This window comes from Mesorhizobium sp. M1328 (assembly GCF_040318075.1).
Lineage (GTDB): Bacteria > Pseudomonadota > Alphaproteobacteria > Rhizobiales > Rhizobiaceae > Mesorhizobium.
The window spans coordinates 111,529-215,220 of the sequence record NZ_JAMYLO010000010.1; the positions used below are offsets into that span (position 1 = coordinate 111,529).

At 62.5% G+C, this 103,692-nt stretch carries 95 protein-coding genes and 4 pseudogenes (1 of these 99 only partly in view); 26 read left to right on the forward strand and 73 right to left on the reverse strand.

The annotated features are described in order from the left end of the window. Positions 1-209 carry the 5' end (the start) of a DMT family transporter gene (locus NKH23_RS18930; RefSeq protein ID WP_352716609.1) on the reverse strand. It extends 700 nt beyond the left edge of the window, so only the first 209 of its 909 coding nucleotides appear in the window; it begins with the start codon at positions 207-209; its stop codon lies off the left edge, out of view. Positions 210-521: 312 nt separating this feature from the next. Between NKH23_RS18930 and NKH23_RS18935 the strand changes: the two genes are divergently transcribed. Next, positions 522-914: a GFA family protein gene (locus tag NKH23_RS18935; RefSeq protein ID WP_352716608.1), complete on the forward strand. Its 393-nt coding sequence runs from the start codon at positions 522-524 to the stop codon at positions 912-914. A gap of 109 nt (positions 915-1,023) precedes the next feature. Here the strand turns inward: NKH23_RS18935 and NKH23_RS18940 are convergent, their stop codons facing one another. Both NKH23_RS18940 and NKH23_RS18945 read right to left on the reverse strand, forming a co-directional pair. Next, the gene (locus tag NKH23_RS18940) at positions 1,024-1,389 is read right to left on the reverse strand and encodes a DoxX family protein (RefSeq protein WP_352912404.1); all 366 of its coding nucleotides are present in this window, start codon (positions 1,387-1,389) and stop codon (positions 1,024-1,026) included. Next, positions 1,386-1,748, reverse strand: a complete 363-nt coding sequence (locus NKH23_RS18945) for a VOC family protein (protein WP_352716605.1) — start codon at positions 1,746-1,748, stop codon at positions 1,386-1,388. Before NKH23_RS18945 ends, NKH23_RS18940 begins: the two co-directional genes overlap by 4 nt. A gap of 272 nt (positions 1,749-2,020) precedes the next feature. Here NKH23_RS18945 and NKH23_RS18950 point away from each other — a divergent pair, with 272 nt between their 5' ends. Further along, positions 2,021-2,791, forward strand: coding sequence for a helix-turn-helix domain-containing protein (locus NKH23_RS18950; RefSeq protein WP_352977252.1), 771 nt, complete (start codon positions 2,021-2,023; stop codon positions 2,789-2,791). Positions 2,792-2,900: 109 nt separating this feature from the next. After that, positions 2,901-3,332, forward strand: a complete 432-nt coding sequence (locus NKH23_RS18955) for a VOC family protein (protein WP_352716601.1) — start codon at positions 2,901-2,903, stop codon at positions 3,330-3,332. A 145-nt stretch (positions 3,333-3,477) separates the two neighbouring features. On the opposite strand, the gene NKH23_RS18960 is transcribed toward NKH23_RS18955, so the two are convergent. Genes NKH23_RS18960 through ehuB form a run of 5 tightly spaced genes read right to left on the reverse strand, consistent with a single transcriptional unit; the run spans position 3,478 to position 7,288 of the window. Then, positions 3,478-4,206, reverse strand: a complete 729-nt coding sequence (locus NKH23_RS18960; protein WP_352716600.1) for a GntR family transcriptional regulator — start codon at positions 4,204-4,206, stop codon at positions 3,478-3,480. Then, positions 4,203-4,982 (reverse strand): ectoine/hydroxyectoine ABC transporter ATP-binding protein EhuA, encoded by a 780-nt coding sequence (ehuA, locus tag NKH23_RS18965; RefSeq protein ID WP_352716599.1) that lies wholly within the window; start codon positions 4,980-4,982, stop codon positions 4,203-4,205. The genes NKH23_RS18960 and ehuA overlap by 4 nt, the downstream gene beginning before the upstream one ends. Beyond that, positions 4,979-5,638, reverse strand: coding sequence for an ectoine/hydroxyectoine ABC transporter permease subunit EhuD (ehuD, locus tag NKH23_RS18970; RefSeq protein ID WP_095495147.1), 660 nt, complete (start codon positions 5,636-5,638; stop codon positions 4,979-4,981). The genes ehuA and ehuD overlap by 4 nt, the downstream gene beginning before the upstream one ends. Next, positions 5,635-6,363: an ectoine/hydroxyectoine ABC transporter permease subunit EhuC gene (gene ehuC, locus NKH23_RS18975; protein ID WP_352716598.1), complete on the reverse strand. Its 729-nt coding sequence runs from the start codon at positions 6,361-6,363 to the stop codon at positions 5,635-5,637. The genes ehuD and ehuC overlap by 4 nt, the downstream gene beginning before the upstream one ends. A 55-nt stretch (positions 6,364-6,418) precedes the next feature. Further along, the gene (gene ehuB / locus NKH23_RS18980) at positions 6,419-7,288 is read right to left on the reverse strand and encodes an ectoine/hydroxyectoine ABC transporter substrate-binding protein EhuB (RefSeq protein ID WP_352912408.1); all 870 of its coding nucleotides are present in this window, start codon (positions 7,286-7,288) and stop codon (positions 6,419-6,421) included. Between the two features lie 240 nt (positions 7,289-7,528). On the opposite strand from ehuB, the gene NKH23_RS18985 reads away from it, so the two are divergent. The 6 genes from NKH23_RS18985 to NKH23_RS19010 all read left to right on the forward strand — a co-directional run bounded on the left by NKH23_RS18985 (position 7,529) and on the right by NKH23_RS19010 (position 14,966). After that, on the forward strand, positions 7,529-8,719 hold the full coding sequence (locus NKH23_RS18985; protein ID WP_352977254.1) for a M24 family metallopeptidase: 1,191 nt from the start codon (positions 7,529-7,531) through the stop codon (positions 8,717-8,719). Between the two features lie 74 nt (positions 8,720-8,793). Further along, on the forward strand, positions 8,794-9,942 hold the full coding sequence (locus NKH23_RS18990) for a M24 family metallopeptidase (RefSeq protein WP_352716594.1): 1,149 nt from the start codon (positions 8,794-8,796) through the stop codon (positions 9,940-9,942). Positions 9,943-9,952: 10 nt separating this feature from the next. Next, positions 9,953-11,209 carry a sarcosine oxidase subunit beta family protein gene (locus NKH23_RS18995; RefSeq protein ID WP_352716592.1) on the forward strand — a complete coding sequence of 419 codons (1,257 nt, stop codon included), beginning with the start codon at positions 9,953-9,955 and terminating at the stop codon, positions 11,207-11,209. Between the two features lie 13 nt (positions 11,210-11,222). Beyond that, positions 11,223-11,519, forward strand: coding sequence for a sarcosine oxidase subunit delta (locus tag NKH23_RS19000; RefSeq protein WP_352716590.1), 297 nt, complete (start codon positions 11,223-11,225; stop codon positions 11,517-11,519). Beyond that, positions 11,516-14,470: a sarcosine oxidase subunit alpha family protein gene (locus tag NKH23_RS19005; RefSeq protein ID WP_352912410.1), complete on the forward strand. Its 2,955-nt coding sequence runs from the start codon at positions 11,516-11,518 to the stop codon at positions 14,468-14,470. The genes NKH23_RS19000 and NKH23_RS19005 overlap by 4 nt, the downstream gene beginning before the upstream one ends. Next, positions 14,463-14,966: a sarcosine oxidase subunit gamma gene (locus NKH23_RS19010; protein ID WP_352716587.1), complete on the forward strand. Its 504-nt coding sequence runs from the start codon at positions 14,463-14,465 to the stop codon at positions 14,964-14,966. The genes NKH23_RS19005 and NKH23_RS19010 overlap by 8 nt, the downstream gene beginning before the upstream one ends. 61 nt (positions 14,967-15,027) lie before the next feature. Here NKH23_RS19010 and NKH23_RS19015 read toward each other — a convergent pair whose 3' ends face one another. The 21 genes from NKH23_RS19015 to NKH23_RS19115 all read right to left on the reverse strand — a co-directional run bounded on the left by NKH23_RS19015 (position 15,028) and on the right by NKH23_RS19115 (position 37,788). Then, positions 15,028-15,492, reverse strand: coding sequence for a cupin domain-containing protein (locus tag NKH23_RS19015; protein WP_352716586.1), 465 nt, complete (start codon positions 15,490-15,492; stop codon positions 15,028-15,030). A gap of 209 nt (positions 15,493-15,701) precedes the next feature. After that, complete coding sequence (locus tag NKH23_RS19020) at positions 15,702-16,577, reverse strand: aldose 1-epimerase (RefSeq protein ID WP_352716585.1); 876 nt, start codon at positions 16,575-16,577, stop codon at positions 15,702-15,704. Between the two features lie 5 nt (positions 16,578-16,582). After that, on the reverse strand, positions 16,583-17,383 hold the full coding sequence (locus tag NKH23_RS19025; protein WP_352716583.1) for a FadR/GntR family transcriptional regulator: 801 nt from the start codon (positions 17,381-17,383) through the stop codon (positions 16,583-16,585). 2 nt (positions 17,384-17,385) lie between these two features. Further along, complete coding sequence (locus tag NKH23_RS19030; RefSeq protein WP_352716582.1) at positions 17,386-18,387, reverse strand: ABC transporter permease; 1,002 nt, start codon at positions 18,385-18,387, stop codon at positions 17,386-17,388. Next, positions 18,384-19,904: a sugar ABC transporter ATP-binding protein gene (locus NKH23_RS19035; protein WP_352912413.1), complete on the reverse strand. Its 1,521-nt coding sequence runs from the start codon at positions 19,902-19,904 to the stop codon at positions 18,384-18,386. Before NKH23_RS19035 ends, NKH23_RS19030 begins: the two co-directional genes overlap by 4 nt. 95 nt (positions 19,905-19,999) lie before the next feature. Next, positions 20,000-20,983, reverse strand: a complete 984-nt coding sequence (locus NKH23_RS19040; RefSeq protein ID WP_352912415.1) for a substrate-binding domain-containing protein — start codon at positions 20,981-20,983, stop codon at positions 20,000-20,002. A 30-nt stretch (positions 20,984-21,013) separates the two neighbouring features. Then, a complete protein-coding gene (locus NKH23_RS19045; RefSeq protein ID WP_352716577.1) occupies positions 21,014-21,790 on the reverse strand; it encodes an SDR family oxidoreductase in 777 nt (258 codons plus the stop codon). 5 nt (positions 21,791-21,795) lie between these two features. After that, positions 21,796-22,968 carry a galactonate dehydratase gene (gene dgoD, locus NKH23_RS19050; RefSeq protein WP_352716575.1) on the reverse strand — a complete coding sequence of 391 codons (1,173 nt, stop codon included), beginning with the start codon at positions 22,966-22,968 and terminating at the stop codon, positions 21,796-21,798. A gap of 207 nt (positions 22,969-23,175) precedes the next feature. Beyond that, positions 23,176-24,681, reverse strand: coding sequence for an aldehyde dehydrogenase family protein (locus NKH23_RS19055; protein WP_352716573.1), 1,506 nt, complete (start codon positions 24,679-24,681; stop codon positions 23,176-23,178). After that, on the reverse strand, positions 24,678-25,166 hold the full coding sequence (locus tag NKH23_RS19060; RefSeq protein WP_352716572.1) for a (2Fe-2S)-binding protein: 489 nt from the start codon (positions 25,164-25,166) through the stop codon (positions 24,678-24,680). The genes NKH23_RS19055 and NKH23_RS19060 overlap by 4 nt, the downstream gene beginning before the upstream one ends. Next, positions 25,163-28,312: a molybdopterin cofactor-binding domain-containing protein gene (locus NKH23_RS19065; RefSeq protein WP_353016037.1), complete on the reverse strand. Its 3,150-nt coding sequence runs from the start codon at positions 28,310-28,312 to the stop codon at positions 25,163-25,165. The genes NKH23_RS19060 and NKH23_RS19065 overlap by 4 nt, the downstream gene beginning before the upstream one ends. Beyond that, positions 28,309-29,175: an aromatic ring-hydroxylating dioxygenase subunit alpha gene (locus tag NKH23_RS19070; RefSeq protein ID WP_352716762.1), complete on the reverse strand. Its 867-nt coding sequence runs from the start codon at positions 29,173-29,175 to the stop codon at positions 28,309-28,311. The genes NKH23_RS19065 and NKH23_RS19070 overlap by 4 nt, the downstream gene beginning before the upstream one ends. A 14-nt stretch (positions 29,176-29,189) precedes the next feature. Then, positions 29,190-30,563 (reverse strand): amidohydrolase family protein, encoded by a 1,374-nt coding sequence (locus NKH23_RS19075; protein ID WP_353035151.1) that lies wholly within the window; start codon positions 30,561-30,563, stop codon positions 29,190-29,192. Positions 30,564-30,602: 39 nt separating this feature from the next. After that, positions 30,603-32,171: a GMC family oxidoreductase gene (locus NKH23_RS19080; RefSeq protein ID WP_352716566.1), complete on the reverse strand. Its 1,569-nt coding sequence runs from the start codon at positions 32,169-32,171 to the stop codon at positions 30,603-30,605. A 7-nt stretch (positions 32,172-32,178) separates the two neighbouring features. Then, positions 32,179-32,787 (reverse strand): thiamine pyrophosphate-dependent enzyme, encoded by a 609-nt coding sequence (locus NKH23_RS19085; RefSeq protein WP_352716564.1) that lies wholly within the window; start codon positions 32,785-32,787, stop codon positions 32,179-32,181. After that, positions 32,784-33,284: a thiamine pyrophosphate-binding protein gene (locus NKH23_RS19090; RefSeq protein ID WP_352716563.1), complete on the reverse strand. Its 501-nt coding sequence runs from the start codon at positions 33,282-33,284 to the stop codon at positions 32,784-32,786. Before NKH23_RS19090 ends, NKH23_RS19085 begins: the two co-directional genes overlap by 4 nt. A 90-nt stretch (positions 33,285-33,374) precedes the next feature. Next, entirely contained in the window at positions 33,375-34,295 is a 921-nt protein-coding gene (locus NKH23_RS19095) for a LysR family transcriptional regulator (RefSeq protein ID WP_352716561.1), read from the reverse strand. Then, on the reverse strand, positions 34,296-36,098 hold the full coding sequence (locus NKH23_RS19100; RefSeq protein ID WP_353035153.1) for an adenine deaminase: 1,803 nt from the start codon (positions 36,096-36,098) through the stop codon (positions 34,296-34,298). 36 nt (positions 36,099-36,134) lie between these two features. Then, on the reverse strand, positions 36,135-36,770 hold the full coding sequence (locus NKH23_RS19105) for a glutathione S-transferase family protein (RefSeq protein WP_352716557.1): 636 nt from the start codon (positions 36,768-36,770) through the stop codon (positions 36,135-36,137). Then, a complete protein-coding gene (locus tag NKH23_RS19110; RefSeq protein ID WP_352716555.1) occupies positions 36,767-37,489 on the reverse strand; it encodes a Rieske 2Fe-2S domain-containing protein in 723 nt (240 codons plus the stop codon). Before NKH23_RS19110 ends, NKH23_RS19105 begins: the two co-directional genes overlap by 4 nt. Next, positions 37,486-37,788 carry a hypothetical protein gene (locus NKH23_RS19115; RefSeq protein WP_353035155.1) on the reverse strand — a complete coding sequence of 101 codons (303 nt, stop codon included), beginning with the start codon at positions 37,786-37,788 and terminating at the stop codon, positions 37,486-37,488. The genes NKH23_RS19110 and NKH23_RS19115 overlap by 4 nt, the downstream gene beginning before the upstream one ends. A 223-nt stretch (positions 37,789-38,011) precedes the next feature. Here NKH23_RS19115 and add point away from each other — a divergent pair, with 223 nt between their 5' ends. The 8 genes from add (at position 38,012) to guaD (ending at position 47,691) form a co-directional block, all read left to right on the forward strand. Further along, entirely contained in the window at positions 38,012-39,052 is a 1,041-nt protein-coding gene (add, locus tag NKH23_RS19120; RefSeq protein ID WP_352912423.1) for an adenosine deaminase, read from the forward strand. Positions 39,053-39,079: 27 nt separating this feature from the next. Continuing rightward, positions 39,080-40,201, forward strand: coding sequence for a BMP family ABC transporter substrate-binding protein (locus NKH23_RS19125; RefSeq protein WP_352912425.1), 1,122 nt, complete (start codon positions 39,080-39,082; stop codon positions 40,199-40,201). Between the two features lie 115 nt (positions 40,202-40,316). Then, a complete protein-coding gene (locus NKH23_RS19130) occupies positions 40,317-41,921 on the forward strand; it encodes an ABC transporter ATP-binding protein (RefSeq protein ID WP_352912463.1) in 1,605 nt (534 codons plus the stop codon). A 2-nt stretch (positions 41,922-41,923) separates the two neighbouring features. Continuing rightward, positions 41,924-42,976: an ABC transporter permease gene (locus NKH23_RS19135; protein WP_502908383.1), complete on the forward strand. Its 1,053-nt coding sequence runs from the start codon at positions 41,924-41,926 to the stop codon at positions 42,974-42,976. 10 nt (positions 42,977-42,986) lie between these two features. Beyond that, positions 42,987-43,922: an ABC transporter permease gene (locus tag NKH23_RS19140; protein WP_352716548.1), complete on the forward strand. Its 936-nt coding sequence runs from the start codon at positions 42,987-42,989 to the stop codon at positions 43,920-43,922. A gap of 7 nt (positions 43,923-43,929) precedes the next feature. Next, on the forward strand, positions 43,930-45,330 hold the full coding sequence (locus NKH23_RS19145; RefSeq protein WP_352716546.1) for an 8-oxoguanine deaminase: 1,401 nt from the start codon (positions 43,930-43,932) through the stop codon (positions 45,328-45,330). 29 nt (positions 45,331-45,359) lie between these two features. Beyond that, positions 45,360-46,217, forward strand: a complete 858-nt coding sequence (locus tag NKH23_RS19150) for an aromatic ring-hydroxylating dioxygenase subunit alpha (RefSeq protein WP_352716757.1) — start codon at positions 45,360-45,362, stop codon at positions 46,215-46,217. A gap of 106 nt (positions 46,218-46,323) precedes the next feature. Further along, entirely contained in the window at positions 46,324-47,691 is a 1,368-nt protein-coding gene (guaD, locus tag NKH23_RS19155; RefSeq protein WP_352912429.1) for a guanine deaminase, read from the forward strand. A gap of 76 nt (positions 47,692-47,767) precedes the next feature. Here guaD and NKH23_RS19160 read toward each other — a convergent pair whose 3' ends face one another. Then, the gene (locus NKH23_RS19160; protein WP_352716542.1) at positions 47,768-48,823 is read right to left on the reverse strand and encodes an alpha/beta fold hydrolase; all 1,056 of its coding nucleotides are present in this window, start codon (positions 48,821-48,823) and stop codon (positions 47,768-47,770) included. Between the two features lie 338 nt (positions 48,824-49,161). After that, complete coding sequence (locus NKH23_RS19165) at positions 49,162-49,746, reverse strand: glutathione binding-like protein (RefSeq protein ID WP_352716541.1); 585 nt, start codon at positions 49,744-49,746, stop codon at positions 49,162-49,164. 457 nt (positions 49,747-50,203) lie between these two features. Here NKH23_RS19165 and petA point away from each other — a divergent pair, with 457 nt between their 5' ends. From petA to NKH23_RS19185, 4 genes are read left to right on the forward strand one after another with little or no spacing between them, the layout of a single operon-like run. Then, a complete protein-coding gene (gene petA, locus NKH23_RS19170; protein WP_352716539.1) occupies positions 50,204-50,680 on the forward strand; it encodes a ubiquinol-cytochrome c reductase iron-sulfur subunit in 477 nt (158 codons plus the stop codon). A gap of 16 nt (positions 50,681-50,696) precedes the next feature. Then, positions 50,697-51,992 carry a cytochrome b gene (locus NKH23_RS19175; protein WP_352716537.1) on the forward strand — a complete coding sequence of 432 codons (1,296 nt, stop codon included), beginning with the start codon at positions 50,697-50,699 and terminating at the stop codon, positions 51,990-51,992. 23 nt (positions 51,993-52,015) lie between these two features. Continuing rightward, positions 52,016-53,533 carry a mechanosensitive ion channel family protein gene (locus NKH23_RS19180; protein ID WP_352912431.1) on the forward strand — a complete coding sequence of 506 codons (1,518 nt, stop codon included), beginning with the start codon at positions 52,016-52,018 and terminating at the stop codon, positions 53,531-53,533. A gap of 26 nt (positions 53,534-53,559) precedes the next feature. Beyond that, positions 53,560-54,471 carry a pirin family protein gene (locus NKH23_RS19185; RefSeq protein ID WP_352716535.1) on the forward strand — a complete coding sequence of 304 codons (912 nt, stop codon included), beginning with the start codon at positions 53,560-53,562 and terminating at the stop codon, positions 54,469-54,471. Between the two features lie 66 nt (positions 54,472-54,537). Here NKH23_RS19185 and NKH23_RS19190 read toward each other — a convergent pair whose 3' ends face one another. The 9 genes from NKH23_RS19190 to NKH23_RS19230 form a co-directional block, all read right to left on the reverse strand. After that, positions 54,538-54,969, reverse strand: coding sequence for a DUF1810 domain-containing protein (locus NKH23_RS19190; protein ID WP_352912433.1), 432 nt, complete (start codon positions 54,967-54,969; stop codon positions 54,538-54,540). Positions 54,970-55,010: 41 nt separating this feature from the next. After that, complete coding sequence (locus NKH23_RS19195; protein ID WP_352716533.1) at positions 55,011-55,292, reverse strand: GNAT family N-acetyltransferase; 282 nt, start codon at positions 55,290-55,292, stop codon at positions 55,011-55,013. Positions 55,293-55,346: 54 nt separating this feature from the next. Further along, positions 55,347-56,081, reverse strand: a complete 735-nt coding sequence (locus tag NKH23_RS19200; protein WP_352912435.1) for a sensor histidine kinase — start codon at positions 56,079-56,081, stop codon at positions 55,347-55,349. Positions 56,082-56,209: 128 nt separating this feature from the next. Beyond that, on the reverse strand, positions 56,210-56,647 hold the full coding sequence (locus NKH23_RS19205) for a CBS domain-containing protein (protein WP_352483844.1): 438 nt from the start codon (positions 56,645-56,647) through the stop codon (positions 56,210-56,212). A gap of 137 nt (positions 56,648-56,784) precedes the next feature. Beyond that, positions 56,785-57,306, reverse strand: a complete 522-nt coding sequence (locus NKH23_RS19210; protein WP_023674208.1) for a carboxymuconolactone decarboxylase family protein — start codon at positions 57,304-57,306, stop codon at positions 56,785-56,787. Between the two features lie 273 nt (positions 57,307-57,579). Continuing rightward, positions 57,580-58,227, reverse strand: coding sequence for an HD domain-containing protein (locus tag NKH23_RS19215; RefSeq protein WP_352912437.1), 648 nt, complete (start codon positions 58,225-58,227; stop codon positions 57,580-57,582). Positions 58,228-58,277: 50 nt separating this feature from the next. After that, entirely contained in the window at positions 58,278-58,679 is a 402-nt protein-coding gene (locus tag NKH23_RS19220) for a cupin domain-containing protein (protein ID WP_352716527.1), read from the reverse strand. An 81-nt stretch (positions 58,680-58,760) separates the two neighbouring features. Beyond that, positions 58,761-59,519: an SDR family oxidoreductase gene (locus tag NKH23_RS19225; RefSeq protein WP_352912439.1), complete on the reverse strand. Its 759-nt coding sequence runs from the start codon at positions 59,517-59,519 to the stop codon at positions 58,761-58,763. Between the two features lie 65 nt (positions 59,520-59,584). Continuing rightward, positions 59,585-60,376, reverse strand: coding sequence for an alpha/beta fold hydrolase (locus NKH23_RS19230; protein WP_352912440.1), 792 nt, complete (start codon positions 60,374-60,376; stop codon positions 59,585-59,587). A 472-nt stretch (positions 60,377-60,848) separates the two neighbouring features. Here NKH23_RS19230 and NKH23_RS19235 point away from each other — a divergent pair, with 472 nt between their 5' ends. Next, a complete protein-coding gene (locus NKH23_RS19235) occupies positions 60,849-61,076 on the forward strand; it encodes a DUF680 domain-containing protein (RefSeq protein WP_352716522.1) in 228 nt (75 codons plus the stop codon). A gap of 265 nt (positions 61,077-61,341) precedes the next feature. Here NKH23_RS19235 and NKH23_RS19240 read toward each other — a convergent pair whose 3' ends face one another. From NKH23_RS19240 to NKH23_RS19250, 3 genes are all read right to left on the reverse strand, one after another. Continuing rightward, complete coding sequence (locus tag NKH23_RS19240) at positions 61,342-62,091, reverse strand: glucose 1-dehydrogenase (RefSeq protein WP_352716755.1); 750 nt, start codon at positions 62,089-62,091, stop codon at positions 61,342-61,344. Between the two features lie 112 nt (positions 62,092-62,203). Beyond that, complete coding sequence (locus tag NKH23_RS19245) at positions 62,204-62,566, reverse strand: hypothetical protein (RefSeq protein WP_352716520.1); 363 nt, start codon at positions 62,564-62,566, stop codon at positions 62,204-62,206. A 50-nt stretch (positions 62,567-62,616) separates the two neighbouring features. Next, a complete protein-coding gene (locus tag NKH23_RS19250; RefSeq protein WP_352716753.1) occupies positions 62,617-63,600 on the reverse strand; it encodes an alpha/beta fold hydrolase in 984 nt (327 codons plus the stop codon). A 564-nt stretch (positions 63,601-64,164) separates the two neighbouring features. On the opposite strand from NKH23_RS19250, the gene NKH23_RS19255 reads away from it, so the two are divergent. Beyond that, positions 64,165-65,130, forward strand: a complete 966-nt coding sequence (locus NKH23_RS19255; protein ID WP_352716518.1) for an alpha/beta fold hydrolase — start codon at positions 64,165-64,167, stop codon at positions 65,128-65,130. A gap of 267 nt (positions 65,131-65,397) precedes the next feature. On the opposite strand, the gene NKH23_RS19260 is transcribed toward NKH23_RS19255, so the two are convergent. From NKH23_RS19260 to bglB, 16 genes and pseudogenes are all read right to left on the reverse strand, one after another. Then, on the reverse strand, positions 65,398-66,102 hold the full coding sequence (locus NKH23_RS19260) for a response regulator transcription factor (protein WP_352716516.1): 705 nt from the start codon (positions 66,100-66,102) through the stop codon (positions 65,398-65,400). Next, positions 66,092-66,481, reverse strand: coding sequence for a response regulator (locus NKH23_RS19265; protein WP_352716514.1), 390 nt, complete (start codon positions 66,479-66,481; stop codon positions 66,092-66,094). The genes NKH23_RS19260 and NKH23_RS19265 overlap by 11 nt, the downstream gene beginning before the upstream one ends. 2 nt (positions 66,482-66,483) lie before the next feature. Further along, positions 66,484-67,125 carry a response regulator transcription factor gene (locus NKH23_RS19270; protein ID WP_352716513.1) on the reverse strand — a complete coding sequence of 214 codons (642 nt, stop codon included), beginning with the start codon at positions 67,123-67,125 and terminating at the stop codon, positions 66,484-66,486. Then, positions 67,122-67,517, reverse strand: a complete 396-nt coding sequence (locus NKH23_RS34635) for a sensor histidine kinase (protein ID WP_502912364.1) — start codon at positions 67,515-67,517, stop codon at positions 67,122-67,124. The genes NKH23_RS19270 and NKH23_RS34635 overlap by 4 nt, the downstream gene beginning before the upstream one ends. A gap of 87 nt (positions 67,518-67,604) precedes the next feature. Next, a pseudogene (locus tag NKH23_RS34640) lies at positions 67,605-67,781 on the reverse strand (histidine kinase dimerization/phospho-acceptor domain-containing protein); the annotation flags it as partial. Between the two features lie 30 nt (positions 67,782-67,811). Beyond that, positions 67,812-69,557 (reverse strand): annotated as a pseudogene (locus NKH23_RS19275) (MASE1 domain-containing protein); the annotation flags it as partial. 373 nt (positions 69,558-69,930) lie between these two features. Continuing rightward, positions 69,931-73,749 carry a PAS domain-containing protein gene (locus tag NKH23_RS19280; protein WP_353035158.1) on the reverse strand — a complete coding sequence of 1,273 codons (3,819 nt, stop codon included), beginning with the start codon at positions 73,747-73,749 and terminating at the stop codon, positions 69,931-69,933. Positions 73,750-74,191: 442 nt separating this feature from the next. Then, a complete protein-coding gene (locus NKH23_RS19285; RefSeq protein ID WP_352912442.1) occupies positions 74,192-75,772 on the reverse strand; it encodes an MFS transporter in 1,581 nt (526 codons plus the stop codon). After that, on the reverse strand, positions 75,769-76,863 hold the full coding sequence (locus NKH23_RS19290; RefSeq protein WP_502909144.1) for an HlyD family secretion protein: 1,095 nt from the start codon (positions 76,861-76,863) through the stop codon (positions 75,769-75,771). The genes NKH23_RS19285 and NKH23_RS19290 overlap by 4 nt, the downstream gene beginning before the upstream one ends. 461 nt (positions 76,864-77,324) lie before the next feature. Beyond that, positions 77,325-78,413 (reverse strand): ABC transporter ATP-binding protein, encoded by a 1,089-nt coding sequence (locus NKH23_RS19295; RefSeq protein WP_352716507.1) that lies wholly within the window; start codon positions 78,411-78,413, stop codon positions 77,325-77,327. Positions 78,414-78,420: 7 nt separating this feature from the next. Continuing rightward, the gene (locus tag NKH23_RS19300; protein WP_353035160.1) at positions 78,421-79,473 is read right to left on the reverse strand and encodes a carbohydrate ABC transporter permease; all 1,053 of its coding nucleotides are present in this window, start codon (positions 79,471-79,473) and stop codon (positions 78,421-78,423) included. Further along, entirely contained in the window at positions 79,470-80,492 is a 1,023-nt protein-coding gene (locus NKH23_RS19305) for a carbohydrate ABC transporter permease (RefSeq protein ID WP_352716504.1), read from the reverse strand. Before NKH23_RS19305 ends, NKH23_RS19300 begins: the two co-directional genes overlap by 4 nt. After that, on the reverse strand, positions 80,489-81,757 hold the full coding sequence (locus NKH23_RS19310) for an ABC transporter substrate-binding protein (protein WP_352716502.1): 1,269 nt from the start codon (positions 81,755-81,757) through the stop codon (positions 80,489-80,491). The genes NKH23_RS19305 and NKH23_RS19310 overlap by 4 nt, the downstream gene beginning before the upstream one ends. Positions 81,758-81,845: 88 nt before the next feature. Then, entirely contained in the window at positions 81,846-84,365 is a 2,520-nt protein-coding gene (locus tag NKH23_RS19315; protein WP_502908381.1) for a hypothetical protein, read from the reverse strand. Beyond that, positions 84,362-85,195, reverse strand: coding sequence for a 5-dehydro-4-deoxy-D-glucuronate isomerase (kduI, locus tag NKH23_RS19320; protein WP_352716500.1), 834 nt, complete (start codon positions 85,193-85,195; stop codon positions 84,362-84,364). Before kduI ends, NKH23_RS19315 begins: the two co-directional genes overlap by 4 nt. After that, a complete protein-coding gene (gene bglB, locus NKH23_RS19325) occupies positions 85,192-86,292 on the reverse strand; it encodes a beta-galactosidase BglB (RefSeq protein WP_352716498.1) in 1,101 nt (366 codons plus the stop codon). Before bglB ends, kduI begins: the two co-directional genes overlap by 4 nt. A gap of 111 nt (positions 86,293-86,403) precedes the next feature. On the opposite strand from bglB, the gene NKH23_RS19330 reads away from it, so the two are divergent. Beyond that, complete coding sequence (locus NKH23_RS19330) at positions 86,404-87,471, forward strand: LacI family DNA-binding transcriptional regulator (RefSeq protein WP_352516539.1); 1,068 nt, start codon at positions 86,404-86,406, stop codon at positions 87,469-87,471. On the opposite strand, the gene NKH23_RS19335 is transcribed toward NKH23_RS19330, so the two are convergent. Together NKH23_RS19335 and NKH23_RS19340 are read right to left on the reverse strand one after the other, a co-directional pair. After that, a complete protein-coding gene (locus NKH23_RS19335) occupies positions 87,456-87,926 on the reverse strand; it encodes a flavin reductase family protein (RefSeq protein ID WP_352716497.1) in 471 nt (156 codons plus the stop codon). The two genes, NKH23_RS19330 and NKH23_RS19335, sit on opposite strands and share 16 nt — an antisense overlap. An 11-nt stretch (positions 87,927-87,937) precedes the next feature. Beyond that, complete coding sequence (locus tag NKH23_RS19340; RefSeq protein WP_352716495.1) at positions 87,938-89,095, reverse strand: LLM class flavin-dependent oxidoreductase; 1,158 nt, start codon at positions 89,093-89,095, stop codon at positions 87,938-87,940. Between the two features lie 230 nt (positions 89,096-89,325). Here NKH23_RS19340 and NKH23_RS19345 point away from each other — a divergent pair, with 230 nt between their 5' ends. Further along, positions 89,326-89,982: a GntR family transcriptional regulator gene (locus NKH23_RS19345; RefSeq protein WP_352716494.1), complete on the forward strand. Its 657-nt coding sequence runs from the start codon at positions 89,326-89,328 to the stop codon at positions 89,980-89,982. Between the two features lie 60 nt (positions 89,983-90,042). Continuing rightward, a complete protein-coding gene (locus NKH23_RS19350) occupies positions 90,043-91,116 on the forward strand; it encodes a Gfo/Idh/MocA family protein (RefSeq protein WP_502912365.1) in 1,074 nt (357 codons plus the stop codon). 29 nt (positions 91,117-91,145) lie between these two features. On the opposite strand, the gene NKH23_RS19355 is transcribed toward NKH23_RS19350, so the two are convergent. The 12 genes and pseudogenes from NKH23_RS19355 to NKH23_RS19410 all read right to left on the reverse strand — a co-directional run bounded on the left by NKH23_RS19355 (position 91,146) and on the right by NKH23_RS19410 (position 103,664). Further along, a complete protein-coding gene (locus NKH23_RS19355) occupies positions 91,146-92,204 on the reverse strand; it encodes an ABC transporter ATP-binding protein (RefSeq protein WP_352716491.1) in 1,059 nt (352 codons plus the stop codon). Positions 92,205-92,244: 40 nt separating this feature from the next. Next, positions 92,245-93,066 (reverse strand): carbohydrate ABC transporter permease, encoded by an 822-nt coding sequence (locus tag NKH23_RS19360; RefSeq protein ID WP_023674179.1) that lies wholly within the window; start codon positions 93,064-93,066, stop codon positions 92,245-92,247. After that, positions 93,067-93,969: a carbohydrate ABC transporter permease gene (locus tag NKH23_RS19365; protein WP_245274609.1), complete on the reverse strand. Its 903-nt coding sequence runs from the start codon at positions 93,967-93,969 to the stop codon at positions 93,067-93,069. Positions 93,970-94,004: 35 nt separating this feature from the next. Further along, positions 94,005-95,342 carry an extracellular solute-binding protein gene (locus NKH23_RS19370; RefSeq protein ID WP_353016057.1) on the reverse strand — a complete coding sequence of 446 codons (1,338 nt, stop codon included), beginning with the start codon at positions 95,340-95,342 and terminating at the stop codon, positions 94,005-94,007. Positions 95,343-95,403: 61 nt separating this feature from the next. After that, positions 95,404-96,063 (reverse strand): GntR family transcriptional regulator, encoded by a 660-nt coding sequence (locus NKH23_RS19375; protein WP_023674176.1) that lies wholly within the window; start codon positions 96,061-96,063, stop codon positions 95,404-95,406. 39 nt (positions 96,064-96,102) lie between these two features. Further along, positions 96,103-96,987: pseudogene (locus NKH23_RS19380) on the reverse strand (dihydrodipicolinate synthase family protein). A 193-nt stretch (positions 96,988-97,180) separates the two neighbouring features. Further along, positions 97,181-98,971 carry an ABC transporter ATP-binding protein gene (locus NKH23_RS19385; RefSeq protein WP_502912366.1) on the reverse strand — a complete coding sequence of 597 codons (1,791 nt, stop codon included), beginning with the start codon at positions 98,969-98,971 and terminating at the stop codon, positions 97,181-97,183. A gap of 11 nt (positions 98,972-98,982) precedes the next feature. Beyond that, positions 98,983-99,927, reverse strand: a complete 945-nt coding sequence (locus NKH23_RS19390; RefSeq protein ID WP_352716483.1) for an acetamidase/formamidase family protein — start codon at positions 99,925-99,927, stop codon at positions 98,983-98,985. Further along, positions 99,917-101,559 (reverse strand): annotated as a pseudogene (locus NKH23_RS19395) (ABC transporter substrate-binding protein). Before NKH23_RS19395 ends, NKH23_RS19390 begins: the two are co-directional and overlap by 11 nt. A 32-nt stretch (positions 101,560-101,591) precedes the next feature. Beyond that, a complete protein-coding gene (locus NKH23_RS19400; RefSeq protein ID WP_352716479.1) occupies positions 101,592-102,512 on the reverse strand; it encodes an ABC transporter permease in 921 nt (306 codons plus the stop codon). Further along, on the reverse strand, positions 102,509-103,375 hold the full coding sequence (locus NKH23_RS19405) for an ABC transporter permease (protein WP_352716749.1): 867 nt from the start codon (positions 103,373-103,375) through the stop codon (positions 102,509-102,511). The genes NKH23_RS19400 and NKH23_RS19405 overlap by 4 nt, the downstream gene beginning before the upstream one ends. A gap of 19 nt (positions 103,376-103,394) precedes the next feature. After that, positions 103,395-103,664 carry an ANTAR domain-containing protein gene (locus NKH23_RS19410; RefSeq protein WP_353035171.1) on the reverse strand — a complete coding sequence of 90 codons (270 nt, stop codon included), beginning with the start codon at positions 103,662-103,664 and terminating at the stop codon, positions 103,395-103,397. Positions 103,665-103,692: the final 28 nt, after the last annotated feature.

A 103,692-nucleotide genomic window follows, 5' to 3' on the forward strand; every position in this document is an offset into this window, starting at 1 on the left:
AAGCGGAGCCGCCGGCCGGAAAAGCCCGCCCAGGAAAACATCAGCAGCGTGGCGATGGCGAAGCGCCAGACCAGATTGACCTCGTTCGATACGCCGCTGCCGACCTGAAGTTCGATCGCGAACCACGATGCGCTCCAGGCAATGACCGTCAGCGCGTAAAGCCCGTAGTCGACCGGTTCGAAGGGGCGGTCGCGCGTCGTCGTGCGCATTTCCGCGTTAGCCGGTTCCGCGGCGCCGTTTGGTTCTCTTGTTACTGACATGCTAGCAATGGTCCGTTTTTGCGTGGTCCTCATGTAAGTGAGGCAGGCCCGAGCGGTCACCAGGATAATTGCGCTGGGGTACGCCGCTGGCGCTCCGATGTTGCAGGAGTTTGATATTGATAGGCTCCGTTCGCCGCGAAGCGATGATCACTATCGCCAGCCACGGAAGAACGACGTGTCCCCGCCCGCGGCGCGGCGATTGCAACAACAATGCCGGTCGTTGTAACCATTCCGGCCGCTTGATTTTGGAGGAGACGCAGCATGGACCGATTCACCGGCGGTTGCCTGTGCGGCAACGTCCGAATTGTCGCGTCGGGGCGCCCATACCGGGTCGGCCTTTGTCACTGTCTCGACTGCCGCAAGCATCATGGCGCCCTTTTTCACGCTTCCGCGATTTTTCCTGAGGATGCGGTGACGATCGATGGCGAAACACGCGACTACGCCGGGAGGTTTTTCTGTCCCCGCTGCGGCTCCTCCATTTTCGGACGCACCGCAGACGAAATCGAAGTAAACCTGGGGTCCCTGGATGCGCCTGACCAACTGATGCCAACCTACGAAAGCTGGATCATCCGTCGCGAGTCCTGGTTGCCGCCGTTTCCGCTCACCAGACGATACGAGCGCGATCGTGACGCCACGGATCGCTTTGAAGAATAAGGTCGCACGAACGGTGCGCCGGCGCGTCAGTCCGGAAGATCGGCCTTGCGGAAGCCGTCAATGAACTGCTCAAGCAGCGCAGCGTCGTGGAATGGCTCCGAAGCGATGATCACAGGCTAGTGGTCGCAGCGACAATCAACCCGCCCAAGACGGCAACATTGATGGTGAAGCCGGTACGAAGCGCTTCGCGTTCATCGCCGCTGTAGCGCCAGAAGTTGAGCGCCATGAAAGACGCCGCAATGGTGAATACGGCCAAGGCCGCGGCGGGAAAGGGTCCACCAAGGCCCGTTGCCAGGCAAAAGCCGCCTGCAATCTCCAGCACCGATCCGGCCGCGAGAAGAGGCCCGGGAGCAGGAAAGCCCCGCTCGGCCAGGGACGCTGCGATCGCCCGGAACCTGAGGAAATGCTCGGCGCCCGCCCAGATAAAGACGCCGCCGAGCAAAACCAATCCGAGGTGGTGGAAGAACGCGATCATTCCTTGCTGCCGTCCTGGGTGTAAACCGCAAGCTCGTAACCATCCGGGTCAGCGAAATGGAAGCGCCGGCCGCCGGGGAAGCCATAGATCGGCCTGACGATCTTGCCTCCCGCTTGCTCGACACGCTTGACCGTTCCCGGCAAATCATCGGCATAGAGAATGACGAGCGGGCCTCCTCCCGACCTCGCTGGACCAGCGGCAAAGCCACCTGACAAGCGCCCGTCGTTGAACTCGCAATATTGCGGGCCGTAGTCAGTGAAGGTCCAGCCGAACGCCTTTCCGTAGAAGTCGCGTGACCGCGGAATGTCTTTCACGTTGAATTCGACGTAGTCGATCCGTTGGTCGTTGTTGTTGCTCATGACGCATACCTCTCATGTGATGTACGACGCCGAAAGATAAGCACGCATCTCGCTTGCCGGATTGAACAAAACGGCCATCGACGTATGAGCCGCACACGGCGCTGCCGATGGCGATGCACGTGGCATCACCCCTCGCCTACCCTCTTCGTTCCGGCCGGAAGAAAACGACCGATTCTTGCAACCGTTCTCGATTGGAAGACGTTGTCTCGAGCGACGGCCGGGCGCAGCCGCTGCGCCGTAGGTTCACCGCCGCTAATCCGAAGGGGAGCGAGATGAGCGATCCCGTCCCAGCGCAGGCAACGGGTTCATTTCAGCAACGTCCAGCGTCGGCGCGGCTTCGCGGGAGCTTCGCCTCGGTGTGGGTGCATCGAATGGACCCGGCGGGCTCACCGCCAATCGTCGTCATGCCCGACGCAACGATCGATCTGCAATGGATCGGAGGCAGCTTGCGAATTGCTGGCCCCGACAAGGAGCCGCAGACCGAGGTTCTGGCAGCGGACGAGGTCGTGATCGGCTTGCGCTTCCATCCTGCCGCGGCGGCGGCATGGCTGGGCGTGCCGCAAGTCGAGCTGGTCGGCAAGAGGCTGTCGCTCGACGATTTGTGGGGGGCGCGCGCTCGCCGCCTCGCCAGCCGCGTGCGCGCCAGCGACAATCTCGAGGATCTGGCCTGCTCGCTTCAACAGGTCGTCGCCGAGGAGGTGGCTTCCCGCGCGCCAGACGTTCCCATGCAGGCGGCATATCGCTTGATCGAGCGCGGGCCGCCAACCGACGCGCCGCTCGTCCCTTGGTTGATGCGCGCGCTCGAGATGAGCGAAAGGACGTTGCGCCGGCGCTTCGACGAGAGCTTCGGCTATGGTCCCAAGACGCTTGACCGTATCCTCCGCTACCAGCGCTTTCTGCGGCTTTCGAGCTACTCCAGCAGCTCCACCGCCATGCTGGCAGCCGAGGCGGGCTATTCCGATCAGGCGCATCTTGTCCGCGAGAGCCGCCGCCTGACGGGAAGCACCCCGCGACAGATTCATCACCTGCTGCACAACGAGTGAAACCTCGGCGCGTCCTTCGACTTGGCGGCACGCTGTTGGCCGTTTTGTTCAAGTCTTCACTGTCGCCCGACTTTATTCATGGTGTCTCCGATAACCAGAGGAGACTGCCATGAAACCGCGCATTTCGGTTTTGACTATCGCTGTCGCCGACCTCGAGAGTTCTCTCGCGTTCTACCGCGACGGTCTCGGCTTGCCGACGGAAGGGATCATCGGCCGCGAGTTCGAGCACGGCGCCGTCGCGTTCTTCACGCTGTCCGGCGGGTTGAAGCTCGCGATCTGGGCTCAGGACGACCTCGCCTACGACACCGGCCTGCCCAAGGCGCCGATTACCTCGACCTGGTTCACAATCGGCCACAACGTTGTGCGCCGCGAGGAAGTCGATCAAGTGATGGATGAGGCCGCCCGCGCCGGAGCCGAGATCATCAAGCCTGCCCGGGACACGTTCTTTGGCGGATATGCCGGATACTTCCGCGACCCGAACGGACATCTGTGGGAGGTCGTCTGGAACCCCGCCAACATACCGAGTGAGGATCCTCTTTAAGGGCGGCGCGGGCCTGCAGTCTCGAACCGCGTTAGTCATCCCCGGCGCTGGCAAATTCTGTCGGCATCGGGCGGCGAGCGGCCATGCTTTCCCAAGCAACGAGGACAGTGTGACGGCAGGCCACCAGCACAATCTTAAGGGCTGACTATGTTGCTCTATCCAGATTCGCCTCGCCTGCATGACGCATCATGCGGCGAAAGCTCATTGAGATATGCGCCCGCCTTATGTGCCCAATGGACTCCCAGTCGCCGATCTCGGCGGCGGCAAGGACCTCTTCCATTTCGCGGCGGAACGCGGTGAACTCCTCGACAAGGCCCAATTGCGGCATCATCTTCAGGACGACGCGCGCGACTTGAAAATACAGGCGCTCGCTGATCTCGCGTAGCGGCTGGTTGCCGGTCATCGCGGTGAGCTCGTAGAAAAAATCCATATTGAGGCGCAGGAAAGCGCGCTGGTCGGGATTGAGTATATCGGAATCGCAGCGCGCGATGAGCGCCCTTATCCGGTCGAGATCGTCCGCCGTGCGCGGGATCGGCGAGAGCTTGCCGACGAGCAGCGCCAGCTCCAGGCGCAGGTGATAGACCTGTTGCAATTCCTCGATATCGACATCGGTGACGATCGTGCCGACGCCATGGACGGACTGAACCAGACCTTCGGATTCAAGGCGTGCCAGGACGCGTCGTACCGGCGTGCGACTGATCTGGAACTCCTGGGCAAGTTCTTCCTCGGAGAGATGGCTTCCCGGTGCATAGTCGAGCAGGCAGATGCGGTCGCGCAGTATCCGGTAAATGCGCTCGAACCGTTCCCGCGCCGAGAGCGGGCGCGGCGGCGCGGCGGTCACGGCCATGGGGGTGGCATCTTTCTCAAGCGTCACCCAGCCTCCAGGACAGCGTGCAGGAACTGCCGTGTCCGCTCGTTCTTGGGGGCGCCGAACAACTCGCTTGGCGGTCCCTGCTCGCAAATCTTGCCCGCGTGGAAAAAGCAGACGCGATCGGAGAATTCCTTGGCAAATCCCATCTGGTGGGTGACCATCAGCATGGTGAGGTCATGCTCCCTACCAAGTTTTCGGATGACTTCAAGCACTTCGCCGACAAGTTCGGGGTCGAGGGCCGAGGTCACCTCGTCGAACAGCATGATCTTGGGCCGCATGGCGCAAGCGCGTGCGATGGCGACACGCTGCTGCTGACCGCCGGAGAGCTGCGAGGGATAGTGGTCCTTCTTCTCCGACAAGCCGACCATGTCGAGCAGCTCGGCGGCACGCGCCTCCGCATCGGCCCGCTTCATGCCGAGCACGGTTATCGGTGCCTCTATGCAGTTCTGCATCGCCGTCATGTGCGGAAACAGGTTGAACGACTGGAACACCATGCCGATCTTGGCGCGGATCTTGCGGATATGTGCGAGATCGGCGGGAACAAGCTTGCCGTTCCTCTCCATATGGGTGAGCGGCTCGCCTTCGACCCAGATGACGCCGTCATTGATCGTCTCCAGCGTCATCAGCATGCGCAGCACCGTCGTTTTGCCGGAACCGGACGGGCCGATGATGGAGACCTTTTCGCCGCGTGCTATTTCCAGATTAAGCCCGTCGAGAACGGTTAACGTGCCGTAGCGTTTCGATACATTGTCGAAGCGGACCATCGGTTGTTCCGTCATCGCATGGTCCTCCGGTTGAGCAGGCCTTCGAGGGAGCGAATGAGCGCGGCAGAAACCAGGCTCATGGCAAGGAAGAAGAGGCCGACCAGCGTCATCGGCTCGGTGTAGCGGAAGGTTTCGGAGCCGATGATCTTGGCCGTCTGCATCAGCTCCAGCACGGCGATTGCGGAAAGCAACGGCGTCTCCTTGAACAAGGCAACCAGATAGTTGCCGAGCGCCGGAACGATCGGCGGGATCGCCTGCGGAATGATGATGTCGCGGAACGTCGTCCAGGCCGACAGATTGAGTGCGACCGAGGCTTCCCACTGGCCGCGATGGATGTTGTCGAAACCGGCGCGATAGACCTCGGAGCAATAGGCAGCGTAGTGGATGCCGATGGCAAGCACCCCGGCGGTGAAGGCGTCGAGCACGACACCGAATTTCGGAAAGACGAAATAGAGAAAGAATATCTGGATCAGCAGCGGGGTCGAACGGATCAGTTCGACCAACACCGAAATTGTCCAGCCGGTCCATGGCACGGCGATGCGGACGACGGCCAGAACCAAGCCAAGCGAGGCGGCAAGTGCAAAGCCGATCAGCGTCGCCTCGATGGAGACGATGGCAGCGCGGGCGAGCACCGGCAGGATTTCAAAAGCAAATGCCCAGTCCCAGATCATGCTGCCTTCCCCCGCGCCAGTCCGAGCGACGCCCGCCTTTCGAGAAGCCGCATGCCGATGGTGAGAACCAGCGACATTGCCAGGTACATCAAGAGGACGAGCGTAAAGATCGGAATGGTCTTGAACGTGTTCTGGTTCATTTGTTGCGCCTTGAAGGCGAGGTCCGAGAGCGTGATTAGCGAAACAAGCGCTGTCGATTTCAGAAGCTCGATGAACAGATTGCCCCAGGGTGGGATCATGGCGACAAAGGCCTGCGGCAGGATGATCCGGCGCAACATCTGTGGGCGGCTCATGTTCAATGCCGTACACGCCTCCCACTGGCCGCGAGCTACCGACAGGATCGCACCGCGCACGACCTCCGACCCGTAGGCGCCGACATTCAGGCCGAGCGCCAGCACTGCCACCACGAAAGCGTTGATCGTGACGCCGAATTGCGGCAGCACGAAAAACAGCCAGAACAATTGCACCAGCGCCGACGTTCCGCGGAAGATCTCGACATAAACCGTGGCCAGCCATCTGAGCGGCGTCGGGCCGTACATCCTTGCAAGTGCTGCAAGCACGCCCATGACTATTGCAAGCAGGCTGCCGAGGACGGCGATCTCGATTGTCAGGACCGCGCCTTGCAGCAGCCCCGGCATGAACACTCTATAGCTTTCCTGTGTTGCCAAGGCGCCGATCACGACAAGCGCGATGACCAGCATGGCAACGAGCGTACGGATTCCCATGCGATTCCCCCGGGGAAAAAAGGGCGGCGCTTTCGCGCCGCCAGCAGTTGGGAACCTATTTGCCTGCGCAGAGCTCTGCGGTGGTCTTGTTGGGGAGATAATCCTTGCCGAAGCCGAGCGGCTCGACCAGCGCGATGTGCTCCGGCGAACCGAGGAACTTCTTCAGCTCGGCGTTGAACGCCTCCAGCAGATCGGTATCTTCCTTGCGGAAGCCGAAGCCGCCATGGCCTTTTACCGACTTGCCGGCAACCTCGCCGAACGGCTTTGTCGATTCGACGCCGTCGGCCTTCTTGGCCATGTCGGCGATCGAAAGAGCGGTCAGCGCGGCAGCATCGGCGCGGCCCGACTGAACGGCGGCGACCAGGCTGGACTGGTCAGGCAAGGAGACGATCTGCCCATCGGCAACGCCCGCGTCCTTGGCGAAGCCGCCTTCGACGGCGCCGGCCATCACGGCAAGCTTGAGATCCGGGTTGTCCTTGATGCTGGAAAAGTCCTTCAAGCCCTTCGGGTTGCCTTTTGCCACCAACAAAGCCTCGCCGATGCCGTAGGAAGGCTCGGAGTAGTTGATCTCGGCGCAGCGCTTCGGAGTGATGAACATGCCGGCGGCGATGATGTCGAAGCGGCCGGCCTTGAGACCCGGAATGAGCGAGCCGAATTCGGTCAGCACGCCGTCGACCTGCGAGATGCCCAGCTTGGCGAGCACCGCCTTGGCGACTTCAGGGGCCTCGCCGGTCAGCTTGCCGTCTGGCGTGGCGTAACCGAACGGCGCCTCGTTGGCGAAACCGACGCGGATGTAGCCGTCCTTCTTGGCCCGTTCGAGGGTGGTTTCCGCGTGAGCGGACAGCGACGTCAATGACGTCGCGGCGAGCGCGATGCAGGCAGCCGCTTTCACGACCATACGGCGCGATACCGATGAATTGAACATGCTTTTCTCCCATTGGACAACTGATGGATGGTTCCCAGGGCGCGGCCTTCTTCGAGGTCGACGCCTGCTTGATAAGACGTATACAACTGCCCTAGACATTTCGCAAGCAGAGATATAGAAACCAAGAAAATTCGACGATAATTCGTAGTTAGCCAATAAATCGATGTCGAGTTGTGCACAATTTGGCCTGTTTGCTTTTTTACGAAAGGGCAAACAGCGTACCTGGAAGGCAGGATTTCGGTGGCGACCGCGGACGGGCTCGGGACATTCACGCAAGCGGAGTATGGGCAGCGCCTCGCCGGCGTGAAGACACGCATGCAAAAAGCCGGCTTCGATCTCATCGTCTGTCAGGATCCAGCCAACATGTGCTGGTTGACCGGCTATAACGGATGGTCGTTCTACGTTCCGCAGTGCGTGCTCGTCCATCTGGAGGAGGACCGGCCGATCTGGTTCGGCAGGGCGCAGGATGCCAAGAGCGCACGCCTGACCACCGGCCTGCCCGAGACAAACATCGTGCCGTTCTCGGAACGGCTGGTGCAGCAGCCGGTCGAACACCCCTATGACGAACTCGCCCAACTGATCCGGTCGCGCGGTTGGGGAAAGGCCCGTATCGGCGTCGAGATGGACGCGCATTATTACACTGCGCGCTGCCACGCCCACCTTGTCGAGGGGCTGTCCGACGCGCACTTCGCCAACAACCACGATCTCGTCAACTGGGCGCGGCTGGTGAAATCCGAAGCCGAGCTAGTGCTGATCCGCGAGGCGGGTGCGATCTGCACGCATGCCATGAACCGCGCCATCGAGAAAATGCGGCCTGGCGTGCCTCAGAACCATGTCATTGCGGAAATCTATCACGCACAGATTATGGGCGTGCCCGGAGCGGGCGGCGACTATGCCGCGATCTGTCCGCTGATGCCCGTTGGCGAGGGCACCAGCACGCCGCACCTGACGTGGTCCGACGCGCCGCTGCCGGACAGCGGCCTCGCCATTCTGGAGATCGCCGGCGTGCGGCGCCGCTATCATGCAGCGCTGACCCGAACGGTACATTTCGGCAAGCCGCCGCAAGCCATCCTCGACATGGCCAAGGCGATCGTCGAGGGCGTCGATGCTGGCCTCGAGAAGGCGCGCCCCGGCAACACCGCCGAACAGGTGGAAGCCGCCTGGCAGGCAGTCTTGAGGAAGAACGGGCTGAAGAAAGACAGCCGCGTCGGCTATCCGGTCGGACTCGCCTACCCGCCCGATTGGGGCGAGCGTACCGCGAGTCTTCGTCCCGGCGACACCACCGAGATGCAGCCTGGGATGTGCTTCCATTTCATGGCCGGCGTCTGGCTCGACGATTTCGGCATCGCCATCTCGGAATCGTTCGTCGTCACGGAACGTGGCGGCGAACGCCTCTGCGATGTGGCGCGCGAACTCATCGTCATCGACTGACATGGCGGCCGGGAAACCGGCTGCCGAAAAGACCATGCCCGCCAGCAAGCCGGCAACAAGCACGAGGACGCCCGATGGACCGCAATCCGTTTTCCGAAGCCGAAATCGCCAGCCGCCTGGCAAAGGTCCGTACTGCACTGGTCGAACGCGAGCTCGACGCGGCGGTGTTTGCCTCGCCGGAGAACGTCTTCTATCTCACCGGGCTCGATCACTGGGGGTATTTTGCCCCTCACCTGCTGATCGTCCCGCTCCGGGGAAACCCCGTCCTGGTCACCCGCTCGATGGAAAAGGTGACGATCGAGAATCAGGTGAAGGCAGCGGAATTCCGTGGCCATTCGGACAGCGAAACGGCGGCCGACCTTGCCGCGCGGGTGCTTACAGAGCTTGGCCTGTCCGGCAAGCGGATCGGCCTCGAATACTGGACGGCCGGCCTTAGCCATGGACTTGCCGTGGCGCTCCAGATGCAAGCAGATGCAAAGTGGAGCGATGTCTCCGGTCTGATCGACAAGATGCGGCGGGTGAAGAGCGCCGAAGAACAGGCGCTGATGCGGCGGGCCGCCAAGGTGACGGACGCCGCCGCCGGTGCCGCGATCGCCGCGATCTCCGATGGCGCTTCCGAACAGGAGGTCGCCGCCCAATGTGTTGCGGCAATGATCCGCGCCGGCGGTCATGCGCCGGGCTTCGGACCGTTCATCCGCCCGGCCGCGCGCCTGGGTGAAGAGCACACGACCTGGGGCGACGGGATCTACCGCAAGGGCGAGCCGGTCTTTGTCGAACTGTCCGGGTGCATCTCGCGCTACCACGCCCCGCTCGGCCGGCTTGTTCGGATCGGCCACATCAGCGACGAAGACGCCGCAATGGCGGAGGTGACCGCCAAGGCGTTCAACGCGGTCATCGAGGCGCTGCGGCCGGGCGCCAAGGCGCGCGATGTCTACGCCGCCTGGCAGGCCGTCGCCGACGAGGCCGGTCTTTCCCACTATCGCCGCCATCACTGCGGTTACCTTGTCGGCGCCGGCCAGCCGCCGTCATGGACCGGCGGCAATTCGGTGACCGGCTTGAGGCACGATTCCGACCTCGAGATCGAGACCGGGATGGGCTTCCACATCCTGTCGTGGCTGATGGGAACGGGTCGCGGCAATGACTTCGTCTCCAACACGGTGCTTTTGACCGATGCGGGTGCCGAAGTGCTCACCCGCACGCCGGCCGGCCCGATCGTTCGATAGGCCTGCACACATGGCGCGCTACTCGGCATTTTCGATTTTACGCAACGCGCTGTCCGGCCAGAAGAATTGGCAGCGCGCCTGGCGGGCAGCGGAGCCAAAATCTTCCTATGACGTGATCGTTATTGGCGGCGGCGGACACGGCCTCGCCACCGCCTTCTACCTCGCCGAGAACCACGGCATCCGTAACGTCGCGGTGCTCGAAAAGGGTTATGTCGGCGGCGGCAATGTCGGCCGCAACACCACCGTCATCCGCTCCAACTACCTGCTCGACGGCAACACCCAGTTCTACGAATTCTCGATGAAGCTCTGGGAGGGCATGTCGCGGGCGCTGAATTTCAACGTCATGTTCTCGCAGCGCGGCCAGCTCGTCACAGCGCATTCCGCCGATCAGCTCGACAGCTTCAGCCACCGGGCCAATGTCATGCGGCTGAACGGCATCGATGCCGATATCCTCGACCGGGAAGAAGTGCGCAGGCTGGTGCCCTATCTCGATTTTTCCGACACCGCCCGCTTTCCGATCCATGGCGCTATCTTCCAGGGCCGGGCGGGCACGGCGCGCCACGACGCCGTCGCCTGGGGCTATGCGCGCGCCGCCGACGGCCATGGCGTCGACATCATCCAGAACTGCGAAGTGACAGGCTTCGTCCGCGACGGCGACAGCATCGTCGGCGTCGAAACGACGAAAGGCCGGATCGGCGCCGGCAAGATCGGTCTCGCTGTTGCCGGTCATACATCCGTGCTCGGTGCCAAGGCCGGCCTTGAACTGCCGATCGAAAGCCATGTCCTGCAAGCCTTTGTCACCGAACCGCTGAAGCCGTTGGTAGACCAAGTCGTCGCCTATGGCGCCGACCATTTCTACGTCAGCCAGTCCGACAAGGGCGGGCTGGTCTTCGGCGGCAATCTCGACGGCTACAATTCCTACGCCCAGCGCGGCAATCTCGGCGTCGTGCGCGAAGTGGCGGAGGCGGCGATTGCGCTGATGCCGTGCATTTCGCGCGTCCGCCTGCTGCGCCACTGGGGCGGCGTCATGGACATGACTCCCGATGCCAGCCCGATCATCTGCCCGACGCCGATCGACGGCCTCTATCTCAACGGCGGCTGGTGCTACGGCGGCTTCAAGGCGACGCCGGCTTCCGGCTGGTGCTTCGCCCACACGATCGCCACCGGCAAGCCGCATCCCTTGATCGCGGCCTACGGGCTCGATCGTTTCCGCACCGGCCACACGCTCGACGAAGCCGGCGTCGGTCCTTCCGCCTGGCTGCAATAGGAGGCGGAACAAAATGCTGCTCATCGAATGCCCCTGCTGCGGCCCGCGCGACCATGACGAGTTCCGCTATGGCGGCGATGCCTCGGTCACGCGTCCGGCCCATGACGATCCCGATCCGGAGGCCTGGTACCGTTATGTCTATGTCAGGACAAACCCGGCCGGCCTGCACCGTGAATTCTGGCAACACGTGACCGGTTGCCGGCAATGGCTGGTGGTCGAACGCGACACACGCAACCACGCCATCACAGCCGTCGACTTCGCCAGAAAATTGCGGGCCACGAAATCAACTCTCAGGAAATCACCGGCATGAGTTCGAACCGCAAACGACTGTCGGTGGGTGGCCGCATCGTCCGCGAGCGGCCGGTCGAGTTTACTTTCGACGGCCGCAAGCTGGCTGGATATCGCGGCGACACGCTTGCCTCCGCGCTGCTCGCCAATGGCGTCACCCTGGTCGGTCGCAGCTTCAAATATCATCGACCGCGCGGCATTTTTTCCGCCGGGCCCGAAGAGCCGAATGCGCTGGTTACGCTCGGGAGCGCCGGCAGGCGCGAGCCGAACCTGCCGGCGACGACACTGGAACTCGCCGACGGCATGGTCGTGGAGAGTCAGAACCGCTGGCCATCGCTTGCCTTCGACGTGCAAAGCGTCAACGGGCTGTTGGCACCATTTCTGTCCGCCGGCTTCTACTACAAGACCTTCATGGGCCCGACGCGCCGCGCCTGGATGTTCTACGAACATTTCATCCGCAAGGCGGCCGGCCTGGGTAGGGCCGGCACCGACGCTGATCCCGACCGCTACGAGGTTCGTCATGCCTTCGCCGATGTCGCCATCGTCGGCGGCGGCCCGGCGGGATTGTCGGCAGCGCGGGCGGCCGCCGCGGCCGGCGCGCGGGTCGCGCTGATCGAGCAGGATTTCCTGCTTGGCGGCCAGCTTCTGGCGGAACCGTCCGACAGCGCAGCGGCCTCATGGCTGAGGCAGGCCGAGGCCGAGTTGGAGGGCTTCGAAACCGTCGCGCTGATGAAGCGGACGACCGCTTTCGGCAGCTATGACGGCAATGTCCTTGGACTGGTCGAACAGCGCGATCCAACCGATCCGCTGCCGAATGGCGAGGCCCGGCAAACGGTCACCATGCTGCGCGCCCGTTCGATCGTTTTCGCCACCGGCGCCATCGAGCGGCCGATGGTGTTCTCGAACAATGACCGGCCCGGTGTCATGCTTGCCTCGGCCGCCCGGACCTATCTCAATCGATTCGCCGTCCTGCCGGGCAAAAAAATCGTCGTCGCCACCAACAATGACGGTGCCTGGCGCACCGCCTTCGACTATGCCGTAGCCGGCGCGAAGGTGACGATTGCGGATCTTCGCGCAGTCCCGCCAGCAGCACTTGCCGCAGAAGCCGCACGGCTCGGCGTAATGATACGGGCCGGGACGCGGATCGTCGACCTGCGTGGCGGCCATGCCGTCAGGGACACAACGCTCAACGGGCCGGACGGCCCGTCCTCGGCCGCCTGCGACCTGGTCTGCGTGTCCGGCGGCTGGTCGCCAACCGTGCATCTCACCTCGCACCTTGGTGTCAAACCTGTCTATCGCGACGACATCGGCGGCTTCGTGCTGGGCGCGTTTCCGGCCGGCCGGTTCGGCGCCGGCGCGATGATGGGGGCCCATGCAACTGCCGAAGCCATCGAGGAAGGTCATCGCGCCGGCATCGACGCGGCAGCCTCCTGTGGCAAGTCGGCGCCGGTGTCCGCTCCGTCCAAACTCGATCTGGACCAGACCGCCACGATTTCGCTTCGCGAAGCCCCTTCCGTCGATCGTGGAAAAGCCTTCGTCGATTTCCAGATGGACGTGACGACAAAGGACATCGAACTCGCCCATCGCGAAGGCTATGAATCGGTCGAGCACCTGAAGCGCTACACCACGCTCGGCATGGGCACCGATCAGGGCAAGACCAGCAATTTTCCCGCACTTGCCGCCATGGCAGCGCTGCGCAACGCAACGATTCCTGAGACCGGCACCACGACCTTCCGCCCGCCCTATACGCCGGTTGCCATCGGGGCGCTTGCCGGGCGCGCCATCGGCCATCATTTCAAGCCGATCCGCCGCACGCCGATGCACGACTGGCACATGGCGAACGGCGCCGAGATGCTCGAGGTCGGGCTCTGGATGCGGCCCTATTTCTACCGGCAGTCGGGGCGCGACGTGAGCGAGGCCTATGTCGCCGAAATGCGTACCGTACGTCAGGCGGCGGGCCTTATGGACATTTCCACCCTTGGCAAGATCGATGTCCAGGGCCCGGATGCGGCGATATTCCTGGATCGCGTCTACGCCAACGGCTTTGCCAAACTGGCGGTAGGCCGCGCCCGCTACGGCGTCATGCTGCGCGACGACGGCATTGTCTTCGACGACGGCACCACGACGCGGCTGGCGGAAAACCGGTTCTTCATGACGACCTCGACCGCCAAGGCCGCCGATGTGCTGTCGCGTCTCGAATTCCTGCTCGACACGGCCTGGCCGGATTTGCGCGTGGCCGTGACCTCGGTCAGCGATGAATGGGCGGCGATGTCGGTTGCCGGGCCTAACAGCCGCGCAATCCTCAGCGCTGCTTTTCCTGGTCTCGACGTCTCCGACGCGGCGCTTCCGCATATGGGGCTACTCGAAAGCGAGTGGGAGGGCCGTTGGCTCCGCATCCTGCGTCTTAGTTATTCCGGCGAGCGTGCTTACGAAGTCTATGTCGGCGCCACTGCAGGTGAACAGCTCTGGAGTCGCTTGCTCGAAGCCGGCAGACTGTTCGACCTGAAGCCTTACGGCGTCGAGGCGCTTGGCGCGCTGCGCGTCGAAAAGGGCCATGTCGCCGGACCAGAGATCGATGGGCGCACGACACTCGACGATCTCGGCCTCGGCCGCATGGTCGGCAAGCGCAGCAGCTTCGTCGGCGACGTCCTGCGATGGCGCCCTGCCCTCCAGGCGCCCAACCGGCAGCGTCTGGTCGGACTGGAATGCATCGAGGACGGAAAACGCCTGCGCGGCGGCGCCATCCTGTTCCTGCCGGATGAGAAACCCTATGGCCATGGGCGCGGTCGCGTCACCTCCGTCACTTTCAGCCCCGAACGCGGCCATTATGTCGGGCTGGCCCTGCTTGCCGGTGATGTCGCGGCAGAAGGAAGCGAGGTCGTGGCGGTCTATCCGATGAAGGCCGAAACGGTTCGCGCCCGCGTTGTCTCGCCGGTATTCATCGATCCGCAGGGAGAACGGCTGCATGGCTAGCTTGACCTCTTCGCGGGATTTCAGCCTGTCCGTGGCCGATTGTCCGCTTATCCAGATCGAGGGCTGGGACGCGACACTGAGACAATTCGAAAAGAGCGTCTTGGCGTCGCTCGGCAAGAAACTTCCCGCTTCGGTCGGAGAGACGGTTCGCCACAAGGGCCTTTTAACCATCCGCGTTGCACCTCGCCGCCTTTGGCTGGCTCTCGACGAAGGCACGCAAGCGCCAGCCCTTGTCGTAGACCCCGATCTCGGCTGTTCCGTTCCCCTCGGGGAAGGTCGTGTTCGTTTGAAAATGGCCGGCCCTGGTATCGCAAGGCTTCTGTCCGGCTGCATTGCCGTCGACTGGCACGCGCCGGCCGCCGCTCCGGTCCGCGCCGTGCTGACATCCTTCCATCATGTCTCCGTGCTCTTCCTGCGCACCGGCGAGACCGCGTGCGAACTCATCGTGCCGCGAAGTTTTGCCCGCAGCCTCACGGATTGGATTGCCGGCGGCTAATACCGGTTCCTCGGGCAAGGACCGGCTTTAGGGGCGATCCAAGCCGCCATCATGAAGCCATCTACTCTCTTGCTGGCCATTCTTGCAGAAGCGTAATCCCATACTTCGGCGCGGCTGCTTTGAGCCGCTCGATATCGGCAGGCGTTGGCGGCCCGACCACTTCTCCCTTGCCGAGTTCATGGCCACCTTCGGCGAGAAACTGCTCGAACACACTTGGCGTGTCTATCAGGATATAGCGAACGAGCTGATTGCCGGGATTCATAAGCTGGTGCGGGATGCCACGCTTCAAAAACATGCTCTCGCCGGGCGAGAGCGTTCGGATCACACCGTCCACGAGTGCGGTCAACTTCCCTTCGATGACGTAGACCGTCTCGTCGTCATTCGCATGAACATGGATTGGCGTTTTCGTGTGCCCGTCGCTTCTGTTTTCGAAGAGACTCAACGAGCCTCCCGTCTGTTCGCCGGAGACCAGTCGCTTCATGACGATGCCTGCGAGCACGAATTCTTTTGGTTCAACATCCGTCATTGATCCAATCCTGCTAGGCACATTTGGAGGGCCGTCAAGCGGACGAACCGCGCCGCGACATCCGGCAAACGTCGAACGGGCTCATGCGTTCCCGGTCGCTGGAGTTCAATCTTCCCAAGCTCCGTTTGGACGAAAAGCCGGCTTCGTTCTTCCCGGACTTGCTGGTCGACACCGACATCCGCCAATTCGAGGGCGCCGCTGAGGTCCGCCTAACTGACGGCGAAGCTGCAACGGGCTGCCAGGCTCTCGCCAGGCCCAAGCACCGACAGTCCATTCCATTTGTCGATCGAACCACGATTGTGAGCATCGACAGCATGACTGAGCGGCTCAAAACAGAAGAAGTCGCTCTCCTTCGATGGCGAATAGACCAGGTAAAAATTCAAGGGCGATGAAGCTTCAATCCGCAGGCTGCAACTGTGCTCCGGCCACGATATCGTGGCGACGCCGTCCCAACCGGCAAACAGATTGTTTATCCATCCACTCGGCAACACGACTGGGGCGCCGAAATCCCAATCGGGACGGGTTTTGATATCCACAAACCGTTCGGGGAGATGGTTGAGCAGTTCGAGACAAACCTGCGAGGCCGGCGCATGAAGCGCGGTTCGTGCCGTTCTCGGGAACCATGGATGGATGCCAAGCCCGAACGGCAATCTGATCGAGGCCCGATTGACGATGCGAAGTTTCAGCTCGAGCCCCTGTCCGGTCAGAGCGTAGCGCACCTCGGCGCGATATCGATATGGGCCGGGTCCGTTGCTGATGAGCGACAGCTTTGCGTTGTCTTGCGCTACGCTGTCGACGTCCCACTCGCGCGAAAATCCATTGCCGTGAATGGGAAATGGCTCGCCTGCAACATTGGCAGGCAGTTCGTGGAATTTGGAGTCGAATGTGAATCCGCCGCCTGAGATGCGATTTGACCACGGCAAAAGCAGGTTGCAGGCAAGATCGACCGGGTTGCTGCTCCCGCCGTTTGGCCAAGGCCGGAAGATCGGCACGCGCCCATAGTCCAGTCTCGCAAGACCTGCCCCAAGCGACGGGACGATTTCAGCGGACAGGTCTCCGCTTCTGATCTTGATGGTCCCGACCATCAGCTTCAGACGGTGTCGACCTTGGCAGCGGCGATCGGCTGTTGATGGCGGCCTTTGCGAGCCACTGCAAGAAGGTCGTTCGACGCGATCCCGATGAGCGCCTTCATCTGATCGTGAGCGTCGTCGGCCCTGCGCATCCTAATTGCCTCCAGCACGTCGCCATGCGCGCTCAGTGTCTGCTGGTAATTAGCGGTGGCCGATGTGGTCAATCGGAAGGAGAAGCTGAGGGCGGCCGCAAGCATATTGCCGAGATTGGCGAATACCGGGTTGCGGCTGGCACGAAGGATGGCCGTATGAAACCTGACGTCGGCATCGAGACACGCAGCAAGATCGTCCTGCGGAGCAATGCGCATGGCTTCATACGCCGCTTCGATGACTGCGAGATCGCCTGACGTCGCCATCTTGGCCGCAAGTTGGGCGGCAGCGGGTTCAATGACCAGCCGCGCCTCGATCAATCCCCGAACGAAATCGAGATCGGGCTCGATATCGCGCATCCATTCCAAAACCTGTGCATCCAGCCTGTTCCATTCGCTCGACACGCGCACACGCGTCCCGGCCCGCTTGCGTGCCTCGATCAATCCTTTCGCCGAAAGCGTCAGAAGAGCATCGCGAAGCGCGGTGCGGCTCGCCCCGTAGATGACGCAAAGTTCGGCTTCCGTCGGCAGGACGGAGTGCTGCGCGTAGGAGCCGGCGAGGATTCGCTGTCCGAGATCGCGTGCGATGCGATCCTTGAGCGATGACGTGGCGCCCTCTGCGGCAGGAATGTCCTGCGTGCCTTGGCCAGTCGAAGCGATCGCCGCGTCCATCGTCATGTCCTGTTCAAGTGGTACTCGGCAATTACCACAGCAAGTATCAGCAGCGAGCCCTTGGCAAGCAACTGATAGAAGGTTGGCACGGACGTCAGTATCATTCCGTTGTTGAGGACGCCAATGATGGCGACGCCCAGCAGCGCGCCGATGATCGTACCCTTCCCGCCCTGCAAGGCGCAGCCACCCAGCACGGCCGCTGTGATGGCCTCGAGTTCCAGACCTTGGGATCCGGATACGGGCTGCCCCGAGCCGGTACGGGCAGCCAACAGAATCCCGGCCAATCCGGCTGCCACTCCACTCATGATGTAGATGCCGACGCGGTAGCGATTGATATTGATGCCGGAGAAGCGTGCGACAACGGGATTGCCGCCCAGGGCATAGATGTTGCGGCCAACGATCGAGCGGGCAAGGAAGAGATGGAAGACGATCGCGGTCAGCAAAAGAATCCAGATCAGCAGAGGCAGGCCGAGGATTCGTCCGATCCCGATGAAGCGGAAAGTGTCGCTGAAAATCGCGATCGATTGCCCATCGGATATGATGAACGCGATGCCGCGGAAGATCGCCATCGTACCGAGAGTTGCGATGACAGCGTTGACCCGCCCATAGGTGATGATGATGCCGTTCACGAGGCCGGCAAGACCGCCCAGGACCAGGCCGGCAAGAATGCCCGCGGCGGGTGATCCGGTGGCCTGGATGGCCATTGCCGTCGATACTGTGGTCAGACCGACAATTGCGCCGACGGCAATATCGAGCCCTCCGGCGACGATGACCACGGTCTGGCTCATCGCCAGAACGCCCAGGATGGTAATGCCTAGACCGATGTTCAGCAGGTTTCGGCCCGAGAAGAACACGTCGCCTCTCAGGGTGCCGAAAATGAGCACGAGAATGGCGAGAGCAACAAGAAGGCTTATGTTGTGAATGCCGATGCGCTCTGCGATGCGCAAGGAAGCGCGCCTTTTGCCGGTTTGTGTTGTTGCTGTGCTGAGCTCAAGGCTGTTCACTGAATTTGTCCTCCGAGCGATGCTACAGATTGCGGCATGGCGTGTTTCAGGATCGTGGTCTCGTCGATGTCAGGGCGGGAAAGTTCGGCCGTGATCCGACCTCCAGCCATGACAAGCACCCTGTCCGCGAGCCCGATCAGTTCCGGCATTTCTGAGGAAATCAGGATGATGCCGATGCCGCTGGCGGCGAGTTCGTCGATCAGGCGATAGATTTCCGCCTTGGCGCCGATGTCGATGCCGCGGGTTGGCTCGTCGAGGATGAGAAGCATCGGCTGCCGCGCAAGCCAGCGCGCGAGAACGACCTTCTGTTGATTGCCACCCGACAGTTTGGAAACCTCTTCGTCGAGGTTGGGTGCTTTGATCGACATCTTTGCTGCAAGCGGTGAGACGATCTCCAGAGCCTTGCGCCGGTTGAAGAAACCGAAGGTCGACGTCTTGTCGGGCACGCACAGCGAGGCATTGTCAAGAATGCTTCGGAACAACAGCAGGGCTTCGTGCTTGCGGTCTTCCGGGGCAAAGCCGATGCCCGCCACGATCGCTGCATGCGGACTGTTAGGGCCAACGGACACGCCGTTCATCGTTATGCTTCCGTCGACGCGCCTATCATAGCCGACAATCGCCTTTGCCAGTTCGGATCGACCCGCACCCATAAGGCCGGCAATGCCGAGCACCTCGCCACGGCGGACCTTGAGGCTCACATCGGTGACCTGGTCGGTGGTCAGGCCCGTCACCTCAAGCAACGGTTTTCCCGATTGCCACGTCTCGCGTGTAAACAGATCGGCAATGTCGCGGCCGACCATGAGCTTGGCTATGGTCTGCTCGCTGGCACCGGCCGCGGGGGAATCATCGACCAGCCGGCCGTCCCGCAAAACGACAATGCGATCCGCAAGGTCGATGACCTCGTTCAGCCTGTGAGAGATGTAGACGATCGAAGTGCCCTCTTCGCGCAGCCGGCGAATTACTGAAAACAGACGGCGCGCTTCGTCGTCGGTCAGCGACGAGGTCGGCTCATCGAATGCGATCAGCCGGCCGCCGGCACGTATGGCGCGCATGATTTCGATCATCTGGCGCTGTGCCGGACCGAGTGTGCTGCAGAGTTGACGCGGCCGCATATCCTGCTGCATGCCGAAGGTCGCAAGCACCTTATCGGTCTGGTCCTCGAGCCTGTGCCAGTCGAGCAGGACGCCTGCCAGCCGCGGCAGTTCGCCGACGAAAATGTTCTCGGCCACGGTCAGGTTCGGAACGATCTCCGGCTCCTGATGGATGACGCGTATTCCGGCTCTGTGGCTGTCGCGCGGTTCGCTGAAAACGATCGGCGTGGAGCCATGCAGCACGATGCCGGTGTCCGGTGCGAACACGCCCTCGAGAATTCGCATCATTGTCGACTTGCCGGCGCCATTCTCGCCAACCAGGGCAAGCACCTCTCCTGGCCGAAAGGCAATCGAGACATTGTCGAGCGCCTGCACGACGCCGAAGCGCTTCGATATCCTATCGAGCGAGAAGAAATCCGATTGCATCAAAGCTCACTCCCGAGGATCGATCCCGTGTGCCTGCCGACGAACTGCCGGCCCAAAAAGCGTCATGCGCCTGCGGCGCATGACGCATATCTGGTTCAGTGGCAGAGCTTGGCTTTGTAGTCCGATGCAAAATTGTCGGCAGTGATGTATTCCGGATCGGTGAAGGATTGCACGGGTAGCTTGGTTCCATCCTTGATGGAGGCCAACAAGATCTTCACCGCCAGTGCGCCGTGATTTGCCGAATTGAGCCACATCGTACCACGGAATGCCGAAGGCTTTCCGGATCCGAAGGCGTCGCAGGCGCGGCTCCCGTCGATGCCAATGCCCATGCCCTGGTCTGCGGAATAGCCGGCATTCTCCAATGCTCGCGCACCACCCAGCACACCATCATCGTTGCATGAATAGAATATCCAGTTCGTGACGCTAGGATTGGCCGTCAGTGTGGTGGTCATCACGTCGATGGCGTTGACCATCGTGTTATCGTAGGGGACGCGAACAATGTTGCCCGGCTTGAAATCGGGCACCGCCTTCAAGAACGCCTCTTCCGCGCCCTTGTTGCGCTGCATGCAGGTATCAGCCTTGCGGTCCTCGATCGAGGCGATGCGCACCTCTTTGCCCGCCCAGCCATCAGCCTTGTAGAGCTTGGCAAGCTCTTCGCCCACCCGCGCACCGATGTTGTAGGCATTCATGCCGACATAGGGGACCTGGGTGCCATCCTGGTAGTAGATATCGTCGTCCACCGCCACCAAGGGAATTTTTGCGGCCTTTGCTTTCTCCGCGATGACCGGTCCCAGCGCCTTGTCGGGGACGACGATGGCGATTCCCTTCACACCGTCGCCGACCATCGTGTCGAAGGTGGTGATCGTCAAATTGGCGTCGAACTGGACGTCCTGCGACACCAAAGCGGCCCCCGCCGCCTCCGCCGCTTTCTTGGCGCCGCCGACTTCGGCGACGAACCATGGATGGTCTCCCATCTTGTTGATGTAGCCGATCTTGATATCGTCCGCGCTTGCTGCGCCACTCATCAATCCGGCAGCCAGTACCGCAAATGTCGCCAAAGCCTTTGTTGTGGTTTTCATGAAGATCCTCCCTGAGCTCAATGGTGGTTGCTAGTCGTGGTAGAGAACCGAGCGGCCACCATCGATGGTGATCGTCTCGGCATTTATGAACGGCGCTTCGTCCGAAGCGAGGAAAACCGCCGTCATTGCAACCTCGTCCGGCCGGCCAATTCGCTTGGGCGGATGGAGGTCGTGGGCTCGCCGCTTTTCCTCGGCGGGGTTCGGGAATGTGTTCCAGTAGGCTTCCGCGATCGGCGTCTCGATATAGCCGGGGGCGATCGCGTTCACCCGGATACCGCGCGCGGCATATTCGATGGCCAGCGAACGGGTCAGGCCCAAAAGTGCATGCTTGGCGACCGGATACGGGAATGTATGGGGAATGATCTGGAACGCGTGACAGCTCGCTATGTTGACGATAGACCCCGAGCCCTTCGCCAGCATCGTCGGCAAGACCGCCTTGGCGCAGAACCATGCGGCCTGGAGGTCGAGCTTGAGACAGCGGTCCCATTCCTCGTCCGGCATCGCCAGCGGTTCGTAGAAGACGTTGGCACCGGCATTGTTGACCAGAATGTCGACGCCACCATAGGTCGTGATCGTCCGGGAGACCATGTCCGCGACCGCGGATGCGCCGGTGACGTCCGTCTCGATGAACAGGGCGTCCGCGCCCTGGGCACGCAATTCGTCGGCGATCGCTTTTCCGCTTACCGCATTCAGTTCGGCAATGACGGTCTTTGCCTCCTGCATCGCAAAGGCGCGTGCAATGGCGGCACCGATGCCTTGGCCGGCGCCCGTGATGATTGCGATCTTTCCTTGCAGCCGTCCTGCCATTGCATTCACCAGTCCACCACGGTGCCGTCCGGCATGACGGCGTTGCGGGCATGCAGCACTTCCTGCTTGAAGGGGTGGCGCGCGATCACGTCCTCATTGACGGTGACGCCAAGGCCCGGCAGTTCGGGCAGATCCCAGCGGCCTGGTCTACGCTGAATTGGCCAGGTGACCACGTCGTCGTACCAGGCGACGGCACCGGACATCTCCTCCTGAATGACAACGTTTGGCGTCGATATGCCGAAATGAAGAGCAGCCACACCGGCGATCGGACCGAGCGGGTTGTGCGGCGCAAGGCCGATGCCTGCGGTTTCCGCCATGGCCGCGATCTTCTTTGTCTCGAGCAGACCGCCAGTGTGGCAAATATCAGGCTGGGCAATGTTGAAGGCGCGGGCTGCGATCGAGTGCGTGAATTCGCGGCGCCCGATCAGCCGCTCGCCGGACGCGATCGGCACGGCCGATCGCGCCGTAATATGCGCCAGTCCGGCAACATCTTCGGGTGGAACGGGCTCTTCCGCGAACATGATGCGGGCCGGCTCGATTGCTTTGAGGTAATCCATCGCCGCGTTAACAGATGCAGGGCGTCCGTGGAAATCGACCATGATGTCGATATCCGGGCCTACCGCCTCGCGAAGTGAGCCAACCATATTGGCAACGGAGTCGACTGCCTTGGCGGGCGATACGTAGTGGGTGTAGGGAATGCAGACGACCTTGACCGCATCGTAGCCTGCTTGCGTCACGGTGCGTCCGCGTTCCACGATCGCATCCGCGGATCCGGTCTCATAGACCGCCTTCATGTCCCCGAGGCCGAGATGCGTGTAGGTACGCAGATAGTTGCGAACCTGGCCGCCCAAAAGGCGCCAGACGGGGACGCTCAATGACTTGCCCAGGATGTCCCAGAGCGCGATCTCGATGCCGCTGACAGCGGACATTCCCTCAACGCCGAGACGCCAAAAGCCGTGCCGCGTAAGTATCTGGTAGCACTGCTCCACATTGCGCGGATCTTGCCCGATGAGCAGGGCTTCAAGATCCTGAAGCGCCCCAACGACGGCTCGGGTCTTCCATTCCAGCGTTGCCTCACCCCAGCCAAACAGGCCGGGCTCGTCGGTTTCGACGCGAACGAAGACCCAGTTGCGCATTTCCGCATTGCAGACGCGCGCCTTGATGGCCGTGATTTTCATTGGTCCTCCCAGACCTGCCGTCTTTTTTCGAGGCAATATGTATGACTTATTACCGATAATATGGACAAGTCAAGCGCAACATCGATGTGGACCAGCGCCGTCAAGGAACTGGTCCTCAGGAGGATCCGAGCAATTTTCGATCAATCCTTGTCCGCCGATGGAAGGGCTGTCAGCCGCCGATCCACGAATATCGCGGGAAAGGCGTGGCTAAATCACCGCGCAGACCGTTTTCGTCTCGAGATAGTTCTCCAGGCCCGGTGCGCCGTTCTCATAGCCCCAACCGGATTGCTTGTGGCCGCCCTTCGGCAATTCCGGCGAGAAGTAGGAATGGCAATTGATCCAGACGGTGCCCGACCGGACACGTGCGGCAAGGCGATGCGCAGTGGAAAGGTCGCGGGTCCAGACGCTTGCGGCGAGGCCGTAGGGCGAGTCGTTCGCATGGCTTACCGCCTCCGCGACATCGTCGAACGGTGTCACGGCAACGACCGGGCCGAAGATTTCCTCGCGCATCATGCGCATGTCCGGGCGTACGCCGGTAACCACGGTCGGCTCGAAGAAGTTCTCGAAGCGCCGGCCGCCGGCGATGATCTCGGCGCCGCTGGAAGCACCATCGCCGACATAGAAGGCGACGCGCGCAGCCTGGGTTCCGTTAACCAGCGGACCAAGGTCGGTATCCGGGTCAAGCCCGTGTCCGAGACGCAGCTTTCGCGCCTCTTCCGCCAGACCCTCCACCAGACGGTCGTAGATCGAGCGATGCGCATAGACACGCGAGCCGGCGACGCACACCTGGCCGGCATTGGCGAAGATCCCCCGGGCCACTCCGGGGATTGCGAGCCCCATGTCCGCATCGGGCATGATGATGGCCGGCGACTTGCCGCCCAGCTCGAGCGTCAGCTTCTTCAGATTGCCGCACGCTGCGGAGACGATCATCTTTCCGACTTCCGTCGAGCCGGTGAAGGCGACCTTATCGACATCGGAATCTGCAGCCAATGCTGCGCCCACAGTTTCACCGAGACCGGTCACGATATTGACGACGCCGTCCGGCAAGCCGGCTTCGATCATCAGTTCGCCGAGCCTGAGCGCGGTGAGCGACGTTTCCTCAGCCGGCTTGAGCACGATCGTACAGCCGGCGGCAAGCGCCGGGGCGAGCTTCATCGAGGCCATGAGCAGCGGCGAATTCCATGGCGTTATGGCTGCCACGACACCAATAGGCTCGCGCACCGTATAGGCGAAAATCTTGCTGCCCGCCGGTTGGTAGCTGATGGAGGTGGGGATGGTCGTGCCGAGGATTTTCGTGGCAAAACCGGCAAAATAGCGGAACTGCTCGGCCGAGGCGGGAATCTCGGCGAAGCGCGAGGTCTTCAGCGACTTTCCCTGGTCAAGCGTCTCGAGTTCTGCAAGCTCATCGGCATGGCGCTCAATCAGGTCAGCGATGCGCCATAGCAGGTTGCCGCGTGCCGACGGTGTCATGTCGCGCCAGCTCTCGCCTTCGAAAGCAGCACGCGCCGCAGCAACGGCGCGCCCGGCGTCATCGGCTGTGCCTCGCGCCAGCAGCGCGAGCGTGTCGCCATTCGCAGGATCGGTCGCGGGCAAGGTTGCGCCATCGCTGGCGTCGCGCCAGCCGCCGCCGATCAGGTGCCGCATTCTGGGTTTGGCCAGGAACGCCTTGACGCCTGCATGCCTGGCTTTACAGTTTCGAATGATGACCGTCATGTCCGTATCCCGCAAGCGAGCGCCTCGACCGCGGCGAGAGCACCGCGGATGATGGAATGATAGCCGGTACAGCGGCAGATATTGCCTTCGAGCGCAGCGCGGATCTGAGACTCGTCGGGAGCCGGATTCTCCAGCAGCAGGGCGGTCAGCGCAACAGTGATGCCGGGTGCGCAGTAGCCGCACTGGAAGGCGTTTTCGGCCGCCAGAGCCTCGCGCAGGACAATGGCTTCGGGAACGTCGTCGAAACCTTCCGGGGTGATGATGGTGGCCCCGTCGAGCTGCCACGACATGAGCAGACAACTATTGATCGCGCGACCGTCCATCAGCACGAAGCAAGCGCCGCAGCGGCCGATGCCGCAAGCCACCTTGGCGGCAGTCATGCCGAAATGGTCGCGCAGCAGGTCGATCAGGCGTAACTCGGCAGGCACGGCCAGCGCCCGGCGGCAGCCGTTGAGGTTAAAGGTAATCTCGATCTCGGCGCTCACGCTGCACTCCTCTGCAGGGCGTCGAGTACCCATTCAGGATCGACCGGGATGCGCTCGGGCCAAGCCCCTGTGGCGTCCGCAATCGCGTTGACGATGGCTGGCGTCACGGCGCCAATGCCAAGCTCACCAACTCCGCGCGGACCGAACGGGTCGTCCTCGTCCAGATCCTCCAACGCGAAGGTCGCGAGGCTTTCCGGCGTGTCGGCAATGCCTGGCAGCATGTAGAAATCGAGGTTGCCGGCAAGATACCGGCCATCCCGCATCGCCGCGTCCTCAGTGAGGGTGAAGCCCAGCCCCTGGACGCCGCCGCCTTCGATCTGGCCAAGATAGGCGGCAGCATCGAGCATCGGTCCGGCCGCGGTGTGCTGATGGAGCTCGAGCACGCGTACCTGCCCGGTGATGCGGCTCACGGCAACGCGCGCCAGTGTCGCGCCGAAGGCGAAGATCAGGCGTGCATTGCCTTCCAGATAGTCCGATTTCGGAAACTCGAAGCTGACGGCAGCAACTGGCAGCCGGTCCGGAGGCAACGCCTCGGCAAGCTCGGCGAAACTCATGAGCAGTGAACCACTGTTGGAATGTCGCTCGACGATGCCGCCGGGCGCCAGCGCCAGCTTCCCGGCTTCGCGGCAAAGCACCTGGCCCGCTGCGGCCAGCAGGTCGCGCGTAAAAGATGGTGCGGCGACTGCCGCGACGCGCCAGACTACGTGAGTGCCGCGCGAGGCGGTAGAGGAACCGGATTCGGGCGTCGCCGCCGTATCGCCGGTGACCGGCCGGACATCGTCACGGCCGCAGCCGAGCGCTCCGGCGACCGCGGCTTTTACCGAGGTGAGCAGGCCCTGTCCCATCTCGTCCAGGCCGTAGAGTGCTTCGATCACGCCATCCGGAGCCAGGCGCAACGCGCCTCCGGCCGGGTCCGGCGGCAGCGTGCCGAGTCCGTTGCCTTGATAGTTCATCGCCATGCCGACGCCGATCGTCTCATAGCCGTCGAACGACGGGCCGCGCGGCTTGGCCCAGATCGGGTCAGCAGCGGCGGCTTGCAGCATCTCGGCCAGACGTTCGGACGGCGCGACCTGCTGGCCGAGATGGCCTCGCGTGCTAGGCTCGCGCAAATTGCGGCGCCGTATCTCGATAATGTCGATGCCGGCGGCTTCGGCCAGACGGTCCAGCTGGCACTCTACCGCGAAGGCCATCTGGTTGGCACCGAAGCCACGAAACGCGCCGCAGACGCCGTTATTGGTGTAGGCGAGCCTGCCCGAGCTGAGGACGTTGGGAACGACATATGGCCCGCAGGCGTGTTCGAGCGCCGTCTCAAGCACGCCCGGGCCGAGCGACGCATAGGCGCCGGCATCCGCGATCACATCCACCTGCTGGGCGAGCAGACGACCCTCGGCGTCGCAGGCGGTGCGCATATGGATACACATCGCATTGCGCTTGGTACCCGCGATGACAGATTCCGCCCGGTCGAGATGCAGCCGCACGGCGCGTCCGGTCTTCAGCGCCAGCAGGGCCAGGGCCGGCTGCACGGTCAGCTCGTCCTTGCCGCCGAAAGCGCCGCCAGTCGGGCTGGTGACCACCCGTATCTGCTCTTGCGGCATGCCGAGGATGCGCGAGAGCTGCATGCTGTCGCGGCGGCCATGCTGCCCACCGGCAAAGACGTTCAGGGTACCATCCGTACCGACGAAAGCGTAGCCGCCCTCCGTCTCCATAAAGCCGTGCATCTGGCTCGGCGTTTCGTAGACAGCCTCGACGATATGAGCCGCCTTGGCAAAAGCCGTGGCGGCATCGCCACGCGTGAACTCGAAGCTGCACTGCAGATTGCCTGAGACATGGACCGGCTCCGCTCCAGCGGCGAGTGCCTGTTGGGGATCGCTCACAATTGGCAGCGGCTCGTATTCGACCCTGATGAGAGCAAGCGCGCGTTCGGCCGTCTTCGTGTCAACAGCGGCGACGGCAGCAACAGCGTCGCCGATATAGCGCACCTTGTCGAAGCACAGTGCAGGCTGATCCTGCACGACAATGCCGAAGGCATTGCTGCCGGCGATGTCGCGGTGCGTTACAACCGCCGCGACGCCGGGCAGCGCCTCGGCCGCGCTCGTATCGATGGAAACGATCTTTGCATGGGGGACGCCGGCACGCCGAATGCGCCCGACCAGCATGCCGGGCTCGCGATGGTCGGTCAGGTATTCGAGCCTGCCTGCGATTTTCGGCGCACCGTCCGGCCGCTGGTGCCAGCTTGCACCGATCTCCGATCGGGACACGAGAATTTCGGCAGGTGGGTTTCCGGACGGTACGGTCCGCCGGCGCGGCGAATGTGCTCCTTGGGACAACTTTCCGCCGAGCCCGAAGACCAGCGCATTCGCCACGACACTGCGCCGATAGCGGTCGGACCGCCATGCATCATCGATCGCCGGCGTCTCTTCCAGAATTGCGGCGTGCAGCTCGGCCCAATCGATCTCCCGCAGGTGCCGGCCGACAAGCAGCGCTTCAGCGCGGTCGAGACGGGCCGCTTGCCCGCCGCCGCTGGCCGCGAGCCGCGCGACGATGATGCGATCATGCGCTGTCTCGACCAGCCCGGCGACACCGGCCACGCTTGGGGTGAATGCGGCGCGCAGGCCGACTTTGCGATGGGTCCAGCGAGCGGCAGTTGGTTGCGGTCGAACAATCACCGCCTTGATGAGGCCCGCGGACGGCGCGGCGGCCAGCCATTGCGCGAGCGACACGACGGCGTGCCCGGCCGGTGAGACGATCTCCAGCTTCGCGTCGGTCGCGAGCAGGGCCGGCAGAAGGCAACCCATGCGCCCGGCGACGTTGCCGCCCAGCGTTCCGAGATTGCGGACGGCAGGTCCCGCCGTGGCGCGGACGGCGGCTGCGAGCAGAGGCAAATTCTCGCCTATTGCCCGGTCACGCTCCAAGGCACCCAGGGTCGTCAGTGCGCCGATGCGAAACCCATCGGCGGCCGGTTGGATGCCCTTCAGGCCGGCGATACGGCCGATGTCGATGAGGCACCCCGGCTTTGGCAGGCCTTTCGCCCAGCCGAGCTGCAGCGCCGTGCCTCCGGCGACCAGTTGCGATGCGCCCTCGCCTGCCAACGACAGCGCCTCGGCAACGGAGGCCGGGCGAAGTACCTGGAGATCCGGTCCGGTCATGTGGCTACCGCGGTCGTGCCGAAACGAATGCCTTTTTCCTTCAGCCAGCGGCGGTAGGCGATGGAGGAACCGTCGGCGCGTGTCGGGATTTCCATCCGCGGCTCGAGCGGAAGGCGCAGCGGCCGCTGGTTCTCCACGATGATCCGGTCTTGCAGGAAGATGACCTGTTCGAAGTTGAGCAACGCCGTCTGCGTCGAAGCGGAATCGACAAGGTACATGACCGGCTGGGCGCGGCAGAGATCTTCCTCGATGGGCTGGATGAACAGCGCGATCGCATCGAGCCGACCGGGCGCTCCGGGGCATACACGGTATAGCATCACAACGAATGGGCTCGGCACACGATAGGTCAGATGCACAAACGCGCCGGAGCTTTCCGTTGCGGCAATGCGCGGCTGGAAGAACGTGCAGTTGGTCGCCCAGACCTCGTCCACCTCGCGACGTATCTCGCTCAGATAGGCAGGCACTTCCGTGTGCGGCTCCGAACCGAGAATGTCGGTATGCACGAAGGGGAAATGCGCCATGTCGAGGAAATTCTCTACGACACGCAAACCCGAAGCCCGCATCGTCACCCAGCCGCAGGGCACGTAGCGGCGGTCGGGTTCCGATGCCTCGGCGATCTCGAAGATTTCCTTTCCGGGCTGGCCCAGCGTCGTCCAGACGCAGCCGTAGCGCTGCCGGACGGGCAGCGCGGGGCCGCGGTTGCCGTCGTCCAGGATCTCCCGAACCGTGATTGCACCCGTGATGTCACGGACCAGTTCGATGTCCTGGCCGAGCAGCCGCGTGCGGCTCGGCGCGCCATCTAGATCGGCGACCGTCTCCACCGCGTACCAATCGTCCAGTGCCGCCCTGTCCGTCGTCTTCATCACCGAGGCCCGCCCTATTGGGTCCATTGCAGGCTGCCGCCGGAATTCTCGGCAAGGAAAGCGGCGCGCCGGGCGAACAGGCCAGGCGCGACGCGATGGATTTCGGCGATGATCTCGCGCAGGTCGCCGGTGCGCAACGCGCCGTCCTCGGCCAGGATTTCGCCATCGACCATAGTCAAAGACACGTCGCTGCCGCGCACGGCGTGGACAAGATTGTGATGGAAGTTGAAATAAGGTCCGTCGCGGAAGACCGGCGTCATGCGCGGCGTATCGGTGCGGACCGCGATGATGTCGGCGCGCTTGCCGACTTCGATCGAGCCGATCTCGTGGTCGAGCCCGATCGCCCTGGCGCCGAGGATGGTGGCCATCCGCAGCACCTGCCAGCTATCCATGGCGGCGGCGTCGAGGTCCTTCAGCTTGCCCAGCAGCGAAGTCACCTTCATCTCTTCGAACATGTCGAAATTGTTGTTCTCCTTCTCGCCGTCGGTGCCGATCCCGACAGGCACGCCGGCCTTCAGCATCTCGGCCACCAGCGCGATGCCGCTTGCCAGCTTCATGTTGGAAACAGGATTGTGGGCCACCGAAACGCGGCGCTTGGAAATAAGCTCGATCTCTTCTCGATCGAGCCAGACGGCGTGGGCGATCATGGCGCGCGGCGTTTCGAAGAAGCCAAGGTCGTCCAGCGCGAACATCGGGCGTTTGCCGTAGCGCCGCTTAAATTCCGCGATCTCGATCTCGGCCTCGCTGCAATGGGTGTGGAAGCCGGTGTCGTGTTTCCTTGCGAGTTCTATCGCCCGACGCTGGCCGGCTTCGTCGGCATAAAACAGATGCTCCAGCCCGACCCACACATTGATGCGGCCGCCCGCCTTGCGATGCCAGCCCTCGATCATCGCCTCGTTCATGTCGAGCGTGTCGAAGTAGTTGTAGTCGGGATGCTCGCCGACGTAAGGCACGGCGACCAAGCGGTTGCCGATCGTCTCGGCCGCCCGGGCGCTGCCTTTCATGAACCGCCACATGTCGACGACGGTGGTCGTGCCGCCGAGCACGGATTCCGCGTAGCAGAGCCACGATGCCGCCTCGGCCTCGTGCGGCTGCAGCACGCGATGCATCGGATTGATATGGAGCGTCAGCCAGTCCCAGACCGGCAGGTGCTCCGCCGTGCCGCGCAGAAAACCGGAATGCGCATGCGCATTGACCAGCCCGGGCAAAAGCACCGCATTGTCGAGCTTCTTCACGGCCACGGCCGGATACGCAGCGCGCAATGCTGCGAGTGCGCTGACCGCGGCGATACGACCATCTTCGACCAGCACGGCGCCGGCAGGCAACACGTGGTTATCTTCATCCATGGTGAGCAGCGTGTCGGCAGCAAGGATGAGGCTTCGCGTCATCGCGGGTACTCCGTGTGCGTTCCGTCGGTCATGACATCCTCAAGCTGCCGCCGCGAGCAGGAAATCGGCGGCGCGCTCGCCGATCATCGTGGCGGGCGCGTGGGTGTTGCAGGTCGGGATCGTCGGGATCACCGAGGCATCGGCGACATGCAGGCCGTCCAGCCCGTGCACGGCGAGACGGCTGTCTACGACGGCCATCGCGTCCTCGCCCATCTTGGCGGTTCCGCAGACGTGGAAGAAAGTCGAGCACGCATCGCGGATGAAGTCGATGGTCTCGGTGCGGGTCAGTCGGCGGTCGGGTGCGGCAAAGCTGGCGAAGAGACCGGCGTTCGCTTTTGCAGCCGCCATCTCCATCACCATCTCGACTGCGGTGACCATGGCGTCGAGGTCTTCCGGTTCCGCCAGAAAGTTCGGCTGGATTTCGAGCGGCCCGCCGGGCTTGCCGTCGAGCAGCTTCAGCTGCCCGACGCTCTTCGAGCGCATCAGACCCGCACCGAAGGAAAAGACATCGCCGGATACATCGTAGCGCGCGCGGATCGCAGGTTCGGCGCTGTTGCCCTGGACCGGAAAGGCGTGCAGGTCGGGCTGCGGCAGGTCCGGACGCGACTTCCAGTTGACCATCGAGCCACCGCCATTGCCCACCACGGGTCCGATCGGCCGTTTCGCGCGGAAGACGCACGCCTGCGCCAGCGGATGGTCCTGAAGGTTCCGGCCGACACCCGGCAGGGCGCAAACGACCGCAATGCCAAGGCGCTTCAGTTCGACCGGATCGCCGATGCCCGACAGCATCAGCAGGCGTGGCGTGTCGATGGCCCCGGCCGCGAGCACGATGCTCTCTTGCGCGCGTGTTTCGCCGATTTCGCCGCCGACGAGGTGCTTGACCGCGACGCATCGGCTGCCTTCGACCGTCAGGCCGATGGCCGCGGATCTGGTCAGCACCGTCAGCATCGGGTGATCCAGGATCGGCACGAGATAGCCCGTCGCCGAACTCCAGCGCTTGCCGTCGAAGATGTTGAAATTCGCGGCCGCCGTCCCCTCGTTGCTGGAGCCGTTGGGATCGTCGATTACGGGGATGCCGATCTCGGCCGCGCCATCGATCAGCGCCTGCGCGACCGGGCACAGTGCCGCCGGCCGCTCGATACGGAGCGGACCGCCCGCTCCGCGAAACTCGCTTGCACCGTCGCGCCAGTCCTCGCAACGCCGGAAATAGGGCAGCACGTCGGCGAAGCTCCAGCCCTTGGCGCCGCCAGCCTCCCAGGCATCGTAATCATGCGGATGGCCGCGATACCACATCATCGCGTTGATAGCGCTTGAGCCGCCCAGCAGGCGACCACGCGGGATGCCGATGGTACGGCCGTTCACGCGCGGTGTCGGAGCATAGTCATAGCCCCAGTCATAGGTGCCGCGGCCAAGCGGCACCCATTTGCCGGGGTCCTCGATCTCTTCGATCCCAAGACCCGTCGGGCCGGCTTCGATCAGGAGCACGTCGGCGCCGGCATCGACCAGCCGCCGCGTCACCGCACAGCCACCGGAACCCGAGCCAACCACCACGTAGTCGTAGCTGGGTTTCAGCGCGCGTCGGGGGACGACAGGTCCGAGGATGCCCATGATCTCGTCAGTTGTGCTCGCTCGGGCCCATGATGACGATGCCTTCGCTCGCCTCGACGTGGCGGACGAAGATATACTTGTCCTCGCGGCCGTCGCTGTGTTTGCGCTTGATGTCCGGCTGGACCGTTCCCGAGACCTTGGCGACCACTATATAGGGTGCCTCCATCGCGAGCCCCCATGCGCAATGCGCGTCGAACTCGTCCACCGTGCGCACTGTATGGGCGTTCTCGACGCCGGCGCCGCGCGCGATCGCGGCAAGGTCGACGCGGCCCAGCGCCGTATGCGTCGGCGGGCCGCCGATCGACTGGTAGCACTCATTGTCCCAGACCACGATGAAGAGGTTCTTCGGTTGTTCGTTTCCGAGCGTGGCCAGGATGCCCAGATTGAAGAGCAGGCCGCCATCCGTATCGAGCGAAACGACGCGGCGGTGCGGCAACCCGGCGGCGAGCCCGAAGGCCTGCGGCGTGACGCAGCCGAGTTGCTGCTGGAACAGGCTCGCCTCGCGCATATGCGGCGCGGCGTTGTACCACTCATCGACGCTGCCGCCGAGCGAAAGGATCACCAGCTCATCCTTCAGCCGCGCGGCAAGCGCCTTCATGCAGTCAAAGCGTTTCATCGCACCACCTCGCCGCCAAGCGCCACGGCCGAATGGTAGTAGGACGCATAGGACCAGGAATAGGCGTCGACGATGGCGCGCTCGATCCTCGCCTCCTCGGTGACGATCCGGTACGGCACGCGCAGCGCGTTCAGCACCGGCTCCATGGTGATGCCATGCGGGATTGCCCACCAGTTGTTCTCGCCAAGCTCGCCGCGGTAGCTCATCAGCATCACGACCGGGATACCGGCTCCGAGGCCCATGCGGGCCAGCGGCTCGACCGAGGCGCGCAAGCCGGAGTTTTCCATGACCAGCGCCGCGCGCTTGCCCGACAGGAAGACCCCACCGCAGATCGCTGCGCCCTCGCCCTCGTTGGTGACGTGGATCGTGCGGATATCCGGATCGGCATCAAGGGCCGGGTAGAGTTCCTTGAACAGCGAATCGGGCAGATAGCAGACGATGCTCACCCCTGCCCGTTTCAGCCCTCGAATGACCGCGTCGACCGCACTCTGCTTCATGACATCCCCTTCGGCCGGGAAGTCTCGCAAAGCTCAGTTGTTCGAGATAGAGACAAATTTCTCTCTTTATCGATGCGCAAAATGCAACAACTAATCATGCAGCGCCTTGACCATGCGGGCCAGCAGCGCCGCGAATGCGGAGGCCGCATCCGACATTTCGCGTTCCAGTCGGGCGAGCAGCATCAGCCGGTGCGGGTTCATGCGCGAATCGCGCAACGGCACGAAAACGAGCGATCCGTCAGCCACTTCCGGTTCGATGCCGAGCTTGGTGCGAAGCACCACGCCGAGGTTGAGGCGCACCATTTCGGTCATCAGTCCGATCGAGTTGGTCCGTGACCGTCGCGTGAGGTCGATCATGGAGCGCCCGATCGCATCGTCGATCGAAATGCCCAAAGCAAGGCTGTTGTCCGAGACGATGACCTGTTCGCCGGCAAGATCGAACAGCTTCACTTCCTTGCGGCCGGCAAGGCGGCTGTCCGGATGAGCGACGACGCCCAGCGGCAGAGGCGTGCTCGCGATCTTGCGCACGTTGCGCGGCACGCGCACGTCGAAAGCAAGCGCCAGATCGCATTCGCCGTCGGCAACCGCATCGCAGGCGCGCTGCGACCCGGCGACATGCACATCGACCGATATCTGCGGGTGGCGCTTCCAGAATTCCTTCAGCGCGTTCGGCACCAGCCCGCGCGCCGCGCTCTCCACGATCGCCACGGACAACGAGCCGCGGTTGAGGCCACTGAGATCGTTGATCTCGGACGAGGCGCGCGCCAACTCGGTGATGCTCTGACGCGCGTGGTAGAGGAGAAGCTCGCCTGCGCTGGTCAGTTTCAGTCGCTGGCGCACACGCTCGAAGAGCGGCGTGCCCAGTTCGTCCTCCAGGCCCTTGATGACGCGGCTGATGGAGGATGGCGCCACGTTGAGCGCCTGCGCGGTCTGGCGAACCGAGCCCAGCCGCGCGACCATTTGGAAATAATGGATGCGCGGTGAGACCAGCCCAAGTCGGAAGGGATCCACTCAGGCGGCCTCGAAGGCGGGGACGATCTCCATTTCCGGCACCAGCACGAGACCTTTGTCGGTGATGCGGATTTCGGGGATGACCGAGAGCGGGATGAGGTTGAAGCCCATATAGGGAATGCAGCAGCCGGCCGCCTCCCATTCCCGTTTGAGGATCTTCACCTCCTCCGCGACCTCGGTGACGCGCTTGTCGGACAAAAGGCCGGCGATCGGCAGTTCAACGATGGCAGTCACTTTACCGTCGACGACGACACAGACGCCGCCTTGCGTTTCCTCGATCGCCCGCAGCGCCACCTGCATGTCGGCCTCGTTGACGCCTGCGATGATGATGTTGTGGCTGTCGTGGCCGACGGACGATGCGACGGCGCCGCGTTTCAGCGTGAAATTGCTGAGCAGCCCGTAGGCGACGTTGCCGTCCGACTTGCCATGGCGCTCGACCACAGTGACGAAGCACAGGCCGTGGCGGTCGAAATGGTTCTGCCAGTCGTTGGCCGGATCGAGCGTGATCTTCTGGTGGCCGAGCGTGATCCCCGGCAGTTCGGTGCGGATGGTATGCGCCACCACCTTGCCGGTTGGCAGGTCCGGCGTCAGCTTGATCTGCTTCGGCAGCTTCACTGTGTAGTAGGCCGCGTCCGGATAGCGGTAGCGAGTCGAGAGGGCCTGGTCGAGCAGCGGCGTGATCTTGCCATCATCGACGACGAGTTCGCCGCCATACCACGTGCTGACGGGATCGAAGCCGTCGTCGAGCAGCACCAGGTCGGCACGGCGGCCACCACCGAGGCCTCCGATTTCGCCTTCCATGCCAAAGCGCGTCGCGCCATGCAGCGAGCCCATCGACCAGGCCTGCTCCGGCGTCATGCCGGCCTTCATCGCCTCGCGCGTCACCCAGTCCAGGCCGAAGAGCATCAGGTCGTCAGCATCGCGGTCGTCGGTGCAGACCGCGATGCGCTTGTGCGAGGCTCCGAGTTCCGTGATCGTCTTGATCGCTGCGGGCAGGCTGTGCCACGGCGTCGTCGGCGGACCGCCGCGTAGGAACAGCCAGATGCCGGCTTCGAGCATGTCGTCGGCGATCTCGCGGTCGATCGCCTCATGGGTATCGGTGACGCCGGACGCCGCATAGGCCGACACGAATTCGCGTCCATAGACGTGGCCCGACACCGGGCGGCCGCGTTTCAGCGCCGCAGCGAGGATGGCATGGCTGCGTTCATCGCCCATAGCCACTGGCACGAAATCCATCTTCTCGCCGAGCGCCACGGCTTCCGGCCATTTGTCGAATAATGCGCCGATCTTCTCGGCTGTCAGGTCGCCACCGGCCGTTTCCAGCAACGGCGAAGTTGCCGGGACGGTGCTCGGAACCGTCAGGAAGATGGACAACGGCGCCAGGCGCGCGTCCTCCAGCATCGCCTCGATGCCAGCAACGTCCATGACGTTGCCGATCTCGTGGCTGTCGCAGAAGAGGGTCGTGGTGCCGTTGAGCAGCGCCGCCTCGGCATAGGCGCAGGCCGTCACCATCGAGGATTCGATGTGGATGTGCGGATCGACCAGGCCAGGCGCGACGATGCCGCCCCTGGCGTCATATATCCTCGCGCTGCCGCCCTTATAGGTGCCGGCCGGCTTCACAGCGGCGATCCGCCCTCCCGACAACCAGATCTCGCGGCCTGGAAGCACGCGCTCCGAATAGGTCGACAACACGCGTGCGCCGGCAATGACCAGATCGGGATCGGCTCGCCCGGAAGCGACGCCAGCCAGTCGCCGGGTCATGGACGAGAGCGGCTGGACGGAAAAGCGCGTGAGAAAGGTCATTTTGCTGCCAGCCTCGTTCTCCTTGAATGTTGGGCGTCAATGGTAGTCGGGGATGCCCGGCATGGTCATGAAGCCGGGAAGCGCGCGGAAGCGACGCGCCCAGCGGCGCAGCGCCGGATACTCGTCATGGTCGACGCCGAAATCGCGGCTCAGCGCAAAAGCCGGAAAAAGTGCGATGTCGGCGATAGTCGGGCGGCCCGCAGCGAACCATTCTTTCTTCTCGAAACCCCGCGCGGTCATATGGTCGTCCATGGCGCGGAGCGCGTGCGCGGCACCGGCACGCAGCGCAGCCTCGTCGCCGGCGGCACCGAACATGGCATGGCGGCGCGCGGCGCCGGCAACGCCGAGACCGCCGGCCGCAAAGAAAAGCCACTGCATCACCTTGGCGAAATCCGCACCATCCGCCGGCAGCCATGCACCCGTTGAATCGTGGCTGCGCGCCAGATGGGCGATGATGGACTCGGCGCCGAACATCGTTACCTCGTCGTCGCGGAGAATGGGCAGGCTGCCCGTCGGGTTCATGGCCAGGAATGGCGGCGTCTTCTGCTCCGCCCCCGGAAATGCATCGACTGCAACGGTCTGCCATTCCAGGCCGAGCATGGAAAGCGCCAGCCGCACCTTGTAGCAGTTTTCGTCCAGCTCGTAGTTGTAGAGCGTGATCCTCGCCATCATGCGGCCCGCGTCGTCGAGGTCGCGCCGGTACGCCCGGTCTCGAGATGATGACGCAGCTCGCTCGTCCAAGCGAAGAAATGCTCCTGCCCCTTGCCGGCATACTTGGCTGCCGGTCCGTCAATCACGACGTGCAGGGCCGATCGTTTGCCGGTTAGTTCCTGCAGGCCAAGAAGCAGCGTGTCTTCGCCGACCGTCAGGCTGAACAGCATCCCGCTCAGCGCCTTCAGATCAGCCACCCCGGATCCGCCGGAGAAGGGCGTAGGCGGCATGGCCTTCACGACATCGATCACCATCCCGGCGGGACTGTCGAGATACAGGCTGCGGACCGGCACCACCTCCTCTGGCAAGGCAGGCAGTTCGGGCAATGCTGCTGCCGGGTCCAGCGCCGTCCAGATCATGCCAGCCGCCTCGGCCGAGCTATAGGCAGACACGGTAATGGACGCCGGCACCCTGAGATCGGGGTGGGCCGGAATGAATCGGCACTGGCCGGCCGCATCGTACTGCCAGCCGTGATAAAGACAGGCGATATGATCGCCGCGGACAAAACCGAAGCTCAGCTTCATACCGCGATGCGGGCAGCGATCCTCCCACACATGCGCTTCGCCGCTGTTGTCGCGCCACACCACCAGTTCGTTTCCACAAAGGCGGGTCCCGGCCGAACTGCCCGGTTCGATCGACCCCGACAGCGCCACTGGGTGCCATCCAGCCTGTATCGTCATTCTGCGTCTTCCTCTCTGGAATATCCCCGAATTTCGGCCCGTTCGCAGTCCATCACCAGACAGTCGATTGGTCCCAGGCTACATGCCATCTCGAAGGCATCGATGAGATCGGGCTGGCCCGAAACCTGGACGACAAAAAAATCGTCCGCGGCTTCGTGCACCAGCAGATCGAGATTGAGCCGAGCGGCACGCCTGTCGGCGAACTCGCTAAAGCTCGACGACACCAGTTGGCCGACGAAGCGCAGGCGCGTTGTTTGAGACGGAGGCGCAAGGTTCTGCGCTTCCAGTAGGTGCTTCATGCCTATATTTCTCCCGGCCTGCACATTTTTTAAGCAGTTTTCGATTGTGTCTAGTTAGGCATCATTTTTTGGCTTGTGCAAGCCCCGTTTCCCTGACATCTGTTGCGTATCAGGTGATCGGACAGTTGGAAAAAGCCGCGATTATCGAACAACTTGGCAGCCGTCCGTCGCCCAAGAAAACCAGGTACGGCTTGGGATTGCCGGTCCGGGCGGGTGAGCGTCGATGTCGTTGTCAAGTTTTATTCAGCTTATACCCAAGGTCGAGTTGCACTTGCACCTCGAGGGTGCCGTCTCCACAGAGACATTCGCCGAGCTGGCGGCGCTGAACGCGGTGTCGCTGCCGGACGGCAGACCGACATCGGAGCTCTACAACTACGGCAACCTGCTGGATTTCCTGAAGATTTACGATCTGGTTTGCGCCTCGATCAGGACTGCGGACGATTTCTCTCGCATCACCTTCGAGGCACTGGAGCGCTGCGCGAAGGCGGGTGCGCGCTACGTCGAACTGTTCTTCAGCCCGCATGCGCATCTGGCTCATGGCGTGGCCTATTCGACAATGCTCGAAGGCATCCTCGACGGCTTTCACCGTGCGAAGGAGCGCTATGGCCTCGTAGCGAAGCTGATACCGGCGCATGCGAAGCCGCTCGGCGCGGCAGGTGGCGAGCGCTTCCTGGACATGGTTCTGGCCGAGCGCCCGGCTGAGGTGATCGGCATCGGCTTCGATTACGACGAACGCCCGAACCCACCGCCGATGTTCGCGCGCATAGTCGAGCGGGCGCGGGCGGCCGGGCTCAATGTCACCAACCATGCGGGCGAGGACGGCCCGGCGGGCTACGTGCGCGATACCATCGACATCCTCGGCCTGAGACGGGTCGACCACGGCTACCACGTGGTCGACGACCCGACACTGATGGAGCAGTGCAGGGAGATGGGCATCGTCTTCACCTGCTGTCCGAGCACGACGCTGGCCACCACTGTCTGGCGCGACCTCTCCGCGCCCGACCATGCGATCCGCCGCATGATCGAGGCCGGGCTTACCGTGACGATCCACTCCGACGATCCGCCCATGTTCGGCACGACGCTCGACCGCGAATACGCGCTGATCGTCGAAAATTTTGCGCTCGGGCCGCCGGCACTGAAGCAGATCGCGCTGGCTGGCCTGTCCGCCGCATGGCTCGACGACGACATCAAGCAGGCATGGCTGGCTGACTGGTCGGCAGAAATCGACCGCTTCATGGAAACCGAACTGTCTCTCCCGAACTGAACACAACACGGAACAAAGGACCGAAGCATGATCGACCTGCGCAATCTCTCCCGCCGAGGCTTCCTGAACATGGGCGCCGCAGCCGGCGCCTCGCTGCTCCTGCCGAAATCCGGCCTTATCACGCCTGCGCATGCACAAACGCCGCTCGCCGCCGTAGCCGAGGAAAACGCGGTCATCGCCTTCGGCCACACCGGTCCGGTGACCGATGAAGGCTGGACCTGGAGCCACGACCAGGGCATGAAGGCCGTGCAGGAAGCGTTCCCGAAGCTGAAGACGCTGTTCGTCGAAAGTATCCCCTATTCGGCCGACGCGACCCGCACCTTCCGCCAGTTCGTCTCGGAAGGTGCCAATATGGTGTTTGCCACCTCCAACTATGGCGACTTCCTCTACGACGTGGCCAAGCGTTCGCCGGACGTCGCCTTCTATGAATGCGATGGCCGCAACCCGCTCGAAAATCTCTCGACCTATTACCTCGCCCACTGGTACCCGACCTACGTCACCGGTGTCGCCGCGGGCCTGATGAGCAAGAGCGGCAAGCTCGGCTACGTCGCCTCCTTCCCGGTTCCGTCGGTCTTTTCCGGCACCAACGCCTTCCTGATGGGCGCCCGTTCGGTCAATCCCAACGCTACGATGCAGACCATCGTCATCAACTCGTGGTTCGATCCGCAGGCTGCCACCCAGGCCGGCACCGCGCTAATCGACAACGGCGCCGACCTTCTGTTCGGCATCATGGACGAAGCCGGCTATCTGCAGGTGGCCGAGCAGCGCGGCGCGAAGGCTGTCATGTGGAATACCGACATCCGCCGCTACGGGGCGAAGGCCTACGTCTCCTCGATCGCCATCGACTTCAAGAAATTCTATGTCGACCAGGTGCGCTTGCGCCTCGAAGGCAAGTGGACGCCCTCGCAAACCATCCTGCCGATGGGCGGCGGTATCGACCGCGATGCCTGGGGTGAGACGGTGCCCCCGGAGGTCGCAAAGCAGGCCGATGCCGTGCGCGACAAGATTCTCGGCGGCTGGAGCCCGTTCGAGGGCGAGATCAAGGACACCAAGGGCGACGTCAAGGTGGCTGCCGGCCATCGCATGACCGAAGAGGAACTCTACAACTGGGATTGGTCGATCGAAGGCGTCAGCGGCCTCCAAGCGTGATCCCGAAAGATTGCAGAGTTTTCGGATAGACTATGCGGCAGAAGGCAAAGAGCTAAGCAGGATGAATGATTTTGTTCCAGTTCATCATGCTTCGAGCGAGCACCGTTACGGCGGCATGGAGGTGTCGTCCACCTCCCCTGGGCGTTACGAGCCGGGCTCCGGCGCGCCGCCGCTCGTGCTGCTCAAGGGCATCAGCAAATATTTCCCCGGCGTCGTTGCCAACCAGGATGTCGACCTGGACGTGATGCCGGGGGAGATCCACGCCTTGCTCGGCGAGAATGGCGCCGGCAAGTCGACCTTGATGAACATCCTCACCGGCATCTATCAGCCGGATGCCGGTGAGATCGTCGTCGACGGCTATGCCAAACGTTTCGCGTCTCCAGTCGATGCGATCTCCGCCGGTATTGGCATGGTCCACCAGCATTTCAAGCTGGTGACCGCCTTCACGGTCGCCGAGAATATTCATCTCGGCTGGTCCGAAACACCCAAGCGTATTGGCTCGTCCGTGCTCGAGGCGCGGACTGCCGCACTGGCCGAGAAGCTGAACCTCGCGGTGCGGCCATCCGCGCGCGTCGCCGATCTTTCGACCGGGGAGCAGCAGCGCGTGGAAATCCTACGCGTGCTCGCGCGCAACGCCCGCGTTCTGATCCTCGACGAGCCGACTGCAGTGCTTACTCCGGCGGAGGCGCGCGAGCTCTTCAAGGCGCTCAAGCAGTTCGTGTCCCGGGGCAATGCGGTGGTCTTCATCAGCCACAAGCTCGACGAGGTCCTGGAGATATCCGACCGCATCACCGTGCTGCGCGGCGGCCGCAAGGTGGCCACCGAAAAGACCGCGGACTGCAGCGAGAAGATGCTGGCGCGCCTGATGGTTGGCCGTGAGATCGTGCTCAGCAATCTGCGTGCCAGGCAGCCGGGCGCGGCCGGCATCTCCGCCGAGCCGGTGCTCAGCCTCAAATCCGTCGTCGCGCGTGATGACGTGGGCGGCATCCTTCTCGACGAGGTTTCGCTCGACATCCATGCCGGCGAGATTCTCGGCATCGCCGGTGTGGCCGGCAACGGCCAGAAGGAGCTGACCCAGGTCGTCACCGGCTTACGGCCGATCCACTCCGGCCAGATACTGCTCGGCGGAAAGGACGTCACGACCGCCGGCGCGGTCGATTACGCGAAGTTCGGCGTCGGCCACATTCCTGAAGACCGGCTGCACAGCGGCCTGGCGCCGGCGCTTTCGATCACCGACAACGCCATAATCCGCGAATATGCGTCGGCGCCTGTTTCAAAGGGCTTCGCGTTCCGACCGCGCCTTGCGGCTGCTCTCGCGCGCACGATCGCCGAAGCGGCATCCGTTGCGGTGCCCGATTTCGGCATGCCCATGCGCAACCTTTCCGGCGGTAATCAGCAGCGCCTCGTCGCACGCCGCGAGATGCGCATCGCAAGCAAGGTTCTGATCGCCGCCTATCCGAGCCGCGGCCTCGATGTCGGAGCGATCAACACGATGATGAACTACCTCGTCGAATTGCGCGATGCCGGCGTCGGTGTGCTCTTCATTTCCGAGGAGCTGGAAGAGCTGTTCAACCTGTCGGATCGCATCGCCGTGATGTTCCATGGCAGGATTATGGGCGCGGTGGAGACTGCCTCCACCGACATCGAGGAAATCGGCCTGATGATGGGCGGGCAGATGCGGTCCAGCGCTGGCGCCCAGGCCGCTGCCGGGAAGCACTGACCTTGGCGATCAAGCTCCAGCGCGTTCCATCCGCGCAGCCCTCCGTTGCCTTTGCGGCACGTGCCCTGGCGATCGTGCTGGCGCTGGTGGTCGCCGGCCTGGTTCTGGCTGATCGCGGCAATGCTCCCATCGAACTCGCCTGGGAGGTGCTCAGCTCGACTTTTGGCTCGAGCTTCGGGCTGGAAGATGTCGGGCTTCTGGTCACTCCCCTGATCCTCACCGGCCTGTCGGTCTGGGTGGCGCTGAGAATCGGCGCCTGGAACATCGGCGCGGAGGGCCAATTCTATGCCGGCGCCTTCAGCGCCACGGCGGTCGCGCTGTTCATTCCCGGCCCGACCTGGCTGATCCTGCCTGTTATGTTCATCGCTGGCGCGCTCGGCGGGCTGCTCTGGATACTGGTGCCGACGCTGGCGCGCGCCTACGCCGATGTCAGCGAACTTATCACCACCCTGCTTCTGAATTTCGTGGCGACGCTGATGGTCTATTATGTCGCCACCGGCCCATGGCTCGACCCGAGCGGCCACGCGCTCGCGACCACTGCGCGTCTGCCGCATGACGTGCCCGAATTCTGGGGTATCGTGCACTACGGTTTCCCGCTGGCGATCCTGCTCATCTTTGTCATCGCAGGACTGCTCAACTACACGCGCTGGGGTTACGAGGTGCGGGTCGCCGGGTCGAATCCAAGCGCGGCGCTTTATGCGGGCATGCCGTTCCGACGCCGCCTGATCGTCGTCCTGCTGATGTCGGGAGCGATCTCCGGCATCGCCGGTATGCTGGAAGTAGCTGGCACGGTGCATCGCCTGCAGGGCGGCATCTCCAACAATTTCGGCTATCTCGGCATCATGGTCGCGGTGCTGGCGCGCGGTTCCTCACTTGGCGTGCTCGCGGGCGCGGCTTTGATGGGCGTCATCCTGAATTCGGGCATCATCCTGCAGACGCAAGGCATCACCGTTTCAGCCGTGCTCGCCATCACCGGACTGATCCTGTTCTTCACGGCGATCGGCAACGAACTCGCTCACTACCGCATCACGCGGACCGAACCGGCCGCGAGCTGAGGAAACACCCATGGACATGATCGCCGGACTGATCCAGACCTCCATTCTCGCCGGCGGCGTGCTGGCGCTGGCGGCGCTGGGCGAGACGCTCTCCGAGCGCGCCGGCGTCGTCAATCTCGGCGTCGAAGGGCTTATGGCGCTCGGTGCAATCACTGGCATCGCGGTCGTCGTCGCCACGCCGCACCCTATGCTCGGCTTCGTCCTTGCGCTTGCCGTCGGTTTCCTCGTCGGCTGCGTCTTCGCTGTTGGAACCGTCGTCGTCAAGGCGAACCAGGTGTTGTGCGGCCTGGCGCTGACGCTGATGGGCACGGGCATGGCCGCAACGATCGGTCGCGCCTATTCCGGCATGCCGGCGCCGGCGACTTTCGCGCCGATCGCTATTCCCTATCTTAGCGACATCCCGCTGCTCGGTCGCGCGATCTTCACGCAGAACATCCTTGTCTACCTGATCTACATCGTCCTGCCGGTTGTGCTGCATTACATCATGTTCCGCACGCGCCACGGGCTGAACATGCGCGCGGTGGGCGAAAACCCCGCGGCAGCCGACGCCGCCGGCATTTCGGTGCAAAGCATCCGCTTCTGGTATGTCGCCGCGGGTTCGGCGCTGGCGGCCGGCGCCGGCGCTTACCTCACGCTTGCCTTCGTTCCCTCCTGGTCGGAAGGCGTCGTGGCCGGCCGCGGCTGGATTGCCGTCTCTCTCGTCATCTTCGCAGGCTACCGGCCCCTCAACGCCGTGCTGGCCGCTCTGCTGTTCGGTCTCATCACCTCGCTCGGCTTCGTCGGCCAAGCACGCAACTGGCCGATAGCGGCGCCGATCCTGTCGATGCTGCCCTATCTCGGCACGATCGCCCTGATCATCGTGCCGGTGCTTGCCTGGCAGCGCATGCGCCGGGTAATGGCCGCGCCGGCTGCTCTCGGCGAACCCTATTTCCGCGACATGCGTTGAGACGATCATGCCCCGCCTGCTTGTCAAGAACATCGATCTGCTCGCCACCTTCGACGATACGCGCCGCGAGATTTCCGACGGCGCCTTGTTGATCGACGGCAACGTCGTCGAGGCGGTCGGCACCACCGCGGAACTCAGTGCCTCCAGCGCCGACGAGGTGCTCGACCTGTCGGGTCATGTCGTCATGCCGGGCATGGTGAACACGCATCACCATATGTACCAGAACCTCACCCGTGTGATGGCTCAGAACGACGAGCTGCTTGTCTGGCTGAAGACGCTCTATCCGATCTGGGCCGAGCTCGACGACGATGCGATAGGCGTCTCTGCGCGCGTAGCGATGGCCGAGCTCATCCATTCGGGCTGCACGACCAGCTCCGATCACCTCTACATCTTGCCCAACAACTGCACGCTCGACGCGACGATCGGTGCGGCCCGCGATATCGGTCTGCGTTTCCACGCTGCGCGTGGAGCCATGTCGCGCGGCGAAAGCCAGGGCGGCCTGCCGCCGGACCGCTGCGTCGAAAAGGAAGAGGATATCCTGAAGGATGCCGAACGGCTGATCGGCAGCTATCACGACGCGTCGCGGCATTCGATGAGCCGCATCATCCTGGCTCCCTGCTCGCCCTTCTCGGTGACTCCGGAGTTGATGCGCGATGCGGCATCGCTGGCGCGCAGCCACAAGGGCGTGAACCTGCATTCGCACCTTGCCGAAGAGCTTTTCGAGGAGAAGTACTGCCTCGAAATCTATGGCAAGCGGCCGGTCGAGTTCGCCGAATCCGTCGGCTGGCTCGGTGACGACGTCTGGTTCGCCCACTCGATCTTCATGACCAGCGACGAGATCGACCGCTTCGCCGAAACCGGCACCGGGGTCGCCCATTGCCCGTCGGCCAACATGCGCTGCGGCCAGGGCATCGCGAAGATCCGCGAGATGCTCGACAAGGGCGTGAAGGTCGGCCTTGGCGTCGACGGCTCGGCCTCGAACGACACGTCGAACCTGTTCATGGAAGCGCGGCTGGCGCTGATGCTTCAGCGTGTCGCGCCGCACCACTATCTCTCCGAAAAGCCCGGCGGCCGCGGCGGTTTCGGCGGCACGCCGACGGCGCTGTCCGCGCGCGAGGCCCTCGAAATGGCGACGCGCGGCGGCGCTGCCCTGCTCGGCCGCAATGACATCGGCCATCTCGCGCCCGGCATGTGCGCCGACTTCATCGCAGTCAAACGCAGTCAGCTCGGCCTTTCCGGCACCGAGCGCGACCCGCTCGCCGCGCTGGTGCTTTGCGGACCCTTCAAGGTCGACTATTCCTACATCAACGGCCGGCAGATTATCGCGAGAGGCGACTTCGCCTCCTTCGATGTCGAGGCGGCGATGGCCGACCACCGGGCCGTGATGGACCGCATCTATCGGCAGTGAGACAGCACAGGAAGGACGCAACAATGACCATGAAGCGAGCTGCGGAGCAGGCGGCCCTCGATCAATGGTATTGCATTGACGCGCTGAACGAGATTCCGGTTGGCACGATGCCGAACCGGCTTTTGGGCATCGATCTGTTGGTAGCCCGCGATACGGCAGGCGCGGTCAATGTGTCGCGCGCCGGCGACGGCAGCCAAGTCCCGGCCAAGGAACGCTACGGCTATCTATGGATCACGCTCGGCATGCCGGCCGGCGATGTGCTGTCGATCCCGGAGGCCTATGAGGACGACCGCCGGCCTGTCGTTTGCGGCGCGATCGCGGTAAAGGCGTCCGGCCTCCGCATCGTCGAGAATTTCCTCGACATGGCGCATTTCCCCTTTGTCCATACCGACATATTGGGCGCCGAGCCGCACACGGAAGTGCGGCATTACACAACCGAAATCCGCCGCGACGTGGACGAGGTGTGGGCGACCAACTGCGAATTCTTCCAGCCACAGGCAGCACTCTCGGCGACCGGCGGCATCATGACCCAATACATGTATCGGGTCGCCAATCCTTTCGCGGTGATGCTTTACAAGACCTGCCCCAACTCGGCTACCCGCTGGGACGTGATCTGCCTGTTCGTGCAGCCCCTTGATCCGGACCGCTGCCGCGCTCACCCCGTCATGTTCCTGATCGACGACGTGTCGACCACGACCGAACTGGTGCAATTCCAGCAGCTCATCTTCCTGCAGGACCGCATCATCCTGGAGAATCAGCGCCCGCTTCTTTTGCCGCTCGAGCCGCGCACGGAAATCCCGACGCGGGCCGACGGCTCGTCCATCGCCTATCGCCGCTGGCTGAAGGAGAAGGGCATCAGCTACGGCACGACGGCGCAAGCCGCATGAGTGGCAGCCCCTCCGATATTGCTATCGGCATCGACGGGCGGGCATTCGCGAACGCGCTCTGGCGCTGCCCGGCCGCAGTGCTTAGCTGTTCTTCGGCGGAGGACAGGTGAGCAACCTGAACGGCAAGACGCTTCTGGCCAGCGGCTTTCACGCGCCGGAGCGCGGGCTCGTGGAAGAGTTGCGCCATGCCCTGATCGCAGTCGATCAATCAGGCATCATCGCCTCGGTGCTGCATCCGCATGATGCCGGCTATGACGAGGGGGTGGAGGCCGCACGCCGGACCGGCGCGCTGGCGACCTTGCCGGCGCAGAGTTATCTGCTGCCCGGCTTCGTCGATCTTCACGTGCACGCGCCGCAATATCCGCAGCTCGGCCGGGCGCTGGACGTGCCGCTCGAGACCTGGCTTCACAAATACACGTTTGCCCTGGAGGCGCGCTACGCCGATCTCGCCTTCGCGCGGCGCAGCTACGGCCTTCTGGTCGACGACCTGATCGCTGACGGCACGACCACAGCGCTCTACTTCGCAACCATCCATCAGGACGCGACAAGGCTGCTCGTCGACATTTGCCTCGAACGCGGACAACGTGCGCTGGTCGGCAAAGTGGCGATGGACAATCCCGACGAGTGCCCGGCCTATTATCGCGATACCTCGGCGGACGCGGCCATCGATGGCACGCGCGCTGTGATCGACTACGTGCATGGGCATCCGGACAATGCCGCGGGACGGGTAAAGCCGGTCATTACTCCGCGCTTCATCCCCTCCTGTACCGACGCCGCCCTCGAAGGCCTTGGAGCGCTCGCACAGGAATGCGGCTGCCATGTGCAGACGCATTGCTCGGAAAGCGACTGGGCGCATGGCTACGTGCTGCAGCGCCACGGGATCAGCGACACGTCGAGCCTTGATCGCTTCGGCCTGCTGCGCGCCGGCAGCGTGCTCGCGCACGCCAACTTCATTACGCCTGCCGACATGGAGACAATCCGTGTGCGCAAGGCGGCCGTGGCGCACTGCGCCGTTTCCAACGCCTACTTCGCAGGCGCCGTGTTCCCGTTGAGGGCGGCCCTCGAGAAGGGTGTCAAGGTCGGGCTCGGCACCGATATTTCCGGGGGACCGAGCGCCTCGATGTTCGATGCGATGCGCGCGACGGTCATGTCGTCGCGCATGCTGGAAACCGGCACCGACCCGGCGCTAGCGGCCGAGGCGCGCGGCACGGCCGGAACAGCACGCGTCGACTTTCGCGAGGCCTTCCACTTGGCGACGGCAGGCGGCGGCGCGGCACTCGGCTTGCCTGTGGGACGATTCTCGCCTGGCTACCATTTCGATGCGATCCTGGTCGACACCGCCGCGCCCAGAGGCACAATTCACCTGTGGGACGAACTCGACGACGGCGACGGCATCCTTCAGAAGATCGTCTACTCCGCTTCCAGGGCCAACATCGCGTCGGTCTGGGTCAGCGGGAGAGCTGTTCTCGCCTAAGCGGACGGAAGGCTGTGCCGAGAACCCGAAATCTTCCCGTGTTATTCCTTACGGTCGGGGCACGTCATGGACTTGATCAGTATTCGCCGACGTCAATGACAGCCTGGGCAAAGGCTTGCGGGGCTTCTTGAGGCAAGTTGTGGCCGATACCGCCGGTGATGATCCGGTGCGTGTATCTGCCCGAGAATTTCTTGGCGTAGGAACTGCTGTCGGGATGGGGTGCGCCATTGGCATCACCCTCAAGGGTAATGGTCGGCACTGTGATCACGGGAGCTTCGGCCAGCCGGTTTTCCAGAACGTCATATTCCGGCTCGCCATGTGCCAGGCCGAGCCTCCAGCGGTAATTGTGAATGACGATGCTGACGTGATCCGGGTTGTCCAAGGCTGCGGCGCTGCGCTGGAAGATGTCATCGTCGAAATTCCACTGCGGCGAAGCGAGTTGCCAGATGAGTTTGGCGAAATCGCGCGTGTATTTCTCGTAGCCGGCGCGGCCGCGATCCGTGGCGAAGTAATACTGATACCACCATTGAAGCTCAGCCTCCGGTGGCAGCGGCACCATGCCGACCTGCTGATTTCCGATGAGATAGCCGCTCACCGAGACGATCGCCTTGCAACGCTCCGGCCAGAGCGCGGCAACGACATTGGCCGTTCGAGCGCCCCAGTCGCAGCCGGCGATCGTGGCCTTCGCGATCCCCAGCGCATCCATCAGGGCAATCGTATCCGCGGCGAGCGCCGACTGCTGGCCGTTGCGCATCGTGTCGTCCGACAGGAAGCGCGTAGTGCCGTAGCCGCGCAGGTAGGGCACAATCACGCGGTACCCCTTTGCGGCAAGCAGGGGAGCGACGTCGGTGTAGGTGTGAATGTCATAAGGCCAGCCATGAAGCAGGATCACAGGGGCACCTTCGGCGGGCCCCAGTTCCGCATGTCCGACGCTCAGCTTTCCGGCATTGACCTGCCTGAGCGAGCCGAACGCGTTCTGCGTGGCTTGCGTCGCAGATGCCCTCGCCTCGACCATCCAAGTGGCTGCCGGCGCGCTCAAGCCGAGTTCGGTGGCGGCGAACGTCATTGCTGTTGCACCAACAATGCGCCGGCGGCGATGATCGACCGTCTCGGGAGCCTTACTCGCACTCATGATGAAGCCTCTATGATGACCAACAAGCGGGAACGACTAGACCGCCGGCCGCATCGGCCGACAGGAAATATTGCGTTTATTTCGACGGTGACTGCGGCGAATCCAGGATTGTAACCACTCTGCCAGGAGGCCGTGCGGCGAGCTCTGACTGAATGTCGGTAAGGTCCAGCGTTTCCTCGATTTCGCTCCGGAGAAATTCGAGACGTAGGCCATCCCGGCGCTTGGAAGCGGCTGGATGTAGCATCCGCAGAAACGGCAGCATGACAATGACTCCTGACCTTCTGTTGGGGCGAGAGAATATGTTGCGTCTGATCTTGTGCTCGGAGCCACCCCCGGCTTTAGACGAGGCCCTCACGATCCATTGCGATGCGCACAGCCGGTCGGGCAGCCATTCGGGCGCGAAGCGCTTGCAAAGGCGCGGGAACAGGGACGTGGAAGCGCGCCGCCCAAAGCAGCATCACGAAAAGATAAAAATCCGCGACGGTGGGTTTGTCGCCGAACAGATAGTCGGTCTCGAGCCCGTCAGCGAAGAACTCGAGTTGGCTCGTAATCGTCACGCTCGCCTTGGCCTTTTCGGTATCGCTGCTTTGGTGCCACATCGGCTTGAAGCTTCGGTGTATTTCAGTTGAGACGTAGGCCAGCGCTTCGAGAAGGCGGGTACGGCCCAACGGCCCCGCCACTCCCAGTGGCGGGTATTGCGACGCAATCCAGTCGAGGACGGCGATATTTTCCGTCAGCGTTTCGCCGCTATCCAGCATGAGGGCTGGAACGTAGCCCTTGCGCGTGACGGTAGTGAAATCATCCCCGGAGCCTGTTCGTTTGGTCTTGAGGTTCACACTTTCGCGCTCGAAGGAAACACCAGCCTCTTCCAGTGCGATGTGGTCCGCCAGGCTGCAGGCGAGAGGGCTGTAGTAGAGTTTCACCGCTTTTCCCTTTTCTGAACCCGATTGAATCGGCGCAATTGGTCGTCGCCGGGCGGAAAACCTGCCACGCAAGACACCGCTCCAAGAATTCGCACTTGGCGGGGACGACGACTACGACACCGACAGCTAGACGTGCCTATGCCGAGGTATGGTCGGGCTGAAGTTCGGGATCGCCGTGCGCAATGCCGGGGCATATCCCAGCTCAGTGGCCAACGGTTATCTGGAGGAATCCAGAGCCTTCCATGATGACATCATCGACAGCCCGACCAGTCCTTCGCTCAGGAAATCCTAAACGAAAGTATTGGACGCACGTGCCGTTGGCACGATGGCTCACACCCGGCCACGGCCGGCATATTCCGCGCGACATAAGCAGACTGGAAAGGCGAAAGCCGTGGCCTGCTTTTGCTCGATTGCCACCAACGCGATGAAGCAGCTTCCAACAATAGGAGTCGCCATCATGGCCGACCTTTCCGAAACCTCCAAAGCCGAGCACACATTGAGCGTCGAAGCGCCCGCCGCGATCGAGGTCGACGTCTCCTCGCTGACGCCGGGAACGTCGCTGATCGTCGACTGGCACGGCAAGCCGGTGGTCGTGCGCAACCGCACCGAAAAAGAGAGGAAGGACGGCCAGGCAGTCAGTCTCGCCGAGCTCAAGGATCCAATTGCCCGCAACGCCAACCTGCCGGCCGATGCGCCGGCAACCGACGCCAACCGAACTATGCCGGGCAAGGAAGCCTGGGTGGTGATGGTCCAGGTCTGCACCCATCTCGGCTGCATCCCGCATGGCCAGGAAGGCGATTTCGGTGGCTGGCTCTGCCCTTGTCACGGTTCTCAATACGACCCCGCCGGCCGCATCCGAAAGGGGCTGGCGCCCGAGAACATGGCGGTACCGGTGTTCCAGTTCGTTTCCGACACCAAGATCCGCATCGGTTAAGGCAGGGGGCATTTCGATGAGCGGCGACAAACACTCGACCTATACGCCCAAAACCAGAATCGAACGTTGGTTCGACGCCCGCCTGCCGCTGCCGCGGCTGGTGCACGACAGCTTCATCGTCTATCCCGTCCCGCGCAACCTGAACTACGCCTATACGTTCGGCGGCATTCTCACGATCATGCTGGTTTCACAGATCCTGACCGGCATCGTGCTGGCGATGCATTACGCTCCGGATACGGGGCTGGCCTTCAATTCGGTCGAGAAGATCATGCGCGACGTGAATTCGGGCTGGCTGCTGCGCTATCTCCATTCCAACGGCGCGTCGTTCTTCTTCATTGCCGTCTACCTCCACATCTGCCGCGGGCTCTACTATGGTTCGTACAAGGCGCCGCGTGAGCTGCTGTGGGTGCTCGGTTGCACCAATCTCCTGCTGATGATGGCGACGGCCTTCATGGGCTACGTGCTGCCTTGGGGACAGATGTCGTTCTGGGGCGCTACTGTCATCACCAACTTCTTCACGGCCGTCCCACTGATCGGCGACTGGCTCCAGCAGCTTTTGCTCGGCGGCTTCGCGGTCGATAATCCGACGCTGAACCGCTTCTTTGCGCTGCATTACCTGCTGCCATTTGTGCTTGCGGGCGTGGTGACCTTGCATATCTGGGCGCTTCACGTCGTCGGCCAGAACAATCCGACCGGCATAGAGGTCAAATCGAAAACCGATGTCGTGGACTTCACGCCCTATGCCACCGTCAAAGATGCCTTCGGCATCCTCGTGTTCCTGTTCTTCTTCGCCTATTTCGTCTTCTACCTGCCGAACTATCTCGGCCATCCCGACAACAACAGCATCGCCAATCCGCTGAAGACGCCGGCCCACATCGTGCCGGAATGGTACTTCCTGCCGTTTTACGCGATCCTGCGGGCCATCACGTTCAATATCGGGCCGATCGATTCCAAGCTCGGCGGCGTGCTCGCGATGTTCGGCTCGATCGCGGTGCTGTTCCTGGTGCCGTGGCTCGACACCTCGACGGTGCGCTCGGCGGTCTATCGCCCCTGGTACAGGGTGCTCTTCTGGCTGTTCGTTGCCAATGCCCTCTTTCTCGGCTGGCTCGGCTCGCGACCGGCGGAAGGCGCATACGTCGTCATGTCCCAACTGGCGACGCTTTACTATTTTGCGTTCTTCATCATCGCCATGCCTGCGCTCGGGCTGATCGAAAAGCCGCGACGGCTGCCTAATTCGATCACCGAAGCAGTTCTCGAAAAAGACAAGGCCAGCGGCAGAGGCCCGATCGCCGGGCCGGAGACCAAACGTTGAACTGGGCATGGCGGTGATCGTTCATGAACTGGTGGAACTCTCCTCTGGTCTACATCGTGTTGCTCGGCCTCGCCGGGATCGTCGTTTGGACCCTCATCCCCAGACGCTTCGCCAATGCGAAGCTGGTCGTCCAACTCGGCTTTTTCCTCGCGATGTCGGCCATGGTTGTCGACCTGCGCGTCATTCCGTACGAGGCAGCAGGGGACAACGAGACAACCGGAGGAGCGGTCCTCACCGGCTCGGTCAAGCTGCTCTGGTGGGTTCACCTTGCCTGGGCGCTAATCGGATTTGTCCGTATCTATCTCGTCTTTGAGCGAAAGCCGCGCGAGGCACGTCTCCTGCAGGACGTCGTGGTCGGTGTCGTCTACGCTGGAATGTTCCTGTCGATCCTGGCGTTTGTCTTTGCAGTGCCGGTCGGAACGCTCATTGCCACGTCGGGCGTCTTTGCCGTCATCCTGGGACTGGCGCTCCAGAATACGCTTGGTGACGTATTTTCGGGGATCGCGCTTAACCTCGGCCGCCCTTACGTGCTTGGAAACTGGATCATTCTGGGCGACGGAACCGAAGGCCGCGTTGTCGAGACCAATTGGCGGTCGACTCAACTCCTGACCCCGACCCACAATGTCGTCGCACTGCCAAACAGCCTTCTCGCCAAGATCGGGGTAACAAATTTAAGCGGTCCGGACGAGAGCCATGGACTTGCCGTGACCGTCAAGGTGGCGCCAACGAAGACGCCGGCGATCATCATAGATCTCATGCGCACTGTCTTGCTGAGCTGTAATTCAATCCTCCAGGACCCTCCGCCTTCGGTTACCATCAGAAGCCTGGATGCCGCAGCTATCGAGATAGAGTTGTCGTTTCGCGTCGCAAGTATTGACCAGCGAAGTGCCGCTCGGAACGACATCTTCGATCTCATTTATCGCCATTCAAAGTCGACCGGCATACTGCTGGCGCAGCCACTTTCGGCTTCGATTGCCATGACCAACCGGCCGAGCGACGAGACGGCAGCGTCGCAAGGCTTCACCCCAATCGAACTCATTAATTCCATACCGGTATTCTCGGCACTGACGGGTACCGAGCAGGAGTCGCTCGCCAAAGCGGCCTCGGTTCGCAGCTACCACAAGGGCGAGATCGTCGCACGACAGGGAGAGATGCTGCCGTCGCTCATGATCGTACGGACGGGAGTCATCGTCCGGCAAATTGGCGAGGACGATGATCAACTGCAGGAGATCGGCCGGCTTGCACCTGGCGATTTCTTCGGCGAGACCGGCTTGCTCGCCGGCATTGGCGAGATGTCAAGTTTGCGGGCAATGACCCCTGTCACGGTTTACGAGATAGACCAGGAAAGCTTTGCGCCGCTGCTGCACGACCGGCCCGAAATGGCCGAAGATCTTGCCGCGATCCTGTCGATGAGGGTTTCGGCTTTTAACGAAAGCGGCATCGCCGGACAGCACCACGCGAGCTCCAAATTCGCGCTCCTCAATGCCATTCAGACGGTCTTTCGCGCCGCTCCGTTCAAGCGCGTTCGAGCACCTGGCTGACAAGGCATGCAGAAGGACAGAGATCCATGACCACCCGCCAAAGCGATATCACAGGCATCGATACACTCATCCAGCCGGCTGTCCGTGATTTTGCCGACGGACTGAAGATAAGGCGTGTATTGCCCTCCTCGAATCGCCTCATGATCGGGCCCTTCATCCTGTTCGACCATTTCGGCCCCGCCATATTCGACGCAGGTCACGGTTTCGATATGGGACCGCATCCGCATATCGGCGTTGCGGCCGTGACCTACCTGATCGATGGCGAGATCGTCCATCGGGACAATTTCGGTAAAGTGCAGACCATCCGTCCTGGCGAGGTCAACTGGATGACGGCCGGGTCGGGCATCGTCCATTCCGAGCGCACGCCACCGGAAGTCCGGGCCTCGGGAAGCAATCTCTTCGGCGCTCAGGCTTGGATCGCCCTCCCCTCCCGCTATGAAGAAATTGCTGCCGATGTCGCACATTTTGGCGCCCCCGAAATACCGAGGATCTGTGCCGACGGCATCGAGTTTGCGTTGATCGCCGGCGAGTCCGACGGGTTGGTCTCGCCGGTAAGGACGTTCTCCGACATGGTCTATGCCGAAATTGTGCTCACGAGCGGTGCCCGATACCAGGTGAAACCCGAACACCGTGAGCGTGCGATCTACATCGTCGCCGGTGAGGTTGGAATTGTCGGCCAGCTCGGTACGTTTCATGAGGCTGAATTGATAGCTCTGGCGCCCGGCGCTGAGATTGTGCTCCAGGCGCCTGCCTTCCATGCGGCGAGACTAATGCTGATAGGAGGTGAGCCCCTGGCCGAGCCACGTCATATCTATTGGAACTTCGTCTCCACTTCAGCCGAACGGATCGAGCAGGCAAAGGCGGATTGGCGCGAGGGCCGCTTCCCAGGCGTGCCGGGAGAGCACGAGCTCATGCCTCTGCCAGATGGCAGCGTGTGAGGGATAAGGCAGCGGATGGTGACCTCTGCGCCGCGACGGCTTTACGCCGGTGGCGCAGGCAGACCACTAGGACATCAAGTAGAGATCGTTCATCGTTTCCTCATCGAGCAAACCGTCGAACCAGACGTCGAAGATTGTCTCGAGCAGGAACTCGTCGTTGCTTGCTTCGGAAAACAGCGTGAGAGACGCGTGCAACTTCTTCGCATCAACCTCACCGAAGGCTGCGCGAGCGCTTAGGCCGGAGAGCCGCTGCAGGGTGCCAACGCATTCCCGATAACGGCCTCCGAGAATCGGAAATGAGAGATAGGCGCTGGCCTCGTCGAGCGATGCGATTGCATATGGCTCAGGCGCAGTACCGCTTCGCCTGGTGGCCAACCTTGGAAAGATGAACTCCATGTAGGGAGTGCACATCATTCCTTGACGGAGAATAGCCAGCGCGTCGTCGTAGACCGGATCCTGTGCGCTGACGAACCTCTGCAAATCATACTCGTCGTGCATTTGGATGGATCCCTGGGAAACCCTCAACATTCGTGCCCTGACTAGCCGTCGACGACATCCGCGTAGTCCGGGTGCTTGGCGAAAAAACGGCTCATGAAGGGACATTTCAAGATCGCTTTACGGCCGGTTTTGCGGAGCAGTTCGAAGGTCCCTTGGGCCAATCGCGACGCGATCCCTTGTCCGGAAAATTCCGACGGGACTTCGGTGTGTATCAGCGCGACCTTCCCGCCTTCGAGCCGATAATAGGCCGCCGCAAACATATCGCCGGCGATCGGCAGCTCGAAACGGTGCTGTTGGACGTTTTCAACGACTTGTGCATCCATCTTTATCTCTCGATTGTATGTCACGTCTGTCACCGGAGGGAGATTGGCCGGCCGCTATCGCACCGCAGGCAACCGCAGAGTGACGGTCGTGCCTGCCCCAAGCGTGCTCTGAATATCGATGCTTCCGCCTGACTGCTCGGCAAAGCGCTTCACCATCGGCAAACCGACGCCGCCGAGGCCTTCGCTTTTGGTGGTGAAGAACGGATCGAAGGCGCAGACCATTGTCTCGCTGGTCATCCCGATACCGTTGTCCGCGACACGGATATCTACCTGACCGGCGGTAGAGCTTTCAGAGGCCAAGCCGGCATCGATCGAGATGAAACCGCCGTCAGGCATTGCATCGCGGGCGTTGAACAGAAGATTCAGAACCGCATTTTGCAATCCAAAGCGATCGCATCTCACCAAAGGCAGGTCGGACCCAACCCGAAGCTCAAGACCGAAATTGGCATCCAAGGCGCTCCGCACGAGGGTTTCGATCTCAGCCAGGCAAGCACCTACGTTTGTGCATTCGATTTCCGCGCGGCTCTCTCGGGCCAGGCTGATGGTTTGCCGGACAAGGCCCCCAGCCCGTTCCAAAGCCGTTTTGGCGCCGGCAATTACAGGCCCAAGCGCCGGAGCCGCTTGGATGCTCGGATCGCGGGCCAGGTGGTTCAACGCCGACGAGGCGACCTGAATGAGATTGCCCAGGTCATGGACAATGCCGGCGGTCGACATTTGCACGGACATACCACTTCCAGGACCATCGGGCGGGCTGTCGAAGACATCCTCTTTTATGTCCGGACGAAACATTTCATTCCCCCGTTGGCTTAGTCGACACCTATTTGCTTCAATACGCTATAATTTACGGCATTTATTGTCTATTATATCTAAGACGACTCCAACACATCCTTATGTATATTCAATCGCGAGACCATGATCTATTGATAGCCGATCCCGCTGATATAGTTGGCAAGCAGCCGTTCCTGCAGTTCCTCTTGTTTGAAGAGCGCCTTCATCGCATCACGGATATCGAGGACGCCTAGTGGTTTCGAGTCAGCCCCGAGCACCGGCACATTCTGCAGGCCTTGCGCGGCCATGGTCTGCCAGACTGAATGAAGATCATCGTCGGGACCACAGGACACGATGGACCGGCTCATCAATGCCGCAATCGGCGCTTCTGTTGGCCCTGAATTCGCCAGATGGCGGACAAGGTCGGACTTGCTCAGCACGCCTGCCGCCTCCCCACTGCCGTGGCACACCACGACCAGGCCTATTGCGGGCCTGGAAAGTGAGAGTGCTGCACTGCGGAGTGGAGCGTCGACATCGATCACCATGAGACGGGCCGATATTACTGGATGCAGACTGTCAATGCGCATGACGCCCTCCTGAGAGCGCCTCGCGGCCGCGGCCGGGAGGCTGGGATCGGTTCCAGGGTTTGGTCGCCGAGGTCGGCGCCCCTGCCTGGCCGTCAGAATGGCGCCCAAACAAGCGCCATTCTGACCCATTCCAAAGATTAGCTTAGTGCTGCTTTGCTCAGGCCAAACTTCGCATCCCCCGAGCCCGGGACGGGTTTGAAGCCGATGTTCAGACGATTCCAAGAATTGACCGCCATGACAACGAAGGTCAGATCGGAAATCTCCTTCTCGGAAAGCTGCGACCTGACCCGATCGTAGATCTCGTCCGGGACACCCTGCTCGGGCAGCTTGGTCAAGACTTCCGTCCATGCCAAGGCTGCACGCTCGCGAGGAACGAACAAGGTCGAATCCCGCCAGGCTGCCAGGTGGTAAAGGCGCAGTTCGCGCTCGCCATGGATCTTCGCCTGTTTGACGTGCATATCGAGGCAGAAGGTGCACCCGTTCAGCTGCGCGGCTCGGACTGCAACAAGGTCGCGGATCGGCTCTTCGATCGACCCCTCTCGCGTCGCACCAAGAAATTCAATAAATTTCTTCAGAAGTTCTGGCGACTGCTCCGCATAACTCGCGCGTTGGGCGACAGCTTTTCCTTTCGGAGCGACCGGTGACGCTGCAATATTCATTACTTATCTCCTTGAGGTGTTTGCAATCCATTGCAGCATAAGGATGACCGGTGAGCCAAACTGTTGCTATCCTGCCGATGATATGTATTGCCACTCGATTGGTTTGGGGCGCCTAAACCGAAGTATAGTAAGCGGTGGAAATTGGCACCCTGAACGCTGCCCTCGGCAATTCGCTTTGCCGCAGGCATGCGACAGGCGCACAGCGTTTGGGTCATATGAAGGGCTCGGCTGAGCTGGCCGGCCTCGATCGAGAGACCTGGATCGAAACTGCCCTCACTCTTCGAAGGGAGTGTTCATCACAAGATCAACTGCTGAAGGCGCCTTGTAGCCGGAGACAAAGCGCTCGCCGAAGTCCCGGGCAAAGTTGTCGTAGGTGGTTTCGGGCCTGATCTCGGCGATATGGCAAAAGCATCGCGTCATCCGCCGCTTCATCCCGAGGCGCGGAAATTCGCCAACGATCTTTGCAATCTCAGCTGACGAAACGAGGCTGTATTGCAAGCCGACGACATCGAGGCAGATGCCGGCTGTGCACAGCGCCACCTCAGCCTCCTTGTAAAGGCCGATCGATGGCGTCGAGTTGAGGGCGACGCTGTCCCAGATCAATTGGGCGCGCCGCTCGTCGAAGCCGCCTTCCCGAACGAAGGTGCGGGCAAGATCGGCGCCTTCCACTTCGAAGCGGCGCGGCCCGGCGAAGTCCTCATTGAGCGTGACGTCATGCAACAGGGTTGCAACGGCAACAACCTCCGCGTCGTGCTGGATACTCTGAATCTGTCCGATCCGGGCCGCGAAAAGCCAGGATCGGACCACGTGGTTGAACAAGTAGGGTTCACATCGCTGGCGGGCATGTTCGATCGCTCGGCCAACAAGCGGTGTATCGGGGACCGAAATCCCCGCAAGTGTGCGGCTGGCGATCGAATTCATGTCACTGACGTCCCTTCGCATACGCCCCGATGGTCCCGGCGGCTACGATTTCATTTCGCGTTCGTCGTCAGTTCCGTCTCGCTGGTGTCAACGACGAAAATAGCAAGCAGGCGGGCACGTTCGGTCTTGCTGGCGTTTTCGCTGACGGCATGACGATCGCCCGGAAATTCCGAGAAACTTTCGCCGGCGCGATAGGTCGTCACCGGGCCATCGTTGACCTGGCTTCGCATAGCTCCCTCTAGGACCGTCGCGTAAATGAACGCGGAGTTGGGATGGGTGTGGGCCGGCGATGTTCCGCCCGGCTCGTATTCGACCAGCACGGCTTTCATACTCTTGCCGGGCACGTTTGGAAGAGCCTGGTCGTAGACAAGCTTCACGCTTGCGTCATCGGCCATCGCTGCAGTGACAGAAGCGGCGGTGAGCGCCGCCGCGCAGAGAAGTGTTTTGATCATGTCTGGTCTCCTTGTTGAAATACGAATGGTAAGAGAGTGCTGATCTGATGGATCAGAGGATCGGCGTTCGCTTTTGTTTGCTTATTTCGGCGGCGTGTATCGGCTGAGCCAATCATCGAAACGCACGGCGCCGATGCGCGCGTTGTCGCCGGGCATAAGCGTTCGATCGTCGATTGCCACTTGGCCGTAGTAGAGAGCACCAGGATCCGCGACGACTTTACGGGGATCGTTGGTGGCCTTCAGGAAGCGCTCGACAAGTTCGCTCATGCGAACACGCTCCGGACCGGCAATTTCGATCATGCCGTTCAACGGCGCGGCAAGCGCGACGTCCGCCATCGCGTCGGCAACATTATCAGCCGCCATGGGTTGGAAGTAGGCCGGCGACATATGAATGGTATCCCCGACGGCGCCCGTGTTTGCGATGGCGGCGGTGAATTCGAAGAACTGAGTGGCGTGAACGATGGTGTAGGGAATTCCGGACTCCCTGATCAGCTTTTCCTGAAGCAACTTGCCGCGGAAATAGCCCATGCCCTGCAGTCGGTCGGTACCGACGACCGACAGCGCCACGTGATGACGGACGCCGGCGGCCGTTTCGGCCGCAAAAAGATTACGCCCGGATGCCTCGAAGAACTCCAGGGCAGCCTTTTCCTCGAACGACGGCGAGTTCGCGAGGTCGACGACGACCTGCGCACCGGCAAGCGCGGCGGCCAGACCCTGTCCCGTAACGGTGTTGACGCCCGAATTCGGCGACGCCGCAAGCACGTCGTGTCCTTTGTTTCGCAGTCTCTCCACGGTCTTTGAACCGATCAGTCCGGTTCCGCCGATGACGACGATCTTCATGTCTAGTCTCCTGGTGTTGCGTGTCTATTTTCGTTGCTCGATCGGATGCAGGCGCTTCCAGCCTGCTACTGACTGACCGACGCAGAAGCATCCTCGATGAGTGACGTGACCTCGTCGGGATGCGAAACCATGAGCGCGTGGGACGCACCCTCGATGACGACGGTCTTTACCGCGTGCGCACGCTTGGCCATGAAGCTCATGACGGCTGCCGGGATGTTCCGGTCATCCGAGCCGTAGATCATGTAGGACGGCAGCGTCTTCCATGAGGCGACGCCCGAGGCTTCTGCCAGAGCTGCCTGCGCAACAGGGCGTTGAGTGGCAGCCATCAGCAAAGTCTGCTCTTGCGGAACGTCGGCGGCGAACTGGGCGCGGAACTTGGCCGGCTCGATGAAGAGGTCTTGTCCGCCGTCCGGCAACGCGACTGGAGCAAGCGCGCTCCCCAAGGTGCTGCCGGGAAACATGCTGGACAACGTAAGGCTCGATTCGCCGGTATCCGGCGCGAAACCCGCCACGTAGACCAAGGCCTTTACATTGGGATTGCCATTGGCGGCCTCGGTGATGACAGGCCCGCCGTAGGAATGCCCCACCAGCACAACTGGCCCGGAAACCGACCGGACGATGGCTGAGACTGCTTTCGCATCGCTGGCAACGCCGCGGAGCGGATTAGCTGCGGCTATCGCTACATAACCGTCTTTGCTGAGCTTGGTGATGACTGCGTCCCAGCTCGACGATTCCGCGAAGGCGCCGTGCACCAGTACGATCGTCGGCTTGGGCTGAGAATTCGCGGCCTGCGCCATCCCGCCGCCCGACGCGGCAAGCGCCGCGGTGAGCGCCAGGACTCGAGTTATGTTTCGCATTTGCTTTCTCCCGTGTGGCCTGTGGTGACCAATGCTCAGGAGAATGCGCCGACGCGGCCCGCCAACCTATTGTGCGGAAGGGTCTGTCATACAATGCCAAGGTGCAGGGTAGGTCACCAGGGAGATCAGGTGCCCTGCAGCATGATTGAGGGTATCTATGCCGGGTGTGCATTGTCGGCAGTCGCCGGAACAGACACTGAGGGCGCGCGGCCAGAGAGTTGTGTTTGCAAGACGCCGCTGCCGCCGTGGCGAGAACCTGGCGCGGTCGATCCGTTGAGCGCTGGTGAGCCGGCCGGATCGAACATGGCGGCAAAGCCTCCTCTCGCAGACGACATAGTCCCTGGCCTTCGGCCCGCATCGCCCAATGCGTTCGTATGGGTCAAACAGCCGGACCGTCTGATCGTGTCGCTGCGTCACGGCATCTATATTTGTATGGGTGAATACCATCCAAGCTACCAATAGAGTTACTGAAATGAAAATGACAGTCCTTGCTGTCGCCGCGCTTGTTATTACAGCAGGTAGCGCCATTGCCGGAAGCGACCACTATGGATCAAATGGAGCCCAGCAGCCTGCGACTGCGTCTGACAACATGTATACATCCTCGATCCAAAAAATGAACAACGATATCGGGGTGCCGAAAACCGTACGCAAGCCGACTGCTCCCAACGATGAATATGGCCAGGGCATCTGGGGTCACTGATCCCGACCTACAGAAAATTGAAGGACCGGGGCGAGACCTCGGTCCTTCCGCCGTATCGGCGAGCCGACTTCTCTCTTGCGCGTCGATCCCTGCAATGCGACTTGCCGCTTACGTGGCTCAATTTGCACCACGTCGACGGAACGTCTCGCCTCCGACCTATTTGGCGCGACTCGTGCGGCAGCTTCCCGGAAAATTTTCGTGAGGAAGACCGATTGCTTAGGCATTATTCGGCCGTCTATTGGCGCGACGACATCGCAGTCGTGGCTCAGAGCACTGCCATCCCGCCGTCGACCCGCAGATTGATGCCCGTGACGAAACTGCTCGCGTCCGAGGCAAGGAACAGGGCGGCTTTTGCCAGCTCTTCCGGCTGCCCCATCCGGCCCAGGGGTATTGCCTCGGCCATCGCCTTTTCAAACGGCCCGCGCTGCTCAAACGGTATGCCTAGCTTATCGAGAATAGCCGTATCCACCGGACCTGGGCTGAGCACGTTGACCCGGATGCCGCGAGACTTCAGTTCTATCGCCCAACTGCGCGCAAAGGCATTTATGGCCGCCTTCGAGCCCGCGTAAACAGCATGACCGTCCAGAACCTTCTCGCTGGCCAGCGAGCCTGTGAGGATGATTGCGCCGCCGTTCCGCATGATCGGAATCAGCTTCTGGACGCCGAAGAAGACGCCTCGCGTGTTGACGGCAAATTGCGCATCATATTCTGCCTCGGAGACGTCGGCCGAGTGCGTGATGGTGTTTATGCCGGCGTTCGCCATATAGATGTCGAGCGCCCCGAACCTCTGGCGGATCTGCTGCGCTACCTCGTCATGGTGCGACACGTCGGCCACATTTCCCTGAATGCCCAGCGCGCCTGCCCCGATCTGTGCGACCGCTTCCTCGACCGCCTGCCGCCGACGGCCGGTAATGACGACTTGCGCGCCCTCGGCCGCAAAGATTTTTGCAGCCGATAGTCCGATCCCGCTGTTTCCGCCGGTGACCACCGCGATCTTGCCTGATAGTGCGCCCATGTCGTTCCTGCCTTCGAAAATTGTGCCGGTGCTGCTGCGATAGTCGCAACTGCTGGCCAAGAAAATTTCACGCCGAATTGAGACCGCCAAAATGAGCGGCAATCGCAAACGGCTACCGATTGATAAACTCCCGGCGCTTAGCCAGTTTGACGTCTTGGAGAGCGCTTTGGCCTTCAAGGCAGAACAAGCGCGCGGCGGCGACCCCCGACAGCGCGACGTAGTGTCGAACGCCGGTGATCGCCTCCGTGCTGCACAGGCGCAATTGCCCGAATGGCAGCCGTGGCGCAGCATATGTTTCGCGCCTTTGCCAGCGCTCCAACTCGATGGCGCAGTGGTTCGGTTCCACAATCCGGGACATGAGCCGGCAGAACCAGCATTCAGGCCACCGCTCGGCTATGCGAGCGCACAAGGTTTGACCTGGCGCGCCACCCGAAATGCGGTTCAGGGCGCGCGAAACATTGCCAAAGGTGGTCATCGGCGGCTCCAAGGAATTGCGGACAACATGCGGTCGTGACTGAGGGCGTGCTATCCTTTGATGAAGGCGAGCAGGTCAGCATTGACCTGATCCTGGTGCGTGGCCGTGATCCCGTGGGGCGCGCCGGGGTAATAGATATCCTTTGCGCCTTTGATCAATCGGGCCGACTTGACTGCCGAGTCCTTGACGGGGACGATCTGATCGTCCTCGCCATGCAGGACCAGGGTTGGTACGTCGAACTTCTTGAGATCCTCGGTGAAATCGGTCTCGGAGAACGCCTTGACGCTTTCGTACGCATTGACGAGACCCGCCTGCATGCTCCAGAGCCAGAACTGATCCAGAATCCCCTGGGAAACCTTGGCGCCCGGCCTGTTCGCGCCATAAAACAACGGTGCGAGGTCCCGGTAATACTGCGAACGATCCTTGACGAGGCCAGCCCTTATGCCGTCGAATACCTCGATCGGCAGACCTTCCGGATTGGCCGGCGTTTTCACCATGATCGGCGGAACAGCGGCGATAAGAACAGCCTTGGCCACCCGCTTCGTCCCGTGCCGTCCGATATAGCGAGCAACCTCGCCTCCTCCGGTGGAATGGCCGACCAACGTAGCGTCCCGGAGATCCAGCGCCTCGATCACGGCTGCAAGGTCGTCGGCATAGCCGTTCATGTCGTTGCCGGACGTGGCCTGGCTCGATCGGCCATGGCCGCGCCGGTCATGCGCAACCACGCGGAAGCCGTTATGGGCAAGAAAGAGCATCTGGCTGTCCCAGGCGTCGGAATTCAGCGGCCAGCCATGCGAGAACGTGACGACAGGACCCTTGCCCCAATCCTTGTAGTAGATTTCGGTGCCGTCCTTGGTCGTGATGGTGCTCATCGTCTTGGTTCCTTTGATTGAGGGGGAAGAGGAAAGGTTTTGTTTTCGGCTCGCGGCCGAAGCAGCGCGGGGCAGTCCGGCGGCGACAGTGGCGATCAGGCCGGCCAACAAGACATCGCGGCGAGATCCGCCGGCGGAGAAAAGTCCGTCTTTGTTCATCATGTCCATCCATGTGCTGTGAACTCCTGCTCACCATCACGACCGTCGAGTCGGCCTGTGCGGTCGCGTTCGGGGAGGAGCGAGCGAGGAGCGGTGGAAACGCGACGGTCGTGATGGCTTGCGAGGAACAGGATGCACCGATCCGGGCCGCGAACCTATTCTACGGAAGCATCTGTCATACGATGCCAAGGTGCAGGGCAGGCACGCCGAGGTCCTGGAGCTGTCGCCGAGGTGGGGCTAAAATTGCCATGACGTTAGTGTCGTGCGCGACCCGCCGCTCGTGCGGCGGCCGCTACAAACAGAACCTATCAATCCGTATGAGGATCCGCTTCTCAAAACGAGAAGCGGCTGATCACGAGCAAGTCACCGCCCGAACGGACCGCGACAAGATTCGCCAATGTGGTCCTTATATTGAGGAATCAACTCACCGCCGGTTAGAGGCGTATATACTTATGTATACTGCGTGTTAGTATCGGGCCAAAGATCTGCTAGCTTTCGTTTTATAGACATTAAGCGGCATTTGCCGCTCTTGGATCCCTTTGGACCTCACAATCCCGGAGTGCTTTAATGCGCCTTAGCTTTCTTTCTGGTTTCCTCATTGCGGTCCTTGCTGCTGGACCATCGACTTCTGCCAACGCTTCGCGCTCAGACGTGCCGCTCGGACAATCGACTGACCTGTCGGCACGTATCGTCGACGGCAAGGCCGACGTTAACGGTGTGGTCTACCACTATTTGCTGGCGGTAGGCGGCCCGAAAACTGTTGTGTTGTTGCATGGTTGGGGCACGACCTCATACATGTGGCGCTTTGTAATGCCACAACTGGTGGCGCGCGGTTACACTGTACTTGCGCCCGATTTGCGCGGTTTGGGGGACACTGCCAAGCCTGCGGCCGGCTACGAAAAGGCGTCGATTGCCGAGGATATTCACGCACTCGTCAATCAGTTGAACCTTGGTCCGGTCGTCAATCTTGTCGGCCACGATATGGGTGGCATGGTGGTTTATTCCTATGCGGCGCAGCACCCAGAGGAAGTCGCCACATTGGCCATCCTTGACGTCCCACTGCCAGGCATCGAACCATGGAACGAATTGATCCAAGGCCCTCGCACTTGGCATTTTCGCTTCCATTCCGTACGCGACGTACCGGAAATGCTCATTGCCGGTCGCGAGCTTGAGTATTTAAAGTGGTTTCACAATGCAGAGGGGGTAAATGCTTGCGCGTTCGACAACGAAGCCGACGAAGTCTACGGGCGTTCCTATGCCCAGCCTGGCGCATTGCGCGCAGGCTTCGAGTACTACCGGGCTTTTCCCCGTGACGAAGAGCAGAACAAGGCCTTTGCAAAACACAAGCTAACGATGCCGGTACTCGGAATAAGCGGCTCAGGTGGCTTGGGATCGATGTACGAAGACCATCTCCGCCACGTCGCCGAAAACGTACGCGCCGTAGTAGTCGAGGGCTCAGGTCACTGGGTTCCGGAGGAGCAGCCAGCCGCCGTCACCAAGGCCCTGATCGAGTTCCTGCCGCCAGCATACTAAGCTTCGCTGATGCCTGAAGGCACAGCATTAGCGATAGTCGTCGTGATGGAGATACGGCCGCTCCAAAGCTTTCCCAATGCGTCGCTGCTAGCGGGGGATGCGCGGCAGAAGCTTGGCTGTGCAGCGTCAACATCAGATTACACGCGGCGGTTATCGCTCTAAGCTCTATAAAGGTTTTCCTGAGTCCGGATCGTCCTGGGCAAGCTTTTCTTAGCGAAGAAGCGCCCGCCGCCGGGCGATCCTATCGGACGGAGGCATGGTTCGGCCCTATTCGAAAGTCTTGGCCGCGCCGGCCTCGCGCATCGGCGGGGGCAGCGTTTCCCACGCCCGGATTAGCTCACCGATGGAAGCAGCTTCCATCTTGCGCATGACATTGCCGCGGTGAAGCTTGACGGTCACTTCACTGATGCCGAGGTCGAAGGCGATCTGCTTGTTGAGGCGTCCGCGCGCCACTTCTCGCAGAACCTCGCGCTCGCGCGGCGTCAGCGTCTCGACGCGCTCGATGTTGCGCTTGACGATCACCGCATCCGCCCGCCGCTTGGCGTCCACCGCAATGCCCGCGATCACGGCGTCAAGCAGCGTCTGATCCCGCACCGGTTTGGTCAGAAAGTCCACGGCGCCGGCCTTCATCGCCTGGACAGTCATCGGGATGTCGCCATGCCCGGTCAGGAAGATGATGGGTTTGGGGTTGCCGTTTTTCGCAAGATGGTGCTGCAGATCGAGACCGCTCGTCCCTGGCATGCGCACGTCGAGGATCAAGCAGCCGGGGCTCTCCAACACGTCGGCGTCAAGCAATTCACGGGTCGAGGTAAAGCACACCGGCAGAAAACCCGCCGACAGGATCAATTCAGACAGCGCCTCCCGAACAGAGGCATCATCATCGACAATAATGACCAGCGGCTGCTCGGCTTCAGCCCGCCGCTGCTGTGATGACGGCGTCGATCTCCGTAAGGGCAATTGGTCAACTCTCATGTTTAGCCTCCGTTTCTGGGTTGCGTAAAGCGTCGCCGATCGCCGCAAGCAGTGCCTGGCCATCGAACGGCTTGCGGAAAAGCCTGCCAATGCCCTTGGCGCGGTGCTGATCCACTATCTCGTGGCGGCCGGTGATCAGGAACACAGGCAGATCCGGACGCGCCTTCTTGACCAAGTCGCGAAGTTCAAAGCCGTCCATGCCGGGCATCCCGATGTCGGTGATAAGCATGTCCAATCCAGACAGGCCGCTGACCAGCAACGACCTCGCCGATGAGAAGCTGCGGGCCACATAGCCGGCGGACTCCAGAAGGTCCTCCAGCGACTCGAGCAGTCTTGGGTCATCGTCGACAATCGCCACGACAGGCCTCCGCTTGCCCACGCTCAGCTCCCCCCTGCCCGGCGCGAGTGCGTGATCGGTATTCCCAATCGCTCGGCGATGCGCACGAGGTCGGCGAGCGACGCCGCGACCATCTTCTGCATGACGTTCCTTCTATGAATTTCCAGCGTAACTTCGCTGATCCCCAGTTCAGCGGCCGCCTGCTTGTTGAGCAGGCCGCTGACCACCAGCGGCAGCACCTCACGTTCGCGCGGCGTCAGTTCGAGATAACGTTGCTTCAACACGCCCAGCTCGGCGCGCTCCGATCGCTGTGCCCGATCCAGGGCGATCGCTGCATGGATTGCGGCCATGAGGTCCGCATCACTGAAGGGCTTAGTCAGGAAATCTACGGCGCCGTGCTTGATCGCACGCACGGAGGACGGGATATCGCCATGTCCCGTCAGGAAAACGATCGGCGGATGATCGCCCTCGGCAATCTGCCGCTGCAGATCGAGGCCGTTAATATCCGGCAGCTCGATATCGAGGATGAGGCAGGCGGGGACGTCCGGCTTGTCAGCGCGGATATAATCGCCCGCCGATCCGAACGCTACGGCACGCATGCCGTGCGCAGCCAGCAGCTCACTGAGCGCCTCCCGGATGCGTTCATCGTCATCTACGATGAAGACAATTTGGCCGTCCGTCATCATGACGCTGCTTTCGCTTCAATCGGCAACGTGAAGATAAACGTCGCTCCACGTGGTTCGTTCTTCTCGACCCATAAACGCCCGCTATGCGACTCGATGATCGAACGGCAGATCGCCAGTCCCATGCCCATCCCTTGCTCTTTCGTGGTAAAGAACGGTTCGAATATCCGGTCGGGAAACTCGACGCCCCGGCCGCGATCGCTGACTTCGGTCTGGACAACATCCCCGATATGGCGCACGCGGATGCTGATAGCTCCGTCGTCCGCACCAGAGTCCATCGCCTCCATGCCGTTGCGGATGAGATTGACCAGAACCTGCTGGATTTGGACGCGATCGAACGCGACTAGCGGAATGTCGCTTCCGACATCAACACTGATGCGAACGCCCCGCCGCATCGCTTCCTCGGCCACGAGGTCGCGTGCCTCTGCGATGACACTGCTGAGCGTCGCATTGGTCCTCGTCTCTGTGGATTGCTTGAACAGCGCGCGGATGCGGCCGACGACGTCCGCCGCCGAATTGGCGTCCCGGATTATGCGCTCGGCCGTGATCTTCGCGCGTTCGACGTTCGGCGGGGCGGCGGACAGCCAACGGTGGCATGCATGGGAATTGGCGACGATCGCGGCCAGCGGCTGATTCACCTCGTGCGCGATCGAAGCGGAAAGCTCGGCGAGACTTGCAGCCTGAGTGGCTTGCGCGAGTTTGTCGGAGGCTTGTCGCAGCGCTTCCTGGGCGCGCACCTCTTCGTCGATGTCGAGGGAAACCCCGTACCATTGCACGACCGCCCCGTCCTCATCACGCCGCGGCTCGACCCTGCACTCCGCCCAGCGATAGCCATCTGTTTCGCGCCAGCGAAACCGCATCGCGGAACCGCCGCCTGTTTCGAAACAGGTCAGCAACGTGCGCAGCACCTCGGGAGCATCTTCGGGATGAACCAGTTCTTGCAGCAATTCCTCGATGCGCGGCTCTCCGAGCGTTTCGAAATTGGCGATCACGGAGCGGAAATGGTCCTGGTATCGCTTGTTGAAGTAGACCGGCCCGCCGGTCGGCACCGCGCTCCAGATGCGGACCGGCACAGCGTCGATCATCTGCTGAAGCTGCAATTCGCTCCGCCGCAGCGCCTCTTCGGCTTGCATCTGATCGTCTATGTCGTGACAGAGGCCGTACCACTGGACGATCAGGCCAGCGTGATCGCGCATCGGCTCTGCCCGGCTCGACATCCAGTGATAGACGCCATCGGCGCGGCGCAGGCGATACCTCATGGAGAAGCGCTCACCGGTGGCAAGGCAGTGACTGAGCGTATCGCCGAATGCTGCTGCGTCGTCCGGATGGACGGTGGACGCTATCATCGCCGCCAGCCGGCTGATGCCCTGTTTGTCCAAATCCGTTACGTCGAGGCGGAGAAAGTCGACCATTCGCTTGTTGAAAAAGGTCGGCTCGCCGTCCGGCGTCAGGCGCCAAACGTGGCTCGGAACCATGTCGACAAGCTGCGAGAGCTCCCGCTCCCGGTCGCCCAATGCCTCAAGGCTTTCACGCAAGGTGAGCACCGCCGCCTGATGCTGCCGGGATATGGCGGCCACGACGAGCGCCGAAAATGCCGAGATGGCCAGAAAAAGCTGCAGCATGATCTGGTTGTGCTTCTGGGACTCGGGATCGCCGGCAAATTGGCTGGCGCCGGATATCGTGAATACCGCCGTGATCAGAGCGAGGACGGCCAATGCTACGGCGGCGCCTCTGAACTCAAAGCGCACTGCGGCCCAAAGAAGAGGCGGCATGATGATGTAGGCGAAGGGCAGATAGCCGCTCAAGGAAAGGGCGGCGATACCAAGAAAAATCAGCCCCAGGACGCAAGCTTCCATCCACCGCGCTGCCGAGAGCTGCGCCTTGCCGCGCCAGTTCTGGAACACGACCAGCGCCAGTGGCGCTACGATCAGGACTCCCGTCGCGTCTCCGATCCACCACAGCGGCCAAGCCGTCGCAAAGGTTTGCGATTGTATGCCAAACCACGCAAGCGCCGCACTTCCCACCGTCGCGCTTGCAACTGGCGCAATTCCAGCGGCCAGTACGACGAATGCGAGAACGTCCCGCAACGTTTCCAGCCGAACTGGGCGCTTGCAGGTCTGGTTCACAAGCCATGCGCCGGCCACCGCTTCAAGAGCGTTGCCGGCAAAGATCAGGAAGGCCGCGGGCAGCGGAGTGTGGAACCACAAGAAGTTGCTGAACAGTTCGGCCAGACAGGCCCCCAGCACCCACCACGGCCAGCTATACCTGGAGGCGAAGACAAGTGTAGCGATGAACAGCCCGCTCGGAGGCCAAATGGAAATCCCTGTTCCGGGTATGATTGCGAGCGACTGGGCGAATCCGCAGCCCAGGACATAGGCCGTAATAAAAAGCCCCAGATGCAAGAGTTGGGGACGGTGCGACCAGACGCGCGACAACCTGCCTCTTTCAAGATCGCTGCTCATGTTGCCGCGAATCAGGCCCGGTTCATTCGTCGCGAAAGGTCGGCCACTTCCCGGTCCGGATCGGTCCAAGTCATGCGTTAACGCGCGCGTTGCGTTGGAATCGGTCTCGCCAAGTGAGTTGGGCGCTGTCGTCATCGGGTGCCCCTCACGGACAAACAAACTCTGGAGATTGTCGGCGCTTCGTGTAGCACTTGCTCTTGATAGCTGGACTGGGCTGACGGACTCACGTCGCCACCCTAATCCCGCCACGCCCCAACCGCACCTCATGGAAATCCATGCATTGCACGGGGCGGCGGCGCCCCTTCACCGAGAGCCGAAAAACCAAGCGCTTACTGAGCGCCGCCAGTTATTGCGCAGCTTTCGCTTCAGCCGGGAGGGTGAAGATGAATGTCGCCCCACGCGGCACGCTATTCTCCGCCCAAAGGCGTCCGCCGTGAGACTCGATGATCGAACGGGAGATCGCGAGCCCCATGCCCATTCCGTTCCCTTTCGTCGTAAAGAACGGCTCGAATATCTTGTCAGGATGTTCGACTCCTGGGCCGCGGTCGCTGACATCGATCTGGATTTTGTCCTCTATCCGGCGCACGCGTATCCCAAGAACCTTGTCGCCAGCAATGGCGTCCATCGCGTCCACGCCGTTGCGGATGAGATTGACCAAAACCTGCTGGATCTGGACGCGATCGAACACGACGAGCGGAAGGTTGCTTTCGATGTCGACATCCATGCGAACGCGACGCCGCATGGCTTCCTCAGCCATGAGGTCACGCGCTTCGGCAATGACACTTGGGATCGGCATACTGGTTCTCATTTCAAGGGATGGCCTGAACAAGGCGCGGATGCGGCTGACGACATCCGCCGCCGAGTTAGCATCGCGGATGATGCGCTCGGCCGTGATCTTCGCGCGCTCGAGGTTCGGGGGATCGGCGGCCAGCCAACGATAGCAGGCGTGTGAGTTGGCCACGATCGCTGCCAGTGGCTGGTTCACCTCATGCGCGATAGACGCCGAAAGCTCGGCGAGGCTTGCCGCCTGGCTCGCCCGTGCAAGTCGCTCTTGCGCCAGACGCAGCTCCTCCTGCGCCCGAACCTCACCGTCGATGTCCAGGCAGATAACATTCCACTGCACAATGGCGCCTTCGGCATTGCGCATCGGCGCCGCGCGCGTGTCGACCCAGAGATATTCGCCATCGAAGCGCCGTAGACGGTGCTTCCGCGAGTATGGCTCGCCGGTCGACAACGAATGTGCGTACTGCTCCTTGACTCCCGCGACGTCGTCGGGATGAACGCCGGCGTCGAGTGTGCCGGCCAACCGGGATTTTCCCGCATCATCCAATTCTTCAAGTTCGTAGCCGAGGAATTCGCGGAGCTGCTGGCTGCGATACATCGGCTCGCCGTCCGGCGCAGCGCAATCGATCATTACGGGCAGGGTTTCGACGAGTTGCCAGAGCGAGCGCTCCCTTTCTCGCAGCGCTTCCTGAGAAATTACAAAATCGTGGATGTCGACGTTGGCGCCGTACCACCGGATTGTGCGACCGCTCTCATCGCGGAGCGGATCCGCGCGTCCCTCAGTCCAGCGGTATGCACCGTCCCATCGCCGGTTACGAAACTTCAGCTCGAACGGTTCACCCGTGCTGAAGGAATGGGTTAGAGCTCCCAGCAATACGGCCCTGTCCTCCGGATGGACGATGGTTTCAATGGCGCTCGGCAATCCTGGAGCATCAAAATCTTCCAGCTTCAGGCCGATATAGTCCACCATAGTTTTGTTAATGTATGCTGGCTCGCCGCCTGGCGTTACGCACCAGATCTGCATTGGCACTGTATCTATGAGCTGCTGAAGCTGCCGCTCGCTGCGTCGCAGCGCCTCTTCGACGCGCAGCTGATCATCGACGTCGTGTGAGAGGCCGTACCACTGGACGATGCGTGCGCTCTCATCCCGCAGTGGCTCCGCGCTGCCTTCCACCCAGCGGTAGACGCCATCCGCACGCCGCAGGCGATACTTCTTGGAGAAGCGCTCGCCGGTGACGAGGGAATGGTTGAGCGCTTCCCTAAGGCTGTCCGCATCATCGGGATGGACGGCGGCTTTTATGACGGCTGTCAGCCGGCTCATGCCCTGCTTGTCTGTGTCTGCTATGTCCATGCCGAGAAAATTTATCAGGCGCTTATTGAAGAAGGTCGGCTCGCCCTCTGGGCTCAACCGCCAGAGCAGGCTGGGAACCATATCCACGAGTTGCGAGAGCTCCCGCTCCCGATCGCGCAGCGCTTCCTGTGCGCGCATCTCATCGTCGATGTCGATGGAAACTACGTACCATTGCACAATCGCTTCGCTTTGATCTCGCAGCGGTTCCCCGCGACCATCAACCCAGCGATACGCACCGTCCGCACGACGCATACGATACTTCAAGGAGAAGGGGTCGCCGGTGGCGAAGGAGTGGCGGGCCGTCTCCAGCAAGTTAGCCGCATCATCGGGATGGACGAGGGTCCCTATGACTGCAGCCAGCCGGCTCATGCCCGGCTTGTCCAAAGCCGCTACGTCGTCCAGACCGAAAAAGTCCAGCAAGCGCTTGTTGAAGAAGGTCGGCTCGCCGTCCGGCGTCAGACGCCTGATCTGGACCGGGACCATGTTCACGAGTTGCGAGAGCTCGCGCTCCCGATCGCGCAACGCCTCTTGCGCGCGCACCTCATCATCGATGTCGAGACAGAGGCCATACCATTGGACGATGCGTCCGTCCTGATCCCGTATCGGGTCCGCCCGGCTCGACATCCAGTGATAGACGCCGTCGGCGCGGCGCAGGCGATGTCTCATAGAGAAGGGCTCGCCGGTGGCGAGGCAATGGTGGAGCGCGTTTCGGAACGCTGCTGCGTCGTCTGGATGGATTGTCTCTATGACCACCTCCAGCCGACTCATCCCCGGCTTGTCCGCATCCGCTACGTTCAGGCCGAGGAAATCGACCATGCGCTTGTTGAAGAAAATCGGCTCGCCGTCCGGAGCCAGCCGCCAGATGTGGCTCGGAACCATGTCCACGAGCTGTGAGAGCTCACGCTCCCGATAGCGCAACGCCGCGACGGTTTTCTTGTAAACGTCGATGTCAAGCGCGATGCCAAACCATCCCGTGATACGATTTTGACTGTCGCGCACTGGTCGTGCCGCGGTTCGAGCCCAGACATAGATGCCGGTCGCGCGCCGAAAGCGAAACTCGACATTAAAATGATCGCCGGTCTCCAGGCAGTGACGCCATGCGGCGGCGATCTGGTCATAGTCATCCGGATGAAGCAACCGCTTCCAGCCGGTATGACCCTCCTTCAACGAAGCATTCAGATCCTCCAGCGTCACCCCGAGGGAATTCTGGGCAAACGGGTGCAGGTAGATCCACCTACCGGCCGCATCGAATGCCCATCCGTTGCCGAATATGGTCTCGACGACCCTCGCCGACCGGATTGCTTCGGCTTCGTTTTCGCCCGACGGGTCTGACGCTGTCGTAGTTGGCCGAGGCTCCCTGTCTGTCACCAGATCGTCGATATCGACACTTACACTGTACCCCGGCTCTGAGCGGGTTTCGGTCCAACGATAGTTACCGTCGGCCTTGAGTTGCCGATGTCTTGTGACTTGTGGGACGCCCGTCCAGAAGGCGCGCGCGGCCGCATGAGCCGCCGCAGCCCGGTCGTCCGGATGAATAACCTTCAGCGAATGCGGTACGTCGGGCGCGGCTTTTTCCTCAAGCGCAGCATTGGCGACATCCGCGAATCGCTTACTGACGACGGACGGAACATCGCCGTCGATCACTGCACCGTACCATGCATGGATACGACCTTGGCTGTCGCGCAATGGCTGTCCCGAACTTCGCCCCCAACCGTAAGCACCACTCGGGCGCAAAATGCGGTGCTCGACATTGTAATGCTCACCTGATTGCAGACAGCGACGCCATGTGGCGACGGCGCCGTCATAATCGTCTGGATGGATTATCCGCTTCCAACCAGAACGGCCCTCTTCCGAAGGCGAATTGAGTTCCTCCAACGTCATGCCAAGAAGCGAAAGCGCCGCCGGAGTCACGTAGGTGAATTTGCCGGCGGCGTCGGTCGCCCATGCGTTACCGACCACGTTTTCGATGATCCGCGCCGCTCGCAATGCTTCGGAGTCGGTTTCGTCAAGTGAGTTGGACGCTGCTGTCATGGGCTACTCCTGCCGGACAAAGGAACTGTCAGCGCTTCGTATAGCACTTGTTCCCTATCTGGACAGGCGAACTCACGGCCCCAAGTCTAATACCGCCATGCCCCCGCGTCTCATGGACATCCGTGCATTAAACGGAATGTGGGTGCTGCGGCCGCCTTTACGGAAGCTGGAAAAGGCCGGATGCTCCTGCGCGCGTAACGATCGCCTCGTGCAAGGAGCGACTGGAATGACGCATCAAAGAGTGGCAGCGCCACTCACCGCTGGAAAGCGCGCGCCGGACAGGTAAGACCCTCGCCTGCCTCTCCGTTGGCTGCAGAGCGAAACCGGAAAAACCCCTGCATTCGTCATCCCTATCTCGTCCAGTTGACACGGCTCATGAGATAATCTGGAAGCCTCTCCCGACCAATACATCTGTTCCAAAGTATAGGGCGTGGACGCGGTTTTAGTTCTGCGGAGCGGCTTGGCGGCCGAGCAATTGTTTGGCGACAATGAGACAGGGCGCAGCGACCGCGAACAGCAGGACGAGCGCGAAGAAAGCTTCGTCGAACGAGATCGTGGCGGCCTGCTTCTCAAGCGCGCGCTGCAGCAGCGGCAGGGCGGCCTTGGTCGCCGCAGTGCTGTCGACACTGTTCGCCAGAGCGTTCGCAGCGGCTCTCAAGCGCTGGTCTACGGCTGGATCGCCATTGACGAGGTGGGACGCCAGTATCGTCCGATTGTGGGCATTCTGGTGATCAATATACGTTTGCAAGAGGGCTGTGCCCGTCAGACCGCCCACCTGCTTGCCGAAGTTGAACAGCCCGATGCCGAACGGCAGCGCATTGGCGGCAAGGCGCTGCAGCGTAACCAGCGTCAGTGCCACGAACAGAAGGCCGAGGCCGAATCCTCGCAGCAGCAGAGCAAGGGTCAGGTCCGGTGATCCGCTACCGCTCGTCGAAGCGGACAGCAGCCACATGGCGCCTGCGAAGAGGAGAATACCAAATGGCGCAAGCGTGATCGGGCGGATCCCGGTCCTTTGGATGACGAAGCCGGACAACAGAAGTCCAAGTGCGAGCATGGCTCCGCTGGGCAGCAGAAGCACTCCTGCGCCCGTGGCGGTAAAATCGAGCACGTTGAGGGCAAAAGCCGGAATGAGATAGGCGCTGCCTGAAAGAGCAGAGCCGGCGACGAAGCTGACGAGAAGGCCGAAGCGAAAGTCCGGATTGCCAAGGGGCGAGATGGCCAGCAGTGAGCCTTCTGAACGAAAGCGGGTCTCCCAGACGGCCAGAAGGCCGGCGGCCGTCACACCGGTTGCGGCAAGGAAGGTGATGTCGGTGTCGTCGAACCAGTTGAACCTGCTGCCTTGCAGCAGGACGTATGTCAAAAGCGCGGCGCCGATGCCGAGCAACAATATTTCGACGGCAGGAAACCTGGTTTTCCGCCAAAAGGTCCGATCGCCGTCCGCCGCCAGAAGGAGAAGGGAGACGATGCCGAGCGGAATGATGCTCAGGAATATCCACTCCCAGGTCAGATGGTCGACAAGCCAGCCCTGCAGGGCCGGCGTGACAGTCGTCGGAGCCATGACGGCGCCTACGGCAAAAACCGCCTGAACGACGGGCTGATGCCGGTGCGGGAAGCGAAAGAACAGTAGTGTCTGGCCAGCGACGAGAACTGTGCCGCCGGCCAGCCCTTGCACAATGCGGCAGATGCAAATCCAGGTGAGGTCCACCGACAACGTCAAGGTCGCGGATGCCAGCAGAAGGGCGACAACCCCCGCGCGCAGGCAGGCGGTCGGCCTGGCTGCCGTCACAAGAAGCGGAGCGACAAGGAACGCCGTCAGCTTGGCCGCTATGAAAACAACGTCGATCATCGCCAGTTCGTCCAACGTTGCGTAGGTGTCGCCGAGCATGTCGATCCGGCCGATGGACAGTGCGGTGGATGCGACCGCGTCCATGAAGGCGGCCAGCACGACGCCGGTTGCTATCAAGGAAGCGCGCAGGGTGCCGGGATGGCGCTGCACAGCCGCCGTTTCGGCGAGGTGCATCATTGTGCTGAGCGCCCGTCCGCGGTCCCGCCTGTCTGCATTTCCTGCGCTACTGCCGGAGCATCCCTGGTGCCGACGGTGATGGCAACACGAGCCGAGAGTCCCGGAACCAGGCGGCCGGGCAACGGATTGCGCGTCATCCTGATCTTGACCGGCACGCGTTGGACGACGCGGATGAAGTTGCCGGTAGCATTGTCCGGCGGAAGCAGGCTGAATGCCACGCCGCTGCCGGGAGCGAAGCTGTCGACAAGGCCGTCGATTTGCAGATCGGGATATTCATCAACCATGACGCGGACGCGTTGGCCGATCTCAACCTGCCTCAGCTGTGTTTCCTTGAAGTTGGCGACGATCCAGACATCGTTAACCGGAACGATGTCCAGGGCTGCCGTCCCTGGGGTGACATAGCGGCCGACACGGATCTGGCGATTGCCGACGATGCCGTCGACCGGGGCCCTCACGACGGTGTTGGCCAGGTCGAGCATTGCCAGGTCGAGCGCTGCCTGTGCCTGCGACAGGGCTGCCTGCGCACCGGACAATTGTGCATCCAGGACACCGAGCTTCAACTTTTGAGCCAGCAGATTGGCCTCTGCACCGTCCAGCGATGCCTTTGCCTTGTCATGGCCGGCCTGCGCATCCTGCAGCTTCTGATCGCTTGCGGTCCCGTTCTTCTGCAGCGTGACGTAGCGGTTCAGGTTGGCGCGGGCGAATTGCAGGTCGGCTGCGGCAGATTGCTTCTGCGCCTCAGCCTGCGCGATCAATGCGTCCTGCAGTTCACGAGTTGCCTTGATGTTGGCGATTTCCGCCTGCCGGGCGGCGACGTTGGCTTTCGCCTGCTCCGCCTTGGCCTTGTAGTCGCTGTCGTCGATGCGAAACAGGACAGCACCCTTAGACACACTGGCATTGTCGTCTATGTCGACTTCGACGACGTAACCGGCAAGCTTCGGAGCGATGCTGGTAATGTCTCCGCGGAGATAGGCATTATCGGTCGTTTCCTCGAACCGTCCCCTCGTGAACCATTGCCAGCTCCAAATAGCTGCCATTGGAATCACCATAAGGGCAACGATGGCAATTGCGATCTTGCGGGCTCGGCTCATGATTGCCTCGACACCCGGTCGATGCGCTCGCTATCGAAGGAGGTATCCGTCTTCCGAAGAGCGAGATGTTCGGCAAGGCTGGAAGCCCACGGTGCGCAGTACAGTTTCACGAGAACGTCTCCGTCGAGCTGCGGTTCTGCAACAAAGCAGAACTGCAGAACGATCGCGGATTTCACGGCCTCGCCGCTATCACGCGGACGAACATCCCATCTGCCCTGATCGGTGGTTCGTACTGAACCTCAGCACAGGTCGCATTATCAGTCAGCCGGATTCCTCAGGCGCGCGAACGTGCCGGCGCGAACCTCCGTATTGCCGAAGACCGTGGCAGCAATGATCGCAGAGAGCGCCCTCTTGAAGAGTTCGGTTGTCTTAACGTTCACCTATTTGACAAGCGCGCAACACGCGTTCGCTGTGCGGCAGTTGCGACGGTTCATGAAAGCAACCCGCTATCTTGCCGCCGGCTAACGCGGTGCGACACGCAGCCCGGCGGCATCGAAGAGATGCATGCGCTCCGGCGGCAGAGCGAGGTTGATCGGCGGCCCTTGCGATTCAACGCCCTGCTGCTTGAGAACGGCGATGAGTTTGCTGTCGCCGGCAATGGTGGCGTGGACAACGGTTTCCGGTCCCAACGCCTCGGCCAGCGTTACCCGCGCTTCCACCGATCCCTTGCTGCCATCCGAAAGTTGGATGTCGTGTGGCCGGATGCCAAGCGTCGCGTCGTCTCCCGGTTTCAGCGCGACCCCGTCGGCCGCGACCGAGGCCGACAGCCCGCCCGGACCTTCGACACGCACCTCACCAGCGCTTGCCGAACGCACCTTTACCGGCAGCAGGTTCATCCGCGGCGCGCCGATGAAGCCGGCGACGAACAGGTTGGCCGGCGCGTTGTAGAGATCGAGCGGCCGGCCGACCTGTTCGATCCGCCCCGAGCGCATGACCACGATGCGGTCCGCCAGCGTCATCGCCTCGATCTGGTCATGGGTGACGTAGATCATCGTGGTTGCCAGCCGCCGGTGCAGGCCCGCCAGTTCAGCGCGCATGGTGATGCGCAGTTCGGCATCGAGGTTGGACAGCGGTTCATCGAGTAGAAAGGCGGTCGGATTGCGCACCACCGCACGGCCGATCGCCACGCGCTGCTTCTGGCCGCCCGACAATTGACCGGGCCGGCGGTCGAGATAGGGAGCAATTTCCAGCATGCGCGTCGCTTCCGTGATCCGCGCGTCGATCTCGGCTTTCGGCATACGGATGTTTTCGAGCCCGAAGGCGAGGTTCTGGCGCACGCTCATGTGCGGGTAGAGCGCGTAAGACTGGAACACCATCGCCAGACCGCGCTGTGCGGCCGAAACGTTGGTGACGTCGACCCCGTCGATCTCGATCTTGCCGTCGGTCGGCCGATCGAGTCCGGCAATCAGCCGCAGCAGCGTGGACTTGCCGCAACCCGACGGGCCGACGAGGACCAGCATCTCGCCGTCACCGACGTCGAGATTGATGCCGTGCAAGATCTTCATCTTGCCGTAAGCGCGATCGATGTTGGTCAGCGTTATCCGTCCCATGACATCCTCACTTCAGCCCGGTGCCGGCAATGCCGGAAGTGATGTAACGCTGCAGGAAGACGAAGACGAGGACGACGGGGATCATCGTCACCACGGTCATCGCCAGGATGTAGTGCCACTGCACGTTTAGCTGGCCGGCATAGGTGTTGAGGCCGACCTGGAGTGTGTAGAGTTCCTTGCGCGACAGCACCACCAGCGGCCACAGAAAGTCGTTCCAGCGCCAGACGACCGAGAAGATCGCCAGCACGGCGAGCGCCGGTGCTGCAAGCGGCAATACGATGCGCCAGTAGATCTGCCATTCGGAAGCGTTGTCCATGCGCGCCGCATCGAGCAGCTCGTCGGGGATGGTCAGCATATATTGGCGCAGCAGGAAGACGCCGGTCGGCGTCGCTACCGTCGGCAAGATCACGCCCCACAGCGAATCGAGCAGCCCGACGGCGCCCACCACCGAATAGAGCGGCACCAGGATGACCGACAGCGGCACCATCAGCGTACCGACGATCACAAGCATCGTCAGATCGCGGCCGCGGAACTTGTATTTCGACAGGGCGAAGGCGGCCATCGAATTGGTGAGCAGCGTGATCAGCGTCGCCATTGCCGTCACAAAAACCGAATTGCGCAGATAGCGCAGGAAGTCGAAATGGACGAAGGGCTCGGTGTAGTTCTCCGTCGCGAAGCCGATTTCGCGCACCGGCTGCCGGTCGGCGATGTTGACCTTGACGATATCGTTCGGCGCCTGCGGGTCGACCATCTGCGCCATGATGCCGATGCGCCGCACCTCGGCCAGCACCTTGGTCGAACCATCCGGCAGCTTCACCCTGTAGAGGGCCAGCGGCTTGTCGTAGCCTTCAACCCTCGCCTGTTGGCTGACATAAGGCATTATGGTCGGCGGGAACTCGGCAAGCTGGGCCGGCGTCTTGAATGACGAACCCACCAGCCAGACGGCCGGACCGAACATGATGACAACACCGCCGAGCAGCCACAGCCAGCTCACGATATCCGTCCAATGCCAGCCGCGACCGCCGCGCCGGCGGGTCAGGAATGTCATGACGCCGCTCATTCGCGGGCTCCTTTCCGCTCACCCCGGCGTCCGACCTGCAGCTGAACCAAGGTGAGCACGACCAGCACCAACCCCATCAGAATCGAAGCCGCCGAAGCCAGCCCCGGATTGCGCAGCAGGGAGGCGAAGCCGATCTCATAGATGTACTGCGTGATATAGAGGGTCGAGGTTCCCGGCCCTCCACCCGTCAGCACATAGACTTCGTCGAAGATCTGCACGGCGCGGATCAGCGTCAGTACGATGACGACAAGCAGATTCGGCATCAGCAGCGGCAGCGTGATGCGCCAGAACACCCGCGCCGGCTTCGTGCCGTCCATCTCGGCCGCTTCGTAAAGGTCGCGCGGGATCGCCTGCAATCCGGCAAGCAGGATCAGCGTATAGAAGCCCATATGTGCCCAGACCGAAACGCTGACGGCGGCGGTGAAAGCCCAGAAACGGTCGGTCAGCCAGTTGTGCGGCTCGCCGCCCATATCATGGACGATCAGGTTGAGCAGGCCCTGGCGCTGCAGGATCCAACGCCAGATCAGGCCGGTGACGACGGGCGACAGCAGCACCGGAAAGAAGAACACCGCGCGCCAGAAGCTGCGCCCGACGATCTCGCGGTTGAGGATCAGCGCTGTCGCCATCGACACGACCGTCATCAGCGCCACCTGCACGACGACGAACAGACCGGTATTGTGCACGGCCTTCCAGAAGAGATCCTCGTGGCAAGTGGCAGTGTCCAGATAGTTGCCGCAATCGAGCAGGCGCTGGTATTGCTCGAGCCCCACATAGGTTCGGTCCTGCAGGAAGTAGGCCGTTCCCGACGTGGCCGAATAGAAGAAGTTGATGATCATCGGCACCAGGACGAAAATGCCGAAGATCGCCATGTTTGGGGCGAGGAAGAACGCGGCCATGCCGCCGGTGCCCGTCGCGCGCTGCCAGAACTTCAGCGGCACGTTGACGATCGATGCCAGCCACACGACCGGCGCCGCGAGGGCGGCGCCAATCCATGTCTTCAGTGTCGCGGCGGCGGTCACTTCGCCTCGGCAACCTTGTCGGCGATATCCTGGTCGATCCTGCCCCAGGCATCGTCGAGGCTGAGCTCGCCGGCCATCACCTGGCTGACGCGCGTCACCAGCGCGGCAAAGTAAGCGTTGGCCCACTTCCACGGCGGCATTGCATCGGCCGCCGGCAGGGTTTCGCCCGCCGCCTTGACGAACTTGTCGAGCGCGGGACCGACGTTCTTGTCGGCCGAGACCCATTTCAGCCCGCCCTTGTCTACGACGCCCTTGTGCGCGGGCAGAAACAGCGTGCGCTCGCTGAACTCTTTCACCACGTCTTCACGGGCCAGATAATCCATGACCTTGGCGACGTCCTTGGGATTCTTCGTATATTTGATGGCGACCAGCGCCGCGCCGCCCTTCACGCCCGAACAGCCTGCGGTACCGCAGGGCGAGCCGGTCGCCACCCAGTCGAAACTGTCGCCGATCTTGGTCGACAGATTGGCGACCTGCCAGCTGCCCGAATAGTAGAACGGGATCTGGGCGTTGATGAAGTCGTCGGCGGCCGCGCGATAGGTCGAGCCTGCCGCCGACACCCAGGTATCCTTCAGCATCAGGCCCTTGGCGGTCCAGTCGACGAGCTTGCCGACGAACGCCTTGGTGCCGTCGTCCACTTTCGCCGGCATACCATCGGGGCCGATATAGTTCGCTCCAAAGGAGACATTCGGACCCGAAATGCGGTGACCGGAACGGTCGATGGCGAAGGCAGCCGGAAGCTGCTGGCTCTTCGCCACTTCGGCGGCGGCGTTGATCCAGTCGTCCCAGGTCGCCTTGTCGCCGGGCAGCGGCACGCCGGCCTGTTCGAACAGCGTCTTGTTGGCGAAGCCGCCGGTGAGCGTGAGCTGGGTCATGAAACCCGGGATGGCGTTGGAGCCGTCGGGGCGCATCCAGTCCAGCGTGTCAGCGAAATTGTCCTCCCAATATTTCGGGTCAGCCACCAGTGGCCTGAGATCGAGCCAGTGCTGGGCAAGCTCCTTGATGTTGGTGACGCGGGCGATGTCCGGGCCCTGGCCGGCTTCGAGCTGGATGGGCAGCTGCTCCTGGATCACCTTGTAGGCGACGTTGTCGAGCGTGACGTGGATGTCGGGATTGTCCTTCATGAAGCGGTTCAGAATGTCCTGGATGACATCGCCTTCGACACCGTCCGAATACCACATGATGCGCACGTCGCCGGCAAACGCGCTGGTCGATGCGAGCAGACTGACCGATAGCGCGGCCAGCAAAGTGCGGGACTTATTCATGCTTTCGTCTCCTCCTTTAGCGGGGCGGCGCCCCGATAGTTCAAGCCGCTACGCCCTCTCCTCTTGAGCGTCGCAGCCGATTTCCTCCCTACTCTGTGTGCTTCATGCGCATCGCCTCACCGCGCACGGTCCAGTTGGTCGGATCGAGTGTACGTCCCTCAGCCACGATCCTTGCGTCGGCGAGGAAATGCACCGTGCCGTACTCCGGATCCTCGACGATCAACTCGCCGTCGGGACCCGACCGCACCGACAGGCCGGCAAAGGCGTCCGCCCAGGCGTCGAGCGCCGGCAGATTGGCATTCCGGTCACCGAGGCGAATGATCCACGTCGTCCTGCGTCCCGCCGCCCGCAGCTCGTTGCCGGCGGTCGGGCCGGCCACGACCTGCGTGAGAGGCACATCCGTCTTCAGCATGACGAAGGCGTCGCCGGATTGCGCGAACGCCCGATCGCCACCCACTTGCACGGCATCGAAGGCACGTGCGGGGAACCAGGCGTGCGTGAAGTCGGGCTGTTCATCCGAGCAGGAGAAGCTGACGATGGCGAGGTCGCGATATTGGTGAAGCCGGGGCAAAGTGCCTGAGCCGCCCCAATATGATGGTCTGCCATATCCCGACTGCAGCACTTCGCCGGGGTGGTTGATCCAGATCTGCGCATCCGGATTCTTGCCCAGCCGGGCGTGAATGACGGTCTCCTGATAACCCCATTGATTCCAGCGATAGCCAGCGGCGCTGCCCATCGCATGGTTGCGCGTCTTGTAGTGGTAGAGCCGCGCGAAGCGGTCTTGTCCCTGCGCGAAAGTCCATTCCCACGCCGTATCGTCGGTGAGGGAAGCAATTGGTGCCAACCCGTCCGGAACGCTCAAATCGTGATCCCGCAGGCACAGTGCCAGCTGTGGCAGCGCATGAAAGCGCATGCCGTAATTGCCCTTGCCCCAAAGCATGCGGCAGATGCCGGATAATTCCAGCGAACGCGCGGCGCGCAGCGTGTGCTCGTAGGAGCGGCCCTGCGCCCCGGTGAGGATGCCGCGATGCGCCGAGCGGGCGACGATTTCAAGCAGGCGTATGATTGCCTTGCCGGCACGTTCGGCGATGTCCTTGTCCGGGGCCAGCGCGTAGAGCGCGCACAGGCCCTTGAGGTCGATGGGAAAATAAGGCGCCGAGTTGAACTCGGCCATCTCCCATGCCTCGAAATGGTCGAGCCAGGCCCGCACCCGCGCGGCTCCCACCGCGGACTGTTCGCGGCCAAGGCGGCCCGACCGCACGAACCGCACATCAGGCAACAGGCCCCCAGCAATATAAGCGGCGGTGTGGAAGAGCAACGCGTGGTTCTCGGAGAAGTACCACTGCACATCATTGCCGGGCTCGTCCATCCAGTAGCGATAGCCGAGGATGGCGTTGTCGACGCGCGCGCGCAGGCTCACTTCCAGCCGATCGCCATAGGCCTTGCGGCACCACAGCAGCGGCACCAGGATGAAGTCGGCGCAATCGTGACAATCCTCGATCGCCGGCAGCGTACCGGAGATCATGGCGTCGGTCTCGGCGCCCTGCTGGCCGATCGCCAGGCGCGCCAGTGCGCGCACGGTGTCGGCCTCGGCGTGACCGGCGACCTCACGCAAGGCCTCATTAATACGCGCGGTAAGCGTTTCCGGCGCATCGCCCTGACGGCGCGCGTGGCATATCTCGACGCCGAAGACACGCGATACGGCATGGTCTGCGACCGTCAGCGCCACCTTGAAATGGCGAAAGTCGGCCGGCAGCTGCTCGGTATCGGCGATCGGCAGCCGCGTCTGGCCCGCCGGCAGATCGAAGGCGAAGCGCACCGGCGTCTCGATCGACATGAAATCGCCCTCGATCTCGACCTCGACTTGCGCGTCGCGCGGCAGGGCCACGCCGGTGACAAGCGCCACCTCGCCGCCGTCATAGGCGGGACGCTCGAAATGCATGTCGTCGAGGGCTGCTTCCATCGCATCGGCAACGCCGCTCTCGACTTCGATCGGCAGTGCGACCGAAGCAGCCGGACCGGATAGATAGTCGAGCTGGAAATAGTAGCGGGCGTCGCGCTCTGCGAGATCGTCGAACCATATGCGAATGTCGTTGCGGCCGGCCCTCAGCGCGATCTTGAAGTGCTCGGCACTTTCCAGATTGCGGCCGTAGGGCGCCATCCAGCCGGCTTCCTCACCATTGGCAAAGAGTATGGCGCCGCCGCATGTGCGCAGCCGCACCATCACCTCGCCAGTCGAGGCCGCCTCGATGGTGGTCTCGGCCCAGGTTCCAAGCACCGTCGGCCGGAACCAGAAGCCCGATAGGTCGATGCGCGGCGAGGCGAAGGGCAGCCAAATGCGCTCGGCGCCGAATTCGGCGCTGACCTGTGGTCGCTTGCCGCGTCGTTCCGCTGCGAACTGCGTGCGGCACGGATATTCATGGGGAATGAAATTCTTGTGCTTGGTCAGGAAGAAGAAGGGATCCATCTCGCCTTGCATGGGCTGGTCGGCCACATCGTAGCGTTGCTCGGCGATAGACCCGAGCCGCCAATAGACGATTGGCTGCCCCGCCATGAGCGGCCGGCGCAGCGTAAAGTCCGTCCGAACGCTTTGCGCGGCCTCGCTCATCGCAAATCCTTCACGGCAACTGGATCGACATCGGTGTAGGCCTGGTTCTCGCCGGTCATGCCCCAGACGAAAGCATAGGGGCCGGTGCCGGCACCCATATGGATAGACCAGGCGGGCGACAGGACAACGTCACCGTCGGCGACCATCAGGTGGCGCGTCTTGTCTGGCCGGCCCATCAGATGGATTACACGGTCGGCCTCGGCGAGGTCGAAGTAGCAATAAGCTTCCATGCGCCGCTCGTGCAGATGCGGCGGCATGGTGTTCCACACACTGCCCGGCGCGAGGTCGGTGATCCCCATCAGCAAGAGGCAGGACGGGGCCACTTCGGGATGGATGTACATGCGCAGCGTGCGCCTGTTCGCGCGGGCCTCCTCGCCGAGCACAAGCGGCTTGGCTTCGCTGTTGACGATGAGACGGTGCGCAATATCGGCGCCGGCCGGCACCGAGTTCATGTAGAAGCGTGCCGGCCTCTCCGGATCGTCGCTCTCCAGCGTCACCTCACGCGCTCCGCGTCCGACATAGACGATGTCGCGGTTAGCCGCGGGAAAGCGCCGGCCGTCCACCGCGACCGCACCATTGCCGCCGAGATTGGCGATGCCCATCTCGCGCGCGTCAAAGAAGAGCGGCGTGCCGACTTCGGCCCCGTTGCCGAATGCCAGCGGGTTGGCCAGCGGCACCGCGCCACCGACGATCATGCGGTCGACATGGGTGTAGACGAATTCGATCGCGCCAGGCCGGAACAAGCCGTCGACCAAGAACTCGGCCCTCAGCCGGTCCGTGTCCATACCGGCAATATCGCCCGGCGACGCGCCATAGAGCGTCCGCATCATGCCGCCTCCACCTTCGACTGCAGATGCCGCGCCCCTTCGGTCAGGCACAGAATGGCCAGCGCCTGCCCGTAGCCCGTCGGATGGATCGGTATATCGCGATAGAACTGCAGGTCGGCGCCCATGCGTGTGCCATAGGACACGTTCGCCACCACGCCTTTGTCATCGATGTTCGCCACCACGGCTGCCAACGCGCGGAGGCCGGCGGCACGGCACTCTGTCGAGCCGATTCCGAGCCGCACGGCCTTCATCAACCCGTAGCCGAAGCCGGCCGTGGCGGAAATCTCCTCGTAAGACGTCGGGTCGTCGAGCAGAGTGTGCCATGCGCCCGAACCTGCCTGCACCTCGAGCAGGGCGTTGATCTGCGTCTCCAGCACGCCGAGCAGATAGGCCCGGACCGAGGGGGCAATTTCGGCGAACTCCACCAGTTCGAGGATACCGACGGTAATCCAGGCATTGCCTCTCGCCCAACGCGCACGGGCGAAATTGTGCCGTCCCGCGAAGGTCCAGCCGTGAAACCACAGCCCTGATGCCGGGTCGGCGAGATAACGGGCGTGGACCAGGAATTGCCTTTCTGCTTCTTCGACGAAGCGACGCTGACCGGCAGCCTGGCCGTAGGATGCGAGGAACAGCGCCACCATGAACAGCGTGTCGTCCCACAATTCGTCGTCGTTGACCCGATCCGAAACATCGTGCTGGAAACCGCCCTCCGGCGTCCGCGGCAAGGCGGTGACTACCTGCTCGGCCCATTCGCGCAGGACCGGCTCGAAGCGCGGCTGGCGCCGGCGCCGCCACAATTCACTTAGCGCCAACAGAGGCGCGGTGGTGTTGACGTTCATCGCCGGAAGACCGGCAGCGATGCGTCGGTCGTACCAAGCCTCGATCGTCTGCAGCAGCCGATCGTCACCGGTCTGCGCCCACAGCCGAACCAGCCCGTAGAGCCCGACGCCCTGCGGCCATTCCCAGCTGTCGAAGCTGACATAGTCGCCCGGCGTGCCGTCGAGATTCGGCTCATGGAACCGCCCGTCATGACGCAAGCCGGTCATGCCGGCCACGAGGCTGGCAAGCGCGGAATTCAGGCGTTCGGCCGATAGCGGCATAACTCCTCCCGTTTCTCCCGCTTCATCAGAACTGTTTCACAGCCATTTTTCTTGCGCAATCTGAAAATTTTTTGCATTAATCGGATGACTTTGGCGGAGGTGACGGAGCGCATGAGTATCCAGGGCAAGCGCGGCCGCCCCAGCCGCCGCATTCGACTTGAGGAGATCGCGGCGCGTTGCGGCGTGTCGGTCAGCACCGCCTCTCGTGCGCTGAGCGGAGTCGGCGGCGTGAGGAACGAGCTTCGCACCAGGATCATCGAAACGGCGAAGTCGATGAACTATGCCATTCCCGCCTCGGTTGCCGGCCGCAAGGTCATCCTGGCCGCAAGCAGCGTGGCAATGGTGGACAGTGCCCGCAATCAGTTCACCTACCATGTCCTTGATGGGCTCAACGAGCGCGCCCGGTTGCTGGGCGTCGAACTCGTGACCCGGCCGGTTTCGGCGCCCGAGGACGAAATCGCGCTGCTGCGTGAATCCGAGCGCGATGACAGCGTCGCCGGCTGTCTGTTTCTGACGCTGGACGATGACGATGTGCTGACGCTGACAGCCGGATTCGCCAAGCCGATCGTGCTCGTCAACGGCGACGATCCCTCGATGCGCCATTCGAGCGTGACGCCCTGCAATCGCTCTGCCGCCATGCTTGCCGCGCAGCATCTGATCGGCCTCGGCCACCGCCGCATCCTGTTCCTGATGCGGCGTGGCCGGCGCACGATCGAGCGGCGCTACGAAGGTTGGCGCGACGCGCTGATCACGGCCGGCATTGCCGGCTTCGACGACTTCGTGGTCGAGGTGCAGGACTGGTTGCCGGAACTTGCAAGCAGGGCCGTGACCGAGCGCATCGCGGCCCGCGGCCTCGATTTCACCGCCGTGCTGACGGCTGGCGACAGCTTGGCGTTTGGTGCCATCGCCGGCGTCCAGGAGGCCGGATATTCGGTGCCTGGCGATGTGTCCGTGGTCGGTATGGACGACTTGCCGCTCGCTGCCTTCTGCAACCCGCCGCTGACGGCGATGCACATTCCTATGCGCGAGATCGGATCGGCTGCGCTTAGCCTGCTGCTCGACGACATGGCCCATTCGGGGTCGCCGCCACGTCGCGTCGAACTTGCCTGCAATCTCGTGGTGCGCCAATCGACGGCACCAGCCCGGAGCGGCGCCGGCGGTCATCAACTGGCCTCTTGAGCGCGCGACTTGCCGCCAGCAAAGAGCAGCGGCAAACCCTCTTGCGTCTGCAGTTCAAGGACACGTCCAAGCAGGATCATATGGTCGCCAGCCGGGAAGCGGTCGGCGACGCTGCATTCGAACCGCGCCAATGCGCGCGGCAGCAATGGCACGCCGTGCTCGCTCCACGACAGGTCAAGATCGGCAAAGTCCGTCCCCGACTTCGAAAAACGCCAGCACAGATCGATTTGATCTTCCGCCAGCACGTGAATGGCGTAGTGCGCGGAATTGGCGAAGGCTTCGAACCGGCGCGAGTGGCGGCCGATAGACCACAGCACCAGCGGCGGATTGAGCGACACGGATGAGAAGCTGTTGGCAGTGATTGCGACCGGGCCGTCGGCCGTGCCGGTGGTGACGACCGTGACGCCGGTGGCGAAACGCCCAAAGGCGTTGCGCAAAAGGCGGGGATCACACACAACATGCTCCATCAGCGGCGCTCTCCCGTTCCCAGTGGTGTCGCCGGGATCCGTTCCGGCACACGGCCATAGGCGTGCGGGAGCGAGCATGTCTTGAGCTGAGGCAACACCTTGGTGCCGAAATGACGCGCCTCGTCGAGATGCGGGTAGCCGGAAAAGATGAAGGCGCGGATCCCCATCTTCATATACGCCTCGATTTCCGACAGAACCTGATCGGTCGAGCCCACCAGCGCCGCGCCGCAGCCAGAGCGCGCCCGCCCGACGCCCGTCCACAGATGCGGCTCGACATAACCTTCGGCATCGGCGATCTGGCGGTTCCTGGCCTGGTGCGATACGCCGAGCGATCGGGCGTCGAGCGCGCGCTCGCGGATCGCCCTGCCCTGCTCGTCGTCCAGCCTCGAAACCAGCTCCCGGGCATATTCCTTTGCCTCGGCCTCGGTATCGCGCACGATCATGTGGACGCGCAGGCCGTAATCGAGCGTCCGCCCATGACGCTCGGCGCGCTGGTGGACGGCTCTCATGCGGCCGGCGAGCTCCTCCCTGGTTTCCGGCCACATCAGGTAGACGTCGCACTGTTCGGCGCAAAGCTCGAGCGCGTCGGGCGAATAACCGCCGAAATAGAGCAGCGGGCCGCCATTCTGCTGATAAGGCTTCGCCGGCGCCGTCGAGAGCCCTTTATAGCGATAGACCTCGCCCTCGAAATCGATGCTGTCGCTGGTCCAGGCCTGGCGCAGTATCTGCACCACCTCGCGCGAACGCTGATAGCGGTAGGCGCTGTCGGCTGTCTCGCCCGGAAAGTCCGACGAAATAATGTTCACCGTCAGCCGGCCTTCCAGCATGTGGTCCAGCGTGGCAATCGTGCGCGCCAGCATGATCGGCTGCATCTCGCCGCAGCGCACAGCGGCAAGCAGATTGATCTTCGACGTGATCGGCGCGCAGCCGGCAACGAAGCTCAGCGTGTCCTGGCCGACCTGATAGGACGACGGACACAAGATGTTGCGGAAACCGAGTTCCTCGGACGTTTTCACGATCTCGGAGCAATGCGCCCAGCTTGAGCGCAGCGCGCCGTGCGGCACGCCGAGATACCGATAGTCATCCGAGCAGAGTGCGGCGAACCACGAGACTTCGGCTGCGTCGAGGTCCGGCGAAGTGATTGGGACGATGCTCATTGCCACTCTTCAGAAAAGACGTCCGGGCCACTCTTCAATGACGTCCGGAGCTGCGAATAGGGCTTGCGTAGCATTCGTTTTTGTGTAGATCAATACTGTATCAATTTTTTGCGGCCAAACCCGAAACCGGGATGCGATTGGAGCACCGGATGCATTTGACAAGGGCGGACCCCGGCCACCGGTCCAGCCAGATGCGCGGCCCCTTGCCTGTGCACCTGCAGACCAGCGAAATGCTGATCCGCGAAATCGCGGCCGGACGGCTGGCCGACGGGGCGCGGCTGCCGCCCGAGCGAGAGATGGCCGCGAGCCTGGGGATTGCCGTCGGCACGCTCAGGCGCGCGCTTGCCGATTTGACGGAAAAGGGGCTTCTCGATCGCATCCAGGGCTCGGGCAATTATGTGCGGGCGCGCGGCGAGTTGCTCGGGATCTATGCCTTCTTTCGCCTGGAGCGCATCGGCGGTGGCGGCCTGCCGAGCGCCGACGTGCTATCCATCGAGCGGCTGCCCAAGCCCGCCGACCTGCCGCAATTCGGCAGCGCCGGCGAAGCCCACCGTATACGCCGGCTGCGGCGGCTCGACGGCGAGCCGGCCGCGGTCGAAGAGATCTGGCTCGACGCCAGCCGCGCCGAGCGGCTCAAGCGCGAGGACTTGTCGGAATCCCTCTATCTCCACTACCGGCTCGCGCTCGGCTTTTCGATCGTTCGCGCCGAAGACCATGTCGCCGTCGCGCCCGCGCCGGACTGGGCCCCCCTCGAGTTCAGGCCACCGCCGGGGACGGTTGTGGGTTTCATTGAACGTATCGCCTGGGCTGGCGACGGCGCCAGCGCGGAATATTCCCGCAGCTGGTTCGATCCGGGCGCGGCGCGGTACGTCACGCGTTTCAGATAGGCCGGAGGAAGTCGCAGCGTGACCAGATCATCGATCGGCTACGGCATCATCGGCTGCGGCATGATCGGCCGCGAGCACATCCGCAACATCGCCCTGTTGCCCGACGCGCATGTGGCAGCGATCTTCGAGCCGGACCCCGGCATGTTGGCAGCATCGCTGGCGACGGCGTCGGGCGCGCGATCGGCGGCGTCGATCGCCGAACTGCTGGCCATGGACGAGGTGGACTGCGTCTTGATTGCCAGCCCCAACCACCATCACCTCAGTCAGATGGAGGAGATCGCCGCACTTCGACCGCTGCCGGTGCTGGTGGAAAAACCGCCCTTCACCGAGGCCGCCGACGAGGGGCGGATCGCGGCGTTGAAAGCTCGGCTTCCGCTCGTCTGGGTGGCCATGGAATATCGCTATATGCCTCCCGTCGCCGCATTCGTCGAGCAGGCCCGCCACGCCACCGGCGGCATCCGCATGCTGACGGTCCGCGAGCACCGCTTCCCGTTTCTGACGAAGGTCGGCGACTGGAACCGGTTCAACCGCAACACCGGCGGCACGTTCGTCGAGAAGTGCTGCCACTTCTTCGATCTGATGCGGTTGATACTCGGATCCGACCCCGTCCGCGTGATGGCGAGCGCTGGACAGGCCGTAAACCATCTCGACGAACGCTATGGCGGTGAGAGGCCGGATATCGTTGACCATGGCTATGTGCTGGCTGATTTCGCGAGCGGCGCGCGCGCCATGCTGGAACTGTGCATGTTTGCCCAGGGCAGCCGCTACCAGGAGGAACTCTGCGCTGTCGGCGGCGACGGAAAGATCGAATGTCTGGTGCCCGGACCAGGCCGTTTCTGGCCGACCCACCTTGGCCCTGCGCCAGTGCCCCAGTTGATCGTCAGCCCGCGCAATCCGCCTGGACCACGCCTGCTGGAGATTCCCGTCGACCCCCGGCTGCTCGAGGCAGGCGACCATAATGGTTCGACCTATTTCGAGCACGCCCGCTTCACCGCTGCGGTGCGCGGGCAAGGCAAAGTGGAAGTGACCTTGCAAGACGGCTGGTGGGCCGTCGTCATGGGCCTCGCCGCCGAGAGATCGGCCCGCGAAGGCCGCGCCATCGAACTCGCCGGTGAATTCGCTTTGCCGACCTAGGCCGACCACGCATTCACCGGACCACCGAGTCAGATGCGCCGACCAGTTTCGGCGTCGAACAGATGCGCACATGCGCGGTCGATCTCGATCCGCACCCCTTCGCCTTGCTTCAGCGCAAGCCTTTCTCGGAAAAGGCAGGAGATTTCTTCACCGGAGCAGTCGACCCTGGCGAAGATTTCCGAGCCTGTCGCCTCGAGAAGCGTGACCGTGCCCGGCATACCTTGTCCCGTCGCCCGGATATGTTCCGGGCGAATGCCGTAGACGAGTTCGCGTCCTGCGGCATCCGCCGGCTGGGCGCCTTCCGGCAACGGCAGGACCAACCCGCCGGCGCTGCGAAACACGCCCTCCTCGATGCGGCCGGCAATGAAGTTCATGGCGGGCGAGCCGATAAACCCGGCAACGAAGAGATTGGCCGGATGGTCATAGAGGTCCAGCGGCGCGCCGATCTGCTCGACCAGGCCGTCATGCAGCACGACGATCTTGTCGGCCATCGTCATCGCCTCGATCTGGTCGTGCGTGACATAGATCGTCGTGGTACCCAGCCGCTGGTGCAGGGCCTTGATCTCACCGCGCATCTGGACGCGCAACTTGGCGTCGAGGTTGGAGAGCGGCTCGTCGAACAGGAAAACCTGCGGGTCGCGTACGATCGCGCGACCCATGGCGACGCGCTGGCGCTGGCCGCCCGAAAGCTGGCGCGGATAGCGGTCAAGCAGCTTTTCCAGGCCGAGGATGCCGGCTGCCTTCCTGACCCGGCCAGCGGTATCGGTCGGGTCGGCTTTCTTGATCTTCAGGGCAAAGCCCATATTGTCGGCCACAGTCATGTGCGGATAGAGCGCATAATTCTGGAACACCATGGCGATGTTCCGGTCCCGTGCCCGCAGATTGTTGACCATACGCTCGCCGATGGCGATCTTCCCGCCGGAGATCGTCTCAAGGCCTGCGATCATGCGCAGCAGCGTCGATTTTCCGCATCCCGACGGACCGACCAGGATGACGAACTCGCCGTCGGCGATATCGACGCTGACGTCGTGAATGATCTTGGTGGCCCCGAAGGCCTTCTGCACGTTGTTGATCGTTACCGATGCCATTGGATCTTTCCTGGAAAAGAGTGATGTCAGGGCGCGCCCCTCAGCCGCCCTTGACGGCGCCGGCGGTCAGCCCCGCGACGATCTGCCTTTGCGCGAACATGGTCAGGATCAGCACCGGCAGGGTCACCACCAGCGCCGCCGCGGCGAGCGGCCCCCAGCTCACCTGCTCGTAGGACAGCATGTTGTAGACGGCGACCGGCAGGGTGCGCGTCTCACGGCTGGCGAGCACCACGCCGAAGACGAAATTGTTCCACGAGAAGATCACGGACAGGATGAACGCGACGACGATGCCCGGCTTGGCGATGGGCAGGGCAACCAGCCGGAAAACCTGCCAGGAGCTGGCGCCGTCGATGTTGGCCGCCTCTTCCAGTTCCATCGGCGTGGTCTCGAAATAGCCGATCATCACCCACACCACGATCGGCACCGTCACCACCAGATGGATGATGATCTGCGGCCACAGCGTGCCGAGTATCCCGATCCATTGGAACAGCAGAAACAGCGGGATGAGATAGGATAGCCCAGGCGTCATGCGGGCGATCATGATGACGACCGCCGATCGTTCAGCCTTGAGCCGTGCGATGCCATAGCCGGCCGGTACGCCGATCAGCAGCGCCAGCAAGGTCGCCGTGCCGGTCACCAGAACCGAATTCCAGAGATAGAGCAGGAAATTGTTCTCCTCGAACACCTTTACATAGTTCGACCAGGCGAAACGTTCCGGGATCAGGATCGGCGGATAGGCACCGTTGTCGATCTCGAATTTCAGCGACAGCGAGATCATCCAGAGGAAGAACAGGATCGCCGGCGAGACGAAAACCAGGGCAGCGAAAAACAGACCGATCTGGTTGAGTAGCCGTGAACTCATCTATTTGCCCTCCGTATCGATCCACTGCGAGCGTTGGCGCAGCATCAGCAGCACGAAGGACAGGGCCACGATGACAATGAAGAACACCACGGCCATGGCCGAGCCGTAGCCGATATCGTAGTAGGAGAAGGCGGTGTTGTAGAGATAGATGTTGATGGTCTCCGACGCCGTGCCCGGGCCGCCCTGGGTCATCGCGTAGATGATGTCGAAACTCTTCAAGGCATCGATGGTGCGGATGATGACCGCGATCATCAGGAACGGTGCGATCATCGGCAGAGTGAGATAGCGGAATTGCTGCCAGGCATTGGCGCCGTCGATCTCGGCGCTTTCGAAGGGCTCGCGCGGCACCGAGGCCAGCCCGCCAAGCACGATCAGCATGACCAGCGGCGTCCACTGCCAGGTCTCGACCGCAACAAGCGACGGGATGACCGTGTTGGCGTTGAATATCCATTCCTGAGCCGGGATGCCGACCAGCGACAGCAGGTAGTTGAGCACGCCGAGCTGAGGATGGAACATCATGGTCCAGACCAGTGCCACGGCAACGGGCGTTGCCATCATCGGCATGACGAAGACGCCGCGCAGCAAGCCGCGCAGCGGAAACCTGGCATCGAAGATCAGGGCGGCCAGAGTGCCCAGGAGCATCGGCGCTGCAACCGAGAGGAAGGTGTAGGTCAATGTATGAACAAGGGATTCCCAGAACCGTGGGTCGCTGGCCAGGCGGAGATAGTTTTCCATCCCGGCAAAGCTCCGCGACTGGCCGAGCGTCCAGCGATTGACGCTCATCCACAGGGTGAAAGCCCAGGGGAAAACGATGACGGCGCCGACGACGACGAGTGCGGGGACAACGAAGGGCCAGTAGTTGGGAGCCAGCCGGATCGTCTGGCTCCCGTCGATAACCGGCATCGTCACCCCGGTCTGTTCTGGGGTGGTGGCTGACATCAGCCCTGCTCGCTCCTGTCGAGAACCGGCTGGAACTGCTCAGTGGCCTTCTTCAGCTCCGCGGCGGGATCGGCGCCGGCAATCATGTTGGTCAGCGCCACGCCATAGATGTCGCGGAATTCGGTGACGGGGATGATGACCGGCAGCGCCAGCCGGCTGATATTGCCCGAGCCGACCACGGCATCGAGCCAGCTTGCCGGCATGGTGACGCCTTCGCGCACCTTGGGATCCTCCAGCACGGATTTGCGGAATGGAACGCCGGCGCCGGCCTGCAACAGCCGCGCGCCCATGGCTGGCGATACCGCCCACTGGCAGAACAGATAGGCGGCCTCCTTCTTCTCGCTGGCGGCGGTAACGCCAATCCCGTCGCCGAAGGTACCCGAGGCATGCGCCTTGGGACCCTTGGGCATGACGCCGTAACCGACCTTGCCGACCACTCTCGATTTTTCCGGATTTTCCATCGGCGGGGCAAAGCCCACGCCGTCGAGCCACATGCCGATTTTGCCTTGCAGGAAGGCAGACTGTGCTTCGGCCCAATTGAACCCGGTGACGCCCGGAGGGGCGGACTTGGTCATCAATCTTTGATAGAGCGCGGCAGCCTCGATCGCCTCGGGAGCCTCGGTGCGCAGCTTGCCCTTGTCATCGAGCGGCGTCATGTCGTAGCCGAGCATCAGCGACGTCCACACTGGCGTGTTTGCGTTCTTGAGCCCGCGGGCGACGAAGCCGTATGTATTGGTCGACGGGTCGGTCAGCGCTTCGGCGGCGGCCACCAGTTGCTCGAAGGTCTCGGGGTATTTGAGGCCCTTGGCCTCGAACAGCTCCTTATTCCAATAGAGGATCCAGTAGTCCACCGAGAAGGGTAGTGAGCGCAGCACGCCCTGGCCGTCCTTGGCAAACAGCATGCCGGCTTCGGCGAAGTCGCTTTCGATCAGCGCCGGGTCGGTGAGCGACGGATCGGCGAGATAGCCGGCGATGTCGGCCAGCCAGCCACCCTTCTCGAACTGGCGCTTCTGCACGTGGTAGCTCAGATGCACGACATCGAAGCTCGGCTTGCCCGAGCTCAGCTCGATCACCGTCTTCTGGCGCTGCTGCTGCTCGGGCGTGGCCTCGGCATTGACCTTGATGCCGGTCAGTTCCTCGAACTCGGCGAGATATTTCAGGATGGTGTCGCTGCGCGGGCTTTTCACCAGATTGACGTCAAGCGTCGTCCCGGCAAAGCGTTTCCAGTCGAGGCCTGCGGCAAGGCCGGGGCGAAGCCCCACAAGGCCGGCAGCGGTGAGCGCCGCGGTTCCGGCAAGGAATTGCCTCCTGGTTGGGTTGAACAGATTGGACGACATTTCTTCCTCCCGGTTGCTGTCGTTGTGGATGCGTCGCGAACCGCGGCGCGGCTATATTTCCTCAGATCTGGAGCGCCAGCCGGCGCGCATTGTCGATATGCAGACTGATCGCTTCAACCGCTTTTTGCGGATTGCGGCTCTCCATGGCTTCGATGACCGCCAAATGTTCGCGCATCACCGGCACCACACGTCCGTCGATGCGGAAACGCTCCTGGTGGATCAGCCGGATTTTCACCGAGTTGACCAGATAGGCCTTGGCGATAATCTCGTTGCCGAGCGCATTGATGAAGGTATCGTGCATCGCCCAGTCGATGTTCTGGGCCTTGGCTTCCATTTCCGGCGTCGGCGCCTGTCCCAGAGCTTGCGCCAGCATCTCCTCATGTTCGCGCCGCATGCGGGCAAGTTCGGCGTCAGAAGCGCTGGTCGTGAATAGCGCCACTGCCTCGCGTTCCATGAACAACCGAAACTGAAACGCCTCGCGTATCAGATTGATATCGATATGCGCGATCTGCATGCCGCGCTGCGGGATGGTGGTCAGCAGTCCCTCGGCCTCGAGACGCGGGACGATCTCGCGAATGGCACCCAGCGGCAGTCCGGTGAAAGCGACCAGTTCGCGCTGTGACACGAACTGCCCCGGCCGCAGATCGCGGGCCAGCAAATGCCGCGTGAAGCTAGCATAGGCTTTCTCCCGGAGAGTGATCGGTTCGCTGCCGTCTTCCACTTCAGCTCGCTTCCTTGTCGGTCAGCCCGGCCTTGTCGGTCAGGCCGCCTCTGTCGCAAACAGCCTGTTGTAGGCAGCAGCAAGCTGCCGCTGTCCTTGCGGGCCGATCGCCTCCAGGGGCGGGCGGACCGCCAGCCAGCGCTCGTCGCCGGTCTTGCGCGCGACCATGACCTTCACCGCCGGCGTGACCGGGTATTTGAGCAATTCGAGCACGAAGTCCTCGACGCGTGGGTCGTCGCGGCCGTCTTCGACCATTGCGCCGATTTCGCCGGTAACAAAATTAGCCATGCCGGAAATCGCACCCTGTCCGCCGCGGCGTACGCTTCTCGCCAGATGCCGTTCGTCGCCGATGAGGATCACCAGATCGCCGTGCGCTTCAAGCAGCGCCTCACTGTAGCTCCAGTCCCCGCCGGAATCCTTCACCCCGGCCACTACAGCGGGAAAGGCGGTGCGCAGCCGGCCAATCAGCCCAAGCGGGAGCGGCACCATGGTGACTGAGGGGATGTTATAGAGCAGCACGTCGCGCGCCAGCGGACCGAGTGCGGCGAAAACGGCGGAAAACCATCCGAACAGCCCGTCCTCGCCGACATTCTTGAAGTAGCTCGGCGGAGCGAGCAGAATGTTGCGAACGCCGCGCTGCAAAGCGTGCCGGGCCTGATCGGCGGCATCTTCGGCTGCATCGACCAGCACTGCGGCGACGAGCTGATGTGCCGGAATACCGGCCGCCAGCATGGCCTAGGTGACGATCCGCCGCTCGTCGGTGCCGACCGAGGCTCCTTCGCCGGTGGTGCCGAACAGCGTCGCGCTGCTGCAGCCGGCGCCAAGGCAGGTTCGGGCATGCGCGATCATCGGCGCGAGTGCTATCTGCCCCGACGGATCGAAGGGTGTGGTTAGGGCAACCGAAAGACCAAAGCGGGAAGCCAATGCGATCTCCGTTGAAATCAATGTGCACGTAGCGTTAGCACGCTAACATGTCAGATGTAAACTGGTGATCTTGCCAACTCGGCATCGCCGAACGGCGCTGCCGCGGGAGCGCCATCGCCGATCATTTTCCGCTGCTCGAACATCACGTATGCAGCTGTCCCCGAGCCTCTGCGGGATTGGCTGGAGAGGCAGCCTAAGCTCGATCAGTGGCGACGAGGTGGCCGTCGCCAACATCTTTGAGCTTGAGTTTCCGGGGCTCCTCACCGATGCGCCGCACAGCGCTTGGAATTTCGCTGTCCAAACGGGCGAACCGGGCGCGCCGGCGGCCTGGATCGGGAACCGGAACGGCTTCGATCAGCCGCTTTGTGTAAGGATGGCGCGGGTTGGAGAAGATCTGGTCGCGGGTGCCCATCTCGACGATCTGCCCCAGATACATTACCGCCACGCGATCGGAGATGTTCTCCACCACTGCCATGTCGTGCGAGATGAAGAGATATGCGACGCCGAATTCGCGCTGCAGCTCCTTCAGCAACCTTAACACGCGCGCCTGCACCGACACGTCGAGGGCAGAAACGCTTTCGTCGGCAATGATCAGCTTCGGTCGCAGCGCCAGCGCCCGTGCAATGCAGATTCGCTGGCGCTGCCCGCCGGAGAATTCGTGGGGATAGCGCTCCATCTGGTCAGCGGAGAGGCCGACACGTTCGAACAGTGCGGCGATCTGGGCGTGCCGCTGCTCTCTGTCGCCGATGCCGTGGATCAGCAGAGGCTCGGCGACGAGATCGCCTACTCGCATGCGCGGATCGAGGGACGCGAAGGGATCCTGAAAGATCATCTGCACATTGCGGCGTACAGCCTTGCGCTCCTTTCGACTGAGCGCCGACAGGTCGTGGCCGCCGATTGAAATGCTGCCGGTGTAGGGCACCAGCCCGGCGATCGCCTTGGCCGTCGTCGACTTGCCGCAGCCCGATTCGCCGACCAGCGACAGGGTTTCGTGCGGGGCGATCGAGAAACTGACGCCTTCGACCGCGTGCACCCTGCGGTCAACGCGGCCGAAGAAGCCGCCGTGCAGGTCGAAACGGACGTGAAGATCGCTGACAGATACAAGCTCGGCCGGCATGTTGGCGGCATCTTGTCGGTCTTCGGCCTTCCGTCCGCCGCCGATGCGCGGCACGGCGGCCAGAAGCTCGCGCGTATAGTCGGCCTGCGGGCGGGTGAAGATGTCGGTCGCCCTGCCCTGCTCGACCATCCGGCCATCGCGCATGATGATGACGCGGTCCGCCATTTCGGCGACGACGCCCATGTCGTGCGTGATCAGGATAACGCTGGTGCCGTGCCCGCGCTGCAGGTCGCGCAGCAGCTCCAGCACCTCGCCCTGAACCGTGACGTCGAGGGCGGTCGTCGGTTCATCGGCGATCAGCACATCCGGGTTCAGGGCCAGAGCCATGGCAATCATCACGCGCTGGCGCATGCCCCCTGAGAGTTCGTGCGGATAGTTCTCGAGCCGCCGTTCGGCATCCGGAATTCGTACTGCCTTCAGCGCCTCGAGCGCCCTCAGCCGCGAGTAGGAGCGCGACAGCGAGGTGTGTGCCTCGATCGCCTCCGTGAGCTGACGGCCGATGGAAAGAACCGGATTGAGCGATGTCATCGGTTCCTGAAAGATCATGGCAATGCGGTCGCCGCGGATGCGGCGCATACCGCTCTCGCTGAGAGCCGCGAGATCCTGATCGCCGAGCCGGATGGAGCCTGATCTGATGCGTGCCGCCGGCTGCGGCAGCAAGGCCATGATGGCCAGCGCCGTCATCGACTTGCCGGAACCGGACTCGCCGGCGATGCAAAGCGTTTCGCCGCGCATCAGGCCGAATGTGAGGTCGGAAACGACGTCGCGCTCGCCCTCCTCGCCGCGTACGGCGACGCTCAGACCTGAGACGCTGAGTACCGGCCTGACGGAGCCACTCTCCGCAGCGGCCTGCCCGGATCGTTTGATGTCCTCCACCTTCATTCAAAGACGCAGCGGGGGAAGTAGAAAGAAACCACCCAATTGGGCATGTCCACGATCTCGCTGATGCGCAGGTCGCCGCAAACCGACACGAGCATATAGGCGTCTACCGGATCCATGCGGTAGCGGCCGGAGAGCAGGTCGATCATCTGCGAGACGGCGCTCCTGGCGCCGTCCATGAGATCCGGCCCGATACCGGTTGTCACCTCATAGCCCTTGGCGTCGAGATGTCGCGACACCGGACCGGGCGTTGTGAAACGCGGCGTCCGCAGCCGGGCATCCTTGACCAGATCGAGCGTCAGCACGGCGTTCATGGGGCTCTCGATCGCCGTGCCGCAGACCTCGCCGTCTCCTTGCGCGGCGTGCGTGTCGCCGACCGAGAACAACGCTCCCGCGACTTCTACGGGAAGGTAGAGCACCGTGCCGGCAGCAAGATCGCGTATGTCCAGATTGCCGCCCACGCGCCGCGGCGGGACCACCGAATGCAGACCCGGCTCAGCCGGGGCATTGCCGATGGTGCCGGCGAAGGGCTTGAGCGGCACCCGGCCGCTCTTGCCGAACAGCGCCGGTTCGAGCGAGGCGGCGTCGTACTTCCAGATATTCAGTGCCGGTTGAGTGAAGTCATCCGCCAACAGACCGAATCCCGGGATATTCGCCGTCCAACCGAAGCCGGACGGCTTGAACGCCTCGATGGTGATTTTCAGGGCATCGCCCGGCTCTGCCCCGTCGACATAGATTGGCCCAGTAACCGGGTTCACCTTGGCGAAGTCGAGCAAAGCAACATCGTCGACGGTGCTCTCCATCGTCAGCTGCCCGCCGGACGAGTCCAGGCACTGGAACTCGATCGTCGACCCTGGCGCGACCCGTTCGGTCGGGACAAAGGAATTGTCCCAGCCGAAATGATGGTGGCGCCCGTGGATGGTGTAGTCGCAGTTATTGCACATCGGTCACATACACATTGTCGTAGTTGATCGGGATGTGGACCGGGTCGACATAGAGGTTGTCGGCGCCACCCATGCGGGCCGATTTCATGGTGAAACGCTGCTCGTTGAACACCGGTGCCCAGGGCGCGTCTTCCATGATCTTGCCGTAGATCTCGCTCCACATCTTGGCGCGTTCGCCAGCCTTGGCCGGGTCGACGATGGAGTCGGCTTCGGCTGCCTTGGCGTCGAGCTCCTTGTTGCAATACCACGACCAATTCCAGCCGCCTGGGACGGCACCAGCGCAACCGAGGATCGGGCCGTAGAAGTTCGACGGATCGGGGAAGTCGGCGATCCAGGCCATGCCGCCGGACCAGATCATCGGCGCGCCGGACTTGTCGCCGCCGGCGGCGATGACGTTGGCCTGCGCGAGCGACTGGATGCTGGCCTTGATGCCGACCGCCGCCAGATCCTGCTGAATGGCCTGCGCGATGCGCGGGTTGGGATCGGTGTTCATGGCAAACAGCTGCGTGTCAAATCCGTCGAGATGCCCGGCCTCGGCAAGCAAGGCCTTGGCCTTGGCCACGTCATAGGGATAGCCCTTGAATTCCTTGTCATAGCCGGGCATCGACGGCGGCAACGGCTGATTGGCCGGCACCGCACGGTTGTTGATCAACTGGACGATGCGGTCCTTGTTGATCGCCATGTTGACCGCCTGCCGCACCTTCACATTGTCGAAGGGCGCCATGGTGGTATTCATGGTGATATAGCCGGTGTGCAACTGGCCGCCCTCGACGACACGGGCCTTCTGCTCGGGATCGGCCATCACCTCCTGGAATTTCGCTGGCGGAATGCCGTCGCCGGGAACGTCGATCTCGCCTTTCTGCAGCCGCAGCAGCGCCACTATCGGCTCCTGGCCGATCTCAAAGGTGATCTTGTCGAGATGCGGCAGGCCCTTGTGCCAGTAATCCGGGTTGCGCTCGAAAACTACGCGCTGGCCGAGCCTCCATTCGGCGAGCTTGAAGGCGCCGGTGCCGACCGGATGTTTGCCGAAGTCCGCGCCGTATTTTTCGACCTCTTCCTTCGGCACGACATGCGAGAAGTTGATCGCCATGACATGCAGGAAGGTGGCGTCGGCCGGGTCAGCTCGAACTTGATCGTGTAGGGATCGACGACGGTTATGCCCGCCAGGCTTTCCGCCTTGCCGGCAGCGACGTCGTCATAGCCTTTGATCGAGCCGAAGAAGCCGGCACCCGGGCTCTGTGTCTTTGGATTGGTGACCCGGTCGAGCGAATATTTCACATCGTCGGCGGTCATCTCGCGGCCATTGTGGAACTTCACTCCGTGGCGCAGCTTGAAGGTGAAGGTCTTGCCGTCGGGCGCAATCTCGTAGCTCTCGGCAAGGTCGGGCCGCAGGTTGGTGGTGCCCGGCTCGTAGTCCATCAGCCCGTCGAACAGGCTCTTGATCATCGACCAGTTCTGCCAGTCATAGCCGATGGCCGGATCGAGCGTGGCGACGTCGTCCTTATAGGTGATGGTGATCGCGCCGCCCTGCTTGGCATTCGGATCGACGGCGCCTTCGGCGCGTACGCTTGTCATGCCAAGCACCAGCGCAAGCGCCGATGCCGCCACGGTCGATATCAGATATTTTCCCATGTCATGTTCCCTTTCTCTGGTTTTCTTTGTTTTCATCTGAGCTTGATGCGTGGATCGATGAACGGTGCGACCGTGTCGGCCAGGAGATTGCCGAGCACGATGGCAAAGGCCGAAACCAGGGTGACCCCCATGATGATCGGAATATCGATGCGCTGAATGGCCTGCCAGGCTAGCTGGCCGATGCCTGGCCAGCCGAACACGCTTTCGACAACCACGATGCCGCCCATGAAGATGCCGATGTCGATGCCGATCATGGCGATGACCGGCAGGATGGCGTTGGGCAGCGCGTGACGGAAGATAATGGCGCTGCGTGCAAGACCCTTGGCACGCGCGGTACGCACGTAATCCTGGCGCAGCACGTCGATCATCGACGTGCGCATCATGCGGGCGTACCAGCCGGCGCCGAGAATTCCCATGGTCAGCGATGGCAGCACCAGATGACGCCAGGTGCCATAACCGCCGATCGGGAACCAGCCGAGCCGCACCGCGAACACGTAAAGCAGCAGCAGGCCGACGACGAATTGCGGCGCCGAGACGCCGACGAAGGAGGCGACCATCAGCGACTGGTCGGTTGCGGTGCCACGCTTGACGGCGGCGATGAGGCCCATCGTCAGCCCGATCACGACTTCGCAAGCAATGGCGCCGACCATCAGCAGCAGGCTTGCCGGCAGCCGCGAGACGATCAGCTCCGTGACCTCCGAGCGCTGAATGTAGGAGCGACCCAGATCGCCGCTGAGCAGGCTGGTCAGGTAGTGCCAGTACTGGACGACAAAGGGCTGGTCGAGGCCGAGCTGCCGGCGGATGTTCTCGACTGTCTCGGGCGTGGCGCTGCGGCCGGCGATCTGGCGGACAGGATCGGCGGGCAGCAGATAGAGCAACGCAAAGGTGATCAGAGAGACGCCGAGCAAGATGAGCACGGACTGGACAACGCGACGGCCGAGATAGGCGATCATGCCCGCCCCCTTTGCGTCGGATCGAGAATGTCGCGCAACGCATCGCCGACCAGGTTAAAGGCTAGCGCCAGCGCCAGGATCGCCGCACCCGGAAAGAAAACCAGCCAGGGCGCTGCCTGGAAATAGGTTTGGTTTTCGAAGATGATGTTGCCCCAGGAAGCAGTCGGCGGTTGCACGCCGATACCGAGATAGCTGAGCGTCGCTTCCAGAAGCACAGTGGTCGAGATGCCGAGCGTGCCCCAGACGATGATCGTCGGCAAAAGGTGCGGCAGGATATGACGAAACAGGATGCGTGGGGCGCTTGCGCCGATAGTGCGCTCGGCATCGATGAACTCGCGCTCGGCGAGCGAACTTGTCTCGGTGTAGATGACGCGGGCGGTCTGCACCCAGTTCACCAATGCGATCACCATGGCGACGATCCACAGGCTCGGCTGGAGCACCGCCGCCAGGCAGATGGCGAGCAGCAGCGCCGGGAAGGCCATCATCAAATCGGTGAAGCGCATAAGCGCGCTGCCGATCCAGCCGCGGAAATAGCCGGCGGTGATGCCGACCAGCGTGCCGATTAGAAGCGCCACGCCATTGGCGACGATGCCGATGATCAGCGACGTGCGCGCACCGAAGAGGAGACGGGTCAGCAGGTCGCGGCCAAGCAGGTCGGTGCCCAGCCAGAACTGGGCTCCCGGCGGCAGTGGCGCGCCTTCAAGCGTGAGCCCGTCGAACATCTGCTCGTTCGGATCGTAGCCTGTCAGCCACGGTGCAAGAATGGCGCCGGCCAAGACAAGGGCAATAATCCCGAGGCCGAGCAAAGCGAGAGGCCGTTTTAGCAGACGTCGCCAGACGCCGGCGCGAGGCTTGGCTGGCATGCGCCCGGCGGCTGAGAGCTCAGGCGCGATCGGATTGGTCATCGTCGCCTTCTTTTTGTGTCATCGCCACGATCCTGCGCGCGGCGTCCTCGACGCTGATTTGCCAGCTCATCGCCAGCGAGCGGAGCTGCGCATAGGCGCGGCCGTCCTCGGCGCCCTTCGACAAGACCTCCACGGCGCGTACGATGGTCTGGCGCTCCGCGACGCGCTGACGTGTAGAAGTTTGTACTTGATCGGACAGTTGGCGTCTGAGAGTGGTCCGTTTTGCCTGTCCGATGGGATCAGGCAGCGATCATTTTCTCCTTCGCCAGCGGGGC

What these genes read in the sequence shown, in the direction of transcription:
- NKH23_RS19295 (WP_352716507.1), bottom strand. Translation starts at nt 78,413, where the DNA reads ATGGGACGGATAACGCTGACCAACATCGATCGCGCTTACGGCAAGATG.
- NKH23_RS19285 (WP_352912442.1), bottom strand. Translation starts at nt 75,772, where the DNA reads ATGATGCACCTCGCCGAAACGGCGGCTGTGCAGCGCCATCCCGGCACC.
- NKH23_RS19250 (WP_352716753.1), bottom strand. Translation starts at nt 63,600, where the DNA reads ATGATGAACAAAGACGGACTTTTCTCCGCCGGCGGATCTCGCCGCGAT.
- ehuD (WP_095495147.1), bottom strand. Translation starts at nt 5,638, where the DNA reads ATGATCTGGGACTGGGCATTTGCTTTTGAAATCCTGCCGGTGCTCGCC.
- NKH23_RS19315 (WP_502908381.1), bottom strand. Translation starts at nt 84,365, where the DNA reads ATGAGCGAGGCCGCGCAAAGCGTTCGGACGGACTTTACGCTGCGCCGG.
- NKH23_RS19240 (WP_352716755.1), bottom strand. Translation starts at nt 62,091, where the DNA reads ATGGGCGCACTATCAGGCAAGATCGCGGTGGTCACCGGCGGAAACAGC.
- NKH23_RS19065 (WP_353016037.1), bottom strand. Translation starts at nt 28,312, where the DNA reads ATGACCGGACCGGATCTCCAGGTACTTCGCCCGGCCTCCGTTGCCGAG.
- add (WP_352912423.1), top strand. Translation starts at nt 38,012, where the DNA reads ATGTCGTTGTCAAGTTTTATTCAGCTTATACCCAAGGTCGAGTTGCAC.
- dgoD (WP_352716575.1), bottom strand. Translation starts at nt 22,968, where the DNA reads ATGAAAATCACGGCCATCAAGGCGCGCGTCTGCAATGCGGAAATGCGC.
- NKH23_RS19080 (WP_352716566.1), bottom strand. Translation starts at nt 32,171, where the DNA reads ATGGGCATCCTCGGACCTGTCGTCCCCCGACGCGCGCTGAAACCCAGC.
- kduI (WP_352716500.1), bottom strand. Translation starts at nt 85,195, where the DNA reads ATGATGCGGACGCTCTATGGCGCGTCGCCGGGCGATATTGCCGGTATG.
- NKH23_RS18955 (WP_352716601.1), top strand. Translation starts at nt 2,901, where the DNA reads ATGAAACCGCGCATTTCGGTTTTGACTATCGCTGTCGCCGACCTCGAG.
- NKH23_RS19235 (WP_352716522.1), top strand. Translation starts at nt 60,849, where the DNA reads ATGAAAATGACAGTCCTTGCTGTCGCCGCGCTTGTTATTACAGCAGGT.
- NKH23_RS19175 (WP_352716537.1), top strand. Translation starts at nt 50,697, where the DNA reads ATGAGCGGCGACAAACACTCGACCTATACGCCCAAAACCAGAATCGAA.
- NKH23_RS19015 (WP_352716586.1), bottom strand. Translation starts at nt 15,492, where the DNA reads ATGACGGATGTTGAACCAAAAGAATTCGTGCTCGCAGGCATCGTCATG.
- NKH23_RS19070 (WP_352716762.1), bottom strand. Translation starts at nt 29,175, where the DNA reads ATGAAGACGACGGACAGGGCGGCACTGGACGATTGGTACGCGGTGGAG.
- NKH23_RS19180 (WP_352912431.1), top strand. Translation starts at nt 52,016, where the DNA reads ATGAACTGGTGGAACTCTCCTCTGGTCTACATCGTGTTGCTCGGCCTC.
- NKH23_RS19290 (WP_502909144.1), bottom strand. Translation starts at nt 76,863, where the DNA reads ATGAGCCGAGCCCGCAAGATCGCAATTGCCATCGTTGCCCTTATGGTG.
- NKH23_RS19345 (WP_352716494.1), top strand. Translation starts at nt 89,326, where the DNA reads ATGCTGATCCGCGAAATCGCGGCCGGACGGCTGGCCGACGGGGCGCGG.
- NKH23_RS19110 (WP_352716555.1), bottom strand. Translation starts at nt 37,489, where the DNA reads ATGACGATACAGGCTGGATGGCACCCAGTGGCGCTGTCGGGGTCGATC.
- NKH23_RS19090 (WP_352716563.1), bottom strand. Translation starts at nt 33,284, where the DNA reads ATGAAGCAGAGTGCGGTCGACGCGGTCATTCGAGGGCTGAAACGGGCA.
- NKH23_RS19245 (WP_352716520.1), bottom strand. Translation starts at nt 62,566, where the DNA reads ATGACCACCTTTGGCAATGTTTCGCGCGCCCTGAACCGCATTTCGGGT.
- NKH23_RS19365 (WP_245274609.1), bottom strand. Translation starts at nt 93,969, where the DNA reads ATGCCGGTTATCGACGGGAGCCAGACGATCCGGCTGGCTCCCAACTAC.
- NKH23_RS19075 (WP_353035151.1), bottom strand. Translation starts at nt 30,563, where the DNA reads ATGACGCGAAGCCTCATCCTTGCTGCCGACACGCTGCTCACCATGGAT.
- NKH23_RS18990 (WP_352716594.1), top strand. Translation starts at nt 8,794, where the DNA reads ATGGACCGCAATCCGTTTTCCGAAGCCGAAATCGCCAGCCGCCTGGCA.
- NKH23_RS19310 (WP_352716502.1), bottom strand. Translation starts at nt 81,757, where the DNA reads ATGAATAAGTCCCGCACTTTGCTGGCCGCGCTATCGGTCAGTCTGCTC.
- NKH23_RS19040 (WP_352912415.1), bottom strand. Translation starts at nt 20,983, where the DNA reads ATGAAAACCACAACAAAGGCTTTGGCGACATTTGCGGTACTGGCTGCC.
- NKH23_RS19140 (WP_352716548.1), top strand. Translation starts at nt 42,987, where the DNA reads ATGGACATGATCGCCGGACTGATCCAGACCTCCATTCTCGCCGGCGGC.
- NKH23_RS19105 (WP_352716557.1), bottom strand. Translation starts at nt 36,770, where the DNA reads ATGATGGCGAGGATCACGCTCTACAACTACGAGCTGGACGAAAACTGC.
- NKH23_RS34635 (WP_502912364.1), bottom strand. Translation starts at nt 67,517, where the DNA reads ATGCGGCGGGGCGTTCGCATCAGTGTTGATGTCGGAAGCGACATTCCG.
- NKH23_RS19055 (WP_352716573.1), bottom strand. Translation starts at nt 24,681, where the DNA reads ATGACGGTCATCATTCGAAACTGTAAAGCCAGGCATGCAGGCGTCAAG.
- NKH23_RS19025 (WP_352716583.1), bottom strand. Translation starts at nt 17,383, where the DNA reads ATGGACGCGGCGATCGCTTCGACTGGCCAAGGCACGCAGGACATTCCT.
- NKH23_RS19125 (WP_352912425.1), top strand. Translation starts at nt 39,080, where the DNA reads ATGATCGACCTGCGCAATCTCTCCCGCCGAGGCTTCCTGAACATGGGC.
- NKH23_RS19390 (WP_352716483.1), bottom strand. Translation starts at nt 99,927, where the DNA reads ATGTGCAATAACTGCGACTACACCATCCACGGGCGCCACCATCATTTC.
- NKH23_RS19260 (WP_352716516.1), bottom strand. Translation starts at nt 66,102, where the DNA reads ATGAGAGTTGACCAATTGCCCTTACGGAGATCGACGCCGTCATCACAG.
- NKH23_RS19210 (WP_023674208.1), bottom strand. Translation starts at nt 57,306, where the DNA reads ATGAATATTGCAGCGTCACCGGTCGCTCCGAAAGGAAAAGCTGTCGCC.
- NKH23_RS18995 (WP_352716592.1), top strand. Translation starts at nt 9,953, where the DNA reads ATGGCGCGCTACTCGGCATTTTCGATTTTACGCAACGCGCTGTCCGGC.
- NKH23_RS19225 (WP_352912439.1), bottom strand. Translation starts at nt 59,519, where the DNA reads ATGAAGATCGTCGTCATCGGCGGAACCGGACTGATCGGTTCAAAGACC.
- NKH23_RS19355 (WP_352716491.1), bottom strand. Translation starts at nt 92,204, where the DNA reads ATGGCATCGGTAACGATCAACAACGTGCAGAAGGCCTTCGGGGCCACC.
- NKH23_RS19035 (WP_352912413.1), bottom strand. Translation starts at nt 19,904, where the DNA reads ATGCAATCGGATTTCTTCTCGCTCGATAGGATATCGAAGCGCTTCGGC.
- NKH23_RS19330 (WP_352516539.1), top strand. Translation starts at nt 86,404, where the DNA reads ATGAGTATCCAGGGCAAGCGCGGCCGCCCCAGCCGCCGCATTCGACTT.
- NKH23_RS19085 (WP_352716564.1), bottom strand. Translation starts at nt 32,787, where the DNA reads ATGAAACGCTTTGACTGCATGAAGGCGCTTGCCGCGCGGCTGAAGGAT.
- NKH23_RS19200 (WP_352912435.1), bottom strand. Translation starts at nt 56,081, where the DNA reads ATGTTTCGTCCGGACATAAAAGAGGATGTCTTCGACAGCCCGCCCGAT.
- NKH23_RS19400 (WP_352716479.1), bottom strand. Translation starts at nt 102,512, where the DNA reads ATGATCGCCTATCTCGGCCGTCGCGTTGTCCAGTCCGTGCTCATCTTG.
- NKH23_RS19300 (WP_353035160.1), bottom strand. Translation starts at nt 79,473, where the DNA reads ATGAGCGGCGTCATGACATTCCTGACCCGCCGGCGCGGCGGTCGCGGC.
- ehuC (WP_352716598.1), bottom strand. Translation starts at nt 6,363, where the DNA reads ATGGGAATCCGTACGCTCGTTGCCATGCTGGTCATCGCGCTTGTCGTG.
- NKH23_RS19270 (WP_352716513.1), bottom strand. Translation starts at nt 67,125, where the DNA reads ATGATGACGGACGGCCAAATTGTCTTCATCGTAGATGACGATGAACGC.
- NKH23_RS19145 (WP_352716546.1), top strand. Translation starts at nt 43,930, where the DNA reads ATGCCCCGCCTGCTTGTCAAGAACATCGATCTGCTCGCCACCTTCGAC.
- NKH23_RS19340 (WP_352716495.1), bottom strand. Translation starts at nt 89,095, where the DNA reads ATGAGCATCGTCCCAATCACTTCGCCGGACCTCGACGCAGCCGAAGTC.
- NKH23_RS19370 (WP_353016057.1), bottom strand. Translation starts at nt 95,342, where the DNA reads ATGTCGTCCAATCTGTTCAACCCAACCAGGAGGCAATTCCTTGCCGGA.
- NKH23_RS19190 (WP_352912433.1), bottom strand. Translation starts at nt 54,969, where the DNA reads ATGCACGACGAGTATGATTTGCAGAGGTTCGTCAGCGCACAGGATCCG.
- NKH23_RS19220 (WP_352716527.1), bottom strand. Translation starts at nt 58,679, where the DNA reads ATGATCAAAACACTTCTCTGCGCGGCGGCGCTCACCGCCGCTTCTGTC.
- NKH23_RS19045 (WP_352716577.1), bottom strand. Translation starts at nt 21,790, where the DNA reads ATGGCAGGACGGCTGCAAGGAAAGATCGCAATCATCACGGGCGCCGGC.
- NKH23_RS19020 (WP_352716585.1), bottom strand. Translation starts at nt 16,577, where the DNA reads ATGGTCGGGACCATCAAGATCAGAAGCGGAGACCTGTCCGCTGAAATC.
- NKH23_RS18950 (WP_352977252.1), top strand. Translation starts at nt 2,021, where the DNA reads ATGAGCGATCCCGTCCCAGCGCAGGCAACGGGTTCATTTCAGCAACGT.
- NKH23_RS18945 (WP_352716605.1), bottom strand. Translation starts at nt 1,748, where the DNA reads ATGAGCAACAACAACGACCAACGGATCGACTACGTCGAATTCAACGTG.
- NKH23_RS19115 (WP_353035155.1), bottom strand. Translation starts at nt 37,788, where the DNA reads ATGAAGCACCTACTGGAAGCGCAGAACCTTGCGCCTCCGTCTCAAACA.
- NKH23_RS19255 (WP_352716518.1), top strand. Translation starts at nt 64,165, where the DNA reads ATGCGCCTTAGCTTTCTTTCTGGTTTCCTCATTGCGGTCCTTGCTGCT.
- NKH23_RS19360 (WP_023674179.1), bottom strand. Translation starts at nt 93,066, where the DNA reads ATGAGTTCACGGCTACTCAACCAGATCGGTCTGTTTTTCGCTGCCCTG.
- petA (WP_352716539.1), top strand. Translation starts at nt 50,204, where the DNA reads ATGGCCGACCTTTCCGAAACCTCCAAAGCCGAGCACACATTGAGCGTC.
- ehuB (WP_352912408.1), bottom strand. Translation starts at nt 7,288, where the DNA reads ATGTTCAATTCATCGGTATCGCGCCGTATGGTCGTGAAAGCGGCTGCC.
- NKH23_RS18935 (WP_352716608.1), top strand. Translation starts at nt 522, where the DNA reads ATGGACCGATTCACCGGCGGTTGCCTGTGCGGCAACGTCCGAATTGTC.
- bglB (WP_352716498.1), bottom strand. Translation starts at nt 86,292, where the DNA reads ATGCCGCTATCGGCCGAACGCCTGAATTCCGCGCTTGCCAGCCTCGTG.
- NKH23_RS19350 (WP_502912365.1), top strand. Translation starts at nt 90,043, where the DNA reads ATGATCGGCCGCGAGCACATCCGCAACATCGCCCTGTTGCCCGACGCG.
- NKH23_RS18940 (WP_352912404.1), bottom strand. Translation starts at nt 1,389, where the DNA reads ATGATCGCGTTCTTCCACCACCTCGGATTGGTTTTGCTCGGCGGCGTC.
- NKH23_RS19185 (WP_352716535.1), top strand. Translation starts at nt 53,560, where the DNA reads ATGACCACCCGCCAAAGCGATATCACAGGCATCGATACACTCATCCAG.
- NKH23_RS19160 (WP_352716542.1), bottom strand. Translation starts at nt 48,823, where the DNA reads ATGAGTGCGAGTAAGGCTCCCGAGACGGTCGATCATCGCCGCCGGCGC.
- NKH23_RS19405 (WP_352716749.1), bottom strand. Translation starts at nt 103,375, where the DNA reads ATGCCAGCCAAGCCTCGCGCCGGCGTCTGGCGACGTCTGCTAAAACGG.
- NKH23_RS19205 (WP_352483844.1), bottom strand. Translation starts at nt 56,647, where the DNA reads ATGCGCATTGACAGTCTGCATCCAGTAATATCGGCCCGTCTCATGGTG.
- NKH23_RS19000 (WP_352716590.1), top strand. Translation starts at nt 11,223, where the DNA reads ATGCTGCTCATCGAATGCCCCTGCTGCGGCCCGCGCGACCATGACGAG.
- NKH23_RS19150 (WP_352716757.1), top strand. Translation starts at nt 45,360, where the DNA reads ATGAAGCGAGCTGCGGAGCAGGCGGCCCTCGATCAATGGTATTGCATT.
- NKH23_RS19010 (WP_352716587.1), top strand. Translation starts at nt 14,463, where the DNA reads ATGGCTAGCTTGACCTCTTCGCGGGATTTCAGCCTGTCCGTGGCCGAT.
- NKH23_RS19195 (WP_352716533.1), bottom strand. Translation starts at nt 55,292, where the DNA reads ATGGATGCACAAGTCGTTGAAAACGTCCAACAGCACCGTTTCGAGCTG.
- NKH23_RS19130 (WP_352912463.1), top strand. Translation starts at nt 40,317, where the DNA reads ATGGAGGTGTCGTCCACCTCCCCTGGGCGTTACGAGCCGGGCTCCGGC.
- NKH23_RS19100 (WP_353035153.1), bottom strand. Translation starts at nt 36,098, where the DNA reads ATGACCTTTCTCACGCGCTTTTCCGTCCAGCCGCTCTCGTCCATGACC.
- NKH23_RS19215 (WP_352912437.1), bottom strand. Translation starts at nt 58,227, where the DNA reads ATGAATTCGATCGCCAGCCGCACACTTGCGGGGATTTCGGTCCCCGAT.
- NKH23_RS19280 (WP_353035158.1), bottom strand. Translation starts at nt 73,749, where the DNA reads ATGACAGCAGCGTCCAACTCACTTGACGAAACCGACTCCGAAGCATTG.
- NKH23_RS19230 (WP_352912440.1), bottom strand. Translation starts at nt 60,376, where the DNA reads ATGCGAAACATAACTCGAGTCCTGGCGCTCACCGCGGCGCTTGCCGCG.
- NKH23_RS19005 (WP_352912410.1), top strand. Translation starts at nt 11,516, where the DNA reads ATGAGTTCGAACCGCAAACGACTGTCGGTGGGTGGCCGCATCGTCCGC.
- ehuA (WP_352716599.1), bottom strand. Translation starts at nt 4,982, where the DNA reads ATGACGGAACAACCGATGGTCCGCTTCGACAATGTATCGAAACGCTAC.